Genomic DNA, 115,343 nt, shown 5'->3' with positions numbered 1-115,343 from the left:
GGAGAATTTTCATTCACTACAGATCATAAGCTTCCCGCCGCCTGCATAGGTATGTATTGGGGAACAAGCGTCATGATCCGGGGAGAGGGGAAACGGCCGAAGGAGTATCTCATATGGGATGGAGGCGATTGGAATGAATAACGATACACTCATCCAACTGCTAGTGCTCATGGTGACGATCATCGGTCTGGTCCAAAACCGGTAAGTGGCAGGTTCCAGAAGGCGGGAGAATTGCCCTAGGCAATCTTCCGTTTTTTTTCGTTTTCCTTTCAAGTGCGGCAACAAGAGATTTTTTTAAAATGCTCGCAGATGAAGGGAGCTTGCGGTACAATAGATGCTAAGCTACAGGTGACAAGACACCTGGATATACGGCTATATATGATGCATTTTTAAGGGAGAGCGAATCATGAGTGAATTGACTTCATTACCACCATCCAAAAAGCGAAAGCTGCTGTTTAGCGCAGGACTCAGTTGGCTGTTTGATGCCATGGACGTTGGGCTGCTTTCGTTCATAGCCGCAGCGCTGGCTAAGGAGTGGCATTTGGGATCAGAGCAGATTGGTCTGTTGACTGCGATGAATTCGATAGGGATGGTGTTTGGGGCCGCTTTAGCGGGGATTTTGGCTGATCGCTACGGCAGGCGTGCGATATTAGTGTGGACGCTGTTGATCTTTTCTATTGCAAGCGGCTTGTCAGCTTTGGCGACAGGGCTCGGTGTACTGTTGGTGCTGCGCTTTATTGCAGGCGTAGGCTTGGGAGGGGAATTGCCTGTAGCTTCGACGCTGGTGTCAGAATCGGTGCCAGTTCAGGAACGGGGAAAAGCGGTCGTTTTGTTGGAAAGCTTCTGGGCGGCGGGATGGATTCTTTCTGCGCTTATTGCCTATTTTGTTATACCAAAGTACGGCTGGCAGATGGCTTTTATTCTCGGCGCAGTACCAGCCCTGTACGCTCTTTATTTACGTAAAGCAGTAGAGGATTCACCACGATACAAGCAGCAGAGTGTCAAGCTTCCACTGCGTGAAAGACTGGCTTCCATTTGGTCAGGGCCGAACCGCAGGTCCACGCTCATGCTGTGGATTTTATGGTTTACGGTTGTATTTTCCTATTACGGAATGTTTCTGTGGCTGCCAAGCATTATGTTTATGAAGGGTTTTGAACTGGTTAAAAGCTTTGAGTATGTCCTGATCATGACGCTGGCACAATTGCCAGGATATTTTACTGCGGCATATCTAATTGAAAAGCTGGGCCGCAAATTCGTACTGATCGTCTATTTACTGCTGACGGCGGTGTCCGCCATTTGGTTCGGTACCTCGGAAACGGCAGGAATGCTGCTGGCTGCTGGTATTAGCTTGTCCTTTTTCAATCTCGGCGCGTGGGGAGCCATGTATGCCTATACCCCGGAATTGTACCCAACAGCCGTCCGTTCTACGGGTGTGGGTATGGCGGCTGCATTTGGTCGTATCGGTGGTGTGATTGGACCTTTTCTGGTCGGAATGCTGGTTGGCCGAGGCATGGCGATACAATCTATCTTTGTGATTTTCTTCGTTGCGATCCTGATTGGAGCGGCATCGGTATGGTTGCTGGGTACCGAAACGAAAAATCGGGAGATCGACTAACCTTTACATTCACCTGTGTAAAGATTCATAATACAAGAGAGGAGTGACCTGAAATGGAGCATACCTTTCTGCTCAAGGCAGACTGGAACGGGGGGCGCAACAGCGACGGTCATATGGAGGCCGGACAGCTGCGGACAGCGATTTCGATTCCGACGGAGATGGGCGGTCCCGGTGTGGGCACCAATCCGGATGAAATGCTGCTAGGCGCTGCCGCGACCTGCTATTTGATTACATTGGCGGCGATGATGGAGCGCGCTGGTCTTCCGGTGGCTTCACTGGCGCTGGAATCCGAAGGCATTGTCGATGTAACGAACAATATTTTTACATATCGTCGAATTACCCATCGTCCGCAAGTTCAATTGGCCGCCGATGCGACAGAATCGCAGATCGAACAGGCATTGCGGCTGGCAGAGCAGGCAGAGAGCTCTTGCATGATCTCGCGTGCCGTAGCGGGCAATGTAGCTTTATCTACAGAGCCCGTCGTGGAACGCGCCTCTTAGCGCTATTTGAACCAGGAGCAATCATTCCAATTGCCCATTATTTTTCTAATTTGAGGAGGACACAACCATGACAGCACAACAAAAATTGCTCGTTTTCGCAGGCTCTTACGCCGAATTGGAAGGCAGCGGAGTTTATGCGTACACTTTTAATGAAGAGACAGGGATTCTTACATTACAGGATGAGTTCTCCGGATTGAAAAATCCAACCTTCCTGAACGTGGATGTGAAGAACCGGAAGCTGTATTCTATTGGAGAAACGACTTCTGCTACAGGAGCGAAGGTGGGCGAAGCTGCTGCTTTTGAAATTGATCCGGTCCAAGGGACATTTACATTGCTTAACCGGGCGGAAAACGTTGGCGCAACAACCTGTCACATTCAGCGTGATCCATCTGATCGTTACCTGATCGTAGTCAGCTACCACGGAGGAATGGTGGGACTGGTGTCTCTAACCGAGGATGGCCGTATCGGCGAATTGCTGGATGTTAAACAGCATGAGGGCAAGGGAGCGCATCCTGAGCGTCAGGATCGTCCGCATCCACACTCCAGCTTCTTTAGCCCTGATGGTCGTTTTCTCTTCGTACAGGATCTTGGTTTGGATCTGATCCGTGTCTACACCATTGATGACAGTAAAGGACAACTAGTGCTTCATGGCGAAACGAAAACCCATGCAGGGGCAGGCCCACGTCACTTGACGTTCCATCCGAACAATAAATTTGCTTTTGTTATTAATGAGGTGGATTCTTCCATTACTTCCTTTGCGTATGACGTAGAAGCAGGCAAGCTTACCGAGCTTGAGAGTGTACCGACACTACCGTCTGATTTTACGGGCGAAAACACAACTGCTGAGATTGCTATTTCAGAGGATGGTGCTTATGTGTACGGCTCCAACCGTGGGCATGATAGCATCGTAGTGTTCGCTGTAGACGCTGCAACAGGCAAGCTGAGCTTGGTTGAGCATGTATCTGCCGAAGGCGAGCATCCACGTCATTTTGCTTTGACTCCAAACGGCGAGCATCTGCTCGTGGCAAACCGCGATACGAATAACATCGTTACCTTTAAAGTGGACAAGATTAGTGGAAGACTGACCTACACGGGACAACAAGTAACCGTCTCCAAGCCAGTATGCGTACAGCCTTTTTACTTTTCTGTGTAGCAATCCCGGGGCTCACTTATGTGAGTCCCTTTTCGTTTTTTCCTCTACCTGTGAAGGCTTGAACAAATCAAGCTTGTCATAATACCTCAGTGTGTCCACGAATATTCCACGAAGTTTTGCCATCTCGCTTTTATTTAGCTTCTCTTTACTCTTGGCACGCACCTTATTTTTAGTTGATTAATGTATATGATCTGACATGATTTCGATCGAAACATAGAAAAAAATCTATAATTTTGCGTTAAATAAACTTACATAAAATGAGGGCAGGATCTGTTCTGAAAGCGTTTACTGACAAAGTAGGTCTATCTTTTTCCGCAATGGGCATGTATGAGCGTATGGAGTTTTTCGGAAACGGAATGTAATATTTAATAACTTATATATGTAAGGTTCAAGGGGATCGAGATTCTTTATGTCCACATAAAATTATTTTTATGTTAATTATATTGACTCATTTTCTGAGTTAGCCATATAATAAGAAAAATAAACGAATTATATGTAATAAAATATAACATATATGAAGCGAACATCAATGAACCTAAAAATTTGCAGTGCGGGTACTTTACGTGGAGCTTACCAATTTGTTATGCCAATGAACGTGGAAAAATTCTTCTGAACTCCAGCCGATCGGTGGTGGTGAATACCTTGGAACTGGAGGATGAGCTTCGGATCGGTACCAGAGTGTATGCCCACAGCGACTTAAAGGATTTGCTCGCAAAGGGGAACGAGCAACGCTCCGGATCTTAAAAGGAGAAGGTGGCTATGATGAAAGATCATATATTGGAAAAAGATTGGATAGCAGCCGTTTATGCTCAGGATATCGGAAGCGAACCGGTGCCTGTTACGATTTTGGAAGAGAGGGTCGTCCTTTTCCGAACCCGGGACGGAGTTCAGGTATTTAAAGATTTATGCATACACCGGGGGGCGGCGTTGTCGCTGGGCAAAGTGGCAGACGATTGTATCGTTTGTCCTTACCACGGCTGGAAGTATGATGCGGAAGGAAAATGCGTCAAAATCCCTCAGCAGCCAGCAGGACAAACCATTCCTCCTAAAGCTAAAGCGGTGGTTTATTCCTGCACGGAGCAATACGGCATCATTTGGGTGAAACTTGATGCTGGTTCCGGGAACGAAGCTCCGATCCCCTTTTATGAGGAATATGAGGATTCAACTTTTCAAACCGTACATGCGGAGCCGTATATCCTGCACGCAACTGCGCCGAGAGTCGTTGAAAATTTTCTGGATGCAAGTCATTTGGCTTTCGTTCACGACAGACTATTGGGCGACTCTAATTTTCCTGAAATACCACATTACAGCGTTTATTGGGATGAAAACCGCTACGTTTCCGACGAAATCGCCATTTACGCTGATGCGGACGGCTCGGGAAATTACGCAACGATTTACTATACGTTTGAAATTTTGCGGCCTATGACGGCAAGACTCAAAAAAGTGAACTATGAAAACAACCAGATTCTGTCCATGTTATTTACGGTGCTTCCCCACGAAGAGAGAAAAACAACTGTTTTTGCACTTATTTCTAGAAATTATGCATTAGACGAGTCTGACGAATATTTTCGGGATTTTCAGAGGCGGGTAATCGAGCAGGATGCGGCAATTGTAGAAAGCCAGAAGCCGGAGGAGCTTCCTCTCGACTTACAGGCGGAGCTTCATTTGATGGCAGACCGGGTCAGCATTGCTTACCGGGGATGGCTGAAAGAGCTGGGTGTGACCTACGGCAGCGACGTTTCGGTTGTCTCTTCAAAGAACACTAGACTATAAAATCAATATACGGATAAGGAGAGTGCCATGATGGTACCTAAAGCTAAAAATAACCATTCTGAGGTTCAACCTCCGCGGGATTGCACGTTCACTGCGGAGGATTGGCAGGTGTTGGCCCAGCATTGGTACCCGGTGGCGCAGGCAAGCGAAATCACGGATAAACCGGTTGGCGTAAAGCTGCTTGATGTGAAGCTCGTATGCTACCGTAGCAACGGCAAGCTGGTTGTCGCCCGTGACCTTTGCTTCCACCGAGGTGCTCCCCTTAGCAAGGGTTGGGTTGAAAACGGAGAAATTGTTTGCCCGTATCACGGACTTCGTTACAACTGCGAAGGCAAATGCACATCAGTTCCGGCGCATCCAGACGCCAAAATTTCACCCAAGCTGAAATTGATTACGTATCCCGTAGTAGAGCGATACGGTCTGATCTGGACATCTCTTGCGTCCAGCGACGTGCAAATTCCCGAGTTTCCGAGATGGGATGACCCGGATTACCTGAACGTGCTGCCGCCGAGCTTCGACATTGCAGGTTCGGCCGGGCGCCAGATGGAAGGCTTCCTCGATGTATCGCACTTCGCCTTTGTGCATACCGATACCTTCGGAGACCGTGATAACCCGTTTGTGCCTCAATACACCGTCAAGCGGGAAGGCAGCGGCTTGCTTGCCGAATATTGGAGCACGGTTAGCAATTACGGCAAAGGGCAGGACAATCTGGTCCCGGAAGGCTTTAAATGGCTTCGCGAATTTCGTGTATTTCCTCCGTTCGCGGCTACGCTTACGGTCTACTTTCCGAACGACGGCAAGCTAATGATCCTGAACTGTGCCTGCCCGGTATCGGCCCGCTACACCCGGTTATTTTGTCCGATTTCACGAAATTTTGATAAAGATGCATCCGTTGAAGATACCATCAAGTTCAATTTACAAGTGTTCCAGGAAGATCGAGAGATGGTAGAAGCGCAGACTCCAGAGGATTTGCCACTTGATTTGCAAGCGGAGGTCCATATTCCGGCAGATCGCACCTCTATCGCTTACCGGCAGCTTCTTAGCGAGATGGGGCTCGGCAGGTCCTATACAGCCTAAAGGAAATTCTTGAAAATTGGAAAATTATAATAATTGAAAAAACAACTGCAAAAGCATATGAGGGGAGCAAAATGAAATTATCCTTGGATTCTATTAATCGAATGAATAGAGAGCAGTTTGTCGATGCGCTGGGATGGGTGTTCGAGCACTCGCCTTGGGTGGCGGAACGCGCATGGATATCCCATCCTTTTGCTTCTTTTGGGAAATTGTCCAGTAAATTAGAAGAGGCGGTGGAGCAATCTTCACTTGATGAACAACTTGCCCTGCTCTGCGCTCACCCTGATCTTGCTGGCAAGCTGAAAATGACGGAGGTCTCCGTTAATGAGCAGCGGGGCGCTGGCCTGGATGAGCTTTCTCCAGAGGTTTATGAACAATTTAGGGCCAGCAACCAGGCCTACAAGGATAAATTCGGATTTCCTTTCATTATAGCTGTACGCGGCATGAATACAGATTCGATTTATGCCGCCTTGGGCCAACGGCTTGATGGCGAATGGGATAAAGAGAGAATGCTGGCCTTGAAGGAAGTATTTAAGATTGCCCAATTTCGATTAAGCAACTTGATTACGAGCCCTAACGACGGAAAATTAACTACCCACGTGCTAGATGTGTCCTGCGGCACACCGGCGTCCGGAATGAAGCTCGAGCTGTGGGAAATCGGCGGTGAGGAGGGACGGAGGCTGCTGCGTTCTGTCGTAACCGATGCGGACGGACGCCTGGATGCGCCTCTGCTGTCAGGCGGCGAGTTGAAGGTGGGGCAGTATGAGCTGGTTTTTTACGTTGCCGATTATTTTCGGGAGAAGGGCTTGGCCGGGAAAGAACCCCCTTTTCTGGAGTGCATTCCAATTCGTTTCGGTGTGAGTGATGCGGGCAGCCATTATCATGTTCCGCTGCTTGTAGCTCCTGGCGGCTACAGCACGTACCGGGGAAGCTGATGAATTGAAACAAAATACTGTATTTTTGTTAAGTGGGTGCATGGATTATGACGGAGTGTTTAGAGGTTATCATACGTGGAGGCCAAGTCGTTTTGCCAGATGGGGTATATGCACTTGATATCGGAATTAAAAATGGAAAAATCCACGTACTCCGGCAATTGCTGGAGCCATCGCAGGAATGCAAAGTCATTGATGCAAGCGGAGAGTTTGTACTGCCTGGAATGATAGATGTTCATGTTCATTTCAACGAGCCGGCATTAGGTGATTGGGAAGGTTTTGTCAGTGGATCGGCATCGCTCGCTGCGGGTGGATGCACCGCCTACATTGACATGCCTCTAAATGGCCGGCCGCCTACAACTTCATTAAGCGCATTAAATCAAAAATCGGCTTTGGCCTATGGTCAGTCGTACGTTGATTATGCGTTCTGGGGAGGACTTGTACCAGGAAATCTGAAATCACTAGAAGCCTTGGCGGAGGCAGGAGTTGTCGGATTCAAAGCCTTTATGTCCGACCCGGGAGGAGAAGGAGAGGATATTTTCCGGGGAGTCGATGATGTTACTTTATATGAGGGGATGCAGCAAATTGCTGCAATTGGCGGTATTCTTGCCCTTCATGCAGAAAGTGAGCCGCTGGTAGCGGGGCTTGGCGCTGAAGCGCAGCATGCCAGCAAAACCGGGTTTCGCGATTATGCGGCATCCCGGCCGGTACTTGCGGAATTGGAAGCCGTTCATCGTGCGCTATTTTATGCGAAGCAGACAGGTTGCGCGCTGCATTTCGTGCATATTAGCAATCCTCAAGCCGTAGAGCTGATTGATCAGGCAAAACGCACAGGCATGAATGTGACGTTGGAAACTTGCCCTCATTACTTGATGCTGACCTGTGATGATATGGGGTCCCTCGGAACTATTTCGAAATGTGCCCCGCCGCTCCGGTCCGAAGCGGAACGGGAAGAGATGTGGAAGGCAATTGCTGCCGGGAAGATAGACATGATCACTTCGGATCATTCACCGTGTCCGACCGAGTTAAAGCGATCCGACGACTGGTTTCAAGCTTGGGGAGGCATTTCCGGAGCACAGAGCTCGATGGAACTGATTCTGGATGAAGGACACCTGAAACGAAAGATTCCTTTACCCTTGTTATCTCGGCTGCTGTCTGAAAATCCGGCCCGCCGTTTTGGTCTATTTCCCCGCAAAGGTACGATTCAAGTAGGAATGGATGCAGATTTGACGATTTTCAACTTGAACAGTCCGTATACCTTGGCCGCGAATGATTTGTATTACCGTCATAAGCATAGTCCTTATGTTGGCAGGCAATTGAACTGCCGGGTAACTGCCACTTTATGCCGTGGTGAAGTGGTATATAGGTTGGGCGAAGGAGTTTCGCTGTCGAGAAAGGGAATGCTGCTGCATCCATTCAAACGTAAAGGGGGGGATAGATGATGAACAATGTCATACCTCGCTTACCGCAAGAGCTGCCGGATATCAATCGATTAGCTGCTTCTATCGAAGAAACATTGCATTGGTTATCCGAATATGGTGCAGACGGCGGGGGAGGTATTACCCGGTTTCTATACTCGAATTCCTGGAAACAAGCGCAAACGGCTCTAAACGACAGGATGAAGCAAGCCGGGCTTAAGGTTTACTTTGATGAAGTGGGGAACCTTTATGGACGAATTGAAGGAACGGAACCGAATGGGGGAACGATTCTGACAGGCTCCCATATAGATACCGTCATAAATGGAGGCAAATATGACGGGGCTTTCGGCATTGCCGCAGGGTTAGCAGCTCTTCAGTTTTTATTGGAACGATACGGAAGACCGAAATGCAACCTTGAGATCGTCTCGTTCTGTGAAGAAGAAGGAAGCCGATTTCCGTTAACATACTGGGGTTCCGGTAATATTTCAGGACGTTATTCGGTCGATCAAGTACCGGAAATATGCGACTCCGAAGGCGTTAGTTTAAGGGAAGCGATGATGTCGGCAGGATTTGGTTCCAAGGCGGGGCGCGCTGCAAAACGGGACGATATCCAAGCGTTTATCGAGCTTCATATCGAGCAGGGAAAGGTTCTTGAACGGGAAGAGAAGGGGATTGGGGTGGTCAAAGGCATTGTTGGGCAAAAGCGGTTTACGTGCGAGGTCACAGGCGAAGCAAATCATGCGGGAACGACGCCGATGGCCTTGCGGCGAGATGCGCTTGTGGGCGTATCCGAAATGGTTCAGTTGCTCGAAGGGCTGGCGCAAAGCTACGGCTCCCCGATGGTAGCGACCGTAGGAAGCTTGGAAGTGATCCCTGGTCTATCTAATGTGATTCCCGGCAAAGTCACGTTTACACTTGATGTGCGGCATTCGGATTCTATGGCATTGTCCGCTTTTTGTCAAGCCGTGAAAATAAGCTTCGAAGAAGTTGCAGCCAGACGAGGGCTTATGCTGACCCTCAGCCAATGGATGAACGCAGAGCCGGTCATGATGGACGTAGAACTGACTCGAATGGTGGAACATATTTGTATGCATAGAAATTTGAGCTTTCTCAGCATGTTCAGCGGTGCCGGTCACGATACGCAAGTGATGCAGTCCGTCTGTCCAACCGCACTCGTATTTGTTCCTAGCCGCGGCGGCATCAGCCACTCTCCCGATGAATACACGTCCACGAAGGAGCTTGCTGCTGGTGTTTCCGTACTAACCGATTTCTTGTATGTATTGGCCTATGACAGGGGGGGAGCGCTTTGAAAACGTATCGTGATCTGTCACCGTCCCCTCGTACAATCATGACCCCCGGACCGGTGGAGGTGGATCCGCGTGTGCTGCGGGCGATGTCGTTCCCGATCTTGGGGCAGTTTGATCCAGAATTTACCGACATCATGAATGAAACGATGGACATGATCAGGGCGTTGTTCCAAACGAACAATCACTGGGCATATTCGGTTGACGGTACATCTCGTTCCGGTATCGAAGCTGTACTGACGAGCTTAATTGAACCGGGTGACCGTGTATTGGTTCCGATCTACGGCAGATTCGGCCATTTGTTGGTAGAAATATCGGAACGCTGCGGAGCCGAGATCTCTACCATGGAGCAGGAATGGGGGCAAGTCTTTGATCCGGAGCAAGTGGTGAAAAGGATTCGTCAAGAGCGTCCGCATATTGTGGCGCTCGTCCACGGCGAGACATCCACAGGACGTATGCAGCCGCTGAAGGAAATAGGGAAGGCTTGCCGAGAGTTGGGTGTTCTTCTCGTCGTCGATGCGGTTGCGACAGTCGGTGGAACGAAGGTTGCGACGGATGAGTGGATGCTGGATGCCGTGATCGGAGGAACACAAAAATGTCTTTCCGTTCCGGCAGGCATGGCACCTGTTACCTATAATGAACGGGCAGAAGCGAAAATATTGAAGCGAAAACGAATCGAACGTGGGCTGCGCGAACCCCAGACGGAAACTGGTTGGAGCGGTAAAGGAATTCAAAGTAATTATCTGGATTTAAGTCAGCTTCAGGACTATTGGAGTCCAGTCCGATTAAACCATCATACCGAAGCGACTTCGATGCTGTACGCCCTGCGGGAAGGCTTGCGTCTCGTATTGGAAGAAGGGTTGGAGCAGCGTTTTGCCCGCCATCTGGAGCATGAAGTGGCATTGGTGGCTGGAATTCGTGCGATGGGATTAACGCTGTTCGGCGATCCTGTCTGCAAGATGCCGATGGTTACGTGCGTTAATATACCGGACGGCGTTGACGGCGAATCTGTTCGGACGATGCTTCTTCACGAATTCGGCATTGAAATCGCCAGCTCGTTCGGGTCGCTCAAAGGGAAAATATGGCGGATCGGCACTATGGGGTATAGCTGCAATAAAAAAAATGTGCTGCACTTGCTTGGAGCGCTTGAGGCCGCATTGCTCCGTCATCGCGTCCCCGTTCATATCGGAGCTGCTTCGCAGGCCGCATTGGACGTTTATAGCAGAAAGGAATGAGCAAGCATGAGCCTAGAGGCTTTAAACGAACGGGTAATAACCGATCTTTCGTATCTCAACTTCAGGGGACCTAACTGGGTTCGCCCCCTGAGCCATCCTGAGGGGCATGTCTATGACGTTGTGATCGTCGGCGGCGGACAATGTGGTTTGGGCGCAGCCTTCGGCCTTTTGCGAGAACGTGTTTCCAACATTCTCGTTATCGACGAAAACAAGGAAGGCTCCGAAGGACCGTGGGAAACCTATGCCCGCATGGTGACGTTGAGAACACCCAAGTATTTGACCTCCATCGACCTGGGGATTCCTTCGCTGACCTTTCGCTCCTGGTGGGAGGCACAAGCCGGGCAGAAAGGCTGGGAAGAGGTGGTCAAGATTCCGCGGGGCGACTGGATGAATTACTTGCGCTGGTATCGAAAGGTCCTTGATCTGCCTGTCGTTAATGAGGTCAGGCTGAAGCTGATCGAGCCCGTGGAGGGTGGGGTTCACCGCCTGCATATCGAAGGGCCGGGAGCGCGATCTGCTCAATTGCTGTCACGCAAGGTTGTGTTGGCCACCGGTATTCAGGGCGGTGGAGAATGGTATGTTCCGCCCGCGATTGCTGATAAACTGCCGCACCACCTATATGCCCACACCTCGGAAACCATTGATTTTGATTCGCTGAAAGGCAAGAGAATCGCTATATTGGGCGGTGGGGCTTCGGCCTTTGATAATGCCAATTTCGCACTAGCCGAAAGAGTGGCTGAGGTCCATATTTTTGTCCGTCGAAAGGAACTGCCCAGGATCAACCCGATCCGTCAGATGGAATTGTCCGGCATGATTGAACGGTTTGCTACGCTGTCGGATGCCGAGAAATATGCGGTGATCGCCCATTTTTTCAAGCACAGTCAGCCGCCGACCAATGACACCTTTGAGCGCGCGGTTTCATGGCCCGGTTTCCAATTGCATTTGGGTGCGCCATGGCTTGATGTGGAGGCTGCGGACGAAGGGGCGACAGTAACTGTGCCTCAAGGCAAATTTACCTTTGATTTTCTTGTTATCAGCACAGGTCTCCTCTCTGATCCGGCTTTGCGACCGGAGTTGAGGCTTGTCGAAAGCCACATTGCTCGTTGGGCAGACCGCTATAAGGCCCCGAAAGCAGTAGCTAATCCCTTGCTTGATGCACATCCTTATTTGAGTCCGGGCTTTGCTTTCTCGAGCCGCGATGACAAGGACCCAAAACTGCTGAATGGACTGTTTGCTTTTAACTATGCTGCTTTGGTCAGCTGCGGGCTCTCGGCTTCTGCCATTTCTGGCATGAGATTTGCTATACCCAAGCTCGTGTCGGCAGTAGCAGATCAGCTATTCATCGATGATCGAGATGAGATTCTGAAAGACTTCTTTGCCTATGATAAGGCTGAATTTGTTGGCGAGTGGCCGAAAAAGGCATGAACCAAGGGTTAAAACTCACACAAGGCTGATACTATCGTTTTTATTGGATGAATGACCTTGAAATGAATAGCAGGAGGATGATCCCGTGAGTAACGAAAACTTAATGACTCAAGCAATCCAGTTAGCCCAGCAAAATGTTGTTTCTGGTCATGGTGGCCCGTTCGGTGCCATTGTAGTTAAGGATGGGAAAATTATCGGAAGAGGGGTTAATGAAGTTACCTCGTCCTGCGATCCTACAGCACATGCAGAAGTACAGGCTATACGAGAAGCGTGTAAGCATTTAAATGATTTTCAATTAAATGGTTGTGTGATCTATACAAGCTGTGAACCATGTCCAATGTGTATTGGGGCCATTTATTGGGCAAGACCTGATGCAGTCTACTACGCATGTACAAAAGAAGAAGCAGCAATCATCGGATTTGACGACCAATTTATATATGAACAAATTGCTATGCCTATGGAAGATCGTTCAATAATTATGAGTCAAATATACTCGCCCAAAAGCAAGTTGCCTTTTGAAACATGGAGCACATCAGTTCAAAAAATAGAATATTAATACTATCATTTACTGAAATTATGAATATTTCTTACTAAACTATTAGTATCCTTTACATCATAAGTCAACATGATTGCCACCATTGATTGAAGTTCGATGGTGGCTTGTTATGGTGCATGATCGTATGGACACTTAAGATACGAATAATTTCGGCTGAAAAAGGGTACATATGTTATAAACAGAACAATGATTAGGCAAATTCAGGACAAGCTTGCGGATTGAATATATTTTACAAGAGGAGGAGCAGCTATGAAAATTATCATTACGCAAAAGGAAGCTGCCGACAAAGGAATCTGGACAGAGATTATGAGTATGTTCGCTGTAACCAAAGAGGACGAGGTATGGCAAAATGAAGAGTTTATTCTCACCGAAGAACAGGCACGTCAGGTCGGATTGATCAAATAAAAAGCCGTAGATAAGACATGTAAGCAAGTTTTAAGACCAAGTCTTAAAAAATCGTAACTTCTTTTTTATGGTTCTGATACACTTTTTAACCGTACAACGTTTATAGTAAGTGCATAAGGGTAATGAAGCTTACAGACACCGTGTACATACCCAGACGGTAAGGAGAGATCAGACATGATGAGACTAGCTTCGAAATGGACAATATTGGCTTTAATGATGATGCTGATGACGGCAGTGGGAGCAACAGCACAAGGCTACACGCCCGTAACACCTGCTGAAAATCAGGAGACCGTATATATAAACCAATTGGAGATGCATAACGGACAAATCTATTTGTCGGCAGATCCGATTGAATGGTATGAAGGTAAGGCAGCAGACAAGGCGTTCTTGGAGCATGAAGGAAACACAGGATTGGACGGAGCACCAGACGGTTACTACATCGTGAATAATTCCGTGCAAAATGACGTGTACCAGGTTGCCCCAGATGCTTCGGTAGAGGTACAAATTTATGATCATACAGGTCGCATAGAAGATACAGATGTAAAATGGAATGAATCCATCCCTTTGGCACAGTTTGAAAAAGATTTTGCCAAAAAAGATGTATTGGATCTCAGCCAATTTCCATACCATGTAACGTTGCGTGAGGGTAAGGTTGTTAAAATCGTGCAGCAGTTTATTCCTTAATATACAAGGTATTGCATAACAAATAAGAGGATATCCATCCCAAATAGGGGCGGATATCCTCTTCTGTCATATATATGGATTTAGAAGGATTTTGCAGCTTCTGTTGCACTTTGTACAGCAGCTTCAACAATGGCTTGTGCTTGATCTGGAGCTTGGTTATGTCCTTCCAGTACAACCTTCACGATGTCTTTCACACCGAAGAAGGATAAGATGTTGCTCATGAAGTTCAAAGACATTTCAGCAGCAGCAGCAGGGCCTTCGGAGTATACGCCGCCTCTTGCATTCAACAGGGCTACTTTAGTTTCAGTTACGAGACCAACTGGACCCTCAGCAGTGTATTTGAACGTTTTACCAGCTTGGTTCAGGTAGTCAATGTAAGTATGCAGTACAGCTGGAATCGTCATGTTCCAAAGCGGGAAAGCGAATACGACTTTGTCTGCCGCCAGGAATTGATCAAGGTAGCCGTTAGCTACGCCCGTCAGGCGAGCTTCTTCAGCGTTCAGCTCCAAGCCTCTAGCGGATTTGAACATGCCGTTAATCATGTTGGCGTTCAAATAAGGAAGCTCGACGGAGAACAGGTCCAGTTCAGTGATTTCATCGGATGGATGGGAAGCTTTGTAGCTTTCCACGAAAGCGTTATACAATTTAACGGTTGCCGATTCTTCGGCTGTACGATCATTAGCTTTGACAAATAGTACTTTAGACATGATTTATTTCCCCCTAGGTAAGTTAAGTAAGTCATTTACCTCGTAATATTACAATATAAAGATAATATCTGTCAACACTTTTATATTAAATTAATTTTAATAAGCTACTTAATTTTTTTCACTGTAAAATTCATGTGTTTCTTTTGCAAAATATCAGTTTTGCGGTAAAATTTAAGTATGAGCTGAGTTAGAAGAATGGATTCCATAGGCGAAAATGAAATTACCATGTAGTCAGCAGAATAGGTACATCAGATGAACGAAAAAAGGTGAGTAGCTTGAAGATTGGTTTTTTTGATTCAGGATTGGGTGGAATTACAGTATTATCTGAGGCCTTACGACGGCTGCCAAACGAAAATTTTGTATACTTGGCGGATACGCTTCATGTTCCTTACGGGACGAAAACACCGCAGGAGGTGTGCGGATACGTCAAGGCTTCGGTACAAACGATTTTAAAAGAGGATGTTAAGGCGCTGGTCATTGCCTGTAATACAGCCACGAGTATCGCGGTTGCGGAGCTGAGGAACGAATACGATATTCCGATCATTGGCATGGAGCCGGCCGTGAAGCCTGCGGTGGAGATGAATCGAGCGAATGGTAAAAGAGTGCTGGTGTTAGCGACGCCGTTGACATTAAAACAATCCGGTTTTGCAGCGCTGGTGTCCAGAGTTGACGATCATGGAAGTGTAGATTCGTTGCCCTTGCCCGAGCTGGTGCATTATTGTGAGCAGTTACATTTTGACCGGACAATAATGGCTGAATATTTTAACCGCAAGCTGTCTGCGTTCGATCTGACCTTATACGGTACGGTCGTTTTGGGGTGCACACACTATCCTTTTTATAAGGAGATCTTGAAGGGGCTGCTGCCTTCCCATATTCAGCTAATCGACGGGAGTCAGGGAACGGTCAGACGGTTAAAACAGGTGCTGTCTGAGCGCAATTTGCTGGTATCTCCGGCAAAAGCAGGTCAATCGCAGGAGGGACACATTACGTTCCTGTGTACCAGTCAGGATGAGGACTATGTCCATAAAATGGAGCGTGCGCTTGAAATTTATGCGGAGCATGAAAAGATTTCTTTTTAAAGCAGGTGCGGCTGGCGAACGGATTGAATCATAGCGATGAATCGTAGCGTCAGTCGCGTAGTGAATCAGAGGCATGATGGAGGGGAGGCTTCGATCAATATACAGAAGCGTGGACTTATTGGCTGAACAGGGTTCGCTGAAAGGAATAGGGTAATATGAGTATACAAGGATGGAATCATATTTGCTTTTCGGTGTCAGATTTGGAGAAGTCGATACATTTTTATCAAAATGTATTAGATGGAAAGCTGCTTGTCAAAGGACGTAAGCTAGCTTATCTGGACTGTCTGGGCATGTGGCTGGCTCTCAATGTGGAGGAGGATATTCCGAGAAATGAAATTCATCATTCCTATACGCATGTTGCATTTTCGGTAGCGGAAGCGGATTTTGAGGATATGCTTAACAAGCTGAGAGCTTTCAATGTCACAATTTTGCCCGGACGAGAGCGGAATGAACAGGACAAAAGGTCAGTCTATTTTACAGATCCGGACGGACATAAGTTTGAATTCCATACAGGACAATTGCAGGATCGCCTGGAATATTATAAAAATGAGAAGAGGCACATGACTTTTTATGATTGAGTAAGCGGTATCCATATGAATGTCCGAGCATATACAGGGTTCACATCTGGGAGGAATACAGAAGTATGTCACTTTCGCAGGAAAGCGGCTCCAAGCAAGCACAAGTCGTGAAAACGATGACAGTTTTTGCAATCACTTGGCCGATCTTTATAGAAATGCTGTTTCATATCTTAATGGGTAGCGTGGATACGTTCATGCTGAGCCATGTGTCGGACGAGGTTGTGTCAGCTGTGGGTGTGTCGAGACAGCTGATTGAATTTACGATTATTTTGTTCAATCTGCTTGGTCTTGGAGTAGGTGTCATCATCGCTCAGCTATTGGGTGCGCAAAAGCATGTGGATGCGAGCCGTGTAACGGCCTCGGCCCTGACCTTCAATCTGGTATTCGGTTTGGCGCTGAGCTTGATGTTTATTGTAAGCCGGGATTTTCTGCTGTCCTTTTACCATATTACCCCGACGATTAAGGAAAATGCCGAGATCTATATGATGCTGGCAGGGGGTTCGCTGTTTCTGGAAGCGCTTATGCTAACCGCAGGTCCGGTGATTCGTTCACACGGTTTTACGAAAGATACGATGATCGTGGGCATTGGTATGAACATTTTGCATATTGTGGGGAATGCGTTGCTAATTTACGGCTGGTTTGGTCTGCCGCAAATGGGCGTGGCTGGAGCAGCGATTTCAACAGTAATTAGCCGCGCTGTAGCCTGTGTCTGGATTTTTATATTGCTGTACAAACGTGTAAGTGCGCCGATTCGCCTCCAGTATTATGTACAGCTTCAATGGAGCAAGCTGGTGGCCATCCTGAAAATCGGCATCCCGGCGGGACTGGAATGGTTGTCTTATCAGCTCAGCCAAATGATGGTGACCCGGTTTGTCAGCTTCATGGGCACAACGGCGATTGCTACTCATTTTTATACGAATACGATTGTGTACTTTTTTATGGTGTTCGGCATGGCAGTGGGCGAGGGGACGGAAATTATTGTTGCTCGCCTGATAGGTGCAGGAGATAAGGAGAAGGCGTATCACCAACTGCTGCGTAGCCTGAAATGGTCACTGGTCATTACGATTGCGGTGATTGTGGGGGTATCCTTTTTCCGATATGAAGTGATGGCGATCTTTTCGGATGAGCCGGCGATTATTCAACTGGGGGCAGCGATTTTGCTGTTCTGTATATTGCTGGAGCCGGGCCGTGTGTTCAACCATGTCGTCATTAACTCCTTGCGGGCGGCGGGGGATGTACAGTTTCCGTTGATGATGGCGATCATCTCGATGTGGGGGATCAAAATTCCATTGGCATATGTGCTGGGTATTCATCTGGGATATGGTGTGCTTGGGGTGTGGATTGCGCATGCCTGCGATGAGTGGGTACGAGGCATTTTCCACTACCTGCGCTGGAAAGGTCGGAAATGGCAGCACAAGTCGCTGTTGTCCAAGGCTGAGCTACAAGCGGATTCGTTGTCAGGCTGACACTTGAAGCTGTAGTTGCTCAGGCACCACTATACATAGGCATTCTCCATGGATATGGGGGGATGCTTATTTTTTTACAAAAATAAGCAAAAAGGGGATGTTCAAGATTTCCAAAAATTGCTAGAATATAGTAACCTCGAACAAGAGCTTCAGTAGAGGTTTTCAAAGTTTCAGAGACGGATGGTTTCCGATTGAATCCATGAAGGAGGGAATAGGATGGAACGCAAAGTGCATATCATTCCTTACCAAGTGATCAAGCAGGAGCAACAGGTGAATGAAATACCGCGAGGGGTGGAGCTGATTCAGGCCCCTGCGATGTGGAGCCGAACCCGAGGCCAGGGAGTGAAGGTGGCAGTACTGGATACGGGCTGTGATGCGAACCATCCTGATTTGAAGGAACGCATTATTGGTGGCCGGAACTTCACGGATGATGATGACAGTGATCCAAACATTTTTACGGATTACAACGGTCACGGTACGCATGTGGCAGGTACAATCGCGGCAGCAGAAAATGAGGATGGTGTGGTGGGTGTCGCCCCGGAGGCGGATTTACTCATTATCAAGGTGCTGAACAAGCAAGGCTCCGGTCAATACGACTGGATCATTCAGGGGATTCATTATGCGATTGAGCAAAAGGCAGATATCATCTCGATGTCGCTTGGCGGCCCCGAGGACGTGCCTGAGCTGCATGAAGCGGTGCAGAAGGCGGTAGCGAACCATATTTTGGTCGTCTGCGCAGCAGGTAATGAGGGTGACGGTGACGACAGAACGGACGAGCTGGGCTATCCTGGCTGCTATAATGAGGTGATCAGCGTAGGCGCTGTAAACTTTGACAGACATGCTTCCGATTTCAGCAACTCCAACAATGAGGTGGATTTGGTTGCGCCGGGAGAAGATATTCTGTCTACCATTCCGGGAGGAAAATACGCGACCTTCAGCGGTACTTCAATGGCTACTCCACATGTGGCTGGGGTTTTGGCGCTGATTAAGCCGTTGGCGAACGCGAGCTTTGAACGGAATCTCACCGAGCCGGAGCTATACGCCCAGCTGATCAAACGCACCATTCCGCTCGGCCATTCTGCCAAGCTGGAAGGCAACGGTCTGCTGTACTTGACGGCAGTCGAGGAGCTTTCCCGTATTTTCGACGCTCAGCGTGTAGCGGGAATATTGAGTGCAGGATCATTACATGTTAAATAAGCCGTAACTTCTGTTATATAGCGGTTCTCCTGAGGGGGAGCCCCAATGCTCGAAAGTACAATATATAGACGCACTAAACCGTTTCGATCAATATATTGCTGATTTGAAATCGTTCTTAGGATTTATGCAAAATACTCTATTAAAAAGATCGCAGCCGGAGAGCATCAAGCATCTCTTCCAGGCTGCGATCTTTTGGTTTCTGTAGGAGGTAGAATCTCATTTATAACAAATTCCATTGTATCTTCATGAGTCATACCCTGTGATTATTGCGCACCCTCAGTAATGGCGATTTCTTTCTCCAGATTTTCTCTGGACAGATTGGCGGTCAAATAATCGAGTGTATTGGGCAGGACGAGGTGCAGATTGGATTTTTGACAAACACGGATTGTGCACTTGTCGACAACAAAATCAAAGACATGCCCGCCTCCGGTACGCTCGTCGTTAATAAAGTGCAAATGGAACCCGGCCACTCCAATTCCTTGAGCATATGCAGGTGTCCAAAACCCGGTAATTACGCCGGAAGCGTCGTTAAAAGTGAAGGTGGGCTGTGATTTGGTCGCTTCGATAAAAGGTTTGTAAGGCTTCACTTGGTGAGGCACGGTGCGTGTCTTCACTTCACGAAAAGTGCCATCCATACGGAAGGCGTAGAACAGATTACGACTTGGAAACAGCTTTAGCAGCAGGGCTTCCAGCTCTTCACGATGTATGGGATGGTCAATAGTATATGTGAAATCTTCGCGGAAAAAGGTGACAGTGGAAAAGGGAGTTGTCTCTTCCGGTTTTACACGATGGGCCGTACCGTCTGGAAGCAAGTGATAAAATTCGCCATCAAACGCAATCATCTCACCATTCAGTTGATCGAAGGTGCCGAGCCCGAAATCCCCGTGCTTTTGCAGTTCCTTGAAGGTAACGACTCCGTCATAAAGACCATCCAATAAAGCGAGCATGGTGGACGTTTGATAAATATCATGATCAGTTTTTTGCTTTGTTTCCAGTTCTGCAACGGTCATGGAAATACACTTCCTTTTGTGATTGGATGCATTTATTTTCTTTCTTTTTCATAAAAAATGTTAAACGCCATTCATTGTCACCAAGTCGTCACGTTTGGGCAACTGTGAAGTCAGTTTAACTGATTGGGCAGCAGTTTACGTCCCAGCTGGATATTATCCTGATAATCAATCGGAATATCGACGACCACGGGGCCATCGGTATGTAGTGCCTGTTGCAATACGCTTTCCAGTTCTTCAGGGGAATGCACACGCAATCCGGTTGCCCCGAAGCTTTCGGCATATTTTACGACATCCACATCTCCAAATTCTACGCCGGAGGTTCTGCCATATTTAATCCGTTGTTGAAAAGCGACCATGTCGTAGGTGCCGTCTCTCCATACGATGTGTACAAGTGGGGAGTTGAGACGTACGGCGGTTTCAAGCTCCATGGATGAGAAAAGAAATCCTCCGTCGCCGGAAATGGAAACGACTTTTTGACCAGGATTGACGAGAGTGGCAGCAATGCCCCAGGGAAGAGCTACACCCAGCGTCTGCATCCCGTTACTGAACAGAAGGCGACGCGGCTCATAGGATCGGAAATACCGGGCCATCCAAATGTAGTGGGAACCCACATCGCAGGTGACCGTGACATGATCATCAATCAGGCTGCGCAGAGTACGAATGAATTGTAATGGATGAACCAGATAGTCGTGCTTGCGGACAGGGGCGGCAGCTTGTTCGTTTAGATCGTGGCGGAGACGGTTCAGTTGGGCGCATGAGGTTTCAGACAGCTTTAATGCAGGCAATTCTTCTGCGAGACTGCGCACGATCAGAGCTATATTCCCGATCAGTTCGTAATCCGGTTGATAATCATGGTCGATATCCGCCTGATGATCATCCAGATGAATCAGGGTTCGGTTTGCAGGAATGTTCCAGTTTTTCGGATCGTATTCAATGGGGTCATAGCCAATGGTCAGCACCAAATCTGCGGCTCCAAGGAGCATGTCACCCGGCTGATTGTGGAACAAGCCCACTCGGCCCAAATAATGGTCCTCCAGTTCGCGCGAAATGGCTCCGGCAGCCTGGAAGGTTTCAACGACAGGCAGATCTGTGTTCTGAATGAGTGCGCGGATGGCTGCTGTAGCTTCGGGAGTGCTGGCTTTCATACCGAGTAAAAGAACGGGTAACTTGGCATGGCTGATTTGGCCTGCTACTTGTTTGATAAGTCCGGCTGGTGCGGTTCCAAGCTGTGGAAGGGAAAGCTTCTCAATGGCGGTTACTTCGGATGACGAAGTCAACACGTCCTGCGGTAGACTTACAAAGGTTGCTCCAGGCTGTGCTGAGGTCGCAATCCGAAATGCGTTGGTAATGGCTTCTGGCACACTATCGGGATGCTCCACTTCAACACTGTATTTGGTGATAGGCTCGAATAACCCGGCGCTATCCATGGATTGGTGGGTGCGCTTCAAACGCTCGGATCTTGGAACTGCACCAGCGAGAGCGACGATGGGATCACTTTCCGCATTTGCAGTGACAAGTCCTGTAGCCAAATTCGATGCACCGGGGCCGGAGGTTACGAGACATACGCCAGGTTTACCCGTTAGGCGACCGACGGCAGCTGCCATAAAGGCGGCATTTTGCTCGTGACGGCATACGATCAGCTCAGGGCCGCGTTCTTGCAGGACATCAAATACCGAGTCAATCTTGGCACCTGGAATACCAAAAATGTGTGTTACACCTTGTTTAATCAAGCAATCGACAACGAGGTCAGCTCCTTTTGTACCGGTTTTAGTATGGATAGCTTGCACTTTTGTGCTCAACGCGATCACCTCTTCTTTGGAATATGATAATGACTTACTTTCAATGTAAAACATTGGTTGTATATTACAATTATAATACATAAACTGGTATTTTCAAGAGAAATATTTTCTGAAAAAGATTGAAAATTTATAAAAACGTTTTCAAAGAGCGGTTCAAGAGGGAAAATCAAAAAAATGAATATAGAGTCTGTGCAAGCCGCGCTATAGTCTGAAAATAAAGTTGGACGGAGTAAACAGATCTGCTGAAGCTGAGGCCAGGTCTTTTTTTTGCTCCTTCTCATGATAAAAATCACTTTCCTCTGCAAAGGATAGCGGTTACAATATAATTGTTGTTAACGTAAACATTAAATTTAAGGAGAAGTAATCAAGGGTGATTCGACATACAGGTATCGTATTATAGCGGTTTGATCTGATATAATCAGGTAACCTGCTATGCGTCATTGAATGCTATTACTGGATAGCAGAAAGATCGAATTCATTTTTGTTCACGTTAACAATTATCAGGAAACATGATTATAGAAGGGATGAATGAGCCATGACCAAAGCATTTTTAGACGACAACTTTTTGTTGAGCAATCCGACTGCTGAAATTTTGTATCATCAGTACGCCAAGGATTTGCCGATTCTCGACTATCATTGTCATTTAAGTCCACAGGAAATTTACGAAAATAAAACGTTCAAAAACATTACGGAAGCATGGCTGTACGGGGATCATTACAAGTGGAGACTCATGCGGGCCAATGGAGTTGAAGAACGCCTGATTACCGGAGATGCGGAAGACTATGACAAATTTTTGGCTTGGGCCAAAACCGTACCTACACTGATCGGCAACCCGCTGTATCATTGGACGCATTTGGAGCTTCAGCGCTTTTTTGGTGTCCATGAGCTGTTGAACGAACAGAATGCGCCTGTAATTTGGGAAAAGGTGAACCAAAAGCTGCAAGGAAAGGGCTTTGGGGCACGTGATCTGATTGTGAATTCAAAGGTAACCGTTGTGTGCACTACCGATGATCCGACGGACCATCTCGAATATCATAAGCAAATCGGCAAGCTGGCTGATTTTCCGGTGGCTGTACTGCCAAGCTTCCGTCCGGACAAAGCGCTGGAGATTAATCGTGAGACATTCCAGCCCTGGGTGGCTCGATTGGGTGAAGTGAGCGGACTGGATGTTTCCGGTCTGGAAGGGTTTTTGAACGCGCTGGCGAGCCGGGTACGTCACTTCCATGCTGTCGGAGGACGGGTGTCCGATCATGCGCTGGATACAGTCGTTTATGAAGAAACGACACGTGAGGAAGCGGCAACGATATACAGCAAGGCGCTGGAGGAAGGTAATGTAACTCCATTAGAAGAAGCGAAATACAAATCGTACGTTCTGGTATTCCTTGGAAAACAGTATGCAGAGCATGGCTGGGCTATGCAGTACCATATTCACGCGCTGCGTAATAATAACACTGCCATGTTCCGGCGCTTGGGACCAGATACAGGCTATGATGCGGTTAATGACGGCTCCATCGCTCGTCCGCTGGCGGCATTGCTGGACGCACAGGAGCTGGCAGGTGGTCTGCCGCGAACTATTTTATATTCGCTCAACTCAGTTGATTATCCGGTGCTGGCAAGTCTTGCAGGCTGCTTCCAGTCCGGCGGAACAGCAGGGAAAATCCAGTTTGGCACTGCATGGTGGTATAACGATCATATCGAAGGCATGCAGGAGCAGATGAAGCTGCTGGCCAACTATGGAGTGCTGTCTCGCTTTATCGGTATGCTAACGGATTCTCGCAGCTTCCTATCCTACACACGGCACGAATATTTCCGCCGGATACTGTGTGATCTGATCGGAACGTGGGTACAAGAAGGCAAGGCGCCTGAGGATCTGGAGCTGCTTGGAGAGATGGTACAAAATATTAGCTACAACAATGCCAAGCAATATTTTAATTTCCCGACGGTGGTACACAGCAAGTGATGCTATACAGGATGAACTTGTAAATTCACATTTCAATAGATACCCTTGCCTGGAGTATGTTCAAGCTCCGGGTAAGGTGGATTGAAAACAGAATACGTATCCATTAAGAATGTGAAAGTAATCACAAAAAATAGAGGAGTGAGCAGGGTATGGGAGTGCCTATCGTTCAGGAGAGCATCCAAACTGACAACAAGACAGGTGAGCATATCAGCCTGAAAGAAAAGATTTCTTATGGTATGGGTGACTTTGGAAACGGATTCATGTTTGATCTGGGACAGTTGTACCTGTTGAAATTCTTTACGGATGTAGCAGGCGTTTCAGCAGGAGCAGCCGCAGGTATTTTTCTGGTCAGCAAGCTGTTTGCTGCCATCTGCGATCCTATTGTCGGGTCCTTTGTCGACTATCGCAAGCATATTGGTCCACGCGGGAAATTCAGACCCTTTCTTATCGTTGGAAGCGTCCTCCTTGCTATTCTTACGGTTCTTACCTTTATTTCGCCGAACATCTCACCAACGGGCAAGCTTATTTATGCCTATGCGTCCTATATGATCTGGGGAGTTGGGTATTCCATTGTGAATATTCCGTATGGTTCACTAGGGGCGGCTATTACGCAGGATACCATTCAACGTGCTTCATTATCTTCCTTCCGTCAGGCAGGCTCACTGGGAGCATTATTCGTAACCAGTGTCATCGTTATGCCGCTTATTTTACTGTTTCCCAACCATCATGTGGGATATCCTATTGTGATGGGAATCATGTCATTCATTGGTGTGATCGCTTTTATGATATGCTATCGGGGAACGAAGGAACGTATTGTTAGTCAGTCAAGTCCCAAGGAAAAACTCTCTTTTGGCGTGATCGTGCATACCTTTACGACCAACAAGCCTCTGTTGGTACTCGTGTTGATGACGATTTTTACCATATCCGCGTACAATATCAAGTCCGCGCTGCTGATCTATTTTGCCGAATATAATTTGGGGCATGTAGAATTAATGGCTTATATGAATTTTATTATTATTGGTTCGTCGTTGCTGGGTGTATTGTTCTTGCCCAAACTGGTGCGGCGCTTCGGTAAACGAAAAACAGCCATGCTTGGGATGCTGGTCAGTGTCATTGCCGACTCTATGAACTTCTTTATGCCATCGAATGTATATATTTTCACCATTCTAGCCAGTATTTCGTTCATTGGTATTAGTATTCCTAACGGGGTTACCTGGGCCTTTGTCTCCGATATCATTGATTATGGTGAATGGTCATCCGGGGAGCGGAAAGAAGGGATTACTTACTCGCTGTTTAATTTTTCACGCAAATTGGCTCAATCCTTATCCGGCTTTCTTTCCGGTATCGGGCTGGCGTTTATCGGGTATGTCCCGAATGTGGTTCAAACCTCTGGAACGCTGCTCGGAATTAAGGCGCTGCTGTGTCTCTATCCTGCTGTTGCCCTGCTCATTGCCATGCTGGTAATCGGTAAAATGTACAAGCTGACAGACAGCAGACATGCAGAAATGGTTCAAGAGCTACAGCGTCGACATGCTGATAACCGCGTATAATTTGTGAAAGTCTTCTTTTCCGGGCGGCTCTTGTGGTATGGTGGGTATATAATTTTTTAGAGCCTCAATAAAGAAAGGATACGTATTATGGCAGCTACCATTAAAGACATTGCCAAATTGGCGAATGTTTCCCATACGACCGTCTCCCGGGCGCTCAACAACAGCCCCTTGATCAAAGAAGATACCAAACGCAAAATTATGGAGCTGGCGGAGCAACTCAATTACATTCCGAATTTTAACGCCAAAAGCCTTGTCCTCCAGCGCTCGCATACGATTGGTCTGTTTTTCACCAGTATTTCAGAAGGCACAAGCTCCAGCTTTTTTGCAGACACCATCCGTGGAGTGAATCATGTCATTGGGGTGGATTACAATCTGTTTGTGCGAGGGATTGACGATTACGCCGATTTTTCGGCCATTCACCGCAAGCGTTTTGATGGCATCATCCTGATGAGTCAGAGCGAGGCGGACAACCCGTTTATTTATCATGTGCTTGGTCAGGGCATTCCGCTCGTCGTGCTGAATCGGCAGGTGTCAGGAGCAGGCATTGTGAATGTCATTTCGAACGATAAGGAAGGGTCTTATGAGGCCGTTTCCTTTCTCATTGAAAGCGGGCATGAGCGCATCGCGATCATTGAAGGGGTAGAAGGCTTTAAGTCCACCCAGCAACGGCGAGAGGGTTTCATGAATGCGCTGATTGACAGTGGCAAGCCGATTCGGCACGAATATATTATGCATGGCCATTATGACACCGAAAGCGGAAGCCAGGCGATGAAGCAGTTGCTTTCCCTGAAGGAACCGCCCACGGCGGTGTTTTGCTCTAACGATGATATGGCTATCGGGGCGATGAACGCCGTATTCGAGCACGGCTTAAAAGTACCAGACGATGTCTCGGTCATTGGATTTGACGATATTGGCTTTTCGATGTATACGACCCCGCCGTTAACGACGGTCAAAAGACCGATTGAGCAGATTAGCGCTCGTGGAGCCGCATGTATTTTGGAAAGGGTCCAGTCACCGTTGAACGAGGGCGAGCTTATATTTATGGAAACCGCGCTCATGAAGCGGAAATCGACAGCAGACAGGCAACGTTAAACTTGATGATGTTGGAAAAAAGCGAACCCAAAAGGATAGGTTCAGTGCATAACGCGCTGTTCCTGTCCTTTTTTTGTTAAAATATGTGCGAGTGTGGCAGCTTTATCGTAAAAGATTTGTTTTCGCCAGTTCAACAATTTCGTCACCGCGCCCGTTCAGCACAGCTTTCATCATCCATAACGTAAAGCCTTCAGCCTGTTTGAGATTAATCTTGGGCGGCATGGATAGCTCCTGACGATTGACCACTACATCCACGACTACAGGGCCAATGTGAGCCAATGCCTGTTGAATCGCGTCCTCCAACATCGCCGGATCTTCGACTCGAATTCCCTTGAGACCCATAGCTTCCGCCACAGCGCCAAAATCAGGATTCACCAGCTCGGTGCCATTTTCCAGAAAACCGGCTGCTTTCATTTCCAGCTCAACAAAACCGAGGGCGCCATTATTGAAAACAATGACTTTTACAGGTAACTGATGCTGTTTCAGGGTAAGCAGATCGCCCATCAGCATCGTCAGTCCGCCATCGCCAGAAAGAGCAATAACCTGGCGGTCAGGCTCAGTGGCTTGTGCCCCAATCGCTTGCGGCAATGCACTTGCCATCGTTCCATGATTGAAGGAGCCGATAAGTCGGCGTTGACCGTTCATTTGCAAATAACGTGCTGCCCATACAGTGGGAGTACCAACATCACAGGTGAAAATGGCATTTTCATGCGCGGCGTCACTGACGACCTTGGTGAGATATTGGGGATGGATTGGTGTATGACCCGGTTTACCAACCGCTAGCTCATCCAACTCCTGACGCACCTTGGTATAGCGGGAGACGGTTTTTTCCAAATGCTTGGAATCATGCTCTGTCGTTAAATGAGGAAGCAGTATTTCCGACGTTACTTTTACATCCCCGCACAGCCCATACGTTAAGGGAGTGCGTCTGCCGAGGTGGGCAGGCTCAATATCCACTTGCAGCACAACTGCATTTTCGGGATAAAATTGTCTGTAGGGAAAGTCTGTTCCGAGCATAAGCAGGACGTCACAATCCATCATCGCATGGTATCCGGAAGAATACCCGATCAGCCCCGTTAGGCCTGCATAATAAGGATTGTTATACTCCAGATATTCCTTGCCCCGAAGGGCAACTACCATAGGGGATTTCAGCTTGTTGCACAGTTGCATGAGCAATTCGTGGGATTTCGCACAGCCGGAGCCGCATAACAAAGTGATTCGTTTGCCTTGATTCAGATACTCGGCCAGCCGGGAAATTTCCGAAGCTGATGGATGCACCACAGGTGTAGTGGGATGGTAGACATGTTCAGGAATAGGCGCCTTTTCTGCTGCTAAAGCGGCCACATCGCCGGGAAGAACAATGACAGAGACACCTGAACGTGAAACCGCCTGTTGTATAGCCATTGTAACGGTTCTTGGAATTTGTCGTGGAGTTGTAATGACTTCACAGAAGTGGCTGCATTCCCCGAAAAGATGCTCGGGATGTGTAGCTTGGAAATATTCGCTTCCAATTTCGTCGCTTGGAATATGGGCCGCAATAGCGAGTACAGGTACCCGATTGCGGTGACAATCATATAATCCGTTAATAAGATGCAGATTTCCGGGACCACTGCTACCGGCACATACTGCAATGCTGCCGCTTAGATCAGCATCTGCCCCGGCTGCAAAGGCAGCCACTTCTTCGTGCCGTACATGAATCCATTCAATTTGACCGTCACTGCGAATGGAATCGACCATATTATTTAAGGAATCTCCAACGATACCATAAATTCGCTTGACCCCAGCATTGACTAAAACCTCTACAATGGTATCTGCGATTGTCTTCATAGATGTTCCTCCTGCCTAGTAAGTAATGTTATCCTGCCCGTGCTATCTTGCATCTATTCTAATAAGCCTTAACCGCCTTGGTTCAGGTGCGAAACAACAGGAAGATAGTCATAGCTCCGCGAATAGTTGCATAATTTCATATGTTAACGTGTTCATATTATTGTCATTAATATTTCAAAAAACCAAAAATATTGAGAAAACTGTTTTGTTAACGTGTGCATTGTGATAGAATATGATTGAAATCATTAAGGTAATTATGGGAGGTTACTCCGGATGAAACAAGTAGATGAACTAGACCAACTAAACAGAAAAAACTTTATCGTAACAGAGCCGCATCCTGAGAGGGTGCTGCAATTTGGGGAAGGGAATTTCCTGCGTGCTTTTGTAGATTGGCAATTTGACAAAATGAATAAGCTAGCCGATTGGAATACGGGTGTTGTCGTGGTACAGCCGCAGGCAGGAGGTCTCGTAGAGAAGCTTAATGAGCAGGATGGTCTGTACACGGTTATTCTCGAAGGGATAAAAGACGGGCAGGCCGTGAAGGAGCATACCTTGGTGGAATGCGTCACCCGCGGGCTTAACCCTTACGGCTCAGATTGGTCAGAATATGAGGCGTTGTCTCAAAAACCGGAGCTGCGCTTTGTCGTATCGAACACGACGGAGGCAGGAATTGCTTACGTGCCGGAGGATCGGCTGGAAGATCGCCCGCAAAAGAGCTTTCCAGGTAAGCTGGCTGCTTTGCTGTATAAGCGCTTTCAATTTTTTAATGGAGATCCAGACAAGGGCCTGGTTATCATTCCATGCGAGCTGATCGACCGCAATGGAGATGCGCTCAAGGAAATTGTATTGAAGTATGCAGATCAGTGGAAGCTTGGTGCTGAGTTTACAGCCTGGCTGGAGAAAGCGAATACGTTCTGTAACAGCCTCGTGGATCGGATTGTGCCGGGTTATCCCAAGGACCGGATCACAGAGATTCAAGCAGAGTTGGGTTATGAGGACAGTCTGGTCGTTGTCGGTGAACAGTATCACCTGTGGGTCATCGAAGGACCACAATGGCTCAAGGAAGAATTGCCTGCTCATCTGGCTGGACTGAACGTACTGATTGTCGACGATATGGCGCCATACCGTACACGCAAGGTGCGTATTTTGAACGGGGCACATACGGCGCTCACACCTGTCGCTTATTTATATGGCTTGGATACGGTAGGGCAGGCGGTCGAGCATGATGTCGTGGGTGCTTTTATTCAGTCACTTATTCGGGAAGAAGTGATTCCAACACTGGATTCGCCAGCAGCGGAATTGAATGTATACGCCGATGATGTCATTGAACGGTTTCATAATCCGTATGTGAGTCATTATGTTATGAGCATTGCACTGAATTCGATATCCAAGTTCAAGACGCGTAATTTGCCTTCCCTGCTTCAATATGTAGAGCAGCATAAGGCATTACCTGTCAAAACAGTATTTTCGCTGGCGTCCTTATTCATATTTTACCGGGGAAAGAGAGACGGCGAACCGATTGCTTTGGCAGACGAAGCGGAAGTGTTGACCGCGTTTGGCGAGCTGTGGAGCGGATATGACGGAACACTTGCCGGAGCGAAGCAATTCACGGCACAGATACTGGGCAAGCAGACCTGGTGGGGGCAAGACCTGAACCAGATTGCAGGATTGGCTGAACAGACGGCACAGCATGTGTATGAGATTACAAGCAGGGGAATGAAGGAGACGCTGGATTCTCTAACCGGGAACAGCGTGCCCAGAGCATAAGCAAGGAGGGGACTGAAATGCTGGAATTCATTCAAATTCATGATCAAGATAACGTGGCTGTCGCTTTGCGCGATTACAAGCAGGGCGAGACGCTGGCGTGGGGAGCGAAAGCAGAACAGCGTGTAGAACTGGCTGAGGATGTGGCGCGTGGGCATAAAATTGCATTGCAGGACATTCCCGAAGGTGGAAATGTGCTGAAATACGGATATCCGATTGGCCATGCCATTCAGCCCATTCAGGCAGGGCAGCATGTGCATACGCATAATACAAAGACGAATCTGACGGGCGTGGAGGAATATACTTACAAGCCTAAGCCAGCGCCTCATTTATATGAACAGGAGAGTCGCACATTTCAGGGGTATCGACGAAAGGACGGTCGCGTGGGCATTCGCAATGAGTTGTGGATTGTGCCAACGGTCGGTTGTGTGAACGGGATTGCCGAGCTTATTTTAAATCGTTTCAAGCAGGAAGCGGGCGATATTTCGCCTTTTGAAAATGCACTTGTGCTCAAGCATAACTATGGTTGTTCCCAGTTGGGAGACGATCATGCATATACGCGCACGATCTTGATCGATGCGGTGAAGCATTCCAATGCGGGTGGGGTGCTGGTTCTTGGCTTAGGCTGCGAGAACAATGAAATGAAGGAGTTTAAGGAAGCCATCGGGGAATATGACCCGGAACGGGTAAAGTTTTTGCTTTCCCAGGAAGTATCGGATGAAGTGGAGGAAGGAGTACGGTTGCTTCATGAAATTTATGCGGCTGTGCAGGAAGACCGGCGGGAGCCAGTACCTTTAGCTGAGCTGAATATCGGGCTGAAATGCGGCGGCTCTGACGGCTTGTCCGGTATTACCGCCAATCCGCTGCTCGGCCGGCTGTCGGATTATATGGCTGCGCAGGGCGGCACGACGGTACTCACTGAGGTGCCGGAAATGTTCGGCGCGGAGACGATTCTCATGGAACGTGCGGCAGACGAGGAGGTATTCGGCAAAATCGTGCATCTGATTAACGATTTCAAGCAATATTTTCTGGATTACAAGCAGCCGGTATACGAAAATCCGTCACCAGGTAACAAAGCAGGGGGCATCACGACACTGGAGGATAAATCGCTGGGCTGTACGCAAAAATCCGGCTCTTCCACGGTCACCGATGTTATTCAGTACGGGGAGCTTCTCAAAACCAAGGGACTCAACCTGCTCAGCGCACCGGGGAATGATCTGGTTGCTTCTTCGGCGCTTGCGGCAGCGGGCTGCCAGCTCGTTATTTTCACAACTGGACGCGGTACGCCTTTTGGTTCCTTCGTTCCGACAATGAAGGTTTCGACCAACTCGCCGCTGTATAAGGCCAAACCCCATTGGATCGACTATAACGCCGGTTCACTGGTGGAGGATGTTAGTATGGAGGATGCGCTCCGCAGCTTTGTGGATTACATTGTCGATGTAGCCAGCGGAACCTGGGTGAACAACGAGAAGAACAATTTCAGAGAGCTGGCTATTTTTAAAAACGGTGTTACGTTGTAAAGGATTACAACGAATGGGGAGGCGGAAGAATTCCGTCTCCCTTTTGGAAAACAACAAATGAACGATTGAAGCCCACCAAATCCTTAAATCCCATTTACCTCTGCGTAAATGGGATTTTTTCTCATAAAAAGCTTGCGGCATAGTTGGTTTTATGATATAACTTAATTAAGTGTTAATTACGTAATTAAGTTATTTTATGAGTCATATTCAATAATTCTTTGGTTTGGCGAGCTTTCTATTTTGTGAATATGAAAAGTCGGACAAGGAGGTGGGGAGGGTGGATGAACTTGTTCACTCCGACATCACAGATTTAGATACACTTGTTAATATGATTAAGCTGTCATTTTCGTTTAACGATGGAGCCAATATGATTGCATTATGTGACCATCTGTACCACCGTGCCAGCCAGAAGTATCAGGTGTTACAGTTCTACAAAGCGCACAAGAAACCCGTACAACCCATACATACCAAACGTCCACTAGTATATTACTATGGATACAGTCATCTGATGAAAGGAATGGCCTTCCAGAAACAGGGCAAATATGATGAAGCCCGAGATTGCATCGAAAAGTATGCGGAATTGGGCTGGTTTAATGGTCTTGATCCTCACGGTGAAGCGGAGGTCGAATATTATCGCCATGCTGCCAAAGCCAATCTGTATGCCCTTGATATTTTGTCAGGCTGTTTGGAAGTGTTGCAGGAGTATATTCAATTTCTTCAGGACAATCCGGAGGAGCTGTTACCGGGGCTTCTTTCCATCGTGGAAGGGGCAACCAGGCAAGACTATTCTTTAGAGACTGTGCTTGAGCCCTTTGCTGAACAAATTGACGATTTCAAATATCTCGAAGAGCCTGTGAATGTGTCTTATTATTTTCGCTTCTGCTATCAACTGTCTCTCTATTACATCAAGCAGCAGCAGTTCACGGTTGCACTGGACTATATTCTGCAATCCCTCATGCTGTCAGATACCCTGGGTATGGAACATGAGCATGAGTTCAGGAAGTGTACCGCCATATTTGAGATTTTCAGATCCCAAGCAACGGCAACACAGCAAGACCAATATATAACTATTTTAAAAGGAGTGTTAAAGGATGAAAAAATTGATTTCACAGCCTCTGTCGCTCAGTCTGTTTAGCTTGCTGGTGTTTGTTACAGGTCATGACCTCATTTCTGTGTTTTATCATGGAGCAAATCATTAATTTGGACAGAACTAAGTAGAAAAGAAGTTCTCCAGCAAGTAGATATTTGATGTAAAAGTATGCCAAATAAGCAAGTAAGCTCATTAGGAATCGGGCTTGCTTGCTATTTGGCGTCGTTATATGAACATTAAGCAGTTGTAGACTTATGCAGAGCACCCTGCTCTGATGGATGCAATGAAATTTTCAACTGCTGGTAGGCCGGGAATGTTTCTTCCAAAAGGTACGGTGCACTTTTGAATGCCGCATCCAATGCCCGTAGAAAAGAACCGACGAACTGCTCTGGAGAAAAGTAAATGCTTTGCCCGATCATATGAATGTGATGCTCATTATGATCCCGGTTGCTCACCGAAAGCAATAATCCCTTACCCTGAAAACCCGTTTCGATCGCACGTACTTTATTTATGCTTGAGAGCAGCATTTCTGTTTTTAACGCGCGGCCCCGTTCCTCTATAAACACGGAAATTAGGCGTTTATCCGTCACGATCATAATTTGGTTCCCCCGAAACGTATGGGTAATATGCCCAAAATCTTTATACACGCCAATCGTCTGCTCTTGGGGAGAGATGATCCCCAAACGTACAAACTCAGCCAAGTCGGCGGCATCAGGCTCCTGATGATTTTTAATCCGTTTCTTGATACTGAACTGAAGGGTCAGAATACCAAAGATGGCTACGACAAAAAGGACCAGCCCGCCGCTAAGCACAGTGAAATTCAGGACAATAAGAACTCCTAGCAAGCATTGCACCCAGGTGATATAACGCAACTTTTGCTGAACGGTACGACGATAGTAGCGGAAGCGTTTTCCCGGTTGATATTCCACAGAAAATTTCGTCATCCCGCGCATAAGCGTTAAGCTATAGATACATAAAATAGTAGCTCCAACTGTAATGAGAGCCAAGAGCCACTCTTGAGCAACTATGCCAATGAGGGCGCACAGCCCGCACAGGATGATCCCCGCCCAGCAGGCAACTCTTTTAATGCGAATCTGTTTTTGAATCGAACGAACTAATTCATCCATTTTTCTTAATCCTCCTGATCTAGATGTATAGGTAATGTTTGGAATAACATGTGGTCTTATCGTATCATTGGATAGTCTTTTTCGTAAATCAGAAAGAAGATGGCGGAAAACTTCACTGCCTTTTTACCCTTATCCTGATATAATAAAAATAAGTATAACCATGCCTTCAAACAGAGTTTTTTACACGAATTAGATGAATGGCCGGACGGAAGGGGAGAGCATATGGTTATTTATGAAACGGACCAAGCTTATATGATGACGACGCAGCATGACCATGCCCATATTTCAGGGGAGCTGGCTTTACAGTGGGAAGAAAGTGCCTTTAAGAATCGACGGCATAAGCAGGATTTTGTATATGCTGCTCGGGAGCATGACCGGGGGTGGATTGAGTTGGACGCCGCTCCTTTCTGGAATGATCAGGTATCTGCACCCTATACATTTATTGATTTTCCACTCCATCCACGTTTTGTGTTCTATCGTCTCGGGATTGATGAAGTCGAGCAAGTGAATTCCTATGCCGCGCTGCTATGCAGCCTGATGTACAAGGAGCTAGTCGGACGGACCGAGCATAAGGATGCTCAGGACAAGCAAGTGACGCGTGCTTATCTGGAGGCAGAGGAACAGCGTCGGGGCAGGCTCAAACAGGAGATGTCATTTGGTGTAACCTTTGACCATCAGGTGCGGACGGATGTACGCAGAATGTTGTTCTGCGACGAATTGAGTCTGTTTCTGTGCAGTCGGGAGCCGGGTACACCTGCCGCAGATTATGAATGGTTCGCTAACGGCTTAAGCTTTCCGGCGGTTCGCCATGAATGCGGGAGAGTCCGGGCTGAGTGGCTGTCGGATCAGGCTGTTGGCCTTTCCTATTTCCCTTTTACAGGCAAGGTGAGAATAACCCATACCTTCAAAAAGGTAGATAAAGAGCAAATTCGTACAACAGGTCTTTTACAGGCCTACCGATCCTCCGAATGGACGCATCGAACCTTTACCGTCGAACATATAATGGAAGTAGAAGAACATCAGGAGAATGCCTGACCGTCTTCAAATACTGCTTCGAACGGACATTTTGTTCATGGAGGCAGAGGAAGTCAGAGCAGAGCCCCCCTGAATGACTATTCAGAGAGGCTCTCTTTTTTCTTGGATTAAAGCTTTACCATTTTGTAGATGTTCTCGCGCGCCCCTTTATTTTTCATCAGATATGCAACACCCATTCCCAATGCAGCTGCCACCCATTTTTTATTCTTCATGATTCATGCCTCCTTATGCTCGTGTTGTCATACACTTACGATTTAAAATCATCCAAAATGTGAAATGATGAACGGGATTTCACGATTTAGTGCTTCATTGCGCCCGTTCCGCATAACTATGATTTTACCCTTTCCATCAAATCTTACCCGTTCCTTCGGCCATGAAACGATTACGACTGCCTATTCACGTTTAATGGATATTATCAAGTATCCTGCCGCAATGGCTTCAGAGGCACATGACAGGGAGGTCTTTGTTATGCGAAAGAAGGAAGTAGTGGCCATGCTGCTCGCTGGCGGACAAGGCAAAAGACTCAAAGGACTGACCCGAACACTTGCCAAACCGGCTGTATTTTTTGGAGGAACCTATCGCATCATTGATTTTCCCCTCAGCAATTGCACTCATTCCGGTATTGATACTGTAGGGGTGCTGACCCAATATGAGCCGCTGGTGCTTCATTCCTATATCGGTGTCGGCAGCGACTGGGATTTGGATCGCCTGAACGGAGGAGTTTTTGTTTTGCCCCCGCATGAAAAGGAAAATGGAAACAATTGGTATCGAGGTACGGCGGATGCTATTTATCGGAATCTGCATTTTTTGGATCAGTACGACCCGGAGCATGTACTCATTTTGTCAGGAGATCACATTTATAAAATGGATTACAGTCGCATGCTCGACTATCACAAGGAAAAGGGAGCAGACTGCACCATTTCCGTCATTGACGTCACAATTCAGGAAGCCAAACGATTCGGGATTCTGAACGCCGATGATAATCTGAAAATATACGACTTTGAGGAAAAGCCGGAACAGCCGAAAAGCACGCTGGCCTCTATGGGCATTTATTTGTTCAAATGGGAGGTGTTGCGCGAATATCTGCTGGAGAGCGCGAGCGATTCTGAATCCTCGCATGATTTTGGCAAGGATATCATTCCGTTGCTGCTACAGCATGGGCGGTCGCTGTATGCGTACCCGTTTGCCGGATACTGGAAGGATGTAGGCACCATTCAAAGCTTGTGGGAGTCCAATATGGATCTGCTGGCTCAGGACCCGCCGCTGAACCTAAATGACTCTTTCTGGCGCATCTATACCCGTAGTCCTAATCAACCGGCTCAGTATATCACCCAACGAGCGATTCTGAAAAACAGCATTGTGAATGAAGGCTGCGTGGTGGATGGAGAGGTCAGACATTCTGTGCTATTTTATGGAGTTGAAGTAGGTGAAGGGAGTGTTATTACCGATTCTGTCATTATGCCGAACGTCAAAATTGGCCGCAATGTACGTATTCACCGGGCCATTGTGAGCGAAAACATAACCATTGAAGACAACACGGTCATCGGATCTGAGGGCAGCTCGGATGAAGTTATTTTGTTCGATCAGGAAAGCCAGCTTCATGCACGAATATAACCCGGATAAGGACGGTGTCCGCTATGAGCCGACTCATTGGAGTCATCAACCTGGATCACGAACTGGATCAGTTGAAGGAATTGACCTATTTCCGGTGTGGGGCCGCAGTTCCCTTTGCCAGTCGATATCGGCTCATTGATTTTACCTTATCCAATATGATGCATGCAGGGGTGCATGATATTGCACTGTTCATCCGCCGCAAATACCGATCGCTGCTGGATCATCTGGGTGAAGGTCGGCCTTGGGATTTGGACCGCAGACGGGGCGGACTGTTTATTTTGCCACCGGACTGGAATGATCCTACGGATGCATCCCTTGGAGATTTGCAGCATGTACACAACAATCTGGACTTTTTTCATCGCTCATCAGGTCAGACGATTGTTCACGCCGGAACCCAGCATGTCAACAAGGTTGATATTGAGGATGTAGCCCGTTACCATCGGGAGAAGAATGCGGACGTCACCCTTGTGTACAAATCCATAGAACGGCTCGAATCTGAGCACGCTCCGTGTGTTCGGCTGGAGATTGACGAGGACGGACGGGTGACAGGCATCCATAAGGAGCAGGATCATCATAATATTTATCTGGAAATTTTCGTCATGGACAAAAGCCTGTATCTTGATCAGGTAAAGCATTGCATTGCTCATCAGGATAACCATTTTTTTCGGGATGCTATTCAAAAAAATCCAAGCGGTCTGCGCATTTATGCATATCCCTATGAAGGCTATCATGCAGTGATTAATTCCATTGAGAGTTACTATAAAAACAGCATGAAGCTGCTGGATCAGCAGCAGTATCAAGCACTGTTCCAGAACCAGCCGGTGCATACGAAGATCAAATATGAAGCTCCGACCCGATACACAGACAGCGCTGAGGTGGATCATTCGCTTATTGCCAATGGCTGCACGATTGGGGGGAAGGTTGAGAACAGCATCCTTTTTCGCGGGGTACGGGTGGAGGAGGGCGCACGCGTAAGCAACTCGATCATTATGCAAAAATGTGTCATCCGTAAAGGCGCAGTGGTGGAAAATGTGATTTTGGATAAGGATGTGCAGCTTTCACCGCATCGTACCTTGATTGGAGATACCAGAGTTCCCTATGTCATTGCCAAAAATAGTGTGATTTAAAAGTATGCTTGAGCATTTAAAACGGAAATAACAGGAGGGCACACCTTTGTTCAGCAATAAGGAAGCATTTAAGCAGGCTTTTCGAGAGCAACTGGTCGGAAGGCTGGGCAAGCCGATGCAGGAAGCTCAGGCAGAAGGTGTATACAAGGTTTTGGGCGGTATGATTCGCGAACAAGTCGGCAAGAACTGGGCGGAAACGAACCAAGCCTATAAAGAAGGACAAGAGAAGCAGGTCTATTACTTTTCACTGGAGTTTTTGATAGGCCGTCTGCTGGGCAACAATATGCTGAATTTGGGCGTGCTGGATATGGTCCAGCAGGCACTGGGAGAGCTGGGCTGGGATCTGGAAGAGATTGAAGAGCAGGAGGCAGACGCGGGGCTGGGTAATGGCGGTCTTGGCCGTCTGGCTGCTTGTTTCATGGATTCGCTGGCATCCCTTGGCTACGCAGGACATGGCTGTGGCATCCGTTATAAGTATGGTCTGTTCGAGCAGCGCATTGTGGATGGAAATCAGGTGGAGCTGCCGGATTATTGGCTGCAAAAAGGAAATGTATGGGAGGAGCGTCGCCCTGACAAGAAGGTCGAGGTTCAGTTCTGGGGCCGTGTGGAAACTCGGTCGGTGGACGGTCGGCTTGTATTTGAGACACAGGATGCGGAGACGGTCTGGGCCGTTCCGTACGATATTCCACTGGTGGGCTACGGACATGCGCAGGTGAATACGCTGCGGATCTGGAGCGCGGAATCAGCGCTTGATCCTGTTCGAGGGCCGATTCGAGGCGAGGGCGGCTACTATCGCTTTCTCGACTATAATCGTTCGGTGGAATCCATTTCGGCGTTCCTGTACCCTGACGATTCGAATTATGAGGGCAAGCTGCTTCGCTTGAAGCAGCAGTATTTCCTGTGCTCGGCTGGCTTGCAAAGTATTTTGCGGACGTTTGAGAAGCTTCGGTTGCCATACAGCCAGTTGCCCGACAAAATAGCGCTGCATATTAATGATACACATCCGACGCTCGTTATACCGGAGCTTATGCGTATTTTGATGGACGTGAAGGGCTTGGGCTGGGACGAAGCGTGGGATATTACGACGCGGACGGTTTCATATACGAATCACACGATATTGAGCGAGGCGCTGGAGCAATGGCCTGTCAATATGGTGCGGGAGCTGCTTCCGCGTGTTTCCCTGATCATTGAAGAAATGAACAAGCGCTATTGTGCTATGCTGCTGGAGCGTTATCCGGGTCAGGACATTAAAATTGGCGAAATGGCAATTATTCATGGTGAACAAATTCGTATGGCCCATCTGGCAATTGTCGGCAGCCACAGTGTTAACGGGGTGGCTGCGCTACACACACAAATTTTGAAGGAGCGGGAAATGAAGCCGTTCCACGAGCTGTACCCTGGCCGTTTTAACAATAAAACGAACGGGATCGCCCATCGCCGCTGGCTCATGCACGCGAATCCCGAGCTGGCAAGCTTGTATGATGAAACGATAGGCACACGCTGGAGAACCCGTCCACGCGAGTTGATCGACCTGCTTCGTTATAGCGGGGACGAGTCGTTCAAGGAACAGATACAGGTGATTAAGCGAAATAATAAAGTCCGGCTTGCCGAGCATGTTTTTGCGAAACAGGGCGTGCGACTGGATACGTCCTCGATTTTTGATGTACAGGTCAAACGACTGCATGGCTATAAGCGACAGCTGCTTAATATTTTGCATGTGATGCACATATACAATCAGCTCAAGCATAATCCTTCCCTGGAGGTGGTGCCGCGCACGTTTGTTTTTGGAGCTAAAGCTGCTCCCGGCTATTATCTTGCCAAGCAGACGATTAAGCTCATTAACAACGTGGCGGACACGATCAATCGGGATGTGGATGTCAGGGACAAGCTGAAAGTCGTTTTTCTGGAAAATTACTCGGTTTCACTGGCGGAGCTGATTATTCCTGCGGCAGATGTCAGCGAGCAAATTTCCACGGCAGGCAAGGAAGCTTCAGGCACCGGGAACATGAAATTTATGATGAATGGTGCACTCACTCTTGGTACGCTGGACGGAGCCAATGTAGAAATGCATGAAATGGTGGGCAATGACAACATGTTCATTTTCGGACTGAAGGTGGATCAGATCGAGGCGTATTACCGGGACGGACAGTATTCAGCGCGCAAAACAGCCAACAGCGACGAACGACTGCGTGAAGTGCTGGACCAACTGGTGAATGATGCTCCTTTTACGCGGCATGAACGGGAATTTGAGGCTATTTATCAATCCCTGATTGATCACAATGACGAATACTTTGTGCTCAAGGATTTTGCGGCGTATGTAGAAGCTCAGGTGTATATCGAGCAGGTGTACCAGAATCCGTCTGAGTGGACGCGGCGTACTATTGTAAACATGTCACATGCTGGCAAGTTTTCCAGTGATTTCACTATTCAGCAGTATGCAGACGATATTTGGAACATTGTACCTCTCCAAAACGATATCAACAAGCAAATCTTGTCCTAAAACGGCGAAACAGGCGGAATGACATTGCTTTTCGAACGCTGAGGGTTATAATGACAGTATAGACATAAGTAAGGATGGGTAGCTGTAACCTCATTCCTGAACTTGAATTGTACTGTTAAAGGGGTCCTCCTATTGATAAAGCTCAATCCGAACAGGCTCATACCTAAGCAATCAAAGAAGAAATATAATATGTTTCAAAATATATGGCGGGCGATTCGCCTGAATTTTATCAAGCTGCTGCGTGCGCCGGGTGGAGTGAAGAAAATTTCTCTTGGCTTTGCCATCGGCTTTGCTCTGGAGATGATTGTTATCTCCACGGCTTCCCTGGTGTATCTCGTGTTTTACCCGGTTGTTCGGCTGTCTGGCGGCTCGTTGCCTGCGGCAATTGTGGGCAATGTTGTAGGCAAGCTGACCTTTTTGCCAATTGTTCTGATGCCGTTCGCCAAGCAATTGGGCGCTTGGATTTATCCGTCCCATTACCCGGTACATGTACGGGGAGGCAGGCTCCATGAGCATTCCTTTATGGAGCTGTTTCATGGCAATTGGTCTGTATTTAGAGACTTGCTGCATGGAGGACTGCACATTTTGATTGGCATGTCGATTTTCGGTGTGGTGCTCGGGGTTATCTCGTATTTTGTCATTCAAGTTCTGTATAACCGTTCGCTGCACAAACGGCTGGAAAAGCGGAAATTGCGTCATGGCGCAGCCTTTTCAGCGGCCAGACTGTTGAAAAACGGATAGTGTAGCGAGGAAGAAGCTCCTTAAGCCTATGAACTAGGTCTGAGGGGCTTCTTTTGGTTTGTTAGTGATGGGAGAGGGAATGACATGAACGTGTTTGCCAGGATCACGGCCAATGAACGAGGAGTGGTAAGGCTAAAAAGGTTAGAGAGAACAAGGCGAGTTTTCAGGGTTAAACGCTTTGTTAAAAATAAATTATTGTATCGGTTTCAATGATTGAACCTCGGATTCAGATAATCCGCTCGCTTTGGAAATAACTTCAATTTCAATACCTAAAGATAGCATGTTACTTGCGATTTCAACAGCTTTTTGACGCTCGCCTTTAGCCAAACCTACTTCTAGCCCCTTTTTCAGACCTTTTTCCGTGGCCCACTCAATCATGGAAGCTTCGTCATGAAGGTATTTTTGACGTTCCTCGTACAAACGCCGCGCTTCCCGATCCTGACTTAGGAACTCAAGTGTATCCATCGCTTTTTTTAAAGTTGGTTCATTCACGGTAAGCACCTCCCAGTTGGATTTGAATATTGATAGTGACACATTTTTTGAGTTCTTTATAGGTTTGACGTTCTTGTAACTGACCTGAATATCTTTTACTCCAGTAAAACAGAGTTCGTTTTTCAATATCATATTTATTAAATAGCTGCATTTCCACGTTAATATGCTTGCCTGTTGCCGTTTTGGCCCAAATGTCAAAAATGGATTGCTTATCAAGTGGAGCATCTTTATCCGTATAAGGATTCAGCAAAATGATTTCAGTTAATGGCGACTCGCCTGACTCCGCGAAAGTATGATTGAGAAAAGCCAAGAGTACATCTTTATTGTCTTCACTGCCAAAAATACGTTTAAACACAAAGTCATTTCGTGGGTCCAGTAGCTCGCTCATTCAAGATCATCTCCATTCCCATTTATTATATCAAGTACCCCGCATATTATTGAAGGAGAGCTTGTGAGTATGCACACAATAATTGGCTTCATTCGTTCGAATCGTTTACAATACGTGTGCATACAACACTGGACTACAGGTTAATGTACATACAAGGAGTGGTGAAGTTGCGGAAGATATGGCAAATCTACTTAACAGACTGGAAAAATGTATTTAAAGTATCAACCGGGACTTTATTGGTCATTGGTATTATTCTTTTGCCTTCCGTCTATGCATGGGTAAATTTGAAAGCAATGTGGGATCCTTATGCAAATACATCTGGTATTAAAATTGCAGTAACGAGTCAGGATCAGGGTGCTGAGGTAAACGGGAAGAAGCTTAATATCGGTGACGAGGTTTTGCATAACCTTCAAAATAACAAGAAACTGGGCTGGACCTTTGTCAACGAAGCAGAAGCGCGAAAAGGTGTGCTGAACGGAGATTATTACGCGAGTCTGCTCATTCCAAAGGATTTTTCCGAAAAAATTACGAGCGTGCTCACGGAAAATCCGCAAAAGCCAGAGATTGATTACGCCGTCAATGAAAAAATTAATGCGGTCGCACCGAAAATTACATCTTCGGGGGCAAGCGCTCTGACGAATCAGATTAGCCAAAACTTTATTGAAACCGCCAGTCAGGCCGTGCTAACCAAGTTAAAGGAAGCCGGGGTGAAGCTGGAGGAGGAGCTGCCCACCATTCGCAACATTGAGAACCGGGTGTTAGAGCTGAACAACCGACTGCCGGATATCGACAGGTTAGGCAAGCAAGCAATCGAGTTGGAGCAGAATTTGCCGAAAATGAAGGCACAGGGACAAAAGATCATCGCATTGAAGGAGAAAATCCCTGAAATTAACCGTGCTGGCGATCTGGTGCTCAACATTGAAAAAAACTTGCCCGAGCTGGACAAGGTGGCGGCGGCTATTTTAAATATACAAAAAAGGCTGCCGGATATTCAAAGGGCCGGGGATCGGATCGTGGAGCTGGATCAAAATTTCGGTAAAGTAGAAAGCGCATTGGCTACAGCATTGGAGGACACGCAAACAGCGCTCAAGGTCATTAATGCCGCACAAAAAGCGTTGCCGGAAGTACAAAAAATTGCGGATACGGGCAAGGATTTTATAAACGGATTGCTTGACTTTCTGGATAAAAATGATGGTGCGCTTGATTCCATCGGAACGGTGGTCAAAGAGGATTTACAGTTGGTACAGCAAATGGCAAATGAAGTTTCGGAGATCACAGGGATTATCCGTGGTGTTGATTTTGATCCTAAAGCAGCACAGGCTGCGGTGAATCGGGTTAGCGGAAGACTGACCACTGCCGTGGGGGTGCTGGATCGCATTTCTCAATTGCTGTCCCGTGTTAACGGATATTTGCCAAGTCAGCCGCTGGATTCGCTCATTACTCGTGTGAGCGGTGTAGAGGACCGTTTCCGTCGCTTAAATAGCACGGTTACAAGCATCGGGGATGCCATTCAGCGCGGCGAGAAGCCTGCACAACATCTGCTGGATAACGCTGACCGCCTTGCTGGAGAAATCAGCCGCTGGATTGACAGCATTTTGGGCAACTATGATACGGAATACGCACCAGCCATTCAAAAAGCGCTGGATCAAATGAAGACCGTTGCCCGCAATTCTGCGAATGTGCTGAATACGGCCCAAGAGCAGCTACCGAATATTGAAAAAATATTAAACGACGCTCAGGCTGCCGCACAATTCGGTCAGGAAGAACTAACCCGTCTCCAGAGGGATCTGCCGCAATTCCGGCAAAAGCTGCATGAAGCGGCTACAACGATTCAGGGACGCATGGGTGAATTTACGAATGCAGTAAACAAAGCAGCGGACTTCGTGAATAATGATTTGCCAGCAGTGAAAAGTAAAATTCATCAGGCGGCGGATTTTGTGCGCAACGATTTGCCGAAGGCGGAGCAACAGTTTGTCAAAATGGCTGACCTGATTGAGAACAAGTTTCCTGAGGCAGAACATGCGGTGCACCAGGTCGCCAATTTTGTGAGAACGGATCTTCCTGCTGCTGAGGATTCCATACGTCAGGCCGCAGACACGATTCGCAAGCTCAAAGGCGAAAATGCCCTTGGACGGGTCATTGCGTTGCTCAAGGGGGATGTGAAAAAGGAGAGCGATTTTCTCGGCAGTCCGGTTTTATTGAAACAGGAGCGTATTTATCCGATTCCGAACTATGGTTCTGCGATGTCGCCTTTTTACACTACATTGTCGATTTGGGTAGGGGCGATGCTGCTAGTGTCGATGTTCAGGGTAGATGTGGAAGACCCGGAAGGTAAATACAAAAGCTACCAGGTCTACTTTGGACGGCTTATGACGTTCTCCACGATCGGTATATTTCAGGCGCTTAGCGTGTCGCTTGGTGACTTGTTCCTGCTCGGGGCATATGTGGATGCCAAAGTGTCATTTGTACTTTCCTCCATACTGATCAGTCTCGTATTCACAGCTATGACCTATACACTGGTTTCGGTGTTTGGCAATATTGGGAAGGGGCTGGCAGTTATCTTGCTGGTGCTTCAGTTCTCCAGCTCAGGGGGCACATTCCCGATTGCGACGAGCACGCCGTTTTTTCAAGCATTGAATCCGTTCGTTCCTTTCACCTATGCGGTTAGTCTGTTACGGGAAACGGTAGGGGGGATGCTGTCTTCGACAGTGACACGAGATGTGGTGATGCTGTTTGTATTTATCGGGGTTTGCTTCCTGTTTGGATTGGTATTTAAGAAGCCGCTCAGCAAGTATACGAAGAAGATGGCTGAGCGAGCGAAAGAGACGAAATTGATTCCTTGATGGTTAAAAAGAGAGAGAGTTACGGTGGTTGGACTGATCGGCTCCGCTGGGGCTACCACCGTAAAGTCACGTTCTTTTTAACATACGGCGGGTAGTATGAGGGGAGTTGGCCTCGCGCTGATGGCTTCGGCAGGGTGTGGGGCTTTTTTGCGTGTGCTGCCAAACCTTAAAATGCATTTCGGGGTGTTTCAAGGTGGTGTTTTCTGGTTAATGAATTAAGTATGGTCTTTTTTGGTATGTAATTTATATGGTATTTAAAATTCTTAGGCAAAGGCGGTAGGCGATATGGAGTATTCATACTTGGGAAAGTCAGGCTTAAAGGTTAGTCGGTTGTGTCTGGGCACGATGAATTTTGGACCGGAAACCGAAGAAAAGGAAGCGTTTAAAATTATGGATGCTGCGCTGGATGCGGGCATTAATTTCTTTGATACAGCCAATGTATATGGTCATGATCGCAAAGGGTGGACGGAGGAAATTATCGGACGCTGGTTCCAGCAGGGTGGCGGAAGACGCGAGAAGGTCGTGCTTGCGACGAAGGTATACGGGGATATGAAAAATGAGAACGACGGTCCGAACACAGGATCAGGCTTGTCAGCTTACAAAATTCGCCGCCATTTGGATGCTTCTCTGAAACGTTTGCAGACCGATCATATCGAGCTGTATCAGATGCATCATGTTGACCGAAACGTGTCATGGGATGAGCTGTGGGGTGTATTCGAGTCGGTTGTGGATCGGGGACAGGTCGATTATATCGGCTCCAGTAACTTTGCGGGCTGGCATATTGCTGTGGCGCAGGCCGAAGCGAAGGCACGCCGTTTTTTGGGGCTTGTATCCGAGCAGCATTTGTATAACCTGAATGAGCGTTCTGCTGAGCTGGAGGTATTACCTGCGGCTCAGGAGTTGGGACTCGGCGTTATTCCATGGAGCCCGCTGGCTGGCGGATTGCTGGGACGTAATGCATTGGCAGGCACAGGCTCACGTAGCGCACGTTCCAAGGAAAAGATTGAACAAAATCGTGGGAAGCTGGAGCAATTTGCAGCGTTATCCCGCGAGCTGGGCGAAAAGGAAGACGTAATTGCGCTGGCTTGGGTATTGTCTCATCCGGCCGTAACGGCTCCGATTATCGGCCCACGGACCTTGGACCAGCTGGAGGATGCTCTGCGTGTGCCTGAGGTCAAATTGAGCGAGGATGTGCTTACCAAGCTGAATGAGATTTTCCCTGGCCCCGGCAAACCTGCGCCGGAAGCCTACGCATGGTAATTTAGCATCTTCCTATCGAAGACAAGAAGCGAATCACAAAGAAGCAGCAGATCAGGAGTAGTCTCCTGAGTCTGCTGCTTTTTTTTCTAATTGCCCTGTCAAAACCTGAACGATAAGCGATCATGAACAGAATAGCAGAATCTTACCGAGGATAAGGATGAACAGTTGACAAGGCGAAAGGGATCAGGTATATTACTGAATGTCTGTTAATAGTAATTATTACGATTTAAAAAAGTGTGATGAAGATGAGGTTATATTAAAGGGAGTGTACCATCAATGAATAAGAAAGTAATACCGGTAACGGTACTGAGTGGATATTTGGGGGCAGGGAAAACAACGATTTTGAATCATGTGTTAAACAATCGGGATGGAATAAAAGTGGCCGTGATCGTCAATGACATGAGCGAAGTGAACATTGACGCCGAACTGGTAAAAAAAGAAGGTGGCTTGTCCAGAACAGAAGAGAAACTGGTTGAGCTGTCCAACGGCTGTATTTGCTGCACATTGCGTGAAGACCTGCTGCTGGAAGTCAAGAAGCTGGCGGAACAAGGCGAGTTTGATTATATTCTAATCGAATCCACAGGGATCAGCGAACCTGTGCCTATTGCTCAAACCTTTACGTACGCCGATGAAGGGACAGGCATTGATTTGGCTTCCCTGGCAAAGCTCGATTGTATGGTGACTGTGGTTGATGCGAACCGTTTCTGGCATGATTTTGAATCAGGAGAAACACTGCTGGATCGTAGGCAGGCTACGGGAGAAGACGACACGCGTGACATTTCGGACTTACTGATTGACCAGATTGAAACCTGTGATGTACTGATTTTGAATAAATGCGATTTGGTGCAGCCTTCGGAGCTGGACAAACTTGAGGGTGTGCTGCGCAGATTGCAGCCTGAAGCCAGAATCATTCGCGCTTCCAAGGGACAGGTTGCTCCTTCGGACATTTTGAACACGGGATTGTTTAACTTTGACAAGGCCAGCCAATCCGCCGGATGGATTCGTGAGTTGGAGCTAGAGAGTCATACACCGGAAACGGACGAATATGGAATCAATTCCTTTGTATATCGCCGCAGAAGACCGTTTCATCCTGCCAGATTGGCTGAATTTATGAGCTGCTGGCCGGAGGAGGTCGTTCGCGCCAAAGGTTTGGCCTGGATTGCGACCCCTCAGGATTGGGCGGCCAGTATCAGCCAGGCAGGGCCCTCCATTCAGTTCGGACCGGCAGGAAGCTGGCTTGCGGCGTTGTCCGAGGAAGAACGTCAGGAGATCGTCGCGGCTGATCCTGAAGTTTTAGATAATTGGGATGAGCAATGGGGCGATCGCATGAACGAAATTGTCATGATTGGTATCGGAATGAATCAACCGGAACTGGAAGAAGAGTTGGATGAATGTCTGCTGAACGATAGCGAAATGGACATGGACTGGTCAGGCTTTGAAAATCCATTGCCATGGCCGACAACGGATGAATCGTCATCTATAAATTAAAAGGTGTATCCAATTTACAGAAATAGCATGTCATATGGACTTAGTGATCCACTCAGCAATGAAGTCCATACATTTTTTGGCGGCTGGAGAAACATTCTTTAAAGAAGAGGTAGCGATACCAATAGTGCGGGAATGTTTTCCTTCCAAAGGCCGAATACAAAGTTCATAAGGATTTTGAACTAAAATCATTTCCGGAAGAATACTTATGCCCAGCCCGTTTTGCACCATAGCCATAATGGCATGGTCATCCTCTAATTCATATTTAATTTTCGGTGAAATGTTATGCTGTGAAAAAATATTTCGCACATCGGTGTCACAGCCTGCAACAGGCATAATGAAAGGCTCATCTATGAGCTGATCCACACGAATGGCGGCTTGCTCCCTAAGAATATGATTGGAAGGAAGCAGACAAAGCATTCTTTCTTCTTTTAGTGGCAGCGCCTCTAACGTGTCTAACGTGGGTAGGTTTACGAAGCCAAAATCAGCCTCCCCGTTGGCTAACCAGCTTTCAATTTCATGGTAGTTCCCATCGAGCAGTTTCATCTCAATAAGAGGAAACTGCTCGTTGAATTTTTTTATAATACGGGGCAACCAATGAATAGATACACTTGAGAACGTACCTATTTTTACGGTTCCGATTTCCAATCCTTTAATTAAAGCTACCTCTTGATAGAGCTTTTCGTCCATTTGTATAATCTCTCTGAAGTGCTTCATTAATCTTTCTCCGTTGTTGGTCAATCTGATGCCTGAACGACCTCTGATCAGAAGAGTCAATCCTATTTCATGTTCTAAAGCAGAAATGGCATGGCTAATGGCAGATTGTGTTAGCTTGAGAAGTTCTCCTGCTTTGGTGAAGCTTCCTGTTTCAACTACGCTAAGAAAAACCTTATATTTAAACAAATTCATGTATCCTCCTGCGTTAAATGAAATATATTCATACATAGTATCATATATATTCATTTTTTTTATCTTAGTTTTGTGGTTATAATCGAACTTGAGGATTTTGCAAAATCCAGACTTAAGAAAAAGCTGATAACCATTTCATTTCTGGGAGGTACCTATGAATTCAATTGCAAAAACGCCACAGCCCCCTTATTATGCTGCTATCTTTACTTCTGAACGTACTGAAGGAGATGGCGGATATGGAAAGATGGGAGACAAAATGGAGGAGCTGGCTGCTGACCAGCCTGGTTTTCTGGGCATGGAAAGTGTTCGTGACCACAACGGAGTAGGCATCACGGTTTCTTATTGGGAATCCTTAGACGCTATAAAAAATTGGAAACAGAACGAGCTGCACAAGGTAGCACAGGAGAAAGGGAAAGCTGAATGGTATAAAACGTTTGGTTTAAGAGTGAGCAAGGTAGAACGAGATTACTTTTTTACAATATAAAATAGATGAAATGATTAAAATCAAAGGGAGCGCCTTTTCAGCCATTTATGGCCTTGAAGACGCTCCCTTTGGGTTACCATGCTCGTATGCTTATGTCATAGACTTGTATACTCAGGGTTCAGTTGGATTTATCGGCTTCATTTCCTGAATTGCTTGCTTTAAGCTTTGTGAGCATTGCTCAAAAAGCTGCTTGCTTTGCTGCTCACTGGAGCCCGTTGCCAGCTTTTGCAGTTCAGTCGTGCATTGTTCCAGCAGCGTCAGCACGGCTTGATTAGAGTCCTGTACCTTGGACATCTGTACGTTATCGCTGTATTGGTCAATGTATAACTCCCCTTGCGGGTCCACCTGTGCGAAAAATACGTCTTTGACCGTCAGGCTCTTTTCCTTCAGCTTTGCATCCAGCCATTGTTGAGTAATTCCCATGTATGCCATTTGCTGCTCCATGAGTTGTCCATCCATAATAATGGCTGTGGGTTCCTTCTCTGGTAGTTGCCGCATATTCAGATCCTTAGGCGTTAAGGGCTGTTTTTCTTTGGTTAACAGCACATTGACTTCACCGCTGGTCTCCATAAGGGCAAATTCTACGTCAGATACCTTGAATACATTCTTGCTCCGCAACTGCTCCATGAGTTCATCCAGGGTCAGTCGCTCTTTTTTCAGATTGTCTTCTAAAATTTTGCCGTCCTTGATCAAGATTGTGGTTTTCCCATCGGCAAAATCTCTGGCCTTCTTGCTTTTAATTTGCAAAAATTCAATGCCCAGTGTCGTCAGAACCCATACCGCTAACGATATAGTGCCCAAGTACCAGGAGGACTCCCGTTCCAATGGAATAGAAGCAGCCAGGTTACCGATCGTAATACCCGTTATATATTCAAACAAGGAAAGCTGCGATACCTGGCGTTTTCCGAGAATTTTGGTAATTAAAAATAATATAGCGATAGCCATTAATGTGCGCAAAGAAACCTCGGCCCAATCCTGCATATATTCAACCTCATTTCATCTCATTCTGCCGCAAGTGCGCTAATATTCCAAGCATGTCCGCACCAAGGTCTGTTTAAACTCCAAGTATTCTTTTTAGTTCAGTTTAACTAACATTAAAATTTTCTATCGTTGCATTATCAATGTCTATTACACAGGCGATTGACGGAATAGGGTGGGCAGGATACATTATAACTATAATTCTTATTTAATTCATCGGAATTATAAACATTAAGTTCACGGAGGTATGTATATGTCATCCAAACCTAAAGTTGTATTGTGGTCTAAAACAGGCTGTCATTTTTGTGGAGAGATCAAATCGTATCTGGAATCCCAAAATCAGCCTTATGAAAATATTCAAGTGGACGGAAATGATGCCCTGCGTGACGTACTGGAGACTAAATATGGTGTTCGCTTTGTCCCTGTTGTTGAGATAGGCGGGGATAACAAATATGAGGCGCTGCTCAACCCAGATCTGGAAGAGCTGGGTAAAGTGCTGGAAAGCTACAGTCAAGCGGTATAAGCCAGCGGGAAAAGGTGAGAAGGCTACGCTGCCTTGAAAACCAATGATTTGCCGTGGGGTAACAATAATTTTCATGAGAGGTGTGAACAGTTCATGGCGAAACACAGACAAATCAAATTTGGTGCCATTATTCATGGTGTTGGAGGTAGCATGACAACTTGGCGTCATCCTGAAGTGCCTGCGGACGCGAGTGTTAATTTTGAATTTTATAAAACACAGGCGCAAAAGGCAGAGGAAGGCAAGTTTGACCTTGTTTTTATCGCAGACGGTTTGTTCATTAACGAGAAATCCATTCCTCACTTTCTGAACCGTTTTGAGCCGATTACGATTTTATCCGCTTTGGCCGGGGTAACGAAGCATATCGGGCTGGTTGGCACGCTGTCGACTTCCTACAGCGAACCGTTTACAGTAGCACGCCAATTTTCTTCCATTGACCATATCAGCGGAGGACGTGCAGGCTGGAATGTGGTGACTTCCCCTTTGGAAGGCTCTGCCCTTAACTTTAGCAAAGGCGAGCATCCGTCACATCCACAGCGCTACAAGATTGCGGAGGAATATTTGCAGGTAACCAAAGGACTGTGGGATTCGTGGGAAGAAGATGCGTTCGTTCGTGATAAGGAATCCGGCGTGTTCTTTGACCCTGAAAAGCTGCATACCTTGAACCATAAAGGCGAGTTTTTCTCTGTGCAGGGTCCGTTGAACATTGGACGATCCAAGCAGGGACAGCCGGTTATTTTCCAGGCAGGCTCCTCGGAGGATGGAAAAAATCTGGCCGCCAAGGAAGCGGATGCTGTATTTACGGGACATGACTCGCTGGAGGAAGCGCAGCAGTTTTACCGTGATGTGAAGGAACGGGCGGTACGCTATGGCAGATCCGAAGAGGATATTGTCATCTTGCCGGGCATTTCACCGATTATCGGCAGCACGACGGAGGAAGCAGAGCGCAAGTATGAGGAAATTACCAATTTGGTGACGATTGAGGCTGCTTTAAAATTTTTGGGTCGTTTCTTCGATCATCATGATTTCTCACAATATCCGCTGGATGAGCCATTCCCAGAGCTAGATGGTATCGGCAGCAATTCCTTCCGCAGCGGCACGGATAAAATCAAACGGACGGCCAAAGAGCAGAATCTGACGCTGCGCGAGGTGGCATTGCGTTCGGCAACACCTAGAACTGCGTTTATCGGTACAGCTGAACAGGTGGCGGATCGGGTGCAGGAGTGGTTTGAAAGAAAAGGCGCAGATGGATTCATTATCGGTTCTGATGTACCGTCGGGTCTGCACGATTTCGTAAACCTGGTGGTACCTATTTTGCAGGAGCGCGGCATTTACCGTCAGGATTATGAATTTAGCACATTGCGTGAAAACCTGGGTGTACCGATTCCTGAGAACCGCTACACAGCTGCTAAATCTAAAGTGAAGATAGACGCATAACAGAAGGAGGGAAAAGCATGTCCAAGGTTGTCATCCTGTCAGGCAGTCCGTCTACACAATCCCGTCTATACGGCTTGATTAACTATACGACCGAGCAATTGCAGCAGGCTGGAGCGGAGGTCACATTGCTGAATGTGGTCGACTTGCCAGCCGAGGATCTGGTGAGGGCTAACTTTAACAGTCCCGATATTACAGCAGCACTTGCATTAATTGCAGCAGCAGACGCCATTATTGTAGCATCTCCTGTGTACAAAGCCGCCTATTCCGGCTTGTTGAAGATATTTTTGGATTTGGTGCCGCAGGAGGGGCTGCGAGGTAAGCCCGTACTTCCTTTATTTATCGGAGGCACGCTGGCTCACCTGCTGGTCATTGATTACGCTTTGAAGCCAGTGCTTAACGCGTTGGGAGGAAGACATATTCTCGGCGGTGTGTATGCGGTAGATCAGTGGGTTGAACGCTTGCTGGATGGAGCATACGGGCTGTCGGAGGAACTGGTTTCACGGCTGGATCGCTCTGTAAAAGAGCTGACGGAGCTATTAAAGTAATAAATATTTTCAATTTTTACATTGACAGGGCGTTCAGTGAGTTTTATGATACAAAAAACCAAGTTAACGCATTGGATAAAATGTATTTTAAACTCACTGGGGGACTTGTGTATGAATATCGAGAATATGGAAGCCTTTGTATACGTGAATCATTATGGCAGTTTTAACAAGGCTGCAGATGCGTTGTTCTTATCACAGCCCTCTGTCACAGCCCGGATCCAGACGCTGGAGCGTGAGCTGGAATGCAAGCTGTTCGACCGCCAAAGCAAGCAAACCATTTTGACGGAGGATGGACGAAAGTTTCTTCCTTATGCGGAGCAAATGCTTCAGGTGCTGCAAAAAGGGAAGCAGAAGCTTCAACAGCGCAAAAAAACTCCTCAGCAAATTCGAATCGGCTGCACGATATCGGTGTCGAACTATATCATTCCTGAGATATTAAAGCAGCTCCGCGCTCGTTATCCGGAGATTAACTACAAAATTGTGACGGCAACGACGGATCAACTGGTACATAAGCTATTGAACCGTGAGGTAGACATTAGTTTTGTCCGTAAAGTGATGCATCCGGCCATTCGTACGCTTGCTTTTTATGAAGATCCCATTTCCCTGTATGTATATGACGGTCACCCGTTTATGAAGGCTGGAAAGGCCAGCATACAGGATATTCAGCACGAAACGCTGGTGTTTTTTGAATGCGGATCACTGGACTGGATGAGGATTCATCGGTCTTTTGAATCACTGGAGCAGCCGCCGGATATTGCCTTTCAGGTAGATAATGTGGTTACAGCCAAGAAGCTGGTGCTGGAAGAAGCAGGGATTGCCTTTTTGCCGGACGTTTGTGTGAACCGTGAGGTGAAGGATAAAAAACTGTTTCGCATTCATGTACCAGAGGTAGCTGAGTTGTCCATGCAGATTAGCATTGTGGCGACCAAGGAAGACTGTGCGGTGAGCTCGGATTTTGCAGATGCATTGACAGAAGGTTTTCGGGGTGCTGTTTTGTAAACCGTTTTGCAAATGTGAGGAGTTTGCAAAAATCCGGAATGGATGAAATGTTCTAGTGCCGGGTGGATTGACGTAAATGAGCGCAGGTGTTAAATTAGTCACATCCTAAAACCGATTAAACTCATAGGAATTATTGATTAATGTGGCAGCTACCATGTATGTCGCAAACTGCTGATATACAAAGAAACGAGGGGGATTCATATGAAAAAGTGGTTTGCAATATTGTCTGTTATAGCGATTATTCTGGTGTTGGCTGGTTGCGGCTCCTCTGATAACGCGTCTAGCGCGTCCGGTTCCAACGATGACGTGAAAAAAATGATTGTAGGTACAGGCACTCAATTTAAAAATGTATGCTTTATCGACGAAAACGGAAATTTAACAGGCTTTGACGTTGAGCTGATTAAGGAGCTGGACAAGCGCCTGCCTCAATACGAATTTGAATTCAAAACGATGGACTTCGGCAATCTACTGCTGAGTCTCGATGCCGGTAAAATTGATCTGGTATCGCATCAAATGGAAAAAAACCCGGCGCGTGAAGAGAAGTATCTGTTCAACAAAAATCCGTACAGTATTTTCCTGAACAGAGTCGCTGTAGCGAAGGATAACAATACCATTCACTCGATTGATGATCTGAAAGGAAAAAAGATACTTACCAGTCCGACCAGTAATGCGGCGTATGTGTTGAAGGAATACAACAAGACACATGGAGATGCCCTGAACATTGTCTATACAAGTGGTGCAGCCAATGATACGGTGCAACAGATTACGAGCGGCCGTATAGATGCTACCATTACGACAGACTTCGCGAACCGCTTTAATACCGATGAAAAAGGAGAAGTAGCTCTGAAAACCGTCGGTGATCCTTTGACTCAATCGGATGTGTTGTATGTACTGAACAAAAATGAGCAAGGATTGGCAGATGATCTGGATAAAGCCATTCAGGAAGTAAAAGACGACGGTACACTGTCGAAGCTGAGCATCAAATGGCTTGGAGAAGATTTCACGAAGTCTCTGGAAGATGTGAAAAAAGAAGGAACAACCAGCAAGAAGTAGCGATAAGCTTAAATATTTCAGCGGTCAGGGTACCCCGTGTATTCTGACCGCTGATGTATAGGAAAGGAGGCATGCATATGAGCAGAGAGTTTAATATCGATTATGTTTTTAGCTTTATCCCGAAAATGCTGTCTTATTTACACATCACATTGTTTATTGTGGCTAGCTCGCTTTTGTTAGGACTAATCATTGGCCTGCTGGTTGCGCTGCCTCGTATGTATAATATTCCATTTCTCAAACGTGTCTCTCAGGTGTATGTTTCATTTTTTCGTGGAACGCCTATTCTGATCCAGCTCTTTCTGGTGTATTACGGCTTGCCTGAGCTACTGAAGCTGGTGGATATCAATTCCTCCAGATGGGATGTGTTGTGGTTTGCCATAGCAACCTATGCGCTAAACAGCGGGGCCTTTATTTCCGAGATTATCCGATCCGGTGTAGAGGCGGTAGATCGGGGACAAATCGAGGCAGGACAGTCCGTCGGCATGTCAGGCTATCAGACTTTTACACGTATCATATTGCCGCAAGCGCTGGCTGTTGTGGTTCCGGTATTTTCCAATCTGGTGATCGCCAATCTGAAGGATACTTCGCTTGCGTTTACCATCGGAGCTATGGAGATGACGGGGAAATCGCAGACACTGGGCGCGGCTACCCAGCATTTTGTTGAAACCTATATCGCGTTGTCTCTTATTTATCTGGTCGTCAGTCTGATTTTGCAAAAGCTGTTCAAGGTACTGGAAAATACGCTTCTCAGGCATGAGCATCGGGATACAGTCCAAAGCGAGCCCAAGAAACGAAAAAGTTTTGTGGTGCGTTATCTGGCCCTTCGTCTTAGCAAAGGAGGCAAGAGCATATGAGTCTGGATTTTGGATTTATATATACAGCCTTTCTGGGGTTGTTCTCGGCGTTGCCCAACACGTTAATCATTACGGTGGTCTCCGTACTGGCGGGACTGGTCATCGGAATGATCACGGCTCTGGCCCGAATTTATAAGGTGCCTGTGTTGTCCCAGATTTCCCATGGCTACGTTACCTTTATCCGGGGTACGCCGATGCTGATGCATTTGCTGCTTATTTATTTCAGTTTACCTTTGTTCATTGATGCGGGAGCCAAGCATTTTGGCTGGTCGTTTCATTCCAAAGATGTTCCCTATATGGTATTTGCACTCATTTCGTTCTCGATTACAAGTGGCGCGTATATGTCCGAGGTGGTCCGTTCCGGGATTCAATCGGTGAACCGGGGGCAAATCGAGGCGGCTTATGCGGTTGGCATGACGACGTGGCAGGTGCTGAGACGTATCGTCTTTCCACAGGCGTTCGTGGTTAGTCTGCCGAACCTGACGAATTCTGTTATTGGGATGCTGCATGGCTCTACGTTGGCCTTTACCGTTTCCGTTACGGAAATCCAGGCTCAGGCTGAAATTTTAGCATCTACAAACTGGAAGTACCTGGAGGTTTATATCGCGGCAGCACTGATTTTCTGGGGTTTGACGGTGCTGATTGAACGAATTTCCGGCTTGGTGGAGAAAAAAATCAATGTGTTTAATGGGGGGAGAGCATCATGATCCGTCTGCAAAATATCACGAAATTGTTCGGCAAGCATGAGGTGCTCAAAGGCATTGATTTAACTGTGAATAAGGGAGAGGTCGTTGTCATTCTCGGACCGAGTGGCTCGGGGAAAACGACGTTGCTGCGCTGCATCAATTATCTGGAAAAGCCGAATGACGGGGAGGTCAGCATTGGCGATTTTACGGTAAACTGCAAGCGACCTGCGAAGAAGGATATTTTGGCTCTGCGCCAAAAAACGGCCATGGTCTTCCAGCAATACAATCTGTTCAAGCATAAAACGGCGCTGGAAAACGTGATGGAAGGGCTTGTCGTCGTCCGTAAGGTGAAGCAGGAGGAAGCGAAGAGGATCAGTATTGAAGTGCTCGAAAAGGTCGGATTGGGCGAAAAGCTGGACCATTATCCGAGCCAGCTATCCGGTGGACAGCAGCAGCGTGTCGGCATTGCGCGTGCTTTGGCGCTGAACCCGGAAGTGATTTTGTTCGATGAGCCGACATCGGCGCTAGACCCTGAGCTGGTCGGTGAGGTGCTGTCGGTTATTCGCAAGATTGCAAAGGAAGGAATTACGATGATTGTCGTCACGCATGAGATGGGCTTTGCACGGGATGTCTCCAATCACGTGGTATTTATGGATGATGGCCACATTATCGAGGAAGGCAGCCCGGACGACATTTTCAATCATCCCCAAGAGGAACGGACGAAGCAATTCCTGAAACGGATTACACCGGAATATAACTATTCAATTTAGACGGGAGAGGGAGACATGAGTATTAAAATCGGAGTATTGGATCAAAGCCCTATACACGAGGGAGAAACGGCGGCACAGGCGCTTCGAAACACGATTAAGCTAGCGCAGCGTATAGATGAGCTGGGATTTTCACGCTTTTGGGTATCGGAGCATCATGATTCTGAGCAGGTTGCAGGCTCTTCGCCGGAGGTACTCATTTCTCATCTGCTGGCACGCACCGAGCGTATTAAAATCGGTTCTGGCGGAGTGATGCTTCAGCATTATAGTTCTTATAAAGTGGCCGAAAATTTCAATGTACTGGCGTCTCTTGCACCGGGTCGCGTAGATTTGGGCATTGGACGTGCGCCGGGCGGTCTACCGAAATCCACACAGGCGTTACAACGCGACGTGCATGATGCGCCTTCTCTTGAAGAAAAGATTGATGAAGTGAGCCGTTATATTCATAATATTCCGTCTGAAGAAGGACCGCTAGCAGGGCTACAGGCTAATCCAATTCCGGAAACACCAGCGGATATTTATGTTTTGGGCACGAGTGCAGACAGTGCTGGAATTGCTGCACGTTTGGGGTCGCCTTATGTTTTCTCGCAGTTTATAAATAGTAGCGAGCAGGTCGCATTGGATGCATTCCGCACGTATCGGGAGTCATTCGATTATAGTCTTGGTCGTGAGCCGAAGGTTCTTTTTGCACTATCCGTCATTGTAGCTGATACTTCCGAGGAAGCTGCGGAGCTGGCAGGTGAGCACAAGCTGTACAAAATTCATCTGGCCAGCGGCAAAACGGCTACGGTGGGCACGCTGGAAAGTGCAGAGCAGTTCGGTAAGCAATCGGGTGAAGAATATACAATTGAAGTTACACAGGCGCAAATCAATAAGGGAAATAAAGAGGAAATTCATGCTGCATTGACGGAAATTCAAGCTAAATATCAGGCTGATGAGCTGATCGTAACGACAGGAATACGGGATATCGGAAAGCGCGTCCGCTCATTTGAACTGTTGCATGAAGCTTTTGCTGGTTTGCCTGTTCAGTCCTAGATGTTGTTGGCTTGAGAAAGTTGTAACCATTTTGGAACCACAAAGGAGGAATAGGGATGAGCGGATCAACCGGGACAAAGGAGCGGGTTTTGGAGCAGAGGCTGGTGGACATTCGTCGCCATCTTCACCGAAATCCCGAGCTATCTAACGAGGAGGTTGAAACTACCGCCTATATCCGCCGTCTGCTGGAAGAACAGAACATAACCATCCTGGATGTGCCGCTGCGCACCGGGCTGGTAGCGGAAATCGGCGGGCAGCAGGAGGGGCCGATTGTAGCGCTTCGCGCGGACATTGATGCGTTGCCGATTCAGGAGGAGACGGGCTTGCCCTATGCTTCACTGCATCCGGGCAAGATGCATGCCTGTGGGCATGATTTTCATACGGCATCCCTCTTCGGAGCTGCCGTATTGTTAAAAGAGCGGGAGCAGGAGCTGAAAGGCACGGTTCGCCTGGTGTTTCAGCCAGCGGAGGAAAAGGCGAGAGGAGCAGCCCAAGTGCTGGACAGCGGTGTGCTGGCAGGCGTGCAGGCCATATTCGGCCTGCATAACAAGCCGGACCTGCCTGTAGGCACGGTCGGCATTAAGGAAGGCCCGCTGATGGCGGCGGCAGACGGCTTTTACATCGAGGTAGAGGGTCTGAGCACGCATGCGGCAGTGCCGCATGCAGGGATTGACCCGATCGTCGTGTCGTCGCACATCATTACGGCGCTGCAATCCATCGTGAGCCGGAGCGTCAACCCGCTGGACAGCGCGGTGATTAGCGTGACGAAGCTGCACAGCGGCAACGCCTGGAACATCATTCCGGACCGTGCCCATCTGGACGGCACGATCCGGACGTTCGATGAGAACGTGCGCGCACAGGTGGCTGAACGCTTCGAGCAGGTCGTAAGGGGCGTGGCTGATGCTTTTGGCACTAAAGCGAACATCCGCTGGATCGAGGGACCGCCACCAGTACTGAATGACGGCAAGCTGGCCGTCATCGCGGAGCAGGCGGCCCAAGCGGCCGGTCTGGAGGTTGTTCGCCCCGTGCCTTCCTCGGCGAGTGAGGATTTCGGGCTTTACCAGAAGAGCATCCCCGGTGTGTTCGTCTTTGTCGGCACTTCGGGGAGTCAGGAATGGCATCATCCAGCCTTCGATCTGGACGAACGCGCGTTGCCGGGAACGGCGAAGCTGCTGGCTTCACTGGCAGAATCGGCATTAGTATCCATAGAGTAGAGATGTGAGTCTACTCTTTTTCAATGCTAGGCCCCTTCTTATGTAGAGAAGGGGTTTTTAATTTGTTAAACGAACAAAAGAATTACCTTTTTCTAAATTATAAAGGAAAATATTGACGAAATAGCATCCTAATGATAATATAAAATTGTATTTTTTTTCAAATCAAAAGAAAGGGGAGAGATAAGAGATTCCGATTGCTATTTTATGAATACAACAATCAAATAAAATGATATGGAGGTTAAAGAAATGCCGAAGAAAAAAGGAATGATCATGGCTTCTTTTTCATTGGTAGTGGCTGCTTCTTTACTGGTTGGCGGGGCTAATGTTGGTGCAGTAGCTTCTAATTTGGAAAGCACTTCTGAAATAGAGTCCACGAGTGTTAGCTTGGCTGCTACGGACATACCTGCAAAATTTAAGCCATCCGTAGAATGGGTTTGGAAGAATAGAATCGTCAAAGAAGGCTCGACCAACCGTAAAAATTTGATTTTTGATCAAATATATGCGGGAAAAGGGACGCTAAATTATGTAGTGCGCTGGCAATCTCCCAAAAACCTCACGCTTCAGCAACGCAAGGATATGGCTTCCATGCTGAGTCGCCAAGTCAATAATTGGAATAAGCAGTTGAAGGGGTATGATGGCTGGTCGTATGACAATATTACAGTAAAAATAGTAGGCTGGGCCGTTGCAAATCCGTCTCAGATTCTTAACAAACAATCAAATGAAATCGTTTACACTGACACGATTACAGATGATTTAAGCAAAACGAACCCGAGTATCCCTGCTAAGCTTCCAGGTGCTCCTGACGCGCTTTCCAGATTTGAGCATTTTACAGATCCAAACTATGCTTATCCTGGTGGCTTGGACAAGCGGTTTGATATGTATTTATGGGGGACAGCCAATTTTCAAGGTGGAGCCGGTGGTGACTGGGGACAACGCATGCCCGATGATTATATCCTGAGCACCCTGAACTCTGATGAAGTCCATATTACAGAGCATGAGATGGGGCATGGATTTGGCTTGCCAGACTTTTATGAAGAAAGTGATCGTCCACCCGGTGGGTTTCCTACGCCAACCATTATGTGGGCCGGAAATTCTTCCAAGATAACAGAGTGGGATACCTGGATGTTGCGTTATACCTGGAGCCAGGTCAAGAAGGATACCTCTCGTTTTCCTACCCGATAAAAGATACGTAGAATAGTGCAAAGAAGCTGATGAAAAGGACCGTTTCTTCCAAAATCAAATTCTGTGATGGAATTGATTTTAGTGGAGAAGCGGTTTTTTCGTTTCACAAAATACCAGTTTCTTGAACATGAAGGGGCGACTTCGTTCCAATATGATATCGAAATACCTAATTTAATTCATTAAGGAAAATATTGACGATGCAATAATCCAGTGATAATATGATTTGAGATTATATTACAAAAAACGACAAGGAGGATTGATAGATTATCGTTGATCTCATAGATCATACAAAAACACGAAAAACGAGGTGATTGAATTAATCGTTTCAGGAAAACTACCGTAATCATATTAAATAGTTATGGAGGTATATGTATGTTGAAGAAAAAAGGAATGATGGCAGCTTCTTTTTCTGTGGTGATTGCTAGTTCATTACTGATGGGAAATGCTAGTTTTGTATCGGCGGATGCGCATATGAATGGGAGTGCCGTGGTTGCGGCAACAAGTAACTCGACACTGGCTGATATGCCAGCTTATCTCAAATCATCAGTGGAGTGGGTTTGGAAGAATAGAATGCTGACCGAAGGCTCGACTAACCGTAAAAACTTGATTTTTGATCAAATTTTTGCGGGAAAAGGAACTCTAAATTATGTAGTGCGCTGGCAATCTTCTAAGCCAGTTACGCTTCAACAGCGTCAAGATATTGCCAGAATGCTAGGTCGTCAGATGAACCATTGGACGGAGCATCTCCAGGGATATGATGGCTGGCCCTATAAGAATATTAAAGTGAAGGTGGTAGGCTGGGCTGTTGCCGATCCTTCACTGCTGCTGGACAAGCAGCCAGATGAGGTTGTTTATACGGATACGATTGCAGATGGATTAGCTTCCGAGCAACCGGAAATTCCTGCTGCCCTTCCCGTTGCGCCTGATGAAATATCCAGATTTGAGCATTTTTCAGACCCCAACTATTCGTATCCGGGTGGATTGGACAAACGCTTTGATATGTATCTCTGGGCTACAGAAAATTTCGGTGGGGGAGCCGGCGGCGACTGGGGACAGCGTATGAGTGATGAATACATTCTGAGCACGTTGAACGCTGATGAGATTTTGATTACCGAACATGAGATTGGGCATGGATTTGGATTAAACGATTTCTATGAAGCACACGAGCGTCCACCGGGCGGCTTCCCAACGAACACCATTATGTGGGCTGGTGATTCCGATCATATCACCGACTGGGATATTTGGATGCTGCGTTATACCTGGAGTCAGATCAAAAAGGATACTTCTCGTTTTCCAAGCACGACTAAAGACGACGAGGGTCCAGTTGTAACAGATCCGAATGAAATCGTGAATATTGCGCCTGCGGCAACGGCTAGCAGCTCTTATACTTCATCTTGGGAAAATGTGAGCGCACTCAATGACGGCTTTGAACCGGCCAATTCCAATGATAGAAGTCATGCTGTATACGGCAACTGGCCTGAGGTGGGAACGCAATGGGTTCAATATGATTTTAATCAAGAACATATGCTATCTCAAACGGATGTCTATTGGTTCAAGGATGGCTCCGGCATTGATGTTCCCAAGTCTTACAAGATTAAGTATTGGAACGGTCAAGGCTGGTCTAATGTCAAGCAGGCCAAAGGATTGGGAACTGTGGCAGATCAATATAATACGACCACTTTTACACCTGTGAAAACAACGAAATTAAGAATTGAAATGGTATCCAAGGGTTCCGCATCTACCGGAATTCTGGAGTGGAAAGTAGCAGCTATTAATAAATAACTCTATAAAGCTCAGCTTATGCTAAACAAGGTTGTCTCTTGCGATATTGCGGGAGACAGCCTTCTTTAATGAATATATCTGGAACTCGTTTTTACTGGCGATTGTATCGACCTTCCTGACTTGGGTAATTGCCGTCATAATTGGTGTGGTTGCTGCTTATAAGCAGTATTCGTGGTTCGATACCCTCGTCATGGTGGTGATTTTTGCTGCGATGTCTGTTCCATCTTTTTTTATCGGGCTGTATGCTCAATACAGGTAGTGCGGAGTACATAAGAGGTAGGTGATCTTACACCATGAACAATGTACTTTTGAGTGAGCATTTAGGCACTCATTTTTATACAGAAGAAGGCACGGTCAAGGCGGTGGATGATGTCAGCTTCCGTGTGAAGTCGGTGGAGACGGTATGTATTGTCGGCGAATCAGGCTGTGGCAAAAGCATCACTGCGATGTTAATCATGGGTCTGATCCAGAGCCCTGACGGTAAAGTGGCAGGCGGAAGCATCCGTTTTGAGGATACCGATCTGCTGGGGCTTAGCAGAAATGAGATGCGCACGATTCGCGGTCATGAGATATCTATGATTTTTCAGGAGCCGATGTCATCGCTGAATCCGGTCATGACCATTGGGGAACAGTTATCCGAGCCGCTAGTCGAGCATTTGAAAGTGGGCCGCAAGGAAGCGCACTAGCGGGCGTTGGAGCTAATTCCCATATGTCTCTGATGCTGATCACCCATGATCTGGGCGTTGTTGCAGAAATGGAAGATTACGTCATTGTGATGTACGCAGGCAAGATTGTCGAGGAAGGCGAAGTGGTACAGCTATTTAATCATCCCAAGAGCATCCTTACACGCAAGGATTGCTAAAATCCAAGCCGGTGCTAAATCAGCGTCAAAAGGAACTGTACTCCATCCCTGGACAAGTGCCTAATCCACTGGAGCTGACAACATCCTGCTATTTTCATGACCGCTGCTCCAAGGAAGTACCTCTCTATCGTGAGGCTCGACCAGATCATTGGGTGGCTTGCCATTTGGCTGAATGAAACGGCAGACCGTTCACTGTATCAGATCGGTTCTGCTGTTTCAGCGGCTTCTTTGGATGTTATGAATATATTGATATTAGACGGGATACGACAAGTTACCGGGTTTGTTTTTCTTCAATAATGTAAGTTTTCTGGGTAGGCGGTTCATATGTACTAAATTGGTCAAGTAAGCCCTTTGGGTCTGTATCCACAAGTGCCATTGTACGGTATTTTTCATGCAGAAATTGCTCCGCTGACATATGATTAAATAATGAAACGAGAGGATCATAAAAAGAGTTAATGTTTAAGAGTCCGCAAGGTTTATTATGGAGTCCTAGTTGAGCCCAGGTGAACATTTCAAAAAATTCTTCCAACGTTCCTGGCCCGCCTGGCAAGGCAATAAAGCCATCTGCCAACTCAGTCATTTTAGCTTTTCTCTCATGCATGGAGTTTACAATGATAAGCTCTGACAAGTTCTTATGGGAGATTTCTCTGTTTTCCAAAAAACTTGGTATGATGCCGATTACATGTCCGCCTGCTTCTAATACCGAATCCGCAACAGCTCCCATGATGCCAACACTTGCCCCTCCATAAACAAGCGTGATATTGCGTCTAACCAATTCTCTACCAAGGGATTTGGCACCTTCTCTATAAACATCAGCTGCTCCATTACTTGACCCACAAAAAACGGCTATTTTTTTCACTTTGTAGCGCCTCCTCGTAAAATGTTCATCATCATATTATACCTGACTTTCAATATTTGATAAACTTGAGAAATGAAAATGGAGGCTGGTGAAAATGAATATTGCTGAATTCCAAGAGTGGGTAAAAGATTACTATGAAAGCAGGGGCTGGTCAGAGTTAGATATTTTTATTCGTATCGGCTTTTTAGCAGAAGAAACGGGCGAGGTGGCACGAGCGATAAGAGCTTTGGAAATCGGTAGAGATAGACCTGACGAATCAAAGGGCTCATTTGAGGAAAACAAACAGGAGCTTATTGAAGAATTAGGAGATGTATTAGGCAACCTAATTGTAATAGCCAATAAATATGATATTCCTTTAGAAGAAGTATTTCACTCCCATAAAAAGAAACTATCAGAACGTTATTCTAAAATTTAATTTCTTTCATTTACGAAAGAGCAATGATAACACGATGATATCTCAATAGCGGCGGCAGTCTGAAACTTTTATGTTCAAATTTCAGACTAACGCTGTTTTTTTTCATTCGGTTAGTTTAATCCATTATGTTCATAGGACATCAGATTGGGTTGACAACCCACCCGAAACATCGTTATATTAAATGATAATCGTAACTATTACTATTTATATGAAAATTATGTCCATTTCCGTGTTCGTCCATCCAGTGGCAGGGGTGGAGAGCCTTCATGATTGGCATATATCACAAGGAGGAGCTTTACATGGCTAAGAAGTCGAAAGTAGTAAAAGAGAAGAAGCGTCAGGAAATTGTAACTAAATATGCAGACCTGAGACGTGAACTGAAAGCAAAAGGGGACTACGAAGCATTACAGAAGCTTCCGCGTGACTCTTCCCCGACTCGCCTGAAAAGCCGTTGCGAGCTGACAGGCAGACCGAGAGGTTACCTGCGCAAATTCAAGCTGTCCCGTATCGCGTTCCGCGAACTGGCTCATAAAGGCCAAATTCCAGGCGTTACGAAAGCAAGTTGGTAATCAGGTCATCTGTGCTCTTAACCTGATGCAGTGTATCACAGAGGGGTGAACAGGGAATGCTTCGCGTCACAGGATGACGTGGAGCATTCTTTTTTTATGGCATTTAAATCGCTGTTTGTATTGCTTCTCCCCGAATGGTTAGGTAAAATATGGACGGGTTAAAAATAATACATAACAAAAGATTACATAATGTGGCGATATCAAATTATGTATACCTCAGGAGGAAAGCTACAGGATGGATGAGCAGCAGAAAAAAGATTCATTTTGGAGTCTGGTGAAAAAGGGGAACAAGTCCTCAGGCTCGGCGGCACTGGGTAATACCGGTATTGCGATAATTAAGGGGATTGCTTTTGCCTTGACAGGCAGCGGTTCCATGTTTGCCACCATGATGCATTCGATTGCAGATGCGGTGAACCAGGTGTTTGTATTCGCTGGCAGTGTGCTGGCAGAGAAAAAGCCGACAAAGCGCTTTCCTACTGGCTTTGGACGGGTGATTAACCTGTTCTGTATGTTCGCGGTTATTGTCGTAACGATCATGGCTTATGAAACCGCGTTGGAAGGCATCCATTTGTTGCAGCATCCGGCTGAATCCACGCATGGATTTTGGATTAATGTGGTGGTCCTGATTTTGTCTCTGGTGGTTGACGGGTTTGTATGGAGCAAAGCGATGAAGGAAGTGCTGCATGAATCCAGAATGGAGGCGAAAGGGTTCGGCATTTTCACCTCTGCGTTTCGCAATGTGGGACGTGCTGCACCGCCAACTCGTCTGGTGTTTTATGAGGATCTGGTAGCAACAACGGGTGGTGTGCTTGCTCTGCTGGCTGTTGTGGTTACCTCGCTGACAGATTTTAAACTGCTGGACGGGATATCGAGTATTCTCATCGGTTGTCTTATGGTAGGCGTTGCGTTTCGGGTTGGCTACGACAATATGGTGGGCTTGATTGGAGTATCTGCTCCCCCTGATATCGAAGAACGCGTGGCATCCATTATTCTTGCAGATACGCATGTGACGGATATTTACCAAATGCGTATTTTGCAGGAGGGACGCTATTATCACGTAGAAGGGCTTATCGAGCTTACACCAGGAATGACACTGGCAGATGCGGACGATATCAAATTCAGAGTCGAGGATGCTTTGTTGCGTGATCCTAATATCTCAGATGCAGCACTTGGTATTCTGGAGGATGACGGGATTAAAAACTGGAAATCAGAAAAGCCCAAAGCCTAGAAACGATAAATCCAGGCGAATCTGGACGAAGCTTGGAAATAGCGTAAAACAAGAACTTCCATGACCAAAGCAACGTGGCGTGGAGGTTCTTTTGCGTTTTGCGATATTGTTCTCTACCCCTTTGAATTTAGGCGGATTGTTAGATACAATGAAAGCGTTAACAAAAAAGGCGAAAACGAATGTGTCTCATGGGGAGGAAATACAAATGAGTCTTCTGAAGGAGGCTTGGCCTGCTTCGCGGCTCGTCACGGTGCTGGCTGGCGGCGCGTCAGATGCAGCAAGGCAGCGGTTAAGGCATGAGTGGACGAAAAGACTGCGGGTGACTGTTTCTGAGCCGAACTATACCGGGCTTTGGAAGGATATTGAGCGTGTCTGTGAGAATAACCGGGAAACGCCATGGCCGACGCTTTCGTTGTCTCTGTTCCGGCAGTTTGCGAATACAGGGGAGCGCAAGCCATATGAGGATGTGTACTTTGAACGGCGTGGACGACTGGTTGCCTTAGTGCTGGCCGCCGTTGCCGAACCGGAGTCTTGGCGGATCCAAGAGGTGGAAAGCGGTCTGCTGGACATCTGTGGGGAGTATACATGGGCACTTCCTGCACATGTCAGCGAAGAGGACACGGTGACGCCGCCCTGGCAGCAGGTGGATTTATTCGCTTCCGAAACCGCGCAAACGCTGGCTGAAATCATTTTGCTGCTAGGTGAGCAACTGGATAGTCTTGTGGTCGCTCAGGTGCGTGGTGAGGTAGAACGACGTGTTTTAGAACCTGTATTCTGGGAGCCGCGTCATTTTCAGTGGGAAACAGCGGATCACAACTGGGCGGCTGTATGCGCTTCTGGCTGCGGAATCGCTGTGTTGCTGCTGGCAGAAGACGATCCACGCAAGGCTGCGGCTATCGAGAAAATGCTCGGTGCGCTGGACTGCTTCTTGGCAGGGTACAGGGAGGACGGTGGTTGTCCCGAAGGAGTCGGCTACTGGGTGTACGGCTTTGGCCATTTTATCTATTTTGCCGCCATGCTGGGAGAACTTACCGAGGGGGCTGTGGATGTCCTCAGCTCGGAAAAAATTAGGCAAATAGCAGCCTTTGCGGAGCGGGTTCATCTGTCGGAAGGCATTTTCGCCAATTATTCGGACAGCAGTGAAACCGAACGTCTTCCTTCCGGACTTATATCTCGTTTGAATGCTTTGCAGGGACGACCGTCTACACTGCCTTTCCGCATACCGGGTCTACTGGAGGACCCTTGCCGTCGTTGGGCGCATGTATTGCGAAATTTGGTCTGGACGGAACCTTTGGCCTTTGGGAACAGTGAGGCTGTAGTCGATTATTTGCCACAACTCGGGTGGTTGATGTGCCGCAGCCAAAGCCACAACCACAGTATATGTGGAGCTTTGACAGTTGAACAGGGCCCAATATTCTCCTTTTCAGCTAAGGGGGGGCATAACGATGAACCGCACAATCACAATGATCTGGGACATTTTATCCTTCATGGCGGTGGTGAAAATCTGCTGTGTGATCTGGGAGCCGGCTTATATACTAAAGCCTATTTCTCACCGGGGCGAGAGTCGATCACCAACATTTCCTCTGGCGGTCATTCTGTGCCTGTTATTAACGGGATCATGCAGCAATTAGGTGCAGAGGCACAGGCAGTTGTGCGGGATATTGCCTTGGGAGAGCAAGGGGCCGCACAGGCGGGTACAGGGCTTAAGCTGGATTTGACATCTGCGTATCCCGTAGAGAAATTGGCACTGTTCACCCGCTCATTTGCATGGCATGTGTTGGAGGGGAATGAGGGGGCGAAGCTTACCGTCACAGATCATTTTGAGTTTGAGACGTCTGACGGGAGCATACAGCCGTGGGATGTGCAAGAGAACTTGATCAGCCGTATTCAGCCTTATACGGGAACAGGCTTTGTGGAATGGAAGGGAGTGAATGCAGCGGTCAGGCTGGATTATGATGCCAGCGTGCTGCGTCTGGAGGTGGAGGCTGTGCAGCATTTGGATCATGACGGGGGACCGTTTGTGTTTTATAAAACATCGTTAGGGCTGGCCTCGGATCGCTGTGGCGGCGCTGCAAGCATGGATTGCGAGCTGTTTTTTACCATAAATCATTCTTCATTTTGAATGGGAGGCTGACAGAATGAATAAACTGCACACAGGCAACGTGTATCCTTGGCAGACGGAGCTGGAGGAATTTATAGAACGGTTGGAAATCGGGCTGAATCGAGTGGAGGACGGCTGGACTCACCAACGTAAGCTTGCTGTGCTGGAAAAGCTGGTTCGTGCTTATACCCCGCATCAGGATGAGAATGGGGCCATCATCGACCCTCATTCTGATAGTGAACGGTATTACTCAACTCCATCCTATGCTTTGGCAGCGGCGGTACTGGTCAAAGAAGGTCGGTATGACTTGCTCGAATCCGCTGCTGCGGCTTTAACGCATAGCATCGCATGTGTGGTGGAAGAGAGGGCCCCGGATCACCATCCAGACTTTTTTCCGATCATGATGATGGGGGCATATCGGCTGCTCAAAAACCTGCTGCCAGAGCAGGCCACAGCATGGAAGCAGCAGTTGAGCCAGATTCAGCCGGAAGATACCTACATTTTTACGATGAGCAAAATGAAAAATCCGAATCGTATGATCAACTGGAACGCGATTATGATTTCCGGTGAGTTTATGCGTGCGGCAGAAGGAATTGCCGCGGATTCGGAATGGATGGAGACGTATATCCGTAGTTATCATTTGCCTCGCTTTACCGGATTGGGATTGTATCAGGATGGTCCGCTGGACCGGCCCAATAGCCCGTTCGCCTACGATATTGTCACACGCTTTCATCTGGGTGTGATGCTGGAGGCGGGATATGATGGCGGGTGTGCCCCTGAACTGCGCGATCATCTTCACAGAGGAGCGCTCAGCTCACTGCTGACGTTATCCCCGCACGGGGAAATTCCGCCGCGTGGAAGAAGCGCTCAGCATCAGTGGAATGAAGCGGCGGCGGCCTTCGTTTTCACGACACATGCGCAGCAGGCTTTTGCAGCGGGCGAGCATGGGCTTGCAGGCGCATTCCGGCGGGCAGCGGACCTGTGCTGGCAGGCAATTGGCCGCTGGCAGACCGACGAAGGCAAGCTGCATATCGTCCGCAACCATTATTCGTCCGAGGCTCGGCATGGCTTCGAGGTGTACTCGAACCATACCTGCTACAGTCTGTGGACGGCTGCTGCGCTGGCTTATACACTTCTGCACGGAGCGGATTTGGAGCGCATTTCACCATGCTCAATTCCGGCGGAAATGGGCAACCGAGTGCTGGAAACGGACGGCTGGTTCCAGACCGTCATTGCGACCGTAGATGGGCAGCAAATGCTCGTGCAGACATCGGTCAATGACCCGTACAATATTCCCGGCATCGTGCGTATTCAGCGTTCCACGCTGCCTCCGCTCATCGGTCCGTCCTCGGCGGGGCATGCAGACCGCGGCTTTACAGGCTTTGCGGAAGGGGATATTTTCCCGCTCAGCTATACCCCGGCCTGGCAAACGGAGGATGGGAAATGGCACAGCCTGTCGGAAGGCATTCCCGGCACGCTGGGGTTCGACCGGGATGGAGGTATTGATCCGTTGGACGGTGGGGGATCGGTACAGATGGAGCAAAGCACCACATCTGATGGAGAGACTGATTTTACGTTGTTGTGGAAGGGTCCGTTTCCGGGCGTGTGGGAAATTCGAACGCAATATCGGCAGGTACCCGGCAAAATTGAGGTGACATATGAGCTTCAAGGCAATATTCAGGCTGTGGGGGCACTTATTCCTTTAATGGCGTATGACGGACGGGAACGCAGTGTCATTCACCATGTCATGTCGGCAGGTGAAGAAAAGGAAAGCATTCGGGTGGAATATGCAGGTGCGAATCTGGAAGTTATTCCAGCAACGAAAGGAACGAATGTCGTGTGGCCAGAAGATCTGGCTGCTGTGGCCTGTCGAAATGGATTACTCAAGGGAGCACGTTTGGAATGCGAGGGTAGCCGTATCTCTTTTATTATTCATTTGCCAGCATAAATAAGGACCGGAACAATCGGATTTTAACATGTGGAAAAGGGAGAGTGAAGAGCAATGACTGAAACAGCAGCATGGCTGGAACAATCGTGGGAGCTGGCCTTGGACAAAACGCTTGCCTTGGCGGCAAGACTGGGGAACGCCTTTCCACATGTTGCAGAAGGTGGACGTTATGATCATCGTGAGGAAGAATGGTGGACGGCAGGCTTTTATCCAGGTTTGCTGTGGCTGGTAAATCGGGCACGTCCTGACAGCGGAGCTGCCAGCATTGCACAGCAGTGCGAGGAACGTCTGGAGAAGGTGCTCTACAACAGTGAAGCCGTAGACCATGATCTTGGCTTTATTTGGCAGCCCAGCGGTGTGGCAGCCCATCGGTTGACTGGAGAGTTGGAGTCCAGAAGACGCGGGTTGTTAGCCGCTAACCTGCTGGCTGCGCGTTTTAACGTGAATGGCCGTTTTATTCGCGCGTGGAATTTCCACGCCAAGGACATGGATACGCGGGGCGTAGCGATTATAGACAGTATGATGAATCTGCCCTTGCTCTATTGGGCTTCGCAGGAAAGCGGGGACCCGCGTTTTGCCGCTCTGGCTGTGCAGCATGCTGATACCGTAGCGCGTGAGTTTGTCCGTGCTGACGGTTCGATTGCGCATGTGGTCGAGTTCGACCCGGAGATTGGAAAAAAACGCGCCGAGCACGGCGGACAGGGATTTGCACCCGGCTCTGCCTGGGCACGTGGCACGTCATGGGCTTTGTACGGTTTTACGCTTTCGTACGGGTATACACGCGATTCGCGTTATTTGAAGGTAGCCGAGAGCACGGCAGACTTTTTCCTGTCCCAACTGGGCGATGCTTGCCTGCCTGTGTGGGATTTTAGAGCGGAGGAGGGACACCGCGAAGCTTGGGATTCGTCTGCTGCGGCGATTGCAGCGAGTGGCCTGCTGGAGCTAGCAAAATATTCGACGCGTGCGGAGCATTTTACGACGGCAGCAGCATCCATTCTCAAGGGCTTGCATGAGACATGTACAGCATGGGAGCAGGATCATGAGGGACTGCTCATGAATGGAACTGTACATTATCCCGAGCAAAAATACATTAACGTGCCCATCATCTACGGCGATTATTTCTTTGTCGAGGCACTGGCAAAATTGCGTGGAGAAGAAGGCTTGTTTAGTGTGTAATTCGGGATGCGGAAAATCTACGGCAGGCCGGACTATTATTTGCGTAGGTATCTTGTAGGGCCGATGAAGGCAGCGTGTGTGTAATTTCATTTACATATACGCTGTTTTTTTATAACCGAAATAGCTGATTCAATTCGATGCTAAAGAACTACTTCTAGCAGGAGAGAGGAGATAGCTTTGTCTAGTTCATACTAAATCAGAGTAAAAATATTGAAGATAAGCTCTTAGCTCTTATAAAATTTTCATTTTAATGCATGGATATAGGTCCTCTTGCTTGTTTATAAGAATTGATTCGTAAATTGACAAATGAGGTAGGCATCCGTATGATAACTTCTTGGACAAAGGGATAAATTGGGTTTTAAATCTCATTTAAAAAGGAGTTATGCATCACCATGGAAACTGCTAATGATAGTGAAAAACAGATATACGGAGGGTTTTGGAAACGGACGGCTGCATTTTTGATTGATCTGATTATTTTAATTGTAATGGTTCTTTTAGTAAGCGGAGTATTTTACACGATGCCATTCCTGCTGGACATGGAGGAGGTTGGCTTCATAAAAGCATTATATATATTGTGGCCACTGATTTTTTGGCTCTTAGTGCCGTGGCTGTATTGTGTGCTTTGGGAGTCATCAAATGCACAAGCAACGCCGGGCAAGCTTGCGTTTTCTCTTATTGTCGTGAACGAGGAAGGAAAACGGCTTGGATTCATGCACGCTTCGGGGCGTTATTGGGTTAAAGCCATATCAGGTGCGATTGCACATATTATATATATCGTTGTTGCTTTTACTCCAAGAAAACAGGGACTACACGATTTCTGTGCCAAAACCTTGGTTGTGAATAAAAAAGAGCTGCAACGACATGAACAGCATCCGTCTTTATCACCAGTATCTACGAATGTCATGAATTGATGAACAGAGAAATTTAGAAAACGATTCCTGTAACAAATTCCGAATTTGATGAAGCAAAAGTAAACAAGGAACCAGCTATTGCCCTGAAAGCATTAGATGGTTTCTTCGTTTTTTCATTATGCCATGAAAACCTCCCTTGCTTAACCTACCTCTTTATCATAGCTTTTCCCCAAAAATGCGATTATAGCGGCCGTTTGCAGTGTAGCGGAGGATTGAGTTTGGAGAATCGCCCTTTGTTTTACGGAGAAATCTCTTCCTTCTTCATAGCGAAATAAAAAAATGTGAGCTGTTCGTACAGTTTCCATGTTCTTTTTAGGTTGTTTTGCGTTATAATGAAAGGATGCACATTATGAACGAATTGGAGGCACAGCCCGATTGACTACTTATCCTTTTGCCTTTGATCCGTCCAAGCCGTTTATTGAGCAGGCAAGTGACTGGATTGCGGATGTATTTTATGAAGTTTTGCCTGAAGTCGGCTTTGAGGTTCGGGATGAACAAATTTATATGGCATTCCAGTTGGAGCGTGCCTATAAGGAAAAGAAAACGATTTTCGCGGAAGCAGGTGTGGGCACAGGCAAAACGCTGGTGTACCTCCTGTACGCTATTGCATATGCCCGGTACATGAGAAAGCCCGCGATTATCGCCTGTGCGGACGAGTCGCTAATTGAACAACTGGTGAAGCCGGAGGGAGATATCGCCAAGCTGGCGCGGCATTTGAGCCTGACGATTGATGCCCGACTGGGTAAGTCGCCGGATCAATATATTTGTCTGAACAAGCTGGATAATGTACGAAGCGGATTGGATGATGACGCGGATGTGTTCCGTGATATCTATCAGGACCTGCCGGATTTTGTCCATTTTCCGGATACGCTACAGTCCTTTACCCCTTACGGGAACCGCAAAGAGTATCCCGAGCTAACGGACGGACAGTGGAGCAGACTGGGCTGGGATGTATTTCAAGATTGTCTCGTTTGCCATCAGCGGCATCGTTGTGGACAGACGTTGTCCCGCGATCATTATCGCAAAGCGGCAGATCTGGTGATCTGCTCTCATGATTTTTATATGGAGCATGTATGGACCTATGAGGCGAGAAAGCGTGAGGGCCAGCTGCCGTTACTGCCGGAGCACAGCTCTGTTGTCTTTGACGAAGGGCATCTGCTGGAGACAGCGGCGCAGAATGCACTCACTTATAAGCTTAAGCACGCTCAATTTGAGGCTATTATTACCCGTCTGCTGGAGGGGGAAGTGCGAGAGTCGCTGGCAATGACGATTGAAGATGCGATATCCCAAAGTGAAGCCTTGTTCGCTGTGCTCGATAAGAACAGTCAGCCGGTACAGGGTTCTAATCGCAAGGAGTTTACTTTGAATGAGTCGCTGATTCAAGAGGTAAACCGCTTTGGCGAACTGATTGGCACGATTGAAGAGGAGCTTGTATTTGAAAGCGGGTTATTTTCTCTGGATGAGTACCAGGTCAAAATCGTGGAAGAGCATCTGGAAATGATTCAAACGGCGCTGGCCTTGTTTAAGCGTCCGGAACTCCTGATTTCGTGGGTGATGGAGGATCAGGATGGATTAACGCTTGTGGTTATGCCCAAGATGGTAAAGGAGATTCTCAAAGATCGAGTATTTGCGCAGCATATACCGATTGTATTCTCATCAGCTACACTTTCTGTGGAGAGCTCCTTTGATTATATGGCGCAAAGCCTCGGTATAGAAAATCCGCTCACGTTTTCCGTTGCTTCACCGTATGATTACAACGATCAGATGCAAGCTTCATTATATCCGTTGCAGGCGGGGCATGATCCAATCCAGAGAGCGTTGGCTCTGCTGGAGAAATCGCAAGGAAAAGCGCTTATCCTGTTTCCTTCACACGAGGAACTGGATGCATTCAGAACGGGTCTCGCGGCTTACCATGAAGCGTTTGCTTTTCGTTTTCTGTATGAAGGATCGGCTGAAATCAGCCATCTGATCTCATCTTTCCAGAATGATGAGGAAAGCGTCTTGTGTGCTGTAACGTTATGGGAAGGACTGGATATTCCAGGCCCGTCCCTGTCGCACGTCATCATCTGGTCGCTGCCTTTTCCTCCCAATGATCCGGTTTTTACGGCACTGCGCAAGGATGCGACAGATCCGTTTATGGAGATAGATATGCCTCACATGGCACTCAGACTCAGACAAGGCATCGGGCGATTAATTCGCTCCCGTAATGATCGGGGCTGGATATCCATCATGGGCCAGGATCTGAACCGCGAAGAAGTACGTACACAGGTTTTACAACTACTGCCTGCGGGCGTAGAATGCACTGTAATCGAAGGAAATCCGGAGGGAATGAAGACATGTTAAATTTTACATCGTACACGGTAGATCAGATTAGAGACGCTTTTGGTATTTTGAGTGGGCAGCGTTATGAATTTATAATTGATGTAGAGGTTGAAGAGGACGACGAGCTATACACAGAAAACGGACTGTATATTCGTACGCTTTATTTAGTAGACGAGGAGAAAACAGGAATATTGAAATACGAGCTGATTGAAAAAGTTACGAACCGTTACATCGAGCTTGAGCTGGAAGAGGATGAGTTGCAGGCTGTCGAGAGCTTCTGCAAAGAGCATGTGCAGGACGGAGCCGTAAAGTAACGTAATAGATCGCTTGGCTGTGATTGCCACCGTATAACGAAGTAGGTAAAGGAGTTCTGATGTCATGGATCAGGCTCCTTTTTTTCATGCTCATTCAAGCAGGGGTGGGCTGTGAAAGAAGATATTTGACAAATGATTGAAATAAACATAAAATCTTATTGCACCAATACACACCGTATTACTATGCTTTTTCGGGGGATGACGGCGAGCTTCTCCGGCAATAGGTCGCTATTTTTTGACCATTGGTTTATTAGGATTCGCTATTAAAAGGAGCATGAAATCATGAATGTATATCATAATACCTTGGAATTAATCGGGCGCACACCGCTAGTAGAACTGAACAGCTATTCTCTGCCGAGGGGGATTCGTCTGTTCGCTAAGCTGGAATTTATGAACCCCGGTGGCAGCGTGAAGGATCGGGTGGGCAAGGCTCTGATTGAAAAAGCCTTAAAAACAGGTCAGTTGAAGCCGGGGGGAACTTTAATTGAAGCCACAGCAGGCAATGCAGGTATCGGTCTTGCGATGGCAGCGCTTCATTATAATATCTCGGTTATTTTTGCTGTGCCTGAAAAGTTCAGTCAAGAAAAGCAAGATTTAATGAAGGCGCTGGGAGCGCGTATCGTTCATACCCCGACAAGTGAGGGGATGAAGGGAGCCATCGAGAAAACGAAGGAGCTGGCTGCTGAATTTCAAGATGCCTATTTGCCGCGTCAATTCAGCAATCCTGATAATCCAGAGACTTATTACACGACAATGGGACCGGAAATTTGGAACGATCTGGACGGAAAAGTAGATGTATTTGTAGCAGGAGCAGGTTCGGGGGGAACCTTTATGGGGACCTCGCGTTACCTCAAGGAGCAAAATGCATCCATAAAAACCGTAATCGTAGAGCCGGAAGGTTCGATTTTGAACGGCGGAGAATCGGGTTCGCATAAAACGGAAGGGATTGGTATGGAACTGATTCCCGAGTTTGTGGACAAAGGTTATTTTAATGCCATTCATACGATTAGCGACGTCAATGCGTTCGACCGTGTCAAGGAGCTGGCAGCGCGTGAAGGACTTCTTGTCGGCAGTTCTTCCGGGTCGGCATTACATGCCGCTTTACTGGAAGCTGAGAACGCACCGGATGGCGCACATATCGTCACCATTTTTCCAGATAGCAGCGAACGCTATCTGAGCAAAAAAATATATGAAGGCGGGATATAAAATGAAACGTAAAACAAAGCTGATTCACGGCGGCCTCCCCACCGATCCGCATACGGGTGCAGTTAACGTTCCTATTTATCAGGTAAGCACTTATGAACAAGAGGAAATCGGCGTTCATAAAGGCTACGAATATTCGCGTACAGGCAATCCGACTCGCTTTGCACTGGAAGAGCTGATCAAGGAGCTGGAGGAAGGAAAACGCGGTTTTGCTTTCGGCTCGGGGATGGCAGCGATCCATGCGGTATTTTCACTGTTTAATGCTGGAGATCATATTTTACTGACCGATGATGTATACGGGGGCACCTACCGTATTGTAAGCAAGGTGCTTAACCGGATTGGCATTGAGGCTACATTTGTAGATACGACGAACCTGGAGGCTATCTCCCAAGCGATCCGTCCGAATACGAAGGCACTGTATGTAGAAACGCCTACGAATCCGCTGCTGAAAGTTACGGATATCCGTACGGTTTCGGAGCTGGTGAAAAAGCATGACCTATTGCTGATCGTGGATAATACATTTGCCACTCCATATTGGCAGACACCACTTACGCTTGGAGCCGATATCGTTATTCACTCGGCTACCAAATATTTGGGCGGGCACAGCGATGTTGTAGCCGGTCTGGCTGTTGTGAACAGCGACGAGTTGGGTGAGCAGCTTCATTTTCTGCAAAATGCCATTGGTGCTATTCTCGGCCCGCAGGATTCCTGGTTACTGATCCGCGGTATTAAAACATTGGGTCTGCGTATGGAAGCGATTGAGCAAAATGCCAAGGAAATTGCGATCTATTTGGAGAAGCATCCGAAGGTTAACAAAGTGTATTACCCTGGACTGGAAAGCCATTCGCAGCACGAGCTGTCCAAAATTCAGGCCGATGGCTTTGGCGGTATTATTTCCTTTGATGTAGGTAGCGATGCCAATGCGGTCGCACTACTGAAAAAACTGAAATTTTTTACGCTGGCTGAGAGCCTGGGAGCGGTTGAAAGTCTGATTAGTGTTCCGGCACGTATGACACATGCCTCCATTCCGGTAGAACGCCGCGCAGAATTGGGCATTACCGAAGGACTGGTACGGATCTCCGTAGGGATTGAAGATCTGGAGGATTTAATCGAGGACTTACAGGTGGCATTGCAAGGCTAAGAATCGTTTTGACTATTTGGATCTACTTAATTATGCGAAACAACTAAACGATATAGAGTGGCAGAGAAGCTAAGGATTCTGAAATTAATGCGTTATGGCGGCATTTTGACCAGATCAATGATAGATTATTGGAGTAGTTTGATCTTCTACGGAATAGCAATAATTCTGTGGAATTCGCGAAAATCAGTTAAATAATAATGCTCAATACAAAGGAATTATTTTGAAGTTTGTTCCATGTCGCGCATCATCGTCATGATCTCCATTGTTTTCTCTCCAATTTTGAAAGTAGTAACTTTTTTCTAAACATACTATACCCTAGTGTGGATAGCAATAATCACGACAGATATAAATAGGCTTAAATGTATAGAAATTTTCAATAACGAAGTTAAGCACTCTGCTTTCTTCGTTTTTCTGTTTTTTAAGCATAGCCTCTTTTTTTTGGAAGAAGAAAGGAGTACGCAAAGGCGATAACGAATAGCTTTATATAGTTAAAATGAATGTTAACGGAGTATTATCGCGACGTCTCTGAGGAAACAAAAACCTGGAGGGGGAATGTTATGAGGTTCACGCATCTGGAAAAAGCAACAACTGTGCTGTTGGATCATCCGGTTCGTCTGACGTCTGCTTATGCAGTCGGTCCGGTCAAGCTGCCGGAAAATTGCGGTGTGGGTAGGGCATGGTCCGATCTTTTTACCCCTGAGGAATGGGATTTGGAAAGGGCTTGTAATGAAGAGGGACTGGAGCTTTCGGCTGGAGGAACGGCATCGTGCCGCTTATTAACTGATCTGGACCCCCGAAACGCAGAATTGAATTTAGGTGTCTTTCCGCCCCTGAATGAGCAAGAAAGGCTTTTGCTGGTTTCCAATCTTCACTGCGAGGCAGCACAGGAAGTGATTTTCAGACCGTTTGAAGGAACAGGACAAATTTGGGTGGACGGCATATTGGTTTATGCGGAATCCGGTCCTTTGCGCTTGGTTCTGGAGGAAGGAAATCATACGGTGGTGGTCGTTGCAGCCTTTATTCCCGATGAAGCTCGCTCTATTCGGATTAGTGGAACTCATACGTATGATAGTGCAGATGTGACGGAGCTGCATCAGGAATTCGTAGAGCGCAATATACGTTTTCATATGGCATGGCTGGAGGTGGAGAAACCCGCTGGCAGGGAGGGGGAAGACAGTCCAATCTCTTTTTATTTGCTGCGCAAGGATCGCATAGATCTTCCTGTAGATCAGCCGTTATGGGTTGAGGTAACGAATGATGAGGGAACATTGCTGGACCGATTTCAGGCGGTTTGGGAGCAGGAGCAGCAATATGCCTGGGATGAGGAAGTTACCGGGAATACGGGAATGCTGCATTTTACGGTTACATATCAGGACCATGAGGCAAGAGAGCATTATTTTGTGTACTCGATGCTTGTGCGGTCTTTGTTGGCGGTTGTGGAGGGATTGCAAGAAGAGTACGACCAGTATAATCAATTCTATAATATAGATGCTTCTGGCTCTGCGAGGAAATTACAGGCAAAAGGCTTGCTGGAGGAGCTGAAAAGGTTAACGGCTTTGCCGGAAGACCCTTTTGAAGTCTGGGATATTCGCATTGTGCGGGAATATATCAAGCTGCTAAAACAGATTTTCACACATGCGTACATGGAACGGCCTCAGCATCCATATCGGGAAGATAACATCCTTTTGTGCCCTGACGGGATTGGCGAAGGCTTTTTTGTCTCTCGTTTGGACAACAGCCTGCAACGCTACACGATACAGCTTCCCCGAAGCTATTCGGCGGATCGGCAGTATCCTCTCATCGTCCTGATGCCGGGCAAACGGTATGAGCTGGGTCTGCCAGATTTTCAGAAACGGGGCTTTGGACAGGGCTGGGAAGAGGAAGGGATATTCGTCACTTTTTCGTGCCGTGGAGTTACGCTGGGCAGTTACATTGGCGAAGCCGCTTTTCTGGAGGCGCTGGATGTTATTCTGCAAGCGTACCAGGTGGATAAAGACCGAATCTATCTGACGGGCTATTCTAACGGCGCATATGCTGCCTGGGCGATGGCACAGGCTTATCCTTCGCGTTTTGCGGCTATTGCCGTCATTGCTGGTGCACCGCATCCGAAGCATCTGATGAACTTACTGAATATGCCCATATTCAATGTGATTGGAGATCAGGATTACTTGTTTGCGCAAGCTTATACGGCTCCTGAAACCGAGCTTTCATCCGACCATTATAAAGGAGTAGTGGAACGGTGTGCCAACCATTGGGATACACATGAGCTGAGGCTTTTGGACGGTGTACTGAGCTGGCTTATGCAATGGAAGAGAGTAATGGTACCTCAGCGTATTGCCTACCGAACGGAGCGGGGGAGACATAACCGCGCGTATTGGCTGGAACTGACGCAAGTGGATGAAAACGAGGAATATGCCGAGCTGTACGGTGAATTAAGCCAAACGGGTGAACTGGATATTAGAGCCATCCACGTCGATGAATTTATTATTCACCTCTCACATGAGATCCTGCCATTGGAGCTTGCCCATGTCCGTATTGGTGCGCGGGTTTTCGTGTTGGATTTGCTAGAATATAACCGCTTTCGCTTTGTTAAAATAGAGTCGCGGAAACGCCCCTCACCTGAATATCGATTGATTGCTGAACGCGGTAGCGTAGCGTATGGAAGTTATGGAAAAGAAACGGATGACAAAACGGCATTGTGCAGGTTAAAAAGCGCAGGTCGGAATCCTTCTGGCCATGGTATGGGAGTGCTCGACGTTTATATGGATCGTCTGCATATTGTCCTTCCCTCCAGCTATGCTTCACCCGAAGAAGAGCAGGCGGTAAAACGGACGGCGAAGGCTTTGGCCAGCCCACGCACAGCGACCTGGAATCCATATATTGACGTTCATTATCCAGTGACGTCCTCTCACATGATTTCGGAGGAAGAACTGGCTGACAGTAACGTTATTTGCATCACTTCGGGCTTGTCCAGACATGAGCTGCTTCAGCGGCATCAAGCCCATTTGCAGATCACCTGTACGGAAAAAGGGTATATACTGGACGGCGATTTTACGGCAGGCGAGTATTGTCTTTCGTATATCCAGCCTGCCCCGTGGTCCACAAGCCAACAAATGCTTGTTGTGGCGACCAATTCTCCCCGCATGCTAGGTAAAAACCTGTTCACGCGCAGACTGATTGTGCCTGGTTATTTTAACGGTCTGCACCCGTATTTGAACAAGGATATTATCGTGTATGACAGCAAGGGTGTGCGGGCTTTTAATTTTAATTCCATAAATCATGCGCAGCAAAAGCTGCAAGGTTGAACCAAAAGCCGTAATTAAAAAACCGTCCGGAGGCACGCTGGCGATCCTGACGGTTTTTTGCTGCTTTATTGCAGTGGTTTGTCGTAGTCATAACGTCATATATAGAAGGGCATTAGGACAAATCAGTTTTTATACTGCTCCATCAGATATACGATCTTGACCTCATCGGCCAAATCGCCAAAGGGTTCATAAGGATTCTCCTGAATGATATGATATAAACGCTGAACTCGTTCCTTCGGCAGTTTGCGCACATATCTGGAAATAAAACCGGAGTGCGTGACCACGTAGCGCTTTTTACGGACAGCCGCACTGGCAACACGGACGAGAATATCCTCGCCTCCTGCCATTTCCAGAATGCGACGTTCATAAAAGGTCACGTAACGGAACGTCCGATCCTTAATTAGCTCGCGATTTAATCTGGCAATCTCTCCGATATATCTGACCATAAGCGGTTCAAAGCTTTTGATCAGGAGAGGGTCGAGCGTTAGCTCCATATCCTTGCGGAGAACAAAGGCTTGCAGCAAGGCGACCTGTTGGAGCCTTATCCGGTCGTTGTGGATGAGTGCGGCAATCTCGCGCAGCATTTCATAGGAAACACGCTCGCTGAGCTGTCGCAGGGCAACCGCATTTTTATGATTGATGTTCAGGCCCTCTTTAATCTGCTCAATGCGGCCTCTGAACAGGCGTATAAGCTGCCTGCGCTGCTCATAGGAACGAATACGCTGCTGTAAAAACACCAAGGGTAGCAGGAGAAGTGCGCCAACGATACCACACAGGAGCATTTGCTGGGTTGAATGGCCGAAAAAGACGGCGGCGATCAGCAGCACGATGCCGAAGGCTAGGTCCTTGCGAAAATAAAGCTTGGCTCTATGGTGGGCATATTGCTCTACAGGAACCAGTGCATTCCGACCGCAAGACGTACATTTATCTTCCCATAGGGCAGTAAACTGTCCGCAACGCTTGCATATCCGCAGTCTTTGGTACGCATGCTCGGTGTGGATAAACGGACGAAATTGTACAGGTTGCTTGGCACTACTCATTGCGATCACTTCTCAGGTTCAGCAGGGCTAGAAGCTCGGTGTCCATTTGTGTAATCGAGGGAGCGCGTTTTTTATGTATAGAGTAGATGATTAATTTGATGGCGACAAAAAGAAACAAAATCGCCAAACATCCGTATGAGATCATAGTGTACTTCCTCTTTCTGCTCAGATTTTTACAGCGATATTTTACAAGGGCGGGTTTCGCTTCTGTTATTTTTGTCGTATAAAGGAGAAGGCTGGTGCCCGATTGCCCTTGTTGGGGTATAATTATATCACTACTGCAGGATATTGGTAAAATCCCGCGGTATAATAGACTTTTTGGCAGTATTCAGGCTATTCGGGCATGATTTTCAGCTGGCTCTCATGTAAAACTCATTATAATTTAATAGTAGGGGAGTACAACTGTAATTTAGAATGAGAACTAACCGGCAAAGGGGTACAAGCGATGTTTAGTAGAGACAGAAAATGGTTTTTGGTCATCGGAATCATATGTGCAATGATCATGACCTCAATTTCGGCATGGCAGCCGCAGACGGCGAAGGCCGCTTCAACCTCCGCCTCCAAGGTGGATGCGGTGCTGGTTGTCGATGTGAGTAATTCCATGAATACCAGTGATCCAGGCAAAATTGGCAATGAAGCCATGAAAATGTTCATTGATATGCTGTCGACGCAAAATGACAAGGTCGGCATTGTAGCGTATACGGATGTCGTACAGCGCGAGAAGGCTTTGCTTAATATTACGTCCGAAGCGGACAAGCAGGAACTGAAGTCGTTCATTGACGGACTGAACCGGGGGGCGTATACTGACACCTCCGTAGGTGTCAAGGAAGCGATCCGCATTTTGCAGGATGGCAAAACAGCCGGACACGCGCCTATGATCGTTATGCTGGCCGATGGTAACAACGATTTAAATAAAACGACGGGCAGAACTGAAAGCCAGTCCGATCAGGATATGGCGAAGGCTGTGGCCGAAGCTAAAAATAGCGGCGTTCCGATCTACACCATTGGTTTGAATGCAGACGGAAAATTGAATAAAAACAAGCTCGCAGACATTGCGCAGCAAACGGGCGGTAAATCTTTTATTACAAGCTCGGCGGATGACCTGCCGAACATCTTGAGTGAAATCTTCGCCAGCAATTTGAAGCTGAAGGTTGTTCCTTTGAAGTCCATTACAGCGAACGGCAGCTATCAGGACGTTACGGTAACTGTACCGAACGATAGTGTGCTGGAGGCTAACATTTCGATTATGTCCTCCAAGCCGGTGGATGCGAGACTGATAGACCCGTCGGGCAATACCAAGCCGATTCCTTCAAGTGATGTACTGCTGTCCAAGTCGAAAAGCTACTCGCTGATAAAGCTGCTCAAGCCTGTGGCTGGCGACTGGAAGCTCCAGGTCAAGGGAGTCCAGCAGGATCAGATTGATATTAATCTGGTGTTCAACTATGATTTGGAGCTGAAACTGGACGCACCGCCTGCCAAAGCTTACAAAAAAGGTGACGCAATCCAAATTCGTTCCTACCTGACGAGTAACAATCAGCAGCTTCAGGATCAGGAACTGTATGCCAATATGAATGCAGTTTTGAAGGTCAAGGACCTCGATTCCGGTACAACGAATGAGGTTCCATTGAAAAATGAGGGGGATGCCTTTACTGGCTCCTACACGATACCGGATGAGCATGACTATGAACTAACCGTCAGAGCAGAGGAAAAGAGCTTCTATCGTGAAACCCAGCCTGTGACCATCAGTGCCAAGGCTGTGGTGGGCAGTGGCACGAATAACGGGACTACGCCAGCGCCGGCAGCACCTGCCGAGAAGTCCAAGCTGCTGCCACTCATTCTTGCAGGGCTGGGACTGCTTGTTCTGCTGGTTGCCGCATTTTTCATCTGGAAGGCTGTCAAAAAAGCCAACCGTGGCTTCGTTGGACAAATCGTTCTTGAAATCCGGGACGAAAATACCGGTGAAAAAACGTATCCGCAATACAAAAAGCTGAACACCTTCCGGGGTAAATTCAATCTGCACCAGTTGCTGCAACTGGCACCGGAATTTGCCGGAACCGATAAGGTGGTGTTCACGCCAGGCAATCAGGACCGTATCATGGTGCGCAGCACTTCGGAGATTACGATTGAAAAATCCGGACGCGCTGTAGATACAGGCAGTGGTCTTGAACTGAAAAACGGCGATCGTCTGACGATTCCGCTGGCAAGCGTGGACAAAACCATTTTGCTGGAATTCATTTCAGTAAACAGCTAAACGAACCCTTAGGAGGTCAAATCTATGAAACCAGTAGTTAGAGAGCATATCCAGCAATTAGACGTATCACTCGGCGGAGGGATCGTAAGCGATAAAATCAGGGTTGATACCATTGATAATCCCATTTTGATTATCGGACTCGGAGGGACGGGTATTGATGCCCTCCTCCGCTTGAAATATCAAATTAACCGCAGATTCAAGCTGCCGGCAGATCCGGTTTCCAAGAAAAAGAGCGAGAAGCCGGACAACGTGGAATTTCTCGCTTTTGAAACGAATGAGCAGGATCGCAACAAAAAATATAAAGGGATCGGCTTGGACCCAATCAACGAGTTTGTACTGCTGTCCAATGCGGAAATCGGTGGCTTGCTGCAAAACCGCAGCATTTTGGAGCCATACATTACGGATTGGCTGTCACCCGAGCTGAGCATTACCGATGGCATGAACGGTGCGGCAGGGGTGCGGCAGGCTGGACGTTTGCTGCTGTTCACCAAAATTAATCAAGTCGTGCAAAGCATTGACAAGAAAATCAAAACCCTGTCTGAAGGCACCAATAAGAAGCTGATGGTGTTCCTGCTGTCCGGTTTGTCCGGCGGTACGGGGAGCGGTACCTTCCTCGATATCTCGTATATCGTCAGAGGGATTATTGAGCGTGATTACGGCTCCGCAGGTATAGACCGTGTAAATACATTGGGATATCTGTTTACGCCGGACATTAACCTGGCGAACAAAAGCCTGAGCGAGCATACACGCGAATATATTAAAAAGAACGGCTATGCCGCGCTCAAAGAGCTGGACTACTGGATGAATGTGGACAGCCGCGGAGAACGGTTCAAGCAGCAGTATGGCAACATTTTGACCGTGAATTCACCGCTGCCGCCGTTTAATCTGTGTCATCTCATTTCAGCGACGAATACCGAAGGCAAGCTGCTGGAAAACGCCTATGATTACTGCATGAATGTTACCGCCGAGAACATCACCAACTTTATGGCAAGTGAGGAAAAGCAGTCAGGCGAAGAGTTTGCGATTCATGACTATATCAGCAACATCCGTACCAATATTGCACAAATGAACAAGGCATATCCTGCCAACTACGATTACAATATTATCGGGGCTTCATCGGCGGTACTGCCGATGGAGGAAATGACGACATATCTGGCCTACCGGATGTTCGGTAAAATGTCCAAAATGTTCGAGCAATCGCCGAATCAAGAGGATGTGGAGAAGTTTGCCCGCAAGCTGGGTGTCGATCTGGACAGCATGATCAAAAACTTTGAATCTCGTGTTCCCGAACCGCTGCCAGGCTTTGAAAACAGCGAACGATTAAGCTACAACAATGTGGTCAAAATGCAAGTCGTGAATATGGACACAGAGCTGGAGCAGACGTTCCTGACCCGTGCACGTGAGGAATATATCAAGGCGAAGAAACAGCTTCCGGGTGAAATTACGGGGCAGTTTACCGACCAAATCCGTCGGATGTTCCTGCATCCCGAGCAAGGGCCGTTCTATGTGTCCCGTATGATTTATACGGAAAAAGGCTTTAGCTTGCTGAAAATGCTGCTTTCATACATTGAGACGCTGCGTGAATCACTGCATCGTATCCCAACGGATATTGAATGGGCGCGTGAACAGGCGGACGAAAAGCTGGGCGACGCCAAGAGCGCGTTCGTGTCCAAGGATAAAAAGAAAAATGCATACATTGAAGCGAAAATCAATGAATACTGGCTTCGGGCCGATGTGGAGCGTACAGAGCAGCTTATTGAATTTTATGAAGACCTGTATGATCTGCTGAATAAGGAAAACAGTCGCATTTATAATGTATTTACTGAAATTTTGAATGCTCTGAGCGCGATTTTCGAGAAGAATGGCGATCTGCTGATTAACGGCGAGGAGCAGTCCGATCACAGAGGCAACAAGACGTACTACTGGAATCTGGTCAGTGTGCCGGATATTTCCGAAGTCGTAACCAAGCTGCTGGATAAGCGTGATGGTGACGATCTGATTCGTGATTTTGCCCAAGAGTTGTTAGAAAATTCAGATCAATGGGTGAAGGATCAGGATATCGACATCATTAGTTCCATCTCCAACTTCCTGACCGACAAGTTCGGTGATCTGATTACCCGTTCGATGGAGGATTTCCTCGTGATGAAATACGGGCAGGATGAGGCCATTGACAAATTCGTGGAGCGCTATATTGCAAGTAAGCTGGATGAAGAAGCTGTGCCTGTGTTCCATCTGAGCAATAGCTCGGGTAACCTGTATTTCCCGTCATGGGGCTTCGTCTCGGTTCCGGTGCAGTCGCCTAACATTCTGAAAGGTGTTCGCAATTATCAAAATAATGCCATTGGTAAATCACACTTTACAATTAAGGAAAGCGAAGTCCGTAACCGGATTTTCTGGCTCAATACGCGCAATGGTGTGCCGTTGTTTGTATATACACCGCTCAAGGTGTATGAAGAAAGCTATGAAAAAACGATTCTTGACCGCGAAGGTATTGGCCGTCATCTGGTACAAACAGGCCAGAACAACTGGACGAATCTGCCGTCACCGATTCCTGAAAAATCGTGGGGAGAGACGTATGTCAATTCGCGTGTGCAAGCTTACAATGCCCGCATCCGTAACGACTTCGACCGTGCCAAGTCACTTGGCGTGATCCGTGAGAAGGATGTTGACCAGAATACGAGCAGCCGCTTTACTGTGCTGCGTTCACGTGCGCTGGATCTGAATGGTCTGCTGGCAGGCTACGATATGCGTTTGCAGGAATCCAAGCCGAATCTGGGTGAGGTGAAGAGAGCGTGGTCCGAGCTGAAGCGTCTGCTGGCTGAAGGGCTGGAACAGGCGGGAAGCAAGGACATCTTTGGCAGCATCAATGAAGAAATGGCGAAGGAAAACCTGATCCGTTCACCGGAGTTAACGCAGGTGGTTCGTGAAGAGCTGGCGAAATATACTCAAATGGAAGCGAAGGCCGCCGAGCTGGAAGCCTTGCTGGGCAAATATCAGGATGAGGAAAAATGGCTGGATCAGTTCATTCAGGCACTCTATACCGACACGATTACGAAGAAAGGCGCTTTATACGTCTATGACCGTGACGAAGAGGAAGAGGCTTGGGAGCCATTTGCCAATGTCATGAAGAGTCGTAATTACGTGGAGTTTGAAGTGTTTACGAACTTCCGTGGTCTGCAAGAGAAAAAATATGCAGCCCTGATGCGTAAGGCGGACCGCCGTGATGCTGTACTGACTTCGTCTGAGGATATTACGCCGCTCTTGGCGAAGCTGGATGAACTGGCTGCAATCTACTTGGAAGCCCGGAATCAATTGGAATATGAAAAGGTGGAGCTGGCTAACGGAGCGGATCTCTATGCGTTCTACGCTCAAATGTCCGGGAAACTAAACGATATTCGTAGAAAGTTGAAGTAAAGTATGAGAGAGCAGCTGTTACGTTATGCGGCTGACTATGCAGCCGCAGAGGATCAATTCATCGGTAGCGGGGATGGACGCAGCAGCATCCATTTCCCGTCCGTGTTTCTTTTTATCGGTGACCGTATGGGCCCGGTGATGAACACCATTGAAGATATCAACCGGACCAAGTGGGATAACAGTACGGGGGTAACGTACATTCACATCCGGTCGCAGGAGGAGCCTGCCACTGTAGATTGTCCGGTGGGTGCCATTGTCCATGCGGTAGCAGTACCGGAGGAAAGTAGCCACAAAACCGGACGACGTGATTTGCATCAGGCTTTTTATACACATGAATCGCAGTTGATTGAGCTTAACAACGCGTTGCGCCGGGCTAGTGGGCACTTGGCGGATTACGGTCGTTTGTATTCCTCGTTCGAGCGTGTCCATTTGTCGATCCTGACGACAGCCGACGATCCCATGAATGTATTGGTTCCCGAGATTACGTTGTTGGCGGAATACATTTTTGCGCAGTCCTTTAAGTCGGTACAGATGGATCTGTACGTATTAGTCAGCGAAAGCGATCAGACAGCCCAATTTGGCTATAGCAGCGCAGCGTCAGTCGCTTTTATGAGGGAACTGGACTATATCCAAAGTCCAGATTATACGTTCACGGCGCCACTGCATATGACTGAGGACAAACTGACCATTCCAGTATCGCATGCTCCGTCGCCGTTGTTCGATCTCGTCTATGTGCTGTCCGACAAGAACGAACGCGGTGTAACGGTGCCGAATAGCCTGCGAGAGAGCTGTGATATCATTTGCCACATTCAGCTTCTCAAAAACCGCTATCAGGCGGGAGATTCCTATCGGTCACAGGATGGCGGGTACAACAATACATCGTTTAAAAACAACATTATGACGGAATCCGGGCGGCAGGGCTATGTGTCGGCCGGATTTTCCCGGGTCAAGCGCCCTAATGAGTCGATTGCGCTTACAGTGCTGCATCACTTTTATGTGAAGCTGCTGGCGCGTATGAGAACAGAGCAGGAATGGGATATACGCGATAAGCTGGATTATTTCGGCTTGGATGCTGCCGAGCGCAGCCGTACACGTAATGACCTCGTTCCTGGTAATGAGGTCATTACGGACATGAGCGCTTTAATGACCAGCGGAGCCAGCTACGGCTCGTTAAAGCGAATGACGCTGCGCGAGGCGGAGGAAGCCTTGTTCGGACAGGGCTGCGAAGCCTTTTTTCGCGATAATTGTGAACGGATCGTACACAAACGGTTGGGGGATTTTCAGGCGGAATTACGTCTGCAAACGTCTGTGAACGAATCGGCTAGGGAGCACCCCGAGATCGGTTTGTTCGAGCTTACGGACTGGACGGATGAGAATAAGACCGGGAATGTGCTTACCGTCATTCGAGGACTGATTCGAGATACGTCCAATGACTTGCAGATCAGCGCTGCTGAGCTGGATGCCCTGTATAGCGGACGAGTGGAAGACCAACCCTTTCAACGTTTGCCGCTGATGGATAAACATAATGTGCGCAGCTTGATCCGTTACCTGATCGAGACGGTCTATGGTCACAAGCTAAACATGCTGTGGATTCAAACGGACCTGGAGCTACTTCGCCGTTATGAGCTGGCTCTTGAAAAATGGCATATGCAGGCGAAGCATATTACCGTACAGCTTGCCAATCTGGAGCGTGATCTGCATCAGGCTGCAACGGACAGCGTCCGTCAGGCTGACAGCTATACAGGTCAAAACCTGTTTGAGTACTATGAGCGTGTGACGGAGGATGTCATGCGTGAGCTGGAGACCAAGCGGGGAAAAGCTGTATTCTTTGATGCCCGGCACATGGGTCCTGTATCCGGTTTGTTGGATGGCGGTCCGTCCAAGCTGGTGGATCGACTCACACAGACTTGCCGCACCCTGATCCTCAGCGCACAGCCGTTTAACCAGACATTCGAGGAAGAATTGCTGCGGCGGGCGAATGTGGCTGCTGCCTATGAAAACCGACTGGTCGTTCCGAAGGATGAGCTGTTTAAAAAACTGTACCAAACGCTGGAGGAAAACGGCGGTATTAACGTACGTTTGCTGGATTACACCCATGAGCATCGGTATGAGGAAAAATATTTTTTTGGTGACTATGAAGGCGAATTTCTCCCGTATGCGCTGGATGTGGATATTACCTCGCGTATTTACAAGCTGGGGTTTGTGCATGAGCGTCGCAGCAGCGGGGTAGAAAAGCTTCATTTGATGGGTGGTTTCCATCTGGAGGATCTGATGGTCTACCGCAACGGCAAGACGTATTATGAGACATATATCGCGAATGGTTTCGTGTTTCACGGGATCAATGCGGATCGGCTGCCGGAACTGCGGTAGCAACATAGTAATCCCACGAGGAATTTTCAAAATCCTCCTACTTTAATTATGGAAGGAAGCAACGATTCTTATGAAGCAGCGTAAATTTAATGTTCTCCTGCTGCTGTTCGGCTTGCTGGGCGCCGTAGTCGGCTTCATCATTGGAGAGCTGATTCTTAACAAACTGATAGGGTACTGGCCACATATCATCGTGATTGGGCTGTATTTTGGCATCATGGCGCTGTGTATTGGTCTCGGATGCCTGCTCGGCGAATGGATTTCGCCACAACTGAACGGGCCGTCATGGCGGCAGCGTTACTCCGGTCTGTCCTGGAAGCTGCTGGTCCCTGCTACGCTGGTGATGCTTTTCGTAGCAGGGCTGTTGCTGGAGTTGGGCTATCAGGTGAACCCGGAAGGTCGCAAAAGCGTACAGGATCTCGTGCTCGTCATTGATAATTCCGGGAGTATGGAACAAACAGATCCCGACAATGAACGTCTGACAGCCGCCAAGAGTCTAATTGGCCAAATGGATGGAGACAAGCGGGTAGCCATTGTTTCCTTTGAGTCCACTGCGCAGTTGGTTCAGCCGTTTACCCCGATTGGCACAGCTGCGGAGAAGCAAGCCGTTTATGCCAAAATTGACAGTATGCAGACCTTAATAACAGGCGGCACAGAAATCGGTCTTGCTTTGGATGAAACCATCAAGGAAATCGAAACTCAGGGTAATGCGGATAAGGGCTCTCTCGTCATTATGCTGTCTGACGGCTTTAGTGAGTTGGATACTCGGACGGCATTGGCTCCTTACATCTCCCGGCAGATTCCGATTAATACGATCGGGCTGAAGCTCGCTGAATCCGATGGTATAGCATTATTGCAAAATATTGCTGGGCTGACGGGCGGAGCCTACTCCAACGTAGCGAATGCCCAAGGTCTTGCTCAGGCGTTCGGTAAAATTTATGACAAAATCGGCGACCGTACACTGGTAACAGAGCGAACAGGTGAATATGCGGACAGTCTGTATTTTGCCATTTATCGTGTTACTGCACTGGTGATTATCGGCGTCCTGCTGGGATTGGCACTCGGACTGATGTTCGATAACCGTTTTCTGGCGCGGAATTTCGCGATTGGCGGGGTTCCTGCCGGATTGCTGGCTGGCTTTATTTTGGAAAAGGGCCTGTCCGGCTCGTCCATCGGTGATTTGCTGATTCGTTTGGTGGCAGCGCTCGTATTGGCGAACCTGATCGCCGTCTTCTCGCTCGTATTGCCAGTTGCGGAAAATACTCGCCGTTCTTCCGGCGGAGGAAGCCCTGGTAACCCATCAGGTAGCCGGAGAGGGGAAACGGAAGGCCCGCCGCGCAATCGACGCAGCAGTGGATTTTAGAACGGGAGGCTGGAGCTAATGCAGTATAGGGATGCACAGCCCGGTGATCCTGCTATTTCGGAGCTGAGCCACAAAATTGACGACAACCGGGTTGTGCTTCGCTGGCAGTGGCCAGAAGGAATCGCCGTGGTATATATTGCGAAACAATTAGCCGATCCGGGTGTGAACGGGCAAGAAGACGCCGAAGCGTTGCCGGCTTTTTCAAGCCTTAAGCTCTTCACACGTGAGGAATACAAGGCTGCTGGCAGCTACCGTGACCGGATTGATGGCATTGGACGCGTTCGGTATACCGTGTATCCGGCTGTACGGGAGGACGGAGATACTTTTGTAATCCGTCAGCAGGATGGAGCTAACCGACTGGAGCTGAGCACGGGTAAAGCTAAAATCAGATATGCGGTCCACCACAAAAAAGGCTGGTTTCGCAGCCGCAAAACGGTGCAGATTCAGGTGACGGCTGAAGTTCCTGTTCCGCAGGAGGCGCTTTGCTATGTGAAAAAGCGTGGTGGCTATCCGGCAGACCAGGAAGACGGAACCTTGTACCCGTTTACGGCACCGTTTGTCGCGGGACGGAATGTGTTGCCCGCTGTCGAAGTGGGCGGAGATGAATTTGTGCGGCTGTTTTTTACGGACGGCCAGAAATATGGCACGGTATATGAATTAGTCCCTGAATGAAAGGAGGCCGCAACCGATGAGTTTTCTTAGCAATTTATTCAGAAGAAAGCCGCAGGCAGCACCAAGGCCGTTATTTTATGATATTGTGTGCCCTTATTGCTTTAGTAAGTTTTCCCCGGAGGAAGTTGTATTCCGTGCTTCTCATCACCGTGAGGATGACGAGGATTATGCTTTGGGCGAGGATGAGCTGCTGAACAAATACCGGGAGCGCTTTGGTTTGGACAGTGTGCATGATATGGAGGCCATTCTTCACCCCCTTGATGTTCCTGAGGAGCATCGTTTGTACTCGGATCATGTACTGTCAGGTCTGACGGATCGCTACGGCGAGCTGACACGTCGCAGATTATGTCCACATTGTCATAATGAGCTGCCAGTGACCGCTGGCAAGGTGCCGAGTAATATCATTTCGATTATTGGAGCTTCGCAGGCGGGGAAATCTGTCTATATGACCTCCCTGATTCATACGTTGCAGCATGTTACAGCCGATCATTTTGATGCGGCTTGCATGCCGCTCAATGCGGAGATCAGCCGCAAGTTCCGTACGATGTATGAGGAACCGTTGTTTGAGCGAGGGGATCTGCTGACCTCTACACAGAAAGAAAAGATGCAGGAGCCTTTTATCTTCCAGTTTGTGTTTAAGGATGAGGAAAAGCCGCCACTGACGCTGGTGTTCTTTGATGTCGCCGGTGAGGGGATGGTCGATCAGGACTATCTGGGTTTACACGGACAGCATATTAAAAACTCGGCGGGCATTTTGTTTATGGTTGATCCGCTGCAAATCCGCTCTATTCGGGAGCGTATCAAGATCAACATCGGCGACAAGCCGGGCGAGTTTGTTTCGCAATATGATGAGCCGCGTGATGTCGTACTTACGATGTTCGGTGATTTTATCGCATATCAGGAAAAAGGGAAGACGGACATTCCAACCGCCATTGTCCTGACCAAAAGCGACATGCTCACTGCGCTGGCAGATGAAGAAGGCACGTACATCAAGACGAACAGCAATATTTTTAATCCAATGGAGCACCGGAAGTATATGGATTTGGATGAGTTTGCTAATATTGATGGCGAAGTTCGACGGTTCATTGAAAAGGTCGATAAGCCGTTCAAGGGCACGATGGATGTGTATTTTACAGATACGGCCTATTTTGCGGTTTCCGCCTTGGGCAGCAATCCGGTAGATCAAAAGCTGCAAGGGTTGGTTAGTCCGATCCGTGTGGATGAGCCCTTCATTTGGCTGCTTTACAAGCTGAAGTACATTGAGGGGAGAGAATCACAGTGAGTAATTCTACCTCTCATTTGATACAGCAGCAGATGTACACACGGGAACGGCGTGGTATTTTCCGTTCAACGGAAGGCTTCGATACGGTGGCCAATTCCAAGGGGCTGGACACTACCTTTATTAAAAAGGTGCTGCATCCCTTGTGTGTGTATGATGCGCCTGCTGCTTTAACAGCGCGTGGTGAGAAGCAGGAGAGCGTCTACCCGGAAGCCATGCATCTGGTACGGACGGAGTCAGGGGATGTGGTGCTGGGACGCAGTATCTACAAGGCAGCGGATTTTACCGGGCTGCGGAGCGCCTTTTTTACGCACAATTATGTGATTTCAGCCGGGCAGGGTGAATCTCCGTCTGATTACAAGCAGTGGCTGAACACATCTTTTGTCGATACTTACGATATTGAGCAAGGAACGGAATTGCCGGAATTGGAGCGTCTGCCGGGTGGGAGCGTATTTCCATCTGTTGATCCGTCTGGGGTGCTGTCTCAATTGCAGCTCGGTGAAGAAATGTTCAAGCAGCTTCTATATGCAGTCATGATGTCGGCTACTGGCCGTAAAAAGGTATATGTAGCACTGAACGTTCCAGTAGAAGCGGTGGCATCTTCAGCCAAGCTGCTGCTGGGTGTGTTGTATGCGGCGCTGCCTTATGCATTTCGCAACAGGCTCGGATTTCTTACATATGCGAAGGAGCCACACAGCAGAAAAGGCATTCATTTGATGTTTGTTGAGCCTTTCAGTTTGCGTCCCGGGGATCGGAATGTGGAAAAGGATTTTGTATTTGACCTGACGAACAGTGGTCGGGTACTCAATGTGGATGCAGAGCAGGTGAGACAGCCGTATTTTGACTGGATTACCCGTACGTTGTTGAATGGCGAGACGCCAGACGATTTTTTCAAATTTGCGGAGCAAATGCTGGCTGGCATGGAGGCAGGGCGTGACCTGACGCTATCCAGCTATCACGAGCTCATTACACTGTATAGAATAGAACAGGAAGAACGCGGGTTATATAACGAACGGCGCATTTCCGTACTGAGAAGCTTAACCGACTATTTATCTTCTCCCGATGCGTTGCCACGTAAAATGCGGCTAAATGACTTATTTCTGTCGTTTTTTGATCATGAATTTGATCGGGTGAAGGATGGATATATTCCTGATGTGGGTCTGGTTGACTGCTTCAAGGATTACTATAAAGTTCACGCGCGTAGCAGCGAGAATCGGTTGGTGGAATATTTAATCCGCTCGCTGAATAACGCCTATACCGCCAGAAATACGGAAGCTGTCACTTATATTTATCATACGATTGAAGAAAATCCTTCATTGGGCAAGTCGTATTTTACGAAGGTGCTGGGTAATCCGGCGCTCACAAAGCTGCTGTTTATTCCTTACATGGATAGCCAGATGAAAAGAACACCGGATGTGAAGGGGTTGCTGGCTGTCGTGCATGAATGGGGCAGTCGATATATTGAAGTATCGGCGAATGCCGATTTTCAGCTTTTAGCTGAGTCCGCATTGATGGGCAAACTGCGTGCCGAAAGAAAGCCGGTAGAGGCTGTGGCTGCTATTCATCAACGGTTGCAACAATGGGAAAGTAGCTCTACGGGGGGCCAACTCTCTCCACTGGAGCAATCCGGGTTAACGGAACGCTTGAAAGAAGCGTCGGATCGGTATTTGCTTACAGAAGTGGAGCTAAAGGAAATCTCACCTGATCAGGTCGTACAGATTCCGTTCTTGACACGTCCTGATTTGGTGCAGTGGGTTGGGAAACTGCAAGCCCCGCTCAAGGGACAGGCGGTGCGCTTGATTGCGGCCTACGATTGGTTTAGCACGGAGAACCCTGAACCGTCAGTACTGGAGGGCCTAGAGCCGGGCGAAGTGGAAAAGGTGCAGGACTGGGCTTACAGCTGGCTGCCCCAGCAGCTTGCGGAGGGTCATTTTGCCCGTCTGCTGCCCGCCTTCTATCGTTCCGATGGCACGGGTGAAGGAATACTGGATTTTGCCCGTCTGGTTAGCTCGATTCGCAAATGGGCGAAGGATAACGATACGATGTATCGTTTTATCCGCTGGTCGGAGGGACATGCCGAATTTGCTACGCCACGGGGCGGTTTTGAACCCGCCTATCGACGCGCGTTGCTTTTGTTCTTACAGAAGGAAGGACGCGAAGGGCTACATAAAAAAACGCTATGGCGTGAATATTTTGAGCCTGCCAAGCCTGTTTTTAAAAATTTCTATATGACAGCAAGGCGTGAGACGGATACACCTTTAGTCAAAACGCTTCGTCGCTTTCGCAAGGGTGGGGTGATTTCCGGGATCGTGCTTGTCGTCATTGCAGGCACGCTAGGCGGCCTGCAAGCAGCGGGGGTAATCGGCTCGGAAACCACGCCAGCACCTGTCACTACACCCAAGCCAGTGCAGCCGCCTGTAGTGGAGCCTACAGTACCCGTAAAGGAAGAGCCTACGGCGATTGTGACTCATGTGCCCAATACCAAGGCGACTACGAAAATGGTCAAGCTGCTGTTTGCTTTTCAAACATCGGCGGAGCAGGCGGCGTTTAAGCCTAAAAAGCTCGTCATTGTCGGTGCGGATCAACAGGAGTATTCATACGAAAATTTTACGCTTGCTGAACAGAACGACAAGGAAGCAGCCAGTAAAGCTAACACTGGTCAGTCCGGTGACGCGAAAACCGGCAGTGCCACTACAGGAAGCACGACAGCAGGGGGGGCTACTGGCTCAACAGTTGGGGGTACATCCAGCAGAAACAGCGCTGATCAGGCCGGAACGGTGACAGGCCAATCGGGCACAGCAACCGATGGAACCGGAACCGACTCTGACGCGCCAACCGAGTATGACCTGAAGCAGTATCCTTATCGCACACTGCTGACCATTTGGCAACGACTGGAGTTAGACGATGCTAGTACAGTTACGGTGGATAGAGAAGAGTACCCGCTGGTTCAAGTGAAAACCGCTGACTAAATGTTTTTTCATGTACAAGCAAAATGAAATAGAAATGAAGTAAAAGACGGGCTTCCTTACAGGGCTCGTCTTTTACTGTAATCACTTTTAATTTTCCGAAAGTATTGACACTAGATAGGCGACTGTTTAAGATTAGTTGGAATTCAAACCATTAAAATTCAATGATTGTGGAGGTTAGTAACGACATGGGAAGTGGAGTATATCCCGTTTGTCTCCCCTGGGAGGAAGAGAGCACGATATATTTAATTAAATGGATTTTTACAACAGTCCGCCGCGAGATTGAGACGGCCTTGCTTCCTTTGGGGCTTACCTCCCCGCAATCGCAGACGCTTTATATACTGGAAATGTCGCCTGGAGTGACCACTACGGATTTGGAAAAGCTGCTGCTTATTGATAAATCAAGCGTCACCAGCCTGATGAACGGGATCGTTAAGAAAAACTGGGCAGTACGCAAAAGTCACCCTCAAGATGCGCGTATGAAGCAGATTTATTTGACTGAGGAAGGCTTGAAAATTCACAAGGTAGCTGAGCATACAGTTGAGCAGATTAAAAGCTCGGTAGGCGTAATCTTATCTGTGGGGGAGTCAGAGACTCTTCGGGGTCTGTTGAAAAAAACACTTCACAATTACCGCCCTGCGAACGCCCGCGTTTGAACGGATATGCCCGGATAGGGGTACTCAAAAGCTGACTTCTTGCAGCATAGATAAGATTTTACAGGAGAGGGAAGAGACCGGATGATAAAAGAACAAACTTATCCCAATGCGGATAAGCTTATGCGTGTGTTGGCCTTCACACTTGTTTTTTCAGTGATGAACGCCTTTATGTTTAATGTAGTCATGCCTGTGATTCGCGAGGAGTTTCATATTAGTGCTTCCGATGTGAGCTGGCTGCTGACCGGCTATATGATTGTGTATGCGGTTGGCTCCGTGACTTATGGAAAGCTGGCGGATAAATACCGTCTCAAGGATTTACTGACGTTTGGGATTATCTTTTTTGCGTTAGGTTCACTTATTGGTCTGTTGGCCAATCAATTTTGGATGCTGATTGTAGCCCGTCTGCTTCAGGCCGCAGGGGCTGCTGTTATTCCAGCGACAGCTATGATCATTCCTGTCCGTTATTTCTCTGCTGAAAAAAGAGGACGCGCCTTGGGCATTACTGCAATCGGATTGGCACTGGGTACGGCGCTGGCTCCGATTATTTCCGGTTTGATTACAGGCTTTGCAAGCTGGCGTTTTCTGTTCGTTATTTCCATGCTGCCGCTTATCGCCTTGCCATTCTTTCGCAAATATTTGGACAACCAGCGTGGAGAGAATCAGAAATTTGATTTTCTCGGTGGATTGCTGCTGGGCGGAACGGTAGCCTTCTTACTGCTTTCCATTTCGCAAAGCAATATTATATTTTTTCTGGTCGGTATGGTGCTGTTTGCTCTGTTTATATGGCGGATCACTACCGCTAAAGAGCCATTCATTCAGCCCAAGCTGTTCCGCAACAAGCAATATTCTTACGGATTGTTTATAGCCTTCTTGGGAGCAGGGGTTAGCTTTGGGCTGCCGTACCTGGCTCCGCAGTTTCTGAACAGTCTCAATCAGCTTACGCCTGCAACAATTGGATTGATTATGTTTCCGGCTGCCATTGCGTCGGCTTTGCTTGGTAAAAGCGGTGGGCGTTTGGCCGATAGCAAAGGAAATTCATTTCTAGTCTATACGGCAGTTACGCTTATGTTTATCTGCTTTATCAGCTTGTCTACCTTTGTGGGCGCGTCTCCGTATCTCATTTTATTTTTGCTCATTTTCGGCAATGTAGGTCAAACCTTTATGCAGATTGCCATGTCTAACACGATTTCCCGTACCTTGTCGACGGATCAGATTGGTGTTGGAATGGGCCTGCTGTCTTTGCTGAATTTTATTTCCGGTGCAGTGACGACCAGTATTTTGGGTAAAACGCTAGATACCTCGTCTACCTTTCACCTGAATCCTGTCGTATCCAACGTGCAGGTGTTCAATTTTAGCAATATATTTACGGTTCTTGCGCTGATTGCGCTCGCGACCATGGGACTTTACGCCTTGCAGTTTCGCCGGGGCCCACGCCGCAATACGACTGCTGCCCAGCAAGGATAAACATTTTATGCAAACTCATGCCAAAACAAGGGTATAATATAGAAGGAAAAGTTCATCTACGGAAGGATGGAGTGTCCGGCATGACAAGAAACCTTCAATATGTACCCTATGGCTATGAGCCTCCAGTCGAGACGCATAAAGGGACTATGATCTATTATGATACGTTTGAGCAGATTACAGCTGGAGAGCTGGAGATTTTTGCTGAAACGGGAGCTGCGTTATCCTTTAAAAAGCTGGTACTGTACCCTTTACATGAGGAAACAGTCAGAAGAATGTGGAAGCAGCCGGTTCGCTCGTATTACAAGAGGGTGGACGACCTTGGGGAGTGGCAGCGGGAGCAGGCTTTGAGTGCTGTCGTAATTGAGAGCTGGGAAGGTAAACGCAAAAAGTATACGCCGATTGAAGCAGCAATCCGTTTTCTGGCGGAAAAATATACTCGCCCGCTTTTTCTGTATATGAGTCCTGAAACTGCAAATTTGTGTGCATCCTATGCGTCGTTCGATGAATGGATCAGAAACGTCAGATTGGTGCTTTCGAACGAGCCATTAGAACTTCATCCGAAGCTGGCACAGTACCGTAATCGCTGGAATACAGTAGAAGAAGCGATAAACCGTCAGCCAAAGGTTGACAAAGAGCAATATGAATTATAGAATAAAACTAATCGTAAAAATTACTATTGTAATTGTATACCATGTATTCCATTTAAGGAGGAAGAGAAATGCGCGTAATTGTTACCTTGGCATGCACCGAATCTGGTGACCGCAACTATACAACAACCAAGAACAAAAGAAATCATCCGGAGCGTCTTGAAATGAAAAAATACTCTCCGCGTCTGAAAAAGTATACGATCCATCGTGAAACTAGATAATGTAGGTTTGCTACATAGCAGCCTGAATTGTTTTGCGTCCTGAACGAAGCCTGAAATCTAATGAATATAGGGCTTCATGAAAGGAGCCATGGCATGGTCTCTCCACTTCATGATGAAGAAATCGTGTTAAGTTTGCAAAAGCCTGCGTTATGGAACCAGCGAAAACTTGAATTAGTCCAGTGGATAGAGCGTCCAAAGATAAAGCTTACGCCTAAGCGAATAGCTTTTTTTCATGGCTGTACGATAGATGTGGAGTTGCATAGTACGCTTTGCCTTTTGAATCGAAAGCACGTGGCAACCGAGTTCTCCTGTGCTGGTGTCAGCATTTGGGACGAGCCGGAGGACCATTCACTATATGCTTATATAACGATGAAGGCTGACGAAAGATCCGGGGCGTTCATGCAATGGGCGATGCGATATATGCGGCATCGTTTGCTTGTCGTTTACGAACCTGAGCGCAACCGTTACGATCTATCGTCTTTTTTTCTGGGACATAACCGTTCCTTTTGCCAACTGATGGAGTATTGCGCCAGTACGTTTGAGTTTGAACCCATAAAATAATATGAAAGCTTAGGTGAATAATATGAAAAAAGATCTTCATCCAACATTGAACAAAGTTATCTTTTTGGACCCTAGCTGTGGATTCTCTTTCTTGAGTGCTTCCACTAAGTATTCCCAGGAAACGATGGAATGGGAAGATGGCAACACCTACCCGGTTATCCGTGTAGATACTAGCTCCGCTTCTCACCCGTTCTTCACTGGTAAACAAAGAAACGTGGATATCGGTGGACGTGTGGATCGCTTTAACAAAAAATATAACCTATAGAACAAGACGAGCGTTATGTTCACGGATGATACAAATAATTCGTGAACATCGCTTTTTTTTATTATCTACAGATAGATACATACGCAAATGAGAACAACAAATCATTTTACACAATCGAAATTGAAGACTCTTAGTGGATATTGGTGTTTTGGATGAGATTTATGGTTATTGTGACCGTTGTACGGATCAATTGCGCAAGAAGCCTTAATGAGTGAACCCTCCGACAGAAGTGGAGGGTTCTTTTTTATATCAAACCAGATTTGTCTGTTAAAGCGAAATGAAGCACTGCTCCCATTGTTCGGTAATGGATGCTTTGTCCAGATGCTCCCCAATGAGCGTGACGTACCCCTGACTCACGGGGAATGCGGTGGGCTGCCACTCCAAATGACTTCCAGAATATTGCAAAAGCATTGTACCTTCGTGTGGAAGCACGCAATAGCCTTTCGCCCGAAGCAGCGAGGAACCAAGCCCGGTCAGGAAGCTTTCCAATCGTTGCTTTTCCAGCGGCTGTGGAGAATATTGATGCAGCGTTAAGCTCTCCAGACGGGAAAACGAATGGGGTTGGTTGGGGTCGCTGATGTGGCTATGACTGTGCGCAGAAATGACTTTGAATGCCGTACTTCTGGAGATACTGCCGGTTCGTCCGATACTTTTGGCGGAAGTAGGGTCGTCCGATGCGGCTGCATCGGTTCGTTGCGCCTGTGCTGCTGGCGTGGGTTGAGATACCTGTACAGGTTTTGTGGTAACGGATACAGAGGCCAGTACAGGCTCCAGCAGTGGTTCAAGGTCAACTTGACTATACTCAGCGGTTTGCAGCTTGGCCGTATCGTTGAGCTTGCGGATGCTCTTGACGACCTTCGTCACTTCACGGCTACTTGCCGCATCTGTCTTGTTCACCACAATGAAGTCTGCGGTGCGAAGTTGCCCGTGCAGGGTCCGAACCAGCTCTTTGTCAGCGGTGAAGCGGCTGTTGTATTCATGAAAAAGCTTAGCGTCCACAACACTGATGCTGTGAACCAGATAAAGTCGATCCGCCAGCAACGGGGAGTGAAGCTCTTCCAGCACTTGCTCAGGGTTGGCTACCCCTGTGGTTTCCATAAAGATCAGATCCGGCTCCTGACTGAGTAAGGTGTCCAGAGCGCCTGCCAGCTCACTTTTTTTGCTGCAACAAATGCAGCCCTCCAGCAGTCCTTCCACCGATACGTCGGGCATTTCTTCAGAAATAATGGCACCGTCTACATCGTATTCACCCATTTCGTTCATTAATACAGCGGGACGGAGCGGAAGTTGGCGGGTATGGGCCAGCAAGCGCAGAAGCAGTGTCGTTTTGCCGCTGCCAAGAAAACCGCTGATTAATATCACAGGAACCTTGTTCATCATTATTCCTCCTTGTTAGGGTTAGTGTGTTGCATTCAAGCGATCAAAGGTGGCTACCGAATCTGCCTGGGTATAAACATAAGGGGATTCCGGCTGTGCCACAGTGGTTATTTTCTCGGATCGAATTTCGAGTACGGGGGTATTGCCTTTCTCTGTGGCATGTAATGTGCCCTCAATGGTCACCCACGTATCCTTGTCAAAGGACGGGACCTTCTTGGATTGGACGATGATTCCGAATGGCATGGCATCGGCAGTACAGCACATGACAAGGAACCTTCCCACCGCAAAAAGACCTTTGCCCGGCAGGCTGCCGTCTTTGTAGACAAAGCCAGTCACCTGCACCTTTTTTCCTTCAAAAGCGTGCTTATACAATTCGATGGCTCCAATGGTTTCGGAAAAAATCTCCGGTTTGATTTGTATGATCGGCTGCTGATATAGACGTTTCGCCAGCTCGGCAAATTCTACGTTGTACTTATCAGGCGAAACGAACAGCTGATCCAGCGTTTCCTGACTCCATGTTCCCCCTGGAAGGGGTAAAGCTGGCGGGGGAAAGGCGGTCGATAAAATAGAGGAGGCCTGTGCTTTCGTGGTCTGTATATCTGTTTTGCGCCGGATCTCCGGGTTGGGATACGTGAAGGACATGCCTTTTTTGGCCGCCATATCACTGCCAAGCGCCTGATCGGGCAGCAGCGACCCGAATAGCAGCGGAATGAGCAGCATTCCGTATACAAGCGTTTTTTTGAACCAGCTTTGCGGTAACGGATGCTCGCAATCACATAAATCCTCATCTGCTCGCTCCCCGGCTATGCCGTGCCATGCCATGGCCAGAGCGATAAACAGCAGGGGCACAGGGCAGAGCAGGAGCAGCTTTTGCATTTGCGGAGCCAGATAGTAATGAAGGGAATTCGAGCGGCTCAAGGTGATGATATACACAGCCAATCCAATCATGAAGAAGGAGCGCATGCCATACTGCCAGCGGATGCTAAAGGTTGAATTCACGTTCGTATTCACCTCCCCAATAACCATTCAGCAGCTATAGAGCCCACCAGAACAAGCGAAACAATGAGCAAGCACAGAACGGCGACAAATTTGGTGCGGAAGGTGCTTAGCAGCATGAGCGTGCCCTTGAAATCCAGCATCGGACCGAGTACAAGAAAGGATGCCAGCGGACCCAGTGTAAAGGTATGCGAAAAAGCAGTAGCCACAAAGGCATCGGAGGTGGAACACAGGGACAGTACGTAGGCAAAGCCCATCATAAAGGCGTACGAGCCAGCTGTTCCACTGCTTAACGAAAGCATTTCATCACGTGGGATGAAGGTCTGGATGGAGGCTGTCAGCAACGCGCCGATAATGAGATATTTGCTCATGTCCAAAAATTCGTCGCCAGCATGTACAAAAAAGCCCCGCCATGTGCGATTGTGGCGATGAGTTTGGTTGTTCTGCTTTGGCTGGTTAAAAGAGAGCAACGACCGTTTGAGCGGATGCACACGCACAAAGGCATACACGACCAGCCCAATGATCGCGGAAACGACAAAGGCCAGCCCCATTCGAACGGCAGTGACCTCAGGATGGGAAGGGAAGGCCATCATCGTCGCAGCCAGCACCACGGGATTGATAATCGGCCCGCTTAAAATAAAGGTGATGCCCATATAGGCAGGCATTCCTTTGAGCATCAATTGGCGAACGACAGGGATCATGCCGCATTCACAGATGGGAAACAGCAGACCCAGCAAAGAGGCCAGCAGGACACCCGGCACAGGATGTGCAGGCGCTATTTTGCGAATCCATGTTTCCGGTACGAGCCATTGTAAAAGGGATGAGACGAGTACACCGATAAGGAGAAACGGGACAGCTTCCAGAAAGATGCCCATAAATACCGTTTTTAACGGTTGCAGTTGACTCATATCTAACGAACGAAGCCATCTGGGAGATAGCGTAACAAGCACAGGGATGAGAAAGGCAAACGGAATCAAAAAAGGTAGCATCTTCAACAGCGTACTGGTTTTCATTCCACGGCTCCTTGGAAATAAGGGTTCTTATCTACAACCTATGCCTGTCATGGGACAAACATGCCCGCTGGTAGCGTCTGGAGTACTCCTTTATGGACAAGTTCAAGCGTGGTCATCTATATAATTGTGTTCTTTAATTGGACAATGAGCTGTATTAATTCGTAAATATAACGATTAAAATTCGACAAACGATTGCAAGAAGGAATTTTTTACGGTACGATCCTTATTAAAACGTTGTAAAGACAAGGAGGATTTTATGATACCGATTGTTGTTTTATCCGGATTTTTGGGCAGCGGTAAAACAACTCTTCTTCAGCATGCGCTGGCTTACTATAAAGGGCAGGGACTCAAGCCGGCTATTTTGATGAATGAGTTGGGCGATGTTAATTTGGACGGCAGTTTGGTGAACGGCCAGGCTCCCATGAAGGAAATGCTTAGTGGCTGCATATGCTGTACCATTCGCGGAGATTTGGGCGTGGAGCTGATGAATCTTGCTGAGGAATATAAGCCGGACGTGATTATCGTAGAATGTACCGGAGTGGCTAATCCGATGGAAATTGTAGATGCGGTGACAGATGCCTCCATCTATTCCTCAATGATTTTACAATCCGTCATTACGGTGGTGGATGCGCGTCAATTTCTGGATTTTGCCTCGGGTCACGAGAGAAACAAGTCGTATCGCTTAATGCAGGATCAGCTTCGATGCGCTTCCAAGCTGATTATTAACAAGACCGATTTGTTGGCTGCGGGCGAGCTACAGAAGGTACAGGCACTCGTAAAAGAAATAAATCCATACGCACTGACGGTGAGTACGCAAACAAGCGACGTGGACGCGGGTATCTTTTTCTCCCTTCAAGGAGAGGAACGTATGCACGTTTCGCGGCAAAAGGAGTCCATAGCCGATAGCGGGAATGATCACCATTATGACCACCAGCATAGTCATCACGAACATGGGGAGCATTATCATTCCTACGACCATGTAGTTGTTCACACGCACTTCTTTGGGCAACCTGTGCCACGCTCCGAGTTTGAACAGTTGTTTCGCAGTTTGCCAGCTGAAATTTACCGAGCCAAAGGAATTGTACGTTTTCTGGAATCAGAGGGTCAGATGATGTTCCAGTTTGCCTACCGGGAGTTGGAAATCATTCCGATTCGCCCGCAAAAGCCAGTGAATGATGTAGCCGTCGTCATGGGCGAAAATTTCTCTGCTTCCGAGATTGAAGAACGGTTGAGAAAGCTGGAAGCAGCCGGAGAACCGTACACATATTAGAAGACGTATAACAGGACATACTAAATATTGGACATATTGTGAAGTGCAATGCTGACGTCATTGTCATTCTGGACTATGGAGATACATCGCTGGTGGATAAAGAGAAGCTGCTGCTGAGCAAGCCCGCTCTGGCTGGTGTGGAAGCGTTCAAAAACAAACGATTTGCAGAGCTGTCTCTGTCCGTAGCGACTGAAGGTGTGCGTGCGCCGATTGCGCTGAAAACCTTGGCTTTCAGCCTGTAACGGGACAAAGTAAAGTAAACGAGTAAAAGATCTACAAAACATTGACGAACCTTTCCTAAACTGTTAAACTTGCTAATGCGTAAAGGTTACGTTTATCAAACGCTTATTTTTTTATTATCTAATCGTAATAATTACGGTAGATGGTTTAATGAGAATAAACGACCTGGAGAATCTGCGCGGAGGTATGTCGCTCAGATGGCTCCAGGCTTTTTAAAGGAAAGGGAGATTTGCGTCATGTTATTAGCCTCACTGGAACAAGTTACATTTGGCTACGGGGATGTTCCTAACCTGGTGGATGCCAATGTTGAAATTTTTTCTGGCGAATTTGTGGCCATTACCGGGCCAAATGGGGCTTCCAAATCGACAATGCTCAAATTGTTGCTCGGTTTGCTTCAACCTTGGAAGGGCAAGGTGTTTATGTCCGACCGCACAGGTGAGGGAAAGAAGCTTGTTGTTGGATTCGTATCGCAGCAAATTGCTGCTTTTAATGGCGGATTTCCAAGTACCATCCTGGAATTTGTCCGTTCAGGAAGATATACTCATGGCTCCTGGTTGCGCCGCATGCGGCCTGAGGATCATGATCTGACAGAGCAGGCGCTTCGTCAGGTAGGCATGTGGGATTTGCGTCATCGTAAAATCGGCGAGCTGTCCGGTGGACAGAAGCAGCGCATCTGTGTGGCACGAGCGCTCGCTCAGGAATCGGATTTGCTCATTTTGGATGAGCCTACGACCGGTATGGATCAGGAAAGCCGCCATCACTTCTACGATCTGATGAATCAGCAGGTTAAGGAATATGGAAGAACCGTAGTCATGGTTACCCATGGACTATCGGAAGTGCAACATTATCTGGATCGTATTATTGAACTTGAGAGGAAGGAAGATGGCGGATGGAAATGCTGCACTACGACTTCATGCAGCGGGCATTTTGTGCCGGTGGGGTAATTGCACTGCTGGCCTCGGTGCTTGGAGTGTACCTGATGCTGCGGCGTCAGGCTCTGATGGCGGACATGCTATCGCATGTATCACTGGCAGGGGTGGCAGCGGGTGCCTATTTGGGCATTAATCCGACAATAACCGGTTTTATTGTAGCTATAATCGGAGCGATTATCGTTGAATACGTCCGCAGGTCTTATAAAACGTACAGCGAGATTTCTGTGGCCATTATTATGGTAGGTGGCCTGTCGACGGCTGTGATTCTAATGAATCTGAATCAGAGTATTAATAAAGGCTTTTCTGCTTATTTGTTCGGTTCAGTGGTGGCGGTCAATCAGACAGAGCTGATGTTGATGATCGCAGTGGCTGTGATCGGTGGGATTTTCTTTTTCGTATTCCGGCGTCCTTTGTATCAGATTACCTTTGATGAAGAAACGGCGAAGACAAACGGCCTTCCTGTCAGATCCATTTCATTTGCGTTTAGCATTTTGACAGGGATGATTGTAGCCGCTGCAATGCCGATTGTTGGTGTGTTGCTTGTCTCCTCACTGATTGTGCTACCGGCGGCATTGGCGATTCGAATTGCACCAAGCTTTACGGCAGCCATCTGGATATCTATGGTGACCGCATTGATCGGGGTATTTTCGGGTTTAACGGCGTCGTATGAACTGAGTACACCCCCAGGGGGGACGATTGCCATGGTGCTGTTATTATTGCTGATCGTGGGAACCGGTATTCAAAAGCTGGTTCGCAAACTGGGTAAACAGCAGGCCTCCCGGCAGAAGAATGCAGCACGCCAGTGAATGAAACAGTGCGTTTTCTGAAAAACAAACCATTAAAGGAGTTATGAGCATGAATACATGGTTCAAAAAATCATTCGTATTGTCTGCGGGGCTGGCACTTATTTTGTCCGGCTGCGGAGCCAAATCTGATCATACAGCTACCAACACTCCCCAAACCGAGCCGAATCAGGCACAAACGACGGACAGCGGCAAAAAGCTGAAAGTGGTTACCACTTTTTATCCGATGTATGAGTTTACAAAGCAGGTCGCTGGAGATCATGCTGATGTAACCGCGCTGATTCCTGCTGGTGCGGAGCCGCATGACTGGGAGCCAAGCGCCAAAGATATGGCACAGGTGAAGGATGCCGACGTTTTTGTATATAATGGTATTGTCGAAGGCTGGGCAGAGCAGGCTTTGAGCAGTGCGTCTAGCGACAAGCGTGTTGTGGTCGAAGCAAGCAAAGGGCTGAACCTGATGGAAGGTACTGCTGAGGAAGGTCACAGTCACGATCATGTGCTGGACCCTCACGTATGGCTTGATCCGGTATTGGCCCAAAAGGAAGTAGAGTCCATTAAAGCGGGTCTTATCTCTGCAGATTCTGCGAACAAAGCAGATTATGAAAAAAATGCTGATGCGTACATCGCTAAATTGAAAGAGCTGGATATCGAGTTTAAAACAGGTCTGAAAGATGTAAAACGCAAAGACTTTATTACCCAGCATACGGCTTTTGGTTACCTGGCTAAGCAATACGGCCTGACCCAAGTGGCGATTTCCGGACTATCTCCGGAGCAAGAGCCTACACCAGACAAGCTGGCGGGCATTATCAAATTTGCTAAAGAAAACAATGTGAAAACCATTTTCTTTGAAACCCTTGTTGATCCAAAGGTCGCTGAGACCGTAGCTACTGAAATCGGTGCAAAAACCGATGTACTGAACCCACTCGAAGGGCTGACGGATGAAGACAAGCAGAAGAACCTCGACTACCTTGGCGTTATGAAAAACAACCTGGAGGCTTTGAAAAAGGCCCTGAATGAATAAGACTGTAAACTGACATTGGAACGACTCCAGTGTCAGTTTTTTTATGTCTGTATAAGCTGAATTCAAAAGTTATCTATCGTGCCACTACGCATCTGGATGGTGCTTCCCATCGCCACCGCCTTAGTAAAATCGTATTTTACAACTTTATTATTATATTTACTTATTGCTATAAGCAGTTATCTCTATTACGTAGTCCATAAAAAGCGATCTCTCCATTAGACAGAAGAGAGATCGCTTTTTGCGTTGCGTGGGATATATTCCAGAACATCGCTCAGGTTATGTCTCTGACCTGTAAGTTCTTCTAATGTGTCGAGAATATGACTTAATGTTTCCAAATCTATGCGTTTTGTCTTACCATCGCACATGTCGTAAATTAAGTTCGGTCGAACTTTTGCTTCGCGAGCCAAGGCATTTTTTGTGATTCCTGCTTTGACCAATGTTTCTTCTAACTTTATGCTTATCGCCAAAAATAATCACCTCTTATTAATTATTTTACCCTGTTAGTAAGCATTATGAAATAATCATAATATTTATAAAAAATCTTTTTAACAAAAGGAATTGCTAATTACATTTGCTCGGTTATAGGCTAAGTTTTGATCTGGTTAAATAAAATTTTTTAAGAAAAGAGGAGAAGAACATGTCAGACATTGCTATGCTTGAGAAGATTGTGATTGTTCATGTATGGGAAGAGGAAGAACTTGATTATGAAACGAGTGAGGCTTATCTTATTAAGCCAGGATATGCTGTGTATGTTCTAACTGGTGCTGTTCATTTGGCAAGAGTGGAGAGAATTTATCAAACGGGTTTGCATCGTTTTTACGTGGAGGATCGTAGCACTGCATCTATTCAATTAGCATCTTGTGTAACAGGAGACATACCTGTAAAGATACAAGAAATTGTTATGAAGCTATTGAGTAAAAATGCATTAGATTGGCTTACTTGTGATGTAATGCATGGTATGATAGGGGGTTTTGAATTTGAAACATTATAATATAGGCTACATATTCCAAAGTTAGAAATCCTAAAGAAATAGAAATTGTCAACCAAAACGGGTTCATAAATTCACATGAAAACGGAGTAGGCGGAATGGCACGATAGGTCACTTCTAAGTCCAGCTTATATAGTGCTAAGGTTCCAGTGGATACCTAGTACTTTGTGATCTTTACTTTACAGGAATAATTTACGTCATTATGAAAATCTGTTTTGAAAACTAATTCAATAGTATCTAGTTTGAAATTCCGTTTGTAATCCAATGGTAGCGTTTTTATTTTTACAGATTTTTTCTATTAACTTCAGTTATTATTTCACCGATATTGAAACTTGGATAGGCATTTTGTTCAGCAGTCAGCATCTGAATGAAGAAGTACGATATATAAAACGACAGGAGAGATTACCTTGGCAACCATTATAGTCGTCGACGATTCTTTATTTATGAGATCTGTACTTAAGGATATTTTTTTGGATTTGGGTCACTCTGTTATTGCGGAGGCGGAAAATGGGTATGATGCTGTTTTGAAATACTCGAACCTTCGTCCAGATTTAATCACCATGGATATCAATATGCCCAAGATGAATGGACTTGAGGCTGTTGAAAAGATTATAAGGCTGGATCCCGAGGCTAAAATTTTAATGTGCTCTGCTTTGGGTCAGCAAGAAGCGATTATCAAAGCATTTCAGGCAGGTGCAAAGGATTTTATTGTTAAACCATTTCAAATGGAGAGAGTTGTGAATGCAATCACAAAAATATTTGGTAGTTGATTAATCGGGTTAACCGTACCCATTCATGATGATGGCTGCAATCCATAAGTTGAACAAGAGAGCATTTCTATGACATAAGATTTTAATTTACATAAATATGAAGCATCTTGAAAATGAGTAAGAGGGTTGTGATTTAAATGAATGTGGAGATGAATAGGATGAGTAATCGGGTTTTGTCTCAAAAAGTATTTATTGATGAACTGATCACCACGATTAGGAAAGGAGGGCTTGTCCCGGTATGCTATGAACGCCTTATTAGCGAGCAACTAGAAAGAATAGATGCTCTTAACAGTGAACTTACCGCGCGCATAGAAGGGGTGGAAACGGATTTAATTCCTAATGCGACATATTCCATTCCCTTTTCCAATGGTGACATTATTTTTCTTGCTCGTTACATTGTACTCATCGGGGACAACACGGAGGGCTACTTTGTTTTTTACAGAGCTGAAGAATGTGAAAATCCGGAAGAGTACCATTTTATAACAAGCTCTTACCAGCTTCCGAATTTGTTGCCTGAATTATCTCTTATGCTAAAAGAACATAGCGCTAATGAGCCTGTTGATATCCTGAATTATTGGAATGGCCAAGCCTATCCATTGAAAAGCTTGAATAAAGAGGATATCAAGCTGTCCACCTACGAATTTTAATCGCATCAGCGGTTTAATTCTGGAGAAGCGTTAAATGGCAAGCCCCTTGGAGGCTTGCCACTTTTCTAATGTTAAGAACTGTCCAACTTCGAGGGAGTGTTACATATTGAATTAGTTGTGGACGTACTGTACTATAAAAGGCCTTTATTATTATTTAGGACGAGCGGACTTTCATCTTCACTATCTGTAACTCCAAAATCATTGTATCTATTTGAGTATCAACTTGGTTCTGGTAGACTATCTGTATGACAAAAGAAAATATAAAGTACGCTAGAACATACGTTTACAACGTCAATTATCACATCGTTTGGTCGGTTAAGTAACGCCGATCTGTACTGTCAGCAGAAATTGAAGCCTACCTTAAAGAACTGTTCCAAGAAATTGCTCAAGAAAAAGAATTTGAAGTAGTCATGATGGAGGTTGGCGAAAAAGACCAAATTCATGTTTTTGCATCAGCACGCCCCCAAATAGCTCCTTCCTATATTGTAAAAATGTTGAATGGAATTTCTGCAAGAAAACTATTTCTGAGGTTCCCTCAATTAAAAAAAGATTATGGGGTGGACACCTCTGGAACAGCAGCTTTTTCATTGAAACCATTGGTCCTATCTCCGAACAAGCCATAAAGAAATACATCGAAAATCAAAAGAAAGGAGACGGCTAATGCAGAGAACCTATAAATTCCGTCTATATCCAACCAAAGAGGAGCAAGGGTACGCGCTGGAACGTTGCCGTCTCCTCTATAATCGTTTGCTCGCCGAACGAATCGCTGCTTACGAGCAAACGGGGCAGAGTCTTACCTATTACGAGCAAAAAGCAACGTTGCCAGAGAGAAAACGGTACATACCTGAACTCAAAAACGTCCATTCCCAAGTCCTTCAAAATGTCGTTGAGCGGTTGGATAAGGCGTACTAAGCCTTTTTTCGCCGCGTCAAAAATGGCGAGAAAGCGGGCTTTCCGAGATTCAAGCCTGAAAGTCAGTACAACTCCTTTACCTACCCGCAGAGTGGGTTTTCCATAGAAGGAAAGCAACTTGTGCTTTCCAAGATCGGCGATGTACGCATTCGACTTCATCGGCAGCCGCAAGGAACGATCAAGACGTGTACCATCATGGTTAAGAATGGCAAATCAACTTATTCAATTCGTGACGTACAAGGCTGAAAGCGCCAGTCGTCAGGTTGTGCAAGTGAATCCAATTGGCACATCGCAGCGATGCTCCAACTGCGGAGAAATCGTCAAAAAATCACTTGCTGTTCGTGTCCATCAATGTCCTTGCGGATACGTTGCAGATCGGGATGAAAATGCAGCTATTAATATATTGAAACTAGCCTTGCAGAACGTATCTTAATCTAACGCAATCAGGCTAGGAACTAGCCTTCAAGGAGGAACGAGGTTACGAGTCCTGATGATTTGAGAAGCTCTCCAATTCTTTGGAGAGAGGTTCACATGCATATTCGTTTACTTCGAATGTCACAATTTTATTGAATATTACATAGTCTTTGCGGCTGTTGAAAGGGCCCTTGTTATTGGTATGCCTATCAATGGCGAAGAAGGAAGCACCCCGTCCGGCATCTTTAGCGTCATACCACTGAATGAAAGAGGCTAGCTCCTTCTTGCTTATATCAAATTCTTTTTCAAGCCCGTTATCCATAGTCACAACCAGAATTGCACGGTCACCACTCGGCTGTGAGGGTTCGGAGGGTTCAGAGGGCTTTGACGGTTCGGAAGGTTTAGTTGGTTCAGACGGTTCAGGAGTTGGCGCTACCTCGACAGGTTTAAAGGGAAGTAACGACCCATCCGTATCAATTGCGTATATAAATAAATAGTTGGGTGTATTATTTACAAATTCAACAGAGTGCTCTCCTTGAGGCAAGTTTAATTTTTCGTACATGATTTTACGGGCTGCTACGTCACTTCCAGTCAAAGAAAAGTTATCAACCTTAACACCATCTATAATGACATCAATGCTGCTGGAACCAGACCACCAAGTGGTAGAAATTAATCTTAATTTAGTACCTGTAAAATTAAACTTTAAACTGGTTCCAGATTTTTGCCAGGGAGAAGTCCAGGTGATTGGGCCAGTATTATCACGAAACCAATTACCACCAAGATAGGTAATCTCGGGCGTATTTGCTTCATAACGAGACCATCCTTCTTCCGGTTTATTAAGGACATCCCCCTTAGCAGCAGCATATGTGCTGTGGCTAGTACTAAAAAAGAGAACCATCATCCAAACCACCGTGAATAAAGTTAGCTTTACAAATTTCATAATCATTACACTCCTTAAATTTTATTTTCTTACCAAGACTACAAAAAATGAAAAGTATTGTCTAAACATTAATACCTATATTTATAAATAAATGTTTATAAAACCCATATATATTGGAGTTTGGAATATTCTACGTTCCAGATTATAGGAATTAATACTATGATGTTCTATTACATGTGGGCTGGAATTACGATTGGGAAGATTCATTTTTTGATGTCAAAGCGTGTTAAATAATCCCCTGAGAGCATCCCATTCTCTCAGGGGATTATTTAACATTGATAATCAAACGCATGTTCGCATATAATACAAACAAACGTTCTGATAAGGAGTGAAGGAGCATGCTGGAAAAATACGTGGGACAGATCGTGGAAATCGTGTATATGGATCGGAAGGGCAAGCTGTCTCAGCGGCGCATTGAGGTGCATCGTGTGCGGAATGGCTTGATACGGGCCACTTGTTTACAGACAGGCCAGCCACGCGTTTTTCGATTAGATCAGGTATTGGCATGGCATCCGGTAATCAGAACAGCATAGGAGGCGTTTACGTTGGGGAAAAAGCTTGAAGGGAACGGCATATGGGAAAGCTCTCGCATGATCTTGCCTGAGCATCGGGATGCATATTTGCGACTGATGAAGGAGCAGGGGAGACGCGGCAAGCCGACACTGGACGATCAGGAAATGCAGCAGATTGAGCAGGCGATCATCATTTCCTATAACGAGCGGAAGCCCATTACGCTGCGGGTATTCAATCCATTTGATGACGAGGAGCTGTGCGGGTTTGTGACGGTGATTAACACGAGTCGGCGGGAAGTGAAGCTGTCCCGTGGAGAAGAGGATTTTAGCTGGATTAAGCTGGAGGAAATTATAAAGGCAGATATATGAGCATTATGAATCAGTAATGGTAAAAGGAGGGGTTCAGTTGAAAATAAGTAAAAACAATGGTGAACGAAGCCCATCATTTTCCGATCTCGCAACCGGAGCGAGCAGCGCACTGGCTAAAGCAGCACATATAAATCATATCTGACTGGTCTTTTCATTAAAAATATCCTTCGCATCTGCTGGAAGAGCTTGTACATGATGAAGATAGTTCGTAACACGTTGATCATCCTGAGTCGGGTATTCATAATCATAATGATTAGCCACCTCCAGGGCCACTTCTCTGAATAAGTCACCCATCCTAAAAAGTGCCTGCCACATGTGTTCATAATCTGCATTCCTGATCCTGTCAGGAAGAAATGCAAAAGAACCACAGTTCAAAATGGTCGAAATGACGATTTTTATTGTGGTTTTTTATTCTATTTTAGGAATTAAAAACAGTTTTTGTCCAAATTCCGGTCTGAAATGTCCATGGAATCAGGATATTTATTCCATATAATAAGGAGGTGAATTAATTGAAAATGATTATCAATATCAAAGGAGTGATCGAGTTGCCAAAAGCTACTACTGCTATCTCGCAAAATACTCGTTATCTGGAGAGTCAGGCTGCACGGGAATCCAATGCCAGATCCTACCCCTCCCGTATCCTCATTGCCATCGCCGAAGCAGAGGGCATTCATGTCAAGGATATAGATGGAAAAATATATTATGACTGCCTGACCGGGGCCGGAACTTTAGCATTCGGTCATAACCATCCGGTGGTCATTGAGGCGATCAGGAAGCTGCTGGATCACAAGCGTCCTTTGCATACGCTCGATTTGACTACTCCGGTGCATGTGGCCTATACCAGGTTGCAGCACGGTCATGGTTAAGCAGGCCGAGGGATGAAAATATGGGCTGTGTCCGAGCAATGGAAGGTCGTCATCACGGTGATGCTCGGCACCTTTACGGTTTTGCTGAATAACAGTTCGCTGAACCCGGCGATTCCGTCTTTCATTAAAGTATTTCATACGAACGCTGCTACGGCGAGCTGGCTCATCACTATTTTTCTAATCACGATGGGTATGACGATGCCTTTAACCGGGTATCTGGCAGATCGTTTTGGAAAAAAGAAAGTATATCTGAGCGGACTAGCGCTCTTTGTCACAGGTTCCTTGCTCGGCTCGTTATCATGGGGGCTTACCACTGTCATCCTCTGTCGGGGACTGCAAGGGATGGCAGGCGGGCTGATGATTCCGTTATCGCTGGCGCTGATTTTTGAAGCCTTTCCCAAGGAGGAACGCGGTAAGGTTACGGGAATCTGGGGGATTGCGATTATGGCGGCTCCGATGCTCGGACCTACGGTGGGAGGAATCGTGCTATCTCTAAGCAGCTGGCAGGTGCTTTTCCTCATAAATGTGCCAACCGGACTGCTGGGATTGCTGCTGGGGATGCGTTATTTAACAGCTGCACGTAGCAATCCGTCGCGCACCTTTGACAGCAGCGGATTTATAACGGTCACGTTGGGTGTGGGGTTGATTCTGTTTGCGCTGGGCAGGACAACGACAGCTGCGGATCTGATTGCCCCGCTGCATATTCTGCTGTTCCTTGCAGGAGCGGTTTTGCTGGTTCTGTTCGTGCGAATGGAGCTGGTAAAGGAACAGCCATTGCTGAATGTGCACATTTTCAAAATACCGACCTACAGCTTAAGCGTCATCGTGGCGAGTGTACAGGCGATTGCGATGTTCGGCAGCATTTTTCTGGTTCCGATGCTGGTTCAACATGTGTATGGCTATGACGCCATGATGACAGGACTTGTGTTTTTGCCTTCCGCTATATGTACAGGGTGGTTTGTCACGATAGCAGGCAAGCAATTAGATCGCAAGGGGCCAAAAGGAATGATCAGCACGGGACTTATCATCACATGTGCCGCTACGGCGATGCTCGGTATGCTCCAGATGAATTCACCGCTGTGGATGATCTTCGTCCTCATGATGCTGCGGGGAATTGGGCTGGGTCTGTCGAATATACCTGCCACAACGGCCGGGCTGAATACGATTCCCGATGAGCTGGTAGCCCAAGGCTCGGCAATGAACAATGTGATGCGCAGACTGACCTCTTCCCTTGGAATGGTTGTGATTTCGATTTATTTTGAAGTTCGCAAGGCTCAGCTTCTGGCGGGGGGCTATTCGGTGGAAACAGGAACGCTGCAAGCGATCAGGGAGGGCTTTATCGGGATGAGTATATTGATTTTACTCACCATTCCCGCCGCTTTTTTCCTGAAGACGCCTGACTTCCTTCGTAAAAAAGGAGCGCGTCGTACATCCAGTGATACCCCGAAAGCGAAAGCTTCTGCGGCTACACCTAAGGTTTGAACAGGAAGGGAGAGAAAGAGTATACATGCTGACACAATCAACGGAGGTTTCCACGATCGCTGGAGAGCTGTCCAAAAGCAGGATCTGGGCGGAGCAAGCGACACTGCGGGCCTTGGTCAACAGCTATCTGCGGGAAACACAACAATTTGACCCGAGAATGAATACGGAAGCATCGGAAATAAGGGTGATTCTGCCCCAAATCGGGTTGAAAATCACAGGAACTCTACACCATTTCTCTGCAACTGGCCAGCATGTGTATGGGAGTGCTTGGTACGAGGCAGAAGAAGGTGGGACTCACAGGCCCCTAAAGATGGATGGAGTTATACAAAGGCTGCTGGACGAGATGAGCTATCACGCCAAGCCCGAGCAACGGGAAGCAGAGCAGCAAAAGATGAAACATCGCATTCGTAACAGCATGCACAAAATGACGCTCTTTATGGATCACCATACGAAGATCACAGGCGAGAGCAAGCCAAAGTCTTTCTCAAGTGCAGAAGCCCA

General features: G+C 47.4%; 97 protein-coding genes and 7 pseudogenes (1 of these 104 only partly in view). 88 read left to right on the top strand and 16 right to left on the bottom strand.

Annotated features, from left to right (window positions below):
• The first annotated feature begins 406 nt into the window (after nt 1-406).
• The 13 genes from ACIFO6_RS06800 (at nt 407) to ACIFO6_RS06740 (ending at nt 14,074) form a co-directional block, all read left to right on the top strand.
• Nucleotides 407-1,615, top strand: a complete 1,209-nt coding sequence (locus tag ACIFO6_RS06800) for an MFS transporter (protein WP_430039302.1) — start codon at nt 407-409, stop codon at nt 1,613-1,615.
• Nucleotides 1,616-1,668: 53 nt separating this feature from the next.
• A complete protein-coding gene (locus ACIFO6_RS06795) occupies nt 1,669-2,115 on the top strand; it encodes an OsmC family protein (RefSeq protein WP_430039300.1) in 447 nt (148 codons plus the stop codon).
• A gap of 67 nt (nt 2,116-2,182) precedes the next feature.
• Entirely contained in the window at nt 2,183-3,268 is a 1,086-nt protein-coding gene (locus ACIFO6_RS06790) for a lactonase family protein (protein WP_430039298.1), read from the top strand.
• A gap of 759 nt (nt 3,269-4,027) precedes the next feature.
• The gene (locus ACIFO6_RS06785) at nt 4,028-5,041 is read left to right on the top strand and encodes a Rieske 2Fe-2S domain-containing protein (protein ID WP_430039296.1); all 1,014 of its coding nucleotides are present in this window, start codon (nt 4,028-4,030) and stop codon (nt 5,039-5,041) included.
• A 30-nt stretch (nt 5,042-5,071) separates the two neighbouring features.
• Nucleotides 5,072-6,118: a Rieske 2Fe-2S domain-containing protein gene (locus ACIFO6_RS06780; protein ID WP_430039342.1), complete on the top strand. Its 1,047-nt coding sequence runs from the start codon at nt 5,072-5,074 to the stop codon at nt 6,116-6,118.
• A 71-nt stretch (nt 6,119-6,189) separates the two neighbouring features.
• The gene (uraD, locus tag ACIFO6_RS06775) at nt 6,190-7,050 is read left to right on the top strand and encodes a 2-oxo-4-hydroxy-4-carboxy-5-ureidoimidazoline decarboxylase (protein ID WP_430039294.1); all 861 of its coding nucleotides are present in this window, start codon (nt 6,190-6,192) and stop codon (nt 7,048-7,050) included.
• Between the two features lie 32 nt (nt 7,051-7,082).
• Nucleotides 7,083-8,489: an allantoinase gene (locus tag ACIFO6_RS06770; protein WP_430039292.1), complete on the top strand. Its 1,407-nt coding sequence runs from the start codon at nt 7,083-7,085 to the stop codon at nt 8,487-8,489.
• A complete protein-coding gene (gene allC, locus ACIFO6_RS06765; protein WP_430039290.1) occupies nt 8,489-9,775 on the top strand; it encodes an allantoate deiminase in 1,287 nt (428 codons plus the stop codon). Before ACIFO6_RS06770 ends, allC begins: the two co-directional genes overlap by 1 nt.
• On the top strand, nt 9,772-11,004 hold the full coding sequence (locus ACIFO6_RS06760) for a pyridoxal-phosphate-dependent aminotransferase family protein (RefSeq protein WP_430039288.1): 1,233 nt from the start codon (nt 9,772-9,774) through the stop codon (nt 11,002-11,004). The genes allC and ACIFO6_RS06760 overlap by 4 nt, the downstream gene beginning before the upstream one ends.
• Nucleotides 11,005-11,010: 6 nt before the next feature.
• Complete coding sequence (locus ACIFO6_RS06755; protein ID WP_430039286.1) at nt 11,011-12,429, top strand: NAD(P)-binding domain-containing protein; 1,419 nt, start codon at nt 11,011-11,013, stop codon at nt 12,427-12,429.
• A gap of 103 nt (nt 12,430-12,532) precedes the next feature.
• Entirely contained in the window at nt 12,533-12,985 is a 453-nt protein-coding gene (locus ACIFO6_RS06750; RefSeq protein WP_430039340.1) for a nucleoside deaminase, read from the top strand.
• Nucleotides 12,986-13,234: 249 nt separating this feature from the next.
• Nucleotides 13,235-13,390, top strand: coding sequence for a hypothetical protein (locus ACIFO6_RS06745; RefSeq protein ID WP_430039284.1), 156 nt, complete (start codon nt 13,235-13,237; stop codon nt 13,388-13,390).
• A 174-nt stretch (nt 13,391-13,564) separates the two neighbouring features.
• Nucleotides 13,565-14,074, top strand: coding sequence for a hypothetical protein (locus ACIFO6_RS06740; RefSeq protein ID WP_430039282.1), 510 nt, complete (start codon nt 13,565-13,567; stop codon nt 14,072-14,074).
• 80 nt (nt 14,075-14,154) lie between these two features.
• On the opposite strand, the gene ACIFO6_RS06735 is transcribed toward ACIFO6_RS06740, so the two are convergent.
• Nucleotides 14,155-14,781, bottom strand: coding sequence for an FMN-dependent NADH-azoreductase (locus tag ACIFO6_RS06735; protein WP_430039280.1), 627 nt, complete (start codon nt 14,779-14,781; stop codon nt 14,155-14,157).
• Between the two features lie 275 nt (nt 14,782-15,056).
• On the opposite strand from ACIFO6_RS06735, the gene murI reads away from it, so the two are divergent.
• The 4 genes from murI (at nt 15,057) to ACIFO6_RS06715 (ending at nt 19,101) form a co-directional block, all read left to right on the top strand.
• Nucleotides 15,057-15,860 (top strand): glutamate racemase, encoded by an 804-nt coding sequence (gene murI, locus ACIFO6_RS06730; RefSeq protein WP_430039278.1) that lies wholly within the window; start codon nt 15,057-15,059, stop codon nt 15,858-15,860.
• Nucleotides 15,861-16,015: 155 nt separating this feature from the next.
• Nucleotides 16,016-16,438 (top strand): metallothiol transferase FosB, encoded by a 423-nt coding sequence (gene fosB / locus ACIFO6_RS06725; RefSeq protein ID WP_430039276.1) that lies wholly within the window; start codon nt 16,016-16,018, stop codon nt 16,436-16,438.
• A gap of 65 nt (nt 16,439-16,503) precedes the next feature.
• Nucleotides 16,504-17,904 (top strand): MATE family efflux transporter, encoded by a 1,401-nt coding sequence (locus tag ACIFO6_RS06720; protein WP_430039274.1) that lies wholly within the window; start codon nt 16,504-16,506, stop codon nt 17,902-17,904.
• Between the two features lie 216 nt (nt 17,905-18,120).
• Nucleotides 18,121-19,101, top strand: coding sequence for a S8 family peptidase (locus ACIFO6_RS06715; protein WP_430039272.1), 981 nt, complete (start codon nt 18,121-18,123; stop codon nt 19,099-19,101).
• Nucleotides 19,102-19,364: 263 nt separating this feature from the next.
• On the opposite strand, the gene budA is transcribed toward ACIFO6_RS06715, so the two are convergent.
• Nucleotides 19,365-20,111, bottom strand: coding sequence for an acetolactate decarboxylase (gene budA, locus ACIFO6_RS06710; protein ID WP_430039270.1), 747 nt, complete (start codon nt 20,109-20,111; stop codon nt 19,365-19,367).
• Between the two features lie 110 nt (nt 20,112-20,221).
• The gene (gene alsS / locus ACIFO6_RS06705) at nt 20,222-21,919 is read right to left on the bottom strand and encodes an acetolactate synthase AlsS (protein WP_430039339.1); all 1,698 of its coding nucleotides are present in this window, start codon (nt 21,917-21,919) and stop codon (nt 20,222-20,224) included.
• A gap of 526 nt (nt 21,920-22,445) precedes the next feature.
• On the opposite strand from alsS, the gene uxaC reads away from it, so the two are divergent.
• The 3 genes from uxaC (at nt 22,446) to ACIFO6_RS06690 (ending at nt 26,512) form a co-directional block, all read left to right on the top strand.
• Entirely contained in the window at nt 22,446-23,870 is a 1,425-nt protein-coding gene (uxaC, locus tag ACIFO6_RS06700) for a glucuronate isomerase (protein WP_430039268.1), read from the top strand.
• A gap of 149 nt (nt 23,871-24,019) precedes the next feature.
• Nucleotides 24,020-25,420 carry a glycoside-pentoside-hexuronide (GPH):cation symporter gene (locus ACIFO6_RS06695; protein ID WP_430039266.1) on the top strand — a complete coding sequence of 467 codons (1,401 nt, stop codon included), beginning with the start codon at nt 24,020-24,022 and terminating at the stop codon, nt 25,418-25,420.
• An 87-nt stretch (nt 25,421-25,507) separates the two neighbouring features.
• A complete protein-coding gene (locus ACIFO6_RS06690; RefSeq protein ID WP_430039264.1) occupies nt 25,508-26,512 on the top strand; it encodes a LacI family DNA-binding transcriptional regulator in 1,005 nt (334 codons plus the stop codon).
• Nucleotides 26,513-26,614: 102 nt separating this feature from the next.
• Here ACIFO6_RS06690 and poxB read toward each other — a convergent pair whose 3' ends face one another.
• Entirely contained in the window at nt 26,615-28,339 is a 1,725-nt protein-coding gene (gene poxB / locus ACIFO6_RS06685; protein ID WP_430039262.1) for a ubiquinone-dependent pyruvate dehydrogenase, read from the bottom strand.
• Between the two features lie 273 nt (nt 28,340-28,612).
• On the opposite strand from poxB, the gene ACIFO6_RS06680 reads away from it, so the two are divergent.
• The 3 genes from ACIFO6_RS06680 to ACIFO6_RS06670 all read left to right on the top strand — a co-directional run bounded on the left by ACIFO6_RS06680 (nt 28,613) and on the right by ACIFO6_RS06670 (nt 32,758).
• Nucleotides 28,613-30,106: a tagaturonate reductase gene (locus tag ACIFO6_RS06680; protein WP_430039260.1), complete on the top strand. Its 1,494-nt coding sequence runs from the start codon at nt 28,613-28,615 to the stop codon at nt 30,104-30,106.
• A gap of 17 nt (nt 30,107-30,123) precedes the next feature.
• Nucleotides 30,124-31,623, top strand: a complete 1,500-nt coding sequence (locus ACIFO6_RS06675) for a UxaA family hydrolase (RefSeq protein ID WP_430039258.1) — start codon at nt 30,124-30,126, stop codon at nt 31,621-31,623.
• Nucleotides 31,624-31,900: 277 nt separating this feature from the next.
• Nucleotides 31,901-32,758 (top strand): DNA-binding protein, encoded by an 858-nt coding sequence (locus ACIFO6_RS06670; protein WP_430039256.1) that lies wholly within the window; start codon nt 31,901-31,903, stop codon nt 32,756-32,758.
• 191 nt (nt 32,759-32,949) lie between these two features.
• On the opposite strand, the gene ACIFO6_RS06665 is transcribed toward ACIFO6_RS06670, so the two are convergent.
• Nucleotides 32,950-33,840 (bottom strand): hypothetical protein, encoded by an 891-nt coding sequence (locus tag ACIFO6_RS06665; protein ID WP_430039254.1) that lies wholly within the window; start codon nt 33,838-33,840, stop codon nt 32,950-32,952.
• A gap of 222 nt (nt 33,841-34,062) precedes the next feature.
• Between ACIFO6_RS06665 and ACIFO6_RS06660 the strand changes: the two genes are divergently transcribed.
• The 5 genes from ACIFO6_RS06660 to ACIFO6_RS06640 all read left to right on the top strand — a co-directional run bounded on the left by ACIFO6_RS06660 (nt 34,063) and on the right by ACIFO6_RS06640 (nt 40,857).
• Nucleotides 34,063-34,875, top strand: a complete 813-nt coding sequence (locus tag ACIFO6_RS06660) for a DUF3891 family protein (RefSeq protein WP_430039252.1) — start codon at nt 34,063-34,065, stop codon at nt 34,873-34,875.
• A 468-nt stretch (nt 34,876-35,343) separates the two neighbouring features.
• A complete protein-coding gene (locus ACIFO6_RS06655; RefSeq protein ID WP_430039250.1) occupies nt 35,344-36,489 on the top strand; it encodes a glucose-1-phosphate adenylyltransferase in 1,146 nt (381 codons plus the stop codon).
• A gap of 23 nt (nt 36,490-36,512) precedes the next feature.
• Nucleotides 36,513-37,616 (top strand): glucose-1-phosphate adenylyltransferase subunit GlgD, encoded by a 1,104-nt coding sequence (gene glgD / locus ACIFO6_RS06650; protein WP_430039248.1) that lies wholly within the window; start codon nt 36,513-36,515, stop codon nt 37,614-37,616.
• Between the two features lie 46 nt (nt 37,617-37,662).
• On the top strand, nt 37,663-40,116 hold the full coding sequence (locus tag ACIFO6_RS06645) for a glycogen/starch/alpha-glucan phosphorylase (RefSeq protein ID WP_430039246.1): 2,454 nt from the start codon (nt 37,663-37,665) through the stop codon (nt 40,114-40,116).
• 189 nt (nt 40,117-40,305) lie between these two features.
• Nucleotides 40,306-40,857, top strand: coding sequence for a DUF2062 domain-containing protein (locus ACIFO6_RS06640; protein WP_430039244.1), 552 nt, complete (start codon nt 40,306-40,308; stop codon nt 40,855-40,857).
• A 192-nt stretch (nt 40,858-41,049) separates the two neighbouring features.
• On the opposite strand, the pseudogene ACIFO6_RS06635 reads toward ACIFO6_RS06640, so the two are convergent.
• A pseudogene (locus ACIFO6_RS06635) lies at nt 41,050-41,737 on the bottom strand (Rpn family recombination-promoting nuclease/putative transposase).
• A 167-nt stretch (nt 41,738-41,904) separates the two neighbouring features.
• Between ACIFO6_RS06635 and ACIFO6_RS06630 the strand changes: the two are divergent.
• The 3 genes from ACIFO6_RS06630 to ACIFO6_RS06620 all read left to right on the top strand — a co-directional run bounded on the left by ACIFO6_RS06630 (nt 41,905) and on the right by ACIFO6_RS06620 (nt 47,328).
• Nucleotides 41,905-44,580 carry a YhgE/Pip family protein gene (locus ACIFO6_RS06630; protein ID WP_430039242.1) on the top strand — a complete coding sequence of 892 codons (2,676 nt, stop codon included), beginning with the start codon at nt 41,905-41,907 and terminating at the stop codon, nt 44,578-44,580.
• Nucleotides 44,581-44,865: 285 nt separating this feature from the next.
• The gene (locus ACIFO6_RS06625) at nt 44,866-45,840 is read left to right on the top strand and encodes an aldo/keto reductase (protein WP_430039240.1); all 975 of its coding nucleotides are present in this window, start codon (nt 44,866-44,868) and stop codon (nt 45,838-45,840) included.
• 276 nt (nt 45,841-46,116) lie between these two features.
• A complete protein-coding gene (locus tag ACIFO6_RS06620) occupies nt 46,117-47,328 on the top strand; it encodes a GTP-binding protein (protein WP_430039238.1) in 1,212 nt (403 codons plus the stop codon).
• Nucleotides 47,329-47,358: 30 nt separating this feature from the next.
• Here ACIFO6_RS06620 and ACIFO6_RS06615 read toward each other — a convergent pair whose 3' ends face one another.
• The gene (locus tag ACIFO6_RS06615; RefSeq protein WP_430039236.1) at nt 47,359-48,234 is read right to left on the bottom strand and encodes a LysR family transcriptional regulator; all 876 of its coding nucleotides are present in this window, start codon (nt 48,232-48,234) and stop codon (nt 47,359-47,361) included.
• A 154-nt stretch (nt 48,235-48,388) separates the two neighbouring features.
• Between ACIFO6_RS06615 and ACIFO6_RS06610 the strand changes: the two genes are divergently transcribed.
• Nucleotides 48,389-48,718, top strand: a complete 330-nt coding sequence (locus tag ACIFO6_RS06610; protein ID WP_430039234.1) for an antibiotic biosynthesis monooxygenase family protein — start codon at nt 48,389-48,391, stop codon at nt 48,716-48,718.
• A 111-nt stretch (nt 48,719-48,829) separates the two neighbouring features.
• On the opposite strand, the gene ACIFO6_RS06605 is transcribed toward ACIFO6_RS06610, so the two are convergent.
• Nucleotides 48,830-49,699 carry a DUF421 domain-containing protein gene (locus ACIFO6_RS06605; protein ID WP_430039232.1) on the bottom strand — a complete coding sequence of 290 codons (870 nt, stop codon included), beginning with the start codon at nt 49,697-49,699 and terminating at the stop codon, nt 48,830-48,832.
• A gap of 250 nt (nt 49,700-49,949) precedes the next feature.
• Here ACIFO6_RS06605 and ACIFO6_RS06600 point away from each other — a divergent pair, with 250 nt between their 5' ends.
• The 15 genes and pseudogenes from ACIFO6_RS06600 (at nt 49,950) to ACIFO6_RS06530 (ending at nt 62,929) form a co-directional block, all read left to right on the top strand.
• On the top strand, nt 49,950-50,219 hold the full coding sequence (locus ACIFO6_RS06600; protein ID WP_430039230.1) for a glutaredoxin family protein: 270 nt from the start codon (nt 49,950-49,952) through the stop codon (nt 50,217-50,219).
• Nucleotides 50,220-50,312: 93 nt separating this feature from the next.
• Nucleotides 50,313-51,653, top strand: coding sequence for an LLM class flavin-dependent oxidoreductase (locus ACIFO6_RS06595; protein ID WP_430039228.1), 1,341 nt, complete (start codon nt 50,313-50,315; stop codon nt 51,651-51,653).
• 17 nt (nt 51,654-51,670) lie between these two features.
• Nucleotides 51,671-52,198 (top strand): NADPH-dependent FMN reductase, encoded by a 528-nt coding sequence (gene ssuE, locus ACIFO6_RS06590; protein ID WP_430039226.1) that lies wholly within the window; start codon nt 51,671-51,673, stop codon nt 52,196-52,198.
• Nucleotides 52,199-52,309: 111 nt separating this feature from the next.
• Nucleotides 52,310-53,197: a LysR family transcriptional regulator gene (locus tag ACIFO6_RS06585; RefSeq protein WP_430039224.1), complete on the top strand. Its 888-nt coding sequence runs from the start codon at nt 52,310-52,312 to the stop codon at nt 53,195-53,197.
• A gap of 201 nt (nt 53,198-53,398) precedes the next feature.
• Complete coding sequence (locus ACIFO6_RS06580) at nt 53,399-54,250, top strand: transporter substrate-binding domain-containing protein (RefSeq protein ID WP_430039222.1); 852 nt, start codon at nt 53,399-53,401, stop codon at nt 54,248-54,250.
• A 77-nt stretch (nt 54,251-54,327) separates the two neighbouring features.
• The gene (locus tag ACIFO6_RS06575; RefSeq protein WP_430039220.1) at nt 54,328-55,104 is read left to right on the top strand and encodes an amino acid ABC transporter permease; all 777 of its coding nucleotides are present in this window, start codon (nt 54,328-54,330) and stop codon (nt 55,102-55,104) included.
• Nucleotides 55,101-55,811 carry an amino acid ABC transporter permease gene (locus ACIFO6_RS06570; protein WP_430039218.1) on the top strand — a complete coding sequence of 237 codons (711 nt, stop codon included), beginning with the start codon at nt 55,101-55,103 and terminating at the stop codon, nt 55,809-55,811. The genes ACIFO6_RS06575 and ACIFO6_RS06570 overlap by 4 nt, the downstream gene beginning before the upstream one ends.
• The gene (locus ACIFO6_RS06565; RefSeq protein ID WP_430039216.1) at nt 55,808-56,560 is read left to right on the top strand and encodes an amino acid ABC transporter ATP-binding protein; all 753 of its coding nucleotides are present in this window, start codon (nt 55,808-55,810) and stop codon (nt 56,558-56,560) included. The genes ACIFO6_RS06570 and ACIFO6_RS06565 overlap by 4 nt, the downstream gene beginning before the upstream one ends.
• A gap of 15 nt (nt 56,561-56,575) precedes the next feature.
• Entirely contained in the window at nt 56,576-57,592 is a 1,017-nt protein-coding gene (locus ACIFO6_RS06560; protein WP_430039214.1) for an LLM class flavin-dependent oxidoreductase, read from the top strand.
• Between the two features lie 56 nt (nt 57,593-57,648).
• Complete coding sequence (locus ACIFO6_RS06555) at nt 57,649-58,806, top strand: amidohydrolase (RefSeq protein ID WP_430039212.1); 1,158 nt, start codon at nt 57,649-57,651, stop codon at nt 58,804-58,806.
• Nucleotides 58,807-59,052: 246 nt separating this feature from the next.
• Complete coding sequence (locus ACIFO6_RS06550) at nt 59,053-59,988, top strand: dockerin (protein ID WP_430039211.1); 936 nt, start codon at nt 59,053-59,055, stop codon at nt 59,986-59,988.
• Nucleotides 59,989-60,360: 372 nt separating this feature from the next.
• The gene (locus ACIFO6_RS06545) at nt 60,361-61,770 is read left to right on the top strand and encodes a discoidin domain-containing protein (RefSeq protein WP_430039209.1); all 1,410 of its coding nucleotides are present in this window, start codon (nt 60,361-60,363) and stop codon (nt 61,768-61,770) included.
• Between the two features lie 64 nt (nt 61,771-61,834).
• Nucleotides 61,835-62,014, top strand: a pseudogene (locus tag ACIFO6_RS06540) (diguanylate cyclase); the annotation flags it as partial.
• 49 nt (nt 62,015-62,063) lie between these two features.
• Nucleotides 62,064-62,808 (top strand): annotated as a pseudogene (locus tag ACIFO6_RS06535) (ABC transporter ATP-binding protein).
• Nucleotides 62,729-62,929, top strand: coding sequence for a hypothetical protein (locus ACIFO6_RS06530; RefSeq protein ID WP_430039344.1), 201 nt, complete (start codon nt 62,729-62,731; stop codon nt 62,927-62,929). The pseudogene ACIFO6_RS06535 and the gene ACIFO6_RS06530 overlap by 80 nt, the downstream one beginning before the upstream one ends.
• On the opposite strand, the gene ACIFO6_RS06525 is transcribed toward ACIFO6_RS06530, so the two are convergent.
• Nucleotides 62,904-63,491: a TIGR00730 family Rossman fold protein gene (locus ACIFO6_RS06525; protein WP_430039207.1), complete on the bottom strand. Its 588-nt coding sequence runs from the start codon at nt 63,489-63,491 to the stop codon at nt 62,904-62,906. The two genes, ACIFO6_RS06530 and ACIFO6_RS06525, sit on opposite strands and share 26 nt — an antisense overlap.
• Before the next feature lie 94 nt (nt 63,492-63,585).
• On the opposite strand from ACIFO6_RS06525, the gene ACIFO6_RS06520 reads away from it, so the two are divergent.
• The 12 genes from ACIFO6_RS06520 (at nt 63,586) to ACIFO6_RS06465 (ending at nt 80,124) form a co-directional block, all read left to right on the top strand.
• Nucleotides 63,586-63,906, top strand: coding sequence for a MazG nucleotide pyrophosphohydrolase domain-containing protein (locus ACIFO6_RS06520; protein ID WP_025685550.1), 321 nt, complete (start codon nt 63,586-63,588; stop codon nt 63,904-63,906).
• 299 nt (nt 63,907-64,205) lie between these two features.
• Nucleotides 64,206-64,475: a 30S ribosomal protein S14 gene (gene rpsN, locus ACIFO6_RS06515; RefSeq protein WP_134909863.1), complete on the top strand. Its 270-nt coding sequence runs from the start codon at nt 64,206-64,208 to the stop codon at nt 64,473-64,475.
• Nucleotides 64,476-64,710: 235 nt separating this feature from the next.
• Nucleotides 64,711-65,703 carry a cation diffusion facilitator family transporter gene (locus tag ACIFO6_RS06510; RefSeq protein ID WP_430039205.1) on the top strand — a complete coding sequence of 331 codons (993 nt, stop codon included), beginning with the start codon at nt 64,711-64,713 and terminating at the stop codon, nt 65,701-65,703.
• 205 nt (nt 65,704-65,908) lie between these two features.
• On the top strand, nt 65,909-67,825 hold the full coding sequence (locus tag ACIFO6_RS06505) for a hypothetical protein (protein ID WP_430039203.1): 1,917 nt from the start codon (nt 65,909-65,911) through the stop codon (nt 67,823-67,825).
• 16 nt (nt 67,826-67,841) lie between these two features.
• A complete protein-coding gene (locus ACIFO6_RS06500) occupies nt 67,842-69,752 on the top strand; it encodes a glycosyl hydrolase (protein ID WP_430039201.1) in 1,911 nt (636 codons plus the stop codon).
• Between the two features lie 54 nt (nt 69,753-69,806).
• Complete coding sequence (locus tag ACIFO6_RS06495; RefSeq protein WP_430039199.1) at nt 69,807-70,928, top strand: glycoside hydrolase family 88 protein; 1,122 nt, start codon at nt 69,807-69,809, stop codon at nt 70,926-70,928.
• Nucleotides 70,929-71,320: 392 nt separating this feature from the next.
• The gene (locus tag ACIFO6_RS06490; RefSeq protein ID WP_430039197.1) at nt 71,321-71,839 is read left to right on the top strand and encodes an RDD family protein; all 519 of its coding nucleotides are present in this window, start codon (nt 71,321-71,323) and stop codon (nt 71,837-71,839) included.
• Nucleotides 71,840-72,214: 375 nt separating this feature from the next.
• Nucleotides 72,215-74,182: an ATP-dependent DNA helicase gene (locus tag ACIFO6_RS06485; RefSeq protein WP_430039195.1), complete on the top strand. Its 1,968-nt coding sequence runs from the start codon at nt 72,215-72,217 to the stop codon at nt 74,180-74,182.
• A complete protein-coding gene (locus ACIFO6_RS06480) occupies nt 74,176-74,475 on the top strand; it encodes a DUF6509 family protein (protein ID WP_430039193.1) in 300 nt (99 codons plus the stop codon). The genes ACIFO6_RS06485 and ACIFO6_RS06480 overlap by 7 nt, the downstream gene beginning before the upstream one ends.
• A 282-nt stretch (nt 74,476-74,757) precedes the next feature.
• Nucleotides 74,758-75,681, top strand: coding sequence for a PLP-dependent cysteine synthase family protein (locus tag ACIFO6_RS06475; protein WP_430039191.1), 924 nt, complete (start codon nt 74,758-74,760; stop codon nt 75,679-75,681).
• Between the two features lies 1 nt (nt 75,682).
• On the top strand, nt 75,683-76,819 hold the full coding sequence (locus ACIFO6_RS06470; RefSeq protein WP_430039189.1) for a bifunctional cystathionine gamma-lyase/homocysteine desulfhydrase: 1,137 nt from the start codon (nt 75,683-75,685) through the stop codon (nt 76,817-76,819).
• Between the two features lie 557 nt (nt 76,820-77,376).
• Nucleotides 77,377-80,124 carry a PHB depolymerase family esterase gene (locus tag ACIFO6_RS06465; protein WP_430039187.1) on the top strand — a complete coding sequence of 916 codons (2,748 nt, stop codon included), beginning with the start codon at nt 77,377-77,379 and terminating at the stop codon, nt 80,122-80,124.
• Between the two features lie 122 nt (nt 80,125-80,246).
• Here the strand turns inward: ACIFO6_RS06465 and ACIFO6_RS06460 are convergent, their stop codons facing one another.
• Nucleotides 80,247-81,164 (bottom strand): hypothetical protein, encoded by a 918-nt coding sequence (locus ACIFO6_RS06460; RefSeq protein WP_430039186.1) that lies wholly within the window; start codon nt 81,162-81,164, stop codon nt 80,247-80,249.
• A gap of 445 nt (nt 81,165-81,609) precedes the next feature.
• Here ACIFO6_RS06460 and ACIFO6_RS06455 point away from each other — a divergent pair, with 445 nt between their 5' ends.
• The 13 genes from ACIFO6_RS06455 to ACIFO6_RS06395 all read left to right on the top strand — a co-directional run bounded on the left by ACIFO6_RS06455 (nt 81,610) and on the right by ACIFO6_RS06395 (nt 99,290).
• Nucleotides 81,610-83,415, top strand: a complete 1,806-nt coding sequence (locus ACIFO6_RS06455; protein WP_430039184.1) for a vWA domain-containing protein — start codon at nt 81,610-81,612, stop codon at nt 83,413-83,415.
• A gap of 24 nt (nt 83,416-83,439) precedes the next feature.
• The gene (locus ACIFO6_RS06450; RefSeq protein ID WP_430039182.1) at nt 83,440-86,829 is read left to right on the top strand and encodes a tubulin-like doman-containing protein; all 3,390 of its coding nucleotides are present in this window, start codon (nt 83,440-83,442) and stop codon (nt 86,827-86,829) included.
• A gap of 3 nt (nt 86,830-86,832) precedes the next feature.
• On the top strand, nt 86,833-89,199 hold the full coding sequence (locus ACIFO6_RS06445; protein ID WP_430039180.1) for a transcription initiation factor TFIID: 2,367 nt from the start codon (nt 86,833-86,835) through the stop codon (nt 89,197-89,199).
• A gap of 70 nt (nt 89,200-89,269) precedes the next feature.
• Nucleotides 89,270-90,559, top strand: a complete 1,290-nt coding sequence (locus tag ACIFO6_RS06440) for a vWA domain-containing protein (RefSeq protein ID WP_430039178.1) — start codon at nt 89,270-89,272, stop codon at nt 90,557-90,559.
• Between the two features lie 18 nt (nt 90,560-90,577).
• Nucleotides 90,578-91,231 (top strand): beta-mannanase, encoded by a 654-nt coding sequence (locus tag ACIFO6_RS06435; RefSeq protein ID WP_430039176.1) that lies wholly within the window; start codon nt 90,578-90,580, stop codon nt 91,229-91,231.
• Between the two features lie 16 nt (nt 91,232-91,247).
• A complete protein-coding gene (locus ACIFO6_RS06430; RefSeq protein ID WP_430039174.1) occupies nt 91,248-92,513 on the top strand; it encodes a TRAFAC clade GTPase domain-containing protein in 1,266 nt (421 codons plus the stop codon).
• A complete protein-coding gene (locus ACIFO6_RS06425; RefSeq protein WP_430039172.1) occupies nt 92,510-95,479 on the top strand; it encodes a hypothetical protein in 2,970 nt (989 codons plus the stop codon). The genes ACIFO6_RS06430 and ACIFO6_RS06425 overlap by 4 nt, the downstream gene beginning before the upstream one ends.
• 185 nt (nt 95,480-95,664) lie before the next feature.
• Entirely contained in the window at nt 95,665-96,132 is a 468-nt protein-coding gene (locus tag ACIFO6_RS06420) for a MarR family winged helix-turn-helix transcriptional regulator (protein ID WP_430039170.1), read from the top strand.
• 81 nt (nt 96,133-96,213) lie between these two features.
• Nucleotides 96,214-97,596 carry an MFS transporter gene (locus tag ACIFO6_RS06415; RefSeq protein WP_430039168.1) on the top strand — a complete coding sequence of 461 codons (1,383 nt, stop codon included), beginning with the start codon at nt 96,214-96,216 and terminating at the stop codon, nt 97,594-97,596.
• An 80-nt stretch (nt 97,597-97,676) separates the two neighbouring features.
• Nucleotides 97,677-98,246 (top strand): hypothetical protein, encoded by a 570-nt coding sequence (locus ACIFO6_RS06410; RefSeq protein ID WP_430039166.1) that lies wholly within the window; start codon nt 97,677-97,679, stop codon nt 98,244-98,246.
• 68 nt (nt 98,247-98,314) lie between these two features.
• Nucleotides 98,315-98,464 (top strand): 50S ribosomal protein L33, encoded by a 150-nt coding sequence (gene rpmG, locus ACIFO6_RS06405; RefSeq protein WP_007430271.1) that lies wholly within the window; start codon nt 98,315-98,317, stop codon nt 98,462-98,464.
• A gap of 276 nt (nt 98,465-98,740) precedes the next feature.
• On the top strand, nt 98,741-99,025 hold the full coding sequence (locus ACIFO6_RS06400) for a hypothetical protein (protein WP_430039164.1): 285 nt from the start codon (nt 98,741-98,743) through the stop codon (nt 99,023-99,025).
• Between the two features lie 22 nt (nt 99,026-99,047).
• Nucleotides 99,048-99,290, top strand: coding sequence for a type B 50S ribosomal protein L31 (locus ACIFO6_RS06395; protein ID WP_014281334.1), 243 nt, complete (start codon nt 99,048-99,050; stop codon nt 99,288-99,290).
• A gap of 267 nt (nt 99,291-99,557) precedes the next feature.
• Here the strand turns inward: ACIFO6_RS06395 and ACIFO6_RS06390 are convergent, their stop codons facing one another.
• From ACIFO6_RS06390 to ACIFO6_RS06380, 3 genes are read right to left on the bottom strand one after another with little or no spacing between them, the layout of a single operon-like run.
• Entirely contained in the window at nt 99,558-100,670 is a 1,113-nt protein-coding gene (locus tag ACIFO6_RS06390; RefSeq protein ID WP_430039162.1) for a CobW family GTP-binding protein, read from the bottom strand.
• Nucleotides 100,671-100,688: 18 nt separating this feature from the next.
• Nucleotides 100,689-101,666, bottom strand: a complete 978-nt coding sequence (locus ACIFO6_RS06385; RefSeq protein ID WP_430039160.1) for a TIGR03943 family putative permease subunit — start codon at nt 101,664-101,666, stop codon at nt 100,689-100,691.
• An 8-nt stretch (nt 101,667-101,674) separates the two neighbouring features.
• Complete coding sequence (locus tag ACIFO6_RS06380; protein ID WP_430039158.1) at nt 101,675-102,676, bottom strand: permease; 1,002 nt, start codon at nt 102,674-102,676, stop codon at nt 101,675-101,677.
• A 256-nt stretch (nt 102,677-102,932) separates the two neighbouring features.
• Here ACIFO6_RS06380 and ACIFO6_RS06375 point away from each other — a divergent pair, with 256 nt between their 5' ends.
• The 5 genes and pseudogenes from ACIFO6_RS06375 to ACIFO6_RS06355 all read left to right on the top strand — a co-directional run bounded on the left by ACIFO6_RS06375 (nt 102,933) and on the right by ACIFO6_RS06355 (nt 106,942).
• Nucleotides 102,933-103,946 (top strand): CobW family GTP-binding protein, encoded by a 1,014-nt coding sequence (locus ACIFO6_RS06375; protein ID WP_430039156.1) that lies wholly within the window; start codon nt 102,933-102,935, stop codon nt 103,944-103,946.
• 35 nt (nt 103,947-103,981) lie between these two features.
• Nucleotides 103,982-104,188 (top strand): annotated as a pseudogene (locus tag ACIFO6_RS06370) (ABC transporter substrate-binding protein); the annotation flags it as partial.
• Nucleotides 104,189-104,422: 234 nt separating this feature from the next.
• Nucleotides 104,423-105,130, top strand: a complete 708-nt coding sequence (locus tag ACIFO6_RS06365; RefSeq protein WP_025685519.1) for a metal ABC transporter ATP-binding protein — start codon at nt 104,423-104,425, stop codon at nt 105,128-105,130.
• Nucleotides 105,076-105,924 carry a metal ABC transporter permease gene (locus ACIFO6_RS06360; protein ID WP_430039154.1) on the top strand — a complete coding sequence of 283 codons (849 nt, stop codon included), beginning with the start codon at nt 105,076-105,078 and terminating at the stop codon, nt 105,922-105,924. The genes ACIFO6_RS06365 and ACIFO6_RS06360 overlap by 55 nt, the downstream gene beginning before the upstream one ends.
• Nucleotides 105,925-105,973: 49 nt before the next feature.
• Entirely contained in the window at nt 105,974-106,942 is a 969-nt protein-coding gene (locus tag ACIFO6_RS06355; RefSeq protein ID WP_430039152.1) for a metal ABC transporter substrate-binding protein, read from the top strand.
• Nucleotides 106,943-107,157: 215 nt separating this feature from the next.
• Here ACIFO6_RS06355 and ACIFO6_RS06350 read toward each other — a convergent pair whose 3' ends face one another.
• Nucleotides 107,158-107,409, bottom strand: coding sequence for a helix-turn-helix domain-containing protein (locus ACIFO6_RS06350; RefSeq protein WP_430039150.1), 252 nt, complete (start codon nt 107,407-107,409; stop codon nt 107,158-107,160).
• Nucleotides 107,410-107,579: 170 nt separating this feature from the next.
• On the opposite strand from ACIFO6_RS06350, the gene ACIFO6_RS06345 reads away from it, so the two are divergent.
• The 6 genes and pseudogenes from ACIFO6_RS06345 to ACIFO6_RS06320 all read left to right on the top strand — a co-directional run bounded on the left by ACIFO6_RS06345 (nt 107,580) and on the right by ACIFO6_RS06320 (nt 110,692).
• Nucleotides 107,580-107,933, top strand: coding sequence for a hypothetical protein (locus ACIFO6_RS06345; protein WP_430039148.1), 354 nt, complete (start codon nt 107,580-107,582; stop codon nt 107,931-107,933).
• A gap of 404 nt (nt 107,934-108,337) precedes the next feature.
• The gene (locus tag ACIFO6_RS06340; protein ID WP_430039146.1) at nt 108,338-108,700 is read left to right on the top strand and encodes a response regulator; all 363 of its coding nucleotides are present in this window, start codon (nt 108,338-108,340) and stop codon (nt 108,698-108,700) included.
• A 158-nt stretch (nt 108,701-108,858) separates the two neighbouring features.
• Nucleotides 108,859-109,347, top strand: coding sequence for a hypothetical protein (locus ACIFO6_RS06335; protein ID WP_430039337.1), 489 nt, complete (start codon nt 108,859-108,861; stop codon nt 109,345-109,347).
• 335 nt (nt 109,348-109,682) lie between these two features.
• Nucleotides 109,683-110,008 (top strand): annotated as a pseudogene (gene tnpA, locus ACIFO6_RS06330) (IS200/IS605 family transposase).
• The gene (locus ACIFO6_RS06325; protein ID WP_430039144.1) at nt 110,008-110,259 is read left to right on the top strand and encodes a helix-turn-helix domain-containing protein; all 252 of its coding nucleotides are present in this window, start codon (nt 110,008-110,010) and stop codon (nt 110,257-110,259) included. The pseudogene tnpA and the gene ACIFO6_RS06325 overlap by 1 nt, the downstream one beginning before the upstream one ends.
• A gap of 118 nt (nt 110,260-110,377) precedes the next feature.
• Nucleotides 110,378-110,692, top strand: a complete 315-nt coding sequence (locus ACIFO6_RS06320; protein ID WP_430039142.1) for a zinc ribbon domain-containing protein — start codon at nt 110,378-110,380, stop codon at nt 110,690-110,692.
• A 45-nt stretch (nt 110,693-110,737) separates the two neighbouring features.
• On the opposite strand, the gene ACIFO6_RS06315 is transcribed toward ACIFO6_RS06320, so the two are convergent.
• Nucleotides 110,738-111,613, bottom strand: coding sequence for a hypothetical protein (locus tag ACIFO6_RS06315; protein ID WP_430039140.1), 876 nt, complete (start codon nt 111,611-111,613; stop codon nt 110,738-110,740).
• A gap of 338 nt (nt 111,614-111,951) precedes the next feature.
• On the opposite strand from ACIFO6_RS06315, the gene ACIFO6_RS06310 reads away from it, so the two are divergent.
• Both ACIFO6_RS06310 and ACIFO6_RS06305 read left to right on the top strand, forming a co-directional pair.
• A complete protein-coding gene (locus tag ACIFO6_RS06310) occupies nt 111,952-112,146 on the top strand; it encodes a hypothetical protein (protein WP_430039138.1) in 195 nt (64 codons plus the stop codon).
• Between the two features lie 12 nt (nt 112,147-112,158).
• The gene (locus ACIFO6_RS06305) at nt 112,159-112,494 is read left to right on the top strand and encodes a YolD-like family protein (RefSeq protein ID WP_430039136.1); all 336 of its coding nucleotides are present in this window, start codon (nt 112,159-112,161) and stop codon (nt 112,492-112,494) included.
• A gap of 132 nt (nt 112,495-112,626) precedes the next feature.
• Here the strand turns inward: ACIFO6_RS06305 and ACIFO6_RS06300 are convergent.
• Nucleotides 112,627-112,827, bottom strand: a pseudogene (locus ACIFO6_RS06300) (aminoglycoside 6-adenylyltransferase); the annotation flags it as partial.
• Nucleotides 112,828-113,009: 182 nt separating this feature from the next.
• Here ACIFO6_RS06300 and ACIFO6_RS06295 point away from each other — a divergent pair.
• The 3 genes and pseudogenes from ACIFO6_RS06295 to ACIFO6_RS06285 all read left to right on the top strand — a co-directional run.
• A pseudogene (locus tag ACIFO6_RS06295) lies at nt 113,010-113,321 on the top strand (aminotransferase class III-fold pyridoxal phosphate-dependent enzyme); the annotation flags it as partial.
• Between the two features lie 51 nt (nt 113,322-113,372).
• The gene (locus ACIFO6_RS06290; RefSeq protein WP_430039134.1) at nt 113,373-114,842 is read left to right on the top strand and encodes an MDR family MFS transporter; all 1,470 of its coding nucleotides are present in this window, start codon (nt 113,373-113,375) and stop codon (nt 114,840-114,842) included.
• A gap of 25 nt (nt 114,843-114,867) precedes the next feature.
• Nucleotides 114,868-115,343: the beginning of an IucA/IucC family protein gene (locus tag ACIFO6_RS06285; protein WP_430039132.1), read on the top strand. The gene runs 1,486 nt beyond the window's last position; only the first 476 of its 1,962 coding nucleotides appear in the window; its start codon is at nt 114,868-114,870; its stop codon lies beyond the right edge, outside the window.

The organism is Paenibacillus sp. NRS-1781 (genome assembly GCF_050467745.1).
In the GTDB taxonomy this organism is placed as follows: Bacteria; Bacillota; Bacilli; order Paenibacillales; family Paenibacillaceae; genus Paenibacillus; species Paenibacillus terrae_A.
The sequence above is the reverse complement of the archived record's forward strand: the minus strand, read 5'-3'. Positions and strand labels throughout refer to the sequence as shown.

Excerpts from the sequence above, each read along its gene's own strand:
- ACIFO6_RS06560 (WP_430039214.1), top strand. The coding sequence starts at position 56,576 with ATGAGTATTAAAATCGGAGTATTGGATCAAAGCCCTATACACGAGGGA.
- ACIFO6_RS06445 (WP_430039180.1), top strand. The coding sequence starts at position 86,833 with ATGAGAGAGCAGCTGTTACGTTATGCGGCTGACTATGCAGCCGCAGAG.
- budA (WP_430039270.1), bottom strand. The coding sequence starts at position 20,111 with ATGACCGTTGCAGAACTGGAAACAAAGCAAAAAACTGATCATGATATT.
- ACIFO6_RS06570 (WP_430039218.1), top strand. The coding sequence starts at position 55,101 with ATGAGTCTGGATTTTGGATTTATATATACAGCCTTTCTGGGGTTGTTC.
- ACIFO6_RS06735 (WP_430039280.1), bottom strand. The coding sequence starts at position 14,781 with ATGTCTAAAGTACTATTTGTCAAAGCTAATGATCGTACAGCCGAAGAA.
- glgD (WP_430039248.1), top strand. The coding sequence starts at position 36,513 with ATGAGCCGACTCATTGGAGTCATCAACCTGGATCACGAACTGGATCAG.
- ACIFO6_RS06600 (WP_430039230.1), top strand. The coding sequence starts at position 49,950 with ATGTCATCCAAACCTAAAGTTGTATTGTGGTCTAAAACAGGCTGTCAT.
- ACIFO6_RS06455 (WP_430039184.1), top strand. The coding sequence starts at position 81,610 with ATGTTTAGTAGAGACAGAAAATGGTTTTTGGTCATCGGAATCATATGT.
- ACIFO6_RS06780 (WP_430039342.1), top strand. The coding sequence starts at position 5,072 with ATGGTACCTAAAGCTAAAAATAACCATTCTGAGGTTCAACCTCCGCGG.
- fosB (WP_430039276.1), top strand. The coding sequence starts at position 16,016 with ATGAGTATACAAGGATGGAATCATATTTGCTTTTCGGTGTCAGATTTG.
- ACIFO6_RS06410 (WP_430039166.1), top strand. The coding sequence starts at position 97,677 with ATGACAAGAAACCTTCAATATGTACCCTATGGCTATGAGCCTCCAGTC.
- ACIFO6_RS06790 (WP_430039298.1), top strand. The coding sequence starts at position 2,183 with ATGACAGCACAACAAAAATTGCTCGTTTTCGCAGGCTCTTACGCCGAA.
- ACIFO6_RS06355 (WP_430039152.1), top strand. The coding sequence starts at position 105,974 with ATGAATACATGGTTCAAAAAATCATTCGTATTGTCTGCGGGGCTGGCA.
- ACIFO6_RS06715 (WP_430039272.1), top strand. The coding sequence starts at position 18,121 with ATGGAACGCAAAGTGCATATCATTCCTTACCAAGTGATCAAGCAGGAG.
- ACIFO6_RS06655 (WP_430039250.1), top strand. The coding sequence starts at position 35,344 with ATGCGAAAGAAGGAAGTAGTGGCCATGCTGCTCGCTGGCGGACAAGGC.
- ACIFO6_RS06420 (WP_430039170.1), top strand. The coding sequence starts at position 95,665 with ATGGGAAGTGGAGTATATCCCGTTTGTCTCCCCTGGGAGGAAGAGAGC.
- ACIFO6_RS06475 (WP_430039191.1), top strand. The coding sequence starts at position 74,758 with ATGAATGTATATCATAATACCTTGGAATTAATCGGGCGCACACCGCTA.
- ACIFO6_RS06290 (WP_430039134.1), top strand. The coding sequence starts at position 113,373 with ATGAAAATATGGGCTGTGTCCGAGCAATGGAAGGTCGTCATCACGGTG.
- ssuE (WP_430039226.1), top strand. The coding sequence starts at position 51,671 with ATGTCCAAGGTTGTCATCCTGTCAGGCAGTCCGTCTACACAATCCCGT.
- ACIFO6_RS06555 (WP_430039212.1), top strand. The coding sequence starts at position 57,649 with ATGAGCGGATCAACCGGGACAAAGGAGCGGGTTTTGGAGCAGAGGCTG.
- ACIFO6_RS06585 (WP_430039224.1), top strand. The coding sequence starts at position 52,310 with ATGAATATCGAGAATATGGAAGCCTTTGTATACGTGAATCATTATGGC.
- ACIFO6_RS06315 (WP_430039140.1), bottom strand. The coding sequence starts at position 111,613 with ATGAAATTTGTAAAGCTAACTTTATTCACGGTGGTTTGGATGATGGTT.
- ACIFO6_RS06665 (WP_430039254.1), bottom strand. The coding sequence starts at position 33,840 with ATGGATGAATTAGTTCGTTCGATTCAAAAACAGATTCGCATTAAAAGA.
- ACIFO6_RS06310 (WP_430039138.1), top strand. The coding sequence starts at position 111,952 with ATGCTGGAAAAATACGTGGGACAGATCGTGGAAATCGTGTATATGGAT.
- ACIFO6_RS06435 (WP_430039176.1), top strand. The coding sequence starts at position 90,578 with ATGCAGTATAGGGATGCACAGCCCGGTGATCCTGCTATTTCGGAGCTG.
- ACIFO6_RS06365 (WP_025685519.1), top strand. The coding sequence starts at position 104,423 with ATGTTATTAGCCTCACTGGAACAAGTTACATTTGGCTACGGGGATGTT.
- ACIFO6_RS06680 (WP_430039260.1), top strand. The coding sequence starts at position 28,613 with ATGAAACAAGTAGATGAACTAGACCAACTAAACAGAAAAAACTTTATC.
- ACIFO6_RS06390 (WP_430039162.1), bottom strand. The coding sequence starts at position 100,670 with ATGATGAACAAGGTTCCTGTGATATTAATCAGCGGTTTTCTTGGCAGC.
- ACIFO6_RS06510 (WP_430039205.1), top strand. The coding sequence starts at position 64,711 with ATGGATGAGCAGCAGAAAAAAGATTCATTTTGGAGTCTGGTGAAAAAG.
- ACIFO6_RS06575 (WP_430039220.1), top strand. The coding sequence starts at position 54,328 with ATGAGCAGAGAGTTTAATATCGATTATGTTTTTAGCTTTATCCCGAAA.
- ACIFO6_RS06530 (WP_430039344.1), top strand. The coding sequence starts at position 62,729 with ATGACCGCTGCTCCAAGGAAGTACCTCTCTATCGTGAGGCTCGACCAG.
- ACIFO6_RS06520 (WP_025685550.1), top strand. The coding sequence starts at position 63,586 with ATGAATATTGCTGAATTCCAAGAGTGGGTAAAAGATTACTATGAAAGC.
- ACIFO6_RS06505 (WP_430039203.1), top strand. The coding sequence starts at position 65,909 with ATGAGTCTTCTGAAGGAGGCTTGGCCTGCTTCGCGGCTCGTCACGGTG.
- ACIFO6_RS06605 (WP_430039232.1), bottom strand. The coding sequence starts at position 49,699 with ATGCAGGATTGGGCCGAGGTTTCTTTGCGCACATTAATGGCTATCGCT.
- ACIFO6_RS06360 (WP_430039154.1), top strand. The coding sequence starts at position 105,076 with ATGGAAATGCTGCACTACGACTTCATGCAGCGGGCATTTTGTGCCGGT.
- ACIFO6_RS06550 (WP_430039211.1), top strand. The coding sequence starts at position 59,053 with ATGCCGAAGAAAAAAGGAATGATCATGGCTTCTTTTTCATTGGTAGTG.
- ACIFO6_RS06640 (WP_430039244.1), top strand. The coding sequence starts at position 40,306 with ATGTTTCAAAATATATGGCGGGCGATTCGCCTGAATTTTATCAAGCTG.
- ACIFO6_RS06785 (WP_430039296.1), top strand. The coding sequence starts at position 4,028 with ATGATGAAAGATCATATATTGGAAAAAGATTGGATAGCAGCCGTTTAT.
- ACIFO6_RS06345 (WP_430039148.1), top strand. The coding sequence starts at position 107,580 with ATGTCAGACATTGCTATGCTTGAGAAGATTGTGATTGTTCATGTATGG.
- ACIFO6_RS06470 (WP_430039189.1), top strand. The coding sequence starts at position 75,683 with ATGAAACGTAAAACAAAGCTGATTCACGGCGGCCTCCCCACCGATCCG.
- ACIFO6_RS06495 (WP_430039199.1), top strand. The coding sequence starts at position 69,807 with ATGACTGAAACAGCAGCATGGCTGGAACAATCGTGGGAGCTGGCCTTG.
- ACIFO6_RS06625 (WP_430039240.1), top strand. The coding sequence starts at position 44,866 with ATGGAGTATTCATACTTGGGAAAGTCAGGCTTAAAGGTTAGTCGGTTG.
- ACIFO6_RS06695 (WP_430039266.1), top strand. The coding sequence starts at position 24,020 with ATGGGAGTGCCTATCGTTCAGGAGAGCATCCAAACTGACAACAAGACA.
- ACIFO6_RS06480 (WP_430039193.1), top strand. The coding sequence starts at position 74,176 with ATGTTAAATTTTACATCGTACACGGTAGATCAGATTAGAGACGCTTTT.
- ACIFO6_RS06490 (WP_430039197.1), top strand. The coding sequence starts at position 71,321 with ATGGAAACTGCTAATGATAGTGAAAAACAGATATACGGAGGGTTTTGG.
- ACIFO6_RS06465 (WP_430039187.1), top strand. The coding sequence starts at position 77,377 with ATGAGGTTCACGCATCTGGAAAAAGCAACAACTGTGCTGTTGGATCAT.
- ACIFO6_RS06430 (WP_430039174.1), top strand. The coding sequence starts at position 91,248 with ATGAGTTTTCTTAGCAATTTATTCAGAAGAAAGCCGCAGGCAGCACCA.
- ACIFO6_RS06450 (WP_430039182.1), top strand. The coding sequence starts at position 83,440 with ATGAAACCAGTAGTTAGAGAGCATATCCAGCAATTAGACGTATCACTC.
- ACIFO6_RS06755 (WP_430039286.1), top strand. The coding sequence starts at position 11,011 with ATGAGCCTAGAGGCTTTAAACGAACGGGTAATAACCGATCTTTCGTAT.
- ACIFO6_RS06795 (WP_430039300.1), top strand. The coding sequence starts at position 1,669 with ATGGAGCATACCTTTCTGCTCAAGGCAGACTGGAACGGGGGGCGCAAC.
- ACIFO6_RS06610 (WP_430039234.1), top strand. The coding sequence starts at position 48,389 with ATGAATTCAATTGCAAAAACGCCACAGCCCCCTTATTATGCTGCTATC.
- ACIFO6_RS06415 (WP_430039168.1), top strand. The coding sequence starts at position 96,214 with ATGATAAAAGAACAAACTTATCCCAATGCGGATAAGCTTATGCGTGTG.
- ACIFO6_RS06720 (WP_430039274.1), top strand. The coding sequence starts at position 16,504 with ATGTCACTTTCGCAGGAAAGCGGCTCCAAGCAAGCACAAGTCGTGAAA.
- allC (WP_430039290.1), top strand. The coding sequence starts at position 8,489 with ATGAACAATGTCATACCTCGCTTACCGCAAGAGCTGCCGGATATCAAT.
- ACIFO6_RS06580 (WP_430039222.1), top strand. The coding sequence starts at position 53,399 with ATGAAAAAGTGGTTTGCAATATTGTCTGTTATAGCGATTATTCTGGTG.
- ACIFO6_RS06745 (WP_430039284.1), top strand. The coding sequence starts at position 13,235 with ATGAAAATTATCATTACGCAAAAGGAAGCTGCCGACAAAGGAATCTGG.
- ACIFO6_RS06325 (WP_430039144.1), top strand. The coding sequence starts at position 110,008 with ATGCAGAGAACCTATAAATTCCGTCTATATCCAACCAAAGAGGAGCAA.
- rpmG (WP_007430271.1), top strand. The coding sequence starts at position 98,315 with ATGCGCGTAATTGTTACCTTGGCATGCACCGAATCTGGTGACCGCAAC.
- ACIFO6_RS06690 (WP_430039264.1), top strand. The coding sequence starts at position 25,508 with ATGGCAGCTACCATTAAAGACATTGCCAAATTGGCGAATGTTTCCCAT.
- ACIFO6_RS06460 (WP_430039186.1), bottom strand. The coding sequence starts at position 81,164 with ATGAGTAGTGCCAAGCAACCTGTACAATTTCGTCCGTTTATCCACACC.
- ACIFO6_RS06500 (WP_430039201.1), top strand. The coding sequence starts at position 67,842 with ATGAATAAACTGCACACAGGCAACGTGTATCCTTGGCAGACGGAGCTG.
- ACIFO6_RS06565 (WP_430039216.1), top strand. The coding sequence starts at position 55,808 with ATGATCCGTCTGCAAAATATCACGAAATTGTTCGGCAAGCATGAGGTG.
- ACIFO6_RS06675 (WP_430039258.1), top strand. The coding sequence starts at position 30,124 with ATGCTGGAATTCATTCAAATTCATGATCAAGATAACGTGGCTGTCGCT.
- ACIFO6_RS06440 (WP_430039178.1), top strand. The coding sequence starts at position 89,270 with ATGAAGCAGCGTAAATTTAATGTTCTCCTGCTGCTGTTCGGCTTGCTG.
- ACIFO6_RS06660 (WP_430039252.1), top strand. The coding sequence starts at position 34,063 with ATGGTTATTTATGAAACGGACCAAGCTTATATGATGACGACGCAGCAT.
- ACIFO6_RS06545 (WP_430039209.1), top strand. The coding sequence starts at position 60,361 with ATGTTGAAGAAAAAAGGAATGATGGCAGCTTCTTTTTCTGTGGTGATT.
- ACIFO6_RS06335 (WP_430039337.1), top strand. The coding sequence starts at position 108,859 with ATGAGTAATCGGGTTTTGTCTCAAAAAGTATTTATTGATGAACTGATC.
- poxB (WP_430039262.1), bottom strand. The coding sequence starts at position 28,339 with ATGAAGACAATCGCAGATACCATTGTAGAGGTTTTAGTCAATGCTGGG.
- ACIFO6_RS06620 (WP_430039238.1), top strand. The coding sequence starts at position 46,117 with ATGAATAAGAAAGTAATACCGGTAACGGTACTGAGTGGATATTTGGGG.
- uraD (WP_430039294.1), top strand. The coding sequence starts at position 6,190 with ATGAAATTATCCTTGGATTCTATTAATCGAATGAATAGAGAGCAGTTT.
- ACIFO6_RS06395 (WP_014281334.1), top strand. The coding sequence starts at position 99,048 with ATGAAAAAAGATCTTCATCCAACATTGAACAAAGTTATCTTTTTGGAC.
- ACIFO6_RS06750 (WP_430039340.1), top strand. The coding sequence starts at position 12,533 with ATGACTCAAGCAATCCAGTTAGCCCAGCAAAATGTTGTTTCTGGTCAT.
- uxaC (WP_430039268.1), top strand. The coding sequence starts at position 22,446 with ATGACCAAAGCATTTTTAGACGACAACTTTTTGTTGAGCAATCCGACT.
- ACIFO6_RS06380 (WP_430039158.1), bottom strand. The coding sequence starts at position 102,676 with ATGAAAACCAGTACGCTGTTGAAGATGCTACCTTTTTTGATTCCGTTT.
- rpsN (WP_134909863.1), top strand. The coding sequence starts at position 64,206 with ATGGCTAAGAAGTCGAAAGTAGTAAAAGAGAAGAAGCGTCAGGAAATT.
- ACIFO6_RS06595 (WP_430039228.1), top strand. The coding sequence starts at position 50,313 with ATGGCGAAACACAGACAAATCAAATTTGGTGCCATTATTCATGGTGTT.
- ACIFO6_RS06740 (WP_430039282.1), top strand. The coding sequence starts at position 13,565 with ATGATGAGACTAGCTTCGAAATGGACAATATTGGCTTTAATGATGATG.
- ACIFO6_RS06375 (WP_430039156.1), top strand. The coding sequence starts at position 102,933 with ATGATACCGATTGTTGTTTTATCCGGATTTTTGGGCAGCGGTAAAACA.
- ACIFO6_RS06615 (WP_430039236.1), bottom strand. The coding sequence starts at position 48,234 with ATGAATTTGTTTAAATATAAGGTTTTTCTTAGCGTAGTTGAAACAGGA.
- ACIFO6_RS06800 (WP_430039302.1), top strand. The coding sequence starts at position 407 with ATGAGTGAATTGACTTCATTACCACCATCCAAAAAGCGAAAGCTGCTG.